The organism is Nocardioides secundeburneus, assembly GCF_039939255.1.
In the GTDB taxonomy this organism is placed as follows: Bacteria; Actinomycetota; Actinomycetes; order Propionibacteriales; family Nocardioidaceae; genus Nocardioides.
In genome coordinates this window covers 394788-505054 of the sequence record NZ_JBDUUE010000004.1, presented here as the reverse complement: position 1 = coordinate 505054, position 110267 = coordinate 394788, and the positions used below count along the sequence as shown (strand labels likewise).

120 protein-coding genes (2 of these 120 cut by a window edge) are annotated in these 110267 nt (G+C 72.4%); 42 read left to right on the top strand and 78 right to left on the bottom strand.

The genetic code is table 11. The features are described 5' to 3' along the window. From map to rpsJ, 24 genes are all read right to left on the bottom strand, one after another. Positions 1-548, bottom strand: partial view of a type I methionyl aminopeptidase gene (gene map, locus ABFT23_RS13465; RefSeq protein ID WP_347895959.1) — the 5' portion only. It extends 274 nt beyond the left edge of the window; 548 of the gene's 822 nt are visible here — the first part of the coding sequence; the start codon lies at positions 546-548; the stop codon falls past the left edge of the window. A 116-nt stretch (positions 549-664) separates the two neighbouring features. Then, positions 665-1240, bottom strand: a complete 576-nt coding sequence (locus tag ABFT23_RS13460; protein WP_347895957.1) for an adenylate kinase — start codon at positions 1238-1240, stop codon at positions 665-667. After that, positions 1241-2542: a preprotein translocase subunit SecY gene (secY, locus tag ABFT23_RS13455; RefSeq protein WP_347895955.1), complete on the bottom strand. Its 1302-nt coding sequence runs from the start codon at positions 2540-2542 to the stop codon at positions 1241-1243. Between the two features lie 167 nt (positions 2543-2709). After that, entirely contained in the window at positions 2710-3150 is a 441-nt protein-coding gene (gene rplO / locus ABFT23_RS13450; protein ID WP_347895953.1) for a 50S ribosomal protein L15, read from the bottom strand. 1 nt (position 3151) lies between these two features. Beyond that, positions 3152-3334, bottom strand: coding sequence for a 50S ribosomal protein L30 (gene rpmD / locus ABFT23_RS13445; RefSeq protein WP_347895951.1), 183 nt, complete (start codon positions 3332-3334; stop codon positions 3152-3154). After that, complete coding sequence (rpsE, locus tag ABFT23_RS13440) at positions 3334-3972, bottom strand: 30S ribosomal protein S5 (protein ID WP_347895949.1); 639 nt, start codon at positions 3970-3972, stop codon at positions 3334-3336. The genes rpmD and rpsE overlap by 1 nt, the downstream gene beginning before the upstream one ends. Before the next feature lie 34 nt (positions 3973-4006). Continuing rightward, a complete protein-coding gene (rplR, locus tag ABFT23_RS13435) occupies positions 4007-4390 on the bottom strand; it encodes a 50S ribosomal protein L18 (RefSeq protein WP_347895947.1) in 384 nt (127 codons plus the stop codon). 3 nt (positions 4391-4393) lie between these two features. Then, a complete protein-coding gene (gene rplF, locus ABFT23_RS13430) occupies positions 4394-4933 on the bottom strand; it encodes a 50S ribosomal protein L6 (protein WP_347895946.1) in 540 nt (179 codons plus the stop codon). A 29-nt stretch (positions 4934-4962) separates the two neighbouring features. Next, entirely contained in the window at positions 4963-5364 is a 402-nt protein-coding gene (gene rpsH, locus ABFT23_RS13425; protein WP_347895945.1) for a 30S ribosomal protein S8, read from the bottom strand. A 76-nt stretch (positions 5365-5440) separates the two neighbouring features. Further along, positions 5441-5626, bottom strand: coding sequence for a type Z 30S ribosomal protein S14 (locus ABFT23_RS13420; RefSeq protein WP_010831721.1), 186 nt, complete (start codon positions 5624-5626; stop codon positions 5441-5443). 3 nt (positions 5627-5629) lie between these two features. Further along, entirely contained in the window at positions 5630-6202 is a 573-nt protein-coding gene (rplE, locus tag ABFT23_RS13415) for a 50S ribosomal protein L5 (protein WP_347895942.1), read from the bottom strand. A 2-nt stretch (positions 6203-6204) separates the two neighbouring features. Continuing rightward, positions 6205-6585 (bottom strand): 50S ribosomal protein L24, encoded by a 381-nt coding sequence (gene rplX, locus ABFT23_RS13410; RefSeq protein ID WP_347895940.1) that lies wholly within the window; start codon positions 6583-6585, stop codon positions 6205-6207. After that, on the bottom strand, positions 6585-6953 hold the full coding sequence (rplN, locus tag ABFT23_RS13405; RefSeq protein WP_295656547.1) for a 50S ribosomal protein L14: 369 nt from the start codon (positions 6951-6953) through the stop codon (positions 6585-6587). The genes rplX and rplN overlap by 1 nt, the downstream gene beginning before the upstream one ends. A 79-nt stretch (positions 6954-7032) precedes the next feature. Next, entirely contained in the window at positions 7033-7320 is a 288-nt protein-coding gene (rpsQ, locus tag ABFT23_RS13400) for a 30S ribosomal protein S17 (protein ID WP_347895938.1), read from the bottom strand. Further along, positions 7317-7559: a 50S ribosomal protein L29 gene (rpmC, locus tag ABFT23_RS13395; protein WP_347895936.1), complete on the bottom strand. Its 243-nt coding sequence runs from the start codon at positions 7557-7559 to the stop codon at positions 7317-7319. Before rpmC ends, rpsQ begins: the two co-directional genes overlap by 4 nt. Beyond that, the gene (gene rplP / locus ABFT23_RS13390; RefSeq protein ID WP_347895934.1) at positions 7559-7978 is read right to left on the bottom strand and encodes a 50S ribosomal protein L16; all 420 of its coding nucleotides are present in this window, start codon (positions 7976-7978) and stop codon (positions 7559-7561) included. The genes rpmC and rplP overlap by 1 nt, the downstream gene beginning before the upstream one ends. Positions 7979-7981: 3 nt before the next feature. Then, positions 7982-8803 carry a 30S ribosomal protein S3 gene (gene rpsC / locus ABFT23_RS13385; protein WP_347895932.1) on the bottom strand — a complete coding sequence of 274 codons (822 nt, stop codon included), beginning with the start codon at positions 8801-8803 and terminating at the stop codon, positions 7982-7984. Beyond that, on the bottom strand, positions 8803-9231 hold the full coding sequence (rplV, locus tag ABFT23_RS13380) for a 50S ribosomal protein L22 (RefSeq protein ID WP_347895930.1): 429 nt from the start codon (positions 9229-9231) through the stop codon (positions 8803-8805). Before rplV ends, rpsC begins: the two co-directional genes overlap by 1 nt. After that, positions 9231-9512, bottom strand: a complete 282-nt coding sequence (rpsS, locus tag ABFT23_RS13375) for a 30S ribosomal protein S19 (protein ID WP_347895928.1) — start codon at positions 9510-9512, stop codon at positions 9231-9233. The genes rplV and rpsS overlap by 1 nt, the downstream gene beginning before the upstream one ends. A gap of 15 nt (positions 9513-9527) precedes the next feature. Further along, positions 9528-10364, bottom strand: a complete 837-nt coding sequence (gene rplB / locus ABFT23_RS13370) for a 50S ribosomal protein L2 (protein ID WP_347895926.1) — start codon at positions 10362-10364, stop codon at positions 9528-9530. A 23-nt stretch (positions 10365-10387) separates the two neighbouring features. After that, positions 10388-10693 carry a 50S ribosomal protein L23 gene (gene rplW / locus ABFT23_RS13365; RefSeq protein ID WP_347895924.1) on the bottom strand — a complete coding sequence of 102 codons (306 nt, stop codon included), beginning with the start codon at positions 10691-10693 and terminating at the stop codon, positions 10388-10390. Further along, entirely contained in the window at positions 10690-11346 is a 657-nt protein-coding gene (gene rplD, locus ABFT23_RS13360) for a 50S ribosomal protein L4 (RefSeq protein ID WP_347895922.1), read from the bottom strand. The genes rplW and rplD overlap by 4 nt, the downstream gene beginning before the upstream one ends. A 2-nt stretch (positions 11347-11348) precedes the next feature. After that, the gene (gene rplC, locus ABFT23_RS13355) at positions 11349-12002 is read right to left on the bottom strand and encodes a 50S ribosomal protein L3 (protein ID WP_347895921.1); all 654 of its coding nucleotides are present in this window, start codon (positions 12000-12002) and stop codon (positions 11349-11351) included. A gap of 19 nt (positions 12003-12021) precedes the next feature. Then, positions 12022-12330 carry a 30S ribosomal protein S10 gene (rpsJ, locus tag ABFT23_RS13350; RefSeq protein ID WP_008360994.1) on the bottom strand — a complete coding sequence of 103 codons (309 nt, stop codon included), beginning with the start codon at positions 12328-12330 and terminating at the stop codon, positions 12022-12024. A gap of 88 nt (positions 12331-12418) precedes the next feature. Between rpsJ and ABFT23_RS13345 the strand changes: the two genes are divergently transcribed. The 6 genes from ABFT23_RS13345 to ABFT23_RS13320 all read left to right on the top strand — a co-directional run bounded on the left by ABFT23_RS13345 (position 12419) and on the right by ABFT23_RS13320 (position 17966). Further along, entirely contained in the window at positions 12419-12556 is a 138-nt protein-coding gene (locus ABFT23_RS13345; RefSeq protein ID WP_347895919.1) for a hypothetical protein, read from the top strand. Between the two features lie 322 nt (positions 12557-12878). Beyond that, positions 12879-13892: a hypothetical protein gene (locus ABFT23_RS13340; RefSeq protein ID WP_347895917.1), complete on the top strand. Its 1014-nt coding sequence runs from the start codon at positions 12879-12881 to the stop codon at positions 13890-13892. Further along, on the top strand, positions 13889-14500 hold the full coding sequence (locus tag ABFT23_RS13335) for a DUF4129 domain-containing protein (RefSeq protein ID WP_347895916.1): 612 nt from the start codon (positions 13889-13891) through the stop codon (positions 14498-14500). The genes ABFT23_RS13340 and ABFT23_RS13335 overlap by 4 nt, the downstream gene beginning before the upstream one ends. Further along, on the top strand, positions 14497-15648 hold the full coding sequence (locus tag ABFT23_RS13330; protein WP_347895914.1) for a DUF4350 domain-containing protein: 1152 nt from the start codon (positions 14497-14499) through the stop codon (positions 15646-15648). Before ABFT23_RS13335 ends, ABFT23_RS13330 begins: the two co-directional genes overlap by 4 nt. After that, entirely contained in the window at positions 15645-16649 is a 1005-nt protein-coding gene (locus tag ABFT23_RS13325; protein ID WP_347895913.1) for an AAA family ATPase, read from the top strand. The genes ABFT23_RS13330 and ABFT23_RS13325 overlap by 4 nt, the downstream gene beginning before the upstream one ends. A gap of 24 nt (positions 16650-16673) precedes the next feature. Further along, positions 16674-17966, top strand: coding sequence for a DUF58 domain-containing protein (locus tag ABFT23_RS13320; protein ID WP_347895911.1), 1293 nt, complete (start codon positions 16674-16676; stop codon positions 17964-17966). 41 nt (positions 17967-18007) lie between these two features. On the opposite strand, the gene ABFT23_RS13315 is transcribed toward ABFT23_RS13320, so the two are convergent. The 3 genes from ABFT23_RS13315 to ABFT23_RS13305 all read right to left on the bottom strand — a co-directional run bounded on the left by ABFT23_RS13315 (position 18008) and on the right by ABFT23_RS13305 (position 21086). Then, complete coding sequence (locus ABFT23_RS13315; RefSeq protein WP_347895910.1) at positions 18008-18625, bottom strand: hypothetical protein; 618 nt, start codon at positions 18623-18625, stop codon at positions 18008-18010. Positions 18626-18887: 262 nt separating this feature from the next. Further along, entirely contained in the window at positions 18888-20045 is a 1158-nt protein-coding gene (locus ABFT23_RS13310; RefSeq protein ID WP_347895908.1) for a Kelch repeat-containing protein, read from the bottom strand. A gap of 45 nt (positions 20046-20090) precedes the next feature. Beyond that, complete coding sequence (locus tag ABFT23_RS13305) at positions 20091-21086, bottom strand: stage II sporulation protein M (RefSeq protein ID WP_347895907.1); 996 nt, start codon at positions 21084-21086, stop codon at positions 20091-20093. Positions 21087-21133: 47 nt separating this feature from the next. On the opposite strand from ABFT23_RS13305, the gene ABFT23_RS13300 reads away from it, so the two are divergent. From ABFT23_RS13300 to ABFT23_RS13290, 3 genes are all read left to right on the top strand, one after another. Then, positions 21134-21937, top strand: coding sequence for an RDD family protein (locus ABFT23_RS13300; protein ID WP_347895905.1), 804 nt, complete (start codon positions 21134-21136; stop codon positions 21935-21937). Between the two features lie 80 nt (positions 21938-22017). Beyond that, positions 22018-22593, top strand: a complete 576-nt coding sequence (locus ABFT23_RS13295) for a helix-turn-helix domain-containing protein (protein WP_347895903.1) — start codon at positions 22018-22020, stop codon at positions 22591-22593. After that, complete coding sequence (locus ABFT23_RS13290) at positions 22590-23861, top strand: MFS transporter (RefSeq protein ID WP_347895901.1); 1272 nt, start codon at positions 22590-22592, stop codon at positions 23859-23861. Before ABFT23_RS13295 ends, ABFT23_RS13290 begins: the two co-directional genes overlap by 4 nt. On the opposite strand, the gene ABFT23_RS13285 is transcribed toward ABFT23_RS13290, so the two are convergent. From ABFT23_RS13285 to ABFT23_RS13250, 8 genes are all read right to left on the bottom strand, one after another. Then, positions 23845-25158 (bottom strand): MFS transporter, encoded by a 1314-nt coding sequence (locus tag ABFT23_RS13285; RefSeq protein WP_347895900.1) that lies wholly within the window; start codon positions 25156-25158, stop codon positions 23845-23847. The genes ABFT23_RS13290 and ABFT23_RS13285 overlap by 17 nt on opposite strands. A gap of 71 nt (positions 25159-25229) precedes the next feature. Beyond that, positions 25230-25958, bottom strand: a complete 729-nt coding sequence (gene trmB, locus ABFT23_RS13280) for a tRNA (guanosine(46)-N7)-methyltransferase TrmB (RefSeq protein ID WP_347895898.1) — start codon at positions 25956-25958, stop codon at positions 25230-25232. 96 nt (positions 25959-26054) lie between these two features. Next, a complete protein-coding gene (tuf, locus tag ABFT23_RS13275; protein ID WP_347895896.1) occupies positions 26055-27248 on the bottom strand; it encodes an elongation factor Tu in 1194 nt (397 codons plus the stop codon). Between the two features lie 77 nt (positions 27249-27325). After that, complete coding sequence (gene fusA / locus ABFT23_RS13270) at positions 27326-29440, bottom strand: elongation factor G (RefSeq protein WP_347895894.1); 2115 nt, start codon at positions 29438-29440, stop codon at positions 27326-27328. 86 nt (positions 29441-29526) lie between these two features. Beyond that, complete coding sequence (gene rpsG, locus ABFT23_RS13265) at positions 29527-29997, bottom strand: 30S ribosomal protein S7 (RefSeq protein WP_139977656.1); 471 nt, start codon at positions 29995-29997, stop codon at positions 29527-29529. Beyond that, on the bottom strand, positions 29997-30371 hold the full coding sequence (gene rpsL / locus ABFT23_RS13260; protein WP_056681807.1) for a 30S ribosomal protein S12: 375 nt from the start codon (positions 30369-30371) through the stop codon (positions 29997-29999). Before rpsL ends, rpsG begins: the two co-directional genes overlap by 1 nt. A 234-nt stretch (positions 30372-30605) precedes the next feature. Continuing rightward, the gene (locus tag ABFT23_RS13255) at positions 30606-31901 is read right to left on the bottom strand and encodes an MFS transporter (RefSeq protein ID WP_347895892.1); all 1296 of its coding nucleotides are present in this window, start codon (positions 31899-31901) and stop codon (positions 30606-30608) included. A 70-nt stretch (positions 31902-31971) separates the two neighbouring features. Beyond that, positions 31972-32421, bottom strand: a complete 450-nt coding sequence (locus ABFT23_RS13250; RefSeq protein WP_347895890.1) for a MarR family winged helix-turn-helix transcriptional regulator — start codon at positions 32419-32421, stop codon at positions 31972-31974. A gap of 100 nt (positions 32422-32521) precedes the next feature. Between ABFT23_RS13250 and ABFT23_RS13245 the strand changes: the two genes are divergently transcribed. Genes ABFT23_RS13245 through ABFT23_RS13235 form a run of 3 tightly spaced genes read left to right on the top strand, consistent with a single transcriptional unit; the run spans position 32522 to position 35156 of the window. Beyond that, the gene (locus ABFT23_RS13245; protein WP_347895888.1) at positions 32522-33061 is read left to right on the top strand and encodes a hypothetical protein; all 540 of its coding nucleotides are present in this window, start codon (positions 32522-32524) and stop codon (positions 33059-33061) included. Next, on the top strand, positions 33058-33366 hold the full coding sequence (locus ABFT23_RS13240; protein WP_347895886.1) for a hypothetical protein: 309 nt from the start codon (positions 33058-33060) through the stop codon (positions 33364-33366). Before ABFT23_RS13245 ends, ABFT23_RS13240 begins: the two co-directional genes overlap by 4 nt. Further along, positions 33363-35156, top strand: coding sequence for an alpha/beta hydrolase (locus tag ABFT23_RS13235; RefSeq protein WP_347895884.1), 1794 nt, complete (start codon positions 33363-33365; stop codon positions 35154-35156). The genes ABFT23_RS13240 and ABFT23_RS13235 overlap by 4 nt, the downstream gene beginning before the upstream one ends. On the opposite strand, the gene ABFT23_RS13230 is transcribed toward ABFT23_RS13235, so the two are convergent. Further along, positions 35137-36570 (bottom strand): NCS2 family permease, encoded by a 1434-nt coding sequence (locus tag ABFT23_RS13230; RefSeq protein WP_347895882.1) that lies wholly within the window; start codon positions 36568-36570, stop codon positions 35137-35139. The two genes, ABFT23_RS13235 and ABFT23_RS13230, sit on opposite strands and share 20 nt — an antisense overlap. 65 nt (positions 36571-36635) lie before the next feature. Between ABFT23_RS13230 and ABFT23_RS13225 the strand changes: the two genes are divergently transcribed. Continuing rightward, on the top strand, positions 36636-36944 hold the full coding sequence (locus ABFT23_RS13225) for a DUF2530 domain-containing protein (protein WP_347895880.1): 309 nt from the start codon (positions 36636-36638) through the stop codon (positions 36942-36944). A gap of 47 nt (positions 36945-36991) precedes the next feature. Here ABFT23_RS13225 and ABFT23_RS13220 read toward each other — a convergent pair whose 3' ends face one another. Next, positions 36992-37780: a DUF3027 domain-containing protein gene (locus ABFT23_RS13220; RefSeq protein WP_347895878.1), complete on the bottom strand. Its 789-nt coding sequence runs from the start codon at positions 37778-37780 to the stop codon at positions 36992-36994. Between the two features lie 90 nt (positions 37781-37870). On the opposite strand from ABFT23_RS13220, the gene ABFT23_RS13215 reads away from it, so the two are divergent. Next, the gene (locus ABFT23_RS13215; protein ID WP_347895876.1) at positions 37871-39463 is read left to right on the top strand and encodes an MFS transporter; all 1593 of its coding nucleotides are present in this window, start codon (positions 37871-37873) and stop codon (positions 39461-39463) included. 86 nt (positions 39464-39549) lie between these two features. Here ABFT23_RS13215 and ABFT23_RS13210 read toward each other — a convergent pair whose 3' ends face one another. Then, positions 39550-39945, bottom strand: a complete 396-nt coding sequence (locus ABFT23_RS13210) for a cold-shock protein (RefSeq protein WP_347895874.1) — start codon at positions 39943-39945, stop codon at positions 39550-39552. Between the two features lie 92 nt (positions 39946-40037). Next, the gene (locus tag ABFT23_RS13205; RefSeq protein WP_347895872.1) at positions 40038-40658 is read right to left on the bottom strand and encodes an HAD family hydrolase; all 621 of its coding nucleotides are present in this window, start codon (positions 40656-40658) and stop codon (positions 40038-40040) included. Between the two features lie 101 nt (positions 40659-40759). Here ABFT23_RS13205 and ABFT23_RS13200 point away from each other — a divergent pair, with 101 nt between their 5' ends. Then, positions 40760-42865, top strand: a complete 2106-nt coding sequence (locus ABFT23_RS13200; protein WP_347895870.1) for a S8 family serine peptidase — start codon at positions 40760-40762, stop codon at positions 42863-42865. A gap of 7 nt (positions 42866-42872) precedes the next feature. Continuing rightward, a complete protein-coding gene (locus ABFT23_RS13195; protein ID WP_347895868.1) occupies positions 42873-43463 on the top strand; it encodes a GNAT family N-acetyltransferase in 591 nt (196 codons plus the stop codon). A gap of 53 nt (positions 43464-43516) precedes the next feature. On the opposite strand, the gene ABFT23_RS13190 is transcribed toward ABFT23_RS13195, so the two are convergent. Continuing rightward, positions 43517-45160 carry an AMP-binding protein gene (locus ABFT23_RS13190; protein ID WP_347895866.1) on the bottom strand — a complete coding sequence of 548 codons (1644 nt, stop codon included), beginning with the start codon at positions 45158-45160 and terminating at the stop codon, positions 43517-43519. 74 nt (positions 45161-45234) lie between these two features. On the opposite strand from ABFT23_RS13190, the gene lepB reads away from it, so the two are divergent. Further along, complete coding sequence (lepB, locus tag ABFT23_RS13185) at positions 45235-46092, top strand: signal peptidase I (RefSeq protein WP_347895864.1); 858 nt, start codon at positions 45235-45237, stop codon at positions 46090-46092. 116 nt (positions 46093-46208) lie between these two features. On the opposite strand, the gene ABFT23_RS13180 is transcribed toward lepB, so the two are convergent. Genes ABFT23_RS13180 through ABFT23_RS13165 form a run of 4 tightly spaced genes read right to left on the bottom strand, consistent with a single transcriptional unit; the run spans position 46209 to position 50107 of the window. Further along, positions 46209-46619: an SRPBCC family protein gene (locus ABFT23_RS13180; RefSeq protein ID WP_347895862.1), complete on the bottom strand. Its 411-nt coding sequence runs from the start codon at positions 46617-46619 to the stop codon at positions 46209-46211. Between the two features lie 11 nt (positions 46620-46630). Then, positions 46631-47773, bottom strand: coding sequence for an RDD family protein (locus tag ABFT23_RS13175; protein ID WP_347895860.1), 1143 nt, complete (start codon positions 47771-47773; stop codon positions 46631-46633). Positions 47774-47795: 22 nt separating this feature from the next. Then, a complete protein-coding gene (locus ABFT23_RS13170; RefSeq protein ID WP_347895858.1) occupies positions 47796-49289 on the bottom strand; it encodes an FHA domain-containing protein in 1494 nt (497 codons plus the stop codon). After that, positions 49286-50107, bottom strand: a complete 822-nt coding sequence (locus ABFT23_RS13165) for a PP2C family protein-serine/threonine phosphatase (RefSeq protein ID WP_347895856.1) — start codon at positions 50105-50107, stop codon at positions 49286-49288. The genes ABFT23_RS13170 and ABFT23_RS13165 overlap by 4 nt, the downstream gene beginning before the upstream one ends. A gap of 24 nt (positions 50108-50131) precedes the next feature. On the opposite strand from ABFT23_RS13165, the gene ABFT23_RS13160 reads away from it, so the two are divergent. After that, positions 50132-52396, top strand: a complete 2265-nt coding sequence (locus tag ABFT23_RS13160; RefSeq protein WP_347895855.1) for a helicase-associated domain-containing protein — start codon at positions 50132-50134, stop codon at positions 52394-52396. An 80-nt stretch (positions 52397-52476) separates the two neighbouring features. After that, the gene (locus ABFT23_RS13155) at positions 52477-54117 is read left to right on the top strand and encodes a DNA repair helicase XPB (protein ID WP_347895853.1); all 1641 of its coding nucleotides are present in this window, start codon (positions 52477-52479) and stop codon (positions 54115-54117) included. 25 nt (positions 54118-54142) lie between these two features. Here the strand turns inward: ABFT23_RS13155 and ABFT23_RS13150 are convergent, their stop codons facing one another. Together ABFT23_RS13150 and ABFT23_RS13145 are read right to left on the bottom strand one after the other, a co-directional pair. Next, positions 54143-54562 (bottom strand): nuclear transport factor 2 family protein, encoded by a 420-nt coding sequence (locus ABFT23_RS13150; protein ID WP_347895851.1) that lies wholly within the window; start codon positions 54560-54562, stop codon positions 54143-54145. A 59-nt stretch (positions 54563-54621) separates the two neighbouring features. Beyond that, on the bottom strand, positions 54622-55215 hold the full coding sequence (locus ABFT23_RS13145) for a TetR/AcrR family transcriptional regulator (RefSeq protein WP_347895850.1): 594 nt from the start codon (positions 55213-55215) through the stop codon (positions 54622-54624). Between the two features lie 89 nt (positions 55216-55304). Here ABFT23_RS13145 and ABFT23_RS13140 point away from each other — a divergent pair, with 89 nt between their 5' ends. Together ABFT23_RS13140 and ABFT23_RS13135 are read left to right on the top strand one after the other, a co-directional pair. Next, a complete protein-coding gene (locus ABFT23_RS13140) occupies positions 55305-56060 on the top strand; it encodes an SDR family NAD(P)-dependent oxidoreductase (RefSeq protein ID WP_347895848.1) in 756 nt (251 codons plus the stop codon). An 87-nt stretch (positions 56061-56147) separates the two neighbouring features. After that, positions 56148-57329 (top strand): RtcB family protein, encoded by a 1182-nt coding sequence (locus tag ABFT23_RS13135; protein WP_347895846.1) that lies wholly within the window; start codon positions 56148-56150, stop codon positions 57327-57329. Positions 57330-57378: 49 nt separating this feature from the next. On the opposite strand, the gene ABFT23_RS13130 is transcribed toward ABFT23_RS13135, so the two are convergent. After that, positions 57379-57903: a hypothetical protein gene (locus ABFT23_RS13130; protein WP_347895844.1), complete on the bottom strand. Its 525-nt coding sequence runs from the start codon at positions 57901-57903 to the stop codon at positions 57379-57381. A 45-nt stretch (positions 57904-57948) separates the two neighbouring features. On the opposite strand from ABFT23_RS13130, the gene serA reads away from it, so the two are divergent. The 4 genes from serA to ABFT23_RS13110 all read left to right on the top strand — a co-directional run bounded on the left by serA (position 57949) and on the right by ABFT23_RS13110 (position 61935). Beyond that, on the top strand, positions 57949-59148 hold the full coding sequence (serA, locus tag ABFT23_RS13125) for a phosphoglycerate dehydrogenase (protein WP_347895842.1): 1200 nt from the start codon (positions 57949-57951) through the stop codon (positions 59146-59148). A gap of 84 nt (positions 59149-59232) precedes the next feature. Further along, positions 59233-60105, top strand: coding sequence for an oxygenase MpaB family protein (locus tag ABFT23_RS13120; RefSeq protein ID WP_347895840.1), 873 nt, complete (start codon positions 59233-59235; stop codon positions 60103-60105). 91 nt (positions 60106-60196) lie between these two features. Next, positions 60197-61315 carry a hypothetical protein gene (locus ABFT23_RS13115; RefSeq protein WP_347895838.1) on the top strand — a complete coding sequence of 373 codons (1119 nt, stop codon included), beginning with the start codon at positions 60197-60199 and terminating at the stop codon, positions 61313-61315. A gap of 26 nt (positions 61316-61341) precedes the next feature. Further along, positions 61342-61935, top strand: a complete 594-nt coding sequence (locus ABFT23_RS13110; RefSeq protein ID WP_347895836.1) for an HD domain-containing protein — start codon at positions 61342-61344, stop codon at positions 61933-61935. 19 nt (positions 61936-61954) lie between these two features. Here the strand turns inward: ABFT23_RS13110 and ABFT23_RS13105 are convergent, their stop codons facing one another. Both ABFT23_RS13105 and ABFT23_RS13100 read right to left on the bottom strand, forming a co-directional pair. Then, positions 61955-62218: a DUF4031 domain-containing protein gene (locus ABFT23_RS13105; RefSeq protein WP_347895834.1), complete on the bottom strand. Its 264-nt coding sequence runs from the start codon at positions 62216-62218 to the stop codon at positions 61955-61957. A gap of 7 nt (positions 62219-62225) precedes the next feature. Further along, complete coding sequence (locus ABFT23_RS13100; RefSeq protein ID WP_347895832.1) at positions 62226-62930, bottom strand: copper homeostasis protein CutC; 705 nt, start codon at positions 62928-62930, stop codon at positions 62226-62228. An 88-nt stretch (positions 62931-63018) separates the two neighbouring features. Here ABFT23_RS13100 and ABFT23_RS13095 point away from each other — a divergent pair, with 88 nt between their 5' ends. Both ABFT23_RS13095 and ABFT23_RS13090 read left to right on the top strand, forming a co-directional pair. Further along, positions 63019-63369: a hypothetical protein gene (locus tag ABFT23_RS13095; protein ID WP_347895830.1), complete on the top strand. Its 351-nt coding sequence runs from the start codon at positions 63019-63021 to the stop codon at positions 63367-63369. 110 nt (positions 63370-63479) lie between these two features. After that, complete coding sequence (locus tag ABFT23_RS13090; protein WP_347895828.1) at positions 63480-64196, top strand: GntR family transcriptional regulator; 717 nt, start codon at positions 63480-63482, stop codon at positions 64194-64196. 417 nt (positions 64197-64613) lie between these two features. Here ABFT23_RS13090 and ABFT23_RS13085 read toward each other — a convergent pair whose 3' ends face one another. Then, positions 64614-67154, bottom strand: coding sequence for an ABC transporter permease (locus ABFT23_RS13085; RefSeq protein WP_347895826.1), 2541 nt, complete (start codon positions 67152-67154; stop codon positions 64614-64616). Further along, positions 67151-67924, bottom strand: coding sequence for an ABC transporter ATP-binding protein (locus ABFT23_RS13080; RefSeq protein WP_347895825.1), 774 nt, complete (start codon positions 67922-67924; stop codon positions 67151-67153). The genes ABFT23_RS13085 and ABFT23_RS13080 overlap by 4 nt, the downstream gene beginning before the upstream one ends. Positions 67925-68005: 81 nt before the next feature. On the opposite strand from ABFT23_RS13080, the gene ABFT23_RS13075 reads away from it, so the two are divergent. From ABFT23_RS13075 to gndA, 6 genes are all read left to right on the top strand, one after another. Next, complete coding sequence (locus ABFT23_RS13075; RefSeq protein ID WP_347895823.1) at positions 68006-68440, top strand: SRPBCC family protein; 435 nt, start codon at positions 68006-68008, stop codon at positions 68438-68440. Between the two features lie 25 nt (positions 68441-68465). Then, on the top strand, positions 68466-69227 hold the full coding sequence (ppgK, locus tag ABFT23_RS13070; protein ID WP_347895821.1) for a polyphosphate--glucose phosphotransferase: 762 nt from the start codon (positions 68466-68468) through the stop codon (positions 69225-69227). A gap of 39 nt (positions 69228-69266) precedes the next feature. After that, positions 69267-69878: an alpha-ketoglutarate-dependent dioxygenase AlkB gene (locus ABFT23_RS13065; RefSeq protein ID WP_347895819.1), complete on the top strand. Its 612-nt coding sequence runs from the start codon at positions 69267-69269 to the stop codon at positions 69876-69878. A gap of 38 nt (positions 69879-69916) precedes the next feature. After that, on the top strand, positions 69917-71095 hold the full coding sequence (locus ABFT23_RS13060; RefSeq protein ID WP_347895817.1) for a cytochrome P450: 1179 nt from the start codon (positions 69917-69919) through the stop codon (positions 71093-71095). A gap of 214 nt (positions 71096-71309) precedes the next feature. Beyond that, complete coding sequence (locus ABFT23_RS13055; protein WP_347895815.1) at positions 71310-71606, top strand: hypothetical protein; 297 nt, start codon at positions 71310-71312, stop codon at positions 71604-71606. Between the two features lie 36 nt (positions 71607-71642). Next, complete coding sequence (gene gndA, locus ABFT23_RS13050) at positions 71643-73082, top strand: NADP-dependent phosphogluconate dehydrogenase (protein WP_347895813.1); 1440 nt, start codon at positions 71643-71645, stop codon at positions 73080-73082. Between the two features lie 3 nt (positions 73083-73085). Here gndA and ABFT23_RS13045 read toward each other — a convergent pair whose 3' ends face one another. The 15 genes from ABFT23_RS13045 to ABFT23_RS12975 all read right to left on the bottom strand — a co-directional run bounded on the left by ABFT23_RS13045 (position 73086) and on the right by ABFT23_RS12975 (position 90009). Next, the gene (locus ABFT23_RS13045) at positions 73086-74099 is read right to left on the bottom strand and encodes a polyprenyl synthetase family protein (protein ID WP_457623414.1); all 1014 of its coding nucleotides are present in this window, start codon (positions 74097-74099) and stop codon (positions 73086-73088) included. Further along, on the bottom strand, positions 74096-75691 hold the full coding sequence (nuoN, locus tag ABFT23_RS13040; protein WP_347895811.1) for an NADH-quinone oxidoreductase subunit NuoN: 1596 nt from the start codon (positions 75689-75691) through the stop codon (positions 74096-74098). The genes ABFT23_RS13045 and nuoN overlap by 4 nt, the downstream gene beginning before the upstream one ends. Position 75692: 1 nt before the next feature. Beyond that, on the bottom strand, positions 75693-77288 hold the full coding sequence (locus ABFT23_RS13035; protein ID WP_347895810.1) for an NADH-quinone oxidoreductase subunit M: 1596 nt from the start codon (positions 77286-77288) through the stop codon (positions 75693-75695). Positions 77289-77396: 108 nt separating this feature from the next. Continuing rightward, positions 77397-79325, bottom strand: coding sequence for an NADH-quinone oxidoreductase subunit L (nuoL, locus tag ABFT23_RS13030; RefSeq protein ID WP_347895808.1), 1929 nt, complete (start codon positions 79323-79325; stop codon positions 77397-77399). A gap of 13 nt (positions 79326-79338) precedes the next feature. Further along, complete coding sequence (gene nuoK / locus ABFT23_RS13025; protein ID WP_347896080.1) at positions 79339-79638, bottom strand: NADH-quinone oxidoreductase subunit NuoK; 300 nt, start codon at positions 79636-79638, stop codon at positions 79339-79341. A 103-nt stretch (positions 79639-79741) separates the two neighbouring features. After that, positions 79742-80575, bottom strand: coding sequence for an NADH-quinone oxidoreductase subunit J (locus ABFT23_RS13020; protein WP_347895806.1), 834 nt, complete (start codon positions 80573-80575; stop codon positions 79742-79744). Continuing rightward, entirely contained in the window at positions 80575-81165 is a 591-nt protein-coding gene (nuoI, locus tag ABFT23_RS13015; RefSeq protein ID WP_347895804.1) for an NADH-quinone oxidoreductase subunit NuoI, read from the bottom strand. Before nuoI ends, ABFT23_RS13020 begins: the two co-directional genes overlap by 1 nt. Beyond that, the gene (gene nuoH / locus ABFT23_RS13010; RefSeq protein ID WP_347896078.1) at positions 81165-82508 is read right to left on the bottom strand and encodes an NADH-quinone oxidoreductase subunit NuoH; all 1344 of its coding nucleotides are present in this window, start codon (positions 82506-82508) and stop codon (positions 81165-81167) included. The genes nuoI and nuoH overlap by 1 nt, the downstream gene beginning before the upstream one ends. Positions 82509-82522: 14 nt before the next feature. Next, on the bottom strand, positions 82523-84916 hold the full coding sequence (locus ABFT23_RS13005) for an NADH-quinone oxidoreductase subunit G (RefSeq protein WP_347895802.1): 2394 nt from the start codon (positions 84914-84916) through the stop codon (positions 82523-82525). Then, positions 84913-86238: an NADH-quinone oxidoreductase subunit NuoF gene (gene nuoF, locus ABFT23_RS13000; protein WP_347895800.1), complete on the bottom strand. Its 1326-nt coding sequence runs from the start codon at positions 86236-86238 to the stop codon at positions 84913-84915. The genes ABFT23_RS13005 and nuoF overlap by 4 nt, the downstream gene beginning before the upstream one ends. Further along, entirely contained in the window at positions 86238-87044 is an 807-nt protein-coding gene (nuoE, locus tag ABFT23_RS12995) for an NADH-quinone oxidoreductase subunit NuoE (protein ID WP_347895799.1), read from the bottom strand. Before nuoE ends, nuoF begins: the two co-directional genes overlap by 1 nt. After that, on the bottom strand, positions 87041-88387 hold the full coding sequence (locus ABFT23_RS12990) for an NADH-quinone oxidoreductase subunit D (protein ID WP_347895797.1): 1347 nt from the start codon (positions 88385-88387) through the stop codon (positions 87041-87043). Before ABFT23_RS12990 ends, nuoE begins: the two co-directional genes overlap by 4 nt. Continuing rightward, the gene (locus ABFT23_RS12985) at positions 88387-89079 is read right to left on the bottom strand and encodes an NADH-quinone oxidoreductase subunit C (RefSeq protein ID WP_347895795.1); all 693 of its coding nucleotides are present in this window, start codon (positions 89077-89079) and stop codon (positions 88387-88389) included. Before ABFT23_RS12985 ends, ABFT23_RS12990 begins: the two co-directional genes overlap by 1 nt. Then, positions 89076-89630: a NuoB/complex I 20 kDa subunit family protein gene (locus ABFT23_RS12980; RefSeq protein ID WP_347895793.1), complete on the bottom strand. Its 555-nt coding sequence runs from the start codon at positions 89628-89630 to the stop codon at positions 89076-89078. The genes ABFT23_RS12985 and ABFT23_RS12980 overlap by 4 nt, the downstream gene beginning before the upstream one ends. Positions 89631-89646: 16 nt before the next feature. Further along, a complete protein-coding gene (locus tag ABFT23_RS12975; RefSeq protein ID WP_347895791.1) occupies positions 89647-90009 on the bottom strand; it encodes an NADH-quinone oxidoreductase subunit A in 363 nt (120 codons plus the stop codon). Positions 90010-90337: 328 nt separating this feature from the next. Here ABFT23_RS12975 and ABFT23_RS12970 point away from each other — a divergent pair, with 328 nt between their 5' ends. The 3 genes from ABFT23_RS12970 to ABFT23_RS12960 are packed head-to-tail and all read left to right on the top strand — an operon-like array spanning position 90338 to position 92366. Then, positions 90338-90955, top strand: coding sequence for an AIM24 family protein (locus ABFT23_RS12970; protein ID WP_347895789.1), 618 nt, complete (start codon positions 90338-90340; stop codon positions 90953-90955). Positions 90956-90960: 5 nt separating this feature from the next. Continuing rightward, complete coding sequence (locus ABFT23_RS12965) at positions 90961-91608, top strand: AIM24 family protein (RefSeq protein ID WP_347896076.1); 648 nt, start codon at positions 90961-90963, stop codon at positions 91606-91608. Then, complete coding sequence (locus tag ABFT23_RS12960; protein WP_347895787.1) at positions 91608-92366, top strand: AIM24 family protein; 759 nt, start codon at positions 91608-91610, stop codon at positions 92364-92366. Before ABFT23_RS12965 ends, ABFT23_RS12960 begins: the two co-directional genes overlap by 1 nt. A gap of 259 nt (positions 92367-92625) precedes the next feature. On the opposite strand, the gene ABFT23_RS12955 is transcribed toward ABFT23_RS12960, so the two are convergent. Continuing rightward, complete coding sequence (locus ABFT23_RS12955; protein ID WP_457623409.1) at positions 92626-93348, bottom strand: demethylmenaquinone methyltransferase; 723 nt, start codon at positions 93346-93348, stop codon at positions 92626-92628. 97 nt (positions 93349-93445) lie between these two features. Between ABFT23_RS12955 and ABFT23_RS12950 the strand changes: the two genes are divergently transcribed. Beyond that, positions 93446-94468, top strand: a complete 1023-nt coding sequence (locus ABFT23_RS12950) for a L,D-transpeptidase family protein (protein WP_347895783.1) — start codon at positions 93446-93448, stop codon at positions 94466-94468. 90 nt (positions 94469-94558) lie between these two features. Here the strand turns inward: ABFT23_RS12950 and ABFT23_RS12945 are convergent, their stop codons facing one another. Next, complete coding sequence (locus tag ABFT23_RS12945) at positions 94559-95200, bottom strand: hypothetical protein (protein ID WP_347895781.1); 642 nt, start codon at positions 95198-95200, stop codon at positions 94559-94561. 51 nt (positions 95201-95251) lie between these two features. Here ABFT23_RS12945 and ABFT23_RS12940 point away from each other — a divergent pair, with 51 nt between their 5' ends. After that, positions 95252-96559, top strand: coding sequence for an isochorismate synthase (locus ABFT23_RS12940; RefSeq protein ID WP_347895779.1), 1308 nt, complete (start codon positions 95252-95254; stop codon positions 96557-96559). A gap of 46 nt (positions 96560-96605) precedes the next feature. On the opposite strand, the gene ABFT23_RS12935 is transcribed toward ABFT23_RS12940, so the two are convergent. Further along, positions 96606-97244, bottom strand: a complete 639-nt coding sequence (locus ABFT23_RS12935; RefSeq protein ID WP_347895777.1) for an MBL fold metallo-hydrolase — start codon at positions 97242-97244, stop codon at positions 96606-96608. Positions 97245-97281: 37 nt separating this feature from the next. Between ABFT23_RS12935 and ABFT23_RS12930 the strand changes: the two genes are divergently transcribed. Continuing rightward, a complete protein-coding gene (locus ABFT23_RS12930) occupies positions 97282-98118 on the top strand; it encodes an NAD(P)H-binding protein (protein WP_347895775.1) in 837 nt (278 codons plus the stop codon). Between the two features lie 112 nt (positions 98119-98230). On the opposite strand, the gene nhaA is transcribed toward ABFT23_RS12930, so the two are convergent. The 6 genes from nhaA to ABFT23_RS12900 form a co-directional block, all read right to left on the bottom strand. Beyond that, positions 98231-100105, bottom strand: coding sequence for a Na+/H+ antiporter NhaA (gene nhaA / locus ABFT23_RS12925; RefSeq protein ID WP_347895773.1), 1875 nt, complete (start codon positions 100103-100105; stop codon positions 98231-98233). Positions 100106-100217: 112 nt separating this feature from the next. Next, positions 100218-102095, bottom strand: coding sequence for a Na+/H+ antiporter (locus ABFT23_RS12920; RefSeq protein ID WP_347895772.1), 1878 nt, complete (start codon positions 102093-102095; stop codon positions 100218-100220). Between the two features lie 297 nt (positions 102096-102392). Next, entirely contained in the window at positions 102393-103550 is a 1158-nt protein-coding gene (locus tag ABFT23_RS12915; RefSeq protein WP_347895771.1) for an RAD23 family protein, read from the bottom strand. A gap of 35 nt (positions 103551-103585) precedes the next feature. Continuing rightward, positions 103586-105157, bottom strand: coding sequence for a 2-succinyl-5-enolpyruvyl-6-hydroxy-3-cyclohexene-1-carboxylate synthase (menD, locus tag ABFT23_RS12910; RefSeq protein ID WP_347895769.1), 1572 nt, complete (start codon positions 105155-105157; stop codon positions 103586-103588). Continuing rightward, positions 105154-106068, bottom strand: a complete 915-nt coding sequence (locus tag ABFT23_RS12905; protein ID WP_457623456.1) for an o-succinylbenzoate synthase — start codon at positions 106066-106068, stop codon at positions 105154-105156. Before ABFT23_RS12905 ends, menD begins: the two co-directional genes overlap by 4 nt. A gap of 17 nt (positions 106069-106085) precedes the next feature. Then, positions 106086-107045, bottom strand: coding sequence for an AMP-binding protein (locus tag ABFT23_RS12900; RefSeq protein WP_347895766.1), 960 nt, complete (start codon positions 107043-107045; stop codon positions 106086-106088). 47 nt (positions 107046-107092) lie between these two features. Between ABFT23_RS12900 and ABFT23_RS12895 the strand changes: the two genes are divergently transcribed. After that, positions 107093-107965 (top strand): 1,4-dihydroxy-2-naphthoate polyprenyltransferase, encoded by an 873-nt coding sequence (locus tag ABFT23_RS12895; protein ID WP_347895764.1) that lies wholly within the window; start codon positions 107093-107095, stop codon positions 107963-107965. A gap of 61 nt (positions 107966-108026) precedes the next feature. Then, positions 108027-108164, top strand: a complete 138-nt coding sequence (locus ABFT23_RS12890; RefSeq protein WP_347895762.1) for a hypothetical protein — start codon at positions 108027-108029, stop codon at positions 108162-108164. On the opposite strand, the gene ABFT23_RS12885 is transcribed toward ABFT23_RS12890, so the two are convergent. Next, complete coding sequence (locus ABFT23_RS12885; protein WP_347895760.1) at positions 108161-108436, bottom strand: DUF4229 domain-containing protein; 276 nt, start codon at positions 108434-108436, stop codon at positions 108161-108163. The two genes, ABFT23_RS12890 and ABFT23_RS12885, sit on opposite strands and share 4 nt — an antisense overlap. 50 nt (positions 108437-108486) lie before the next feature. Here ABFT23_RS12885 and ABFT23_RS12880 point away from each other — a divergent pair, with 50 nt between their 5' ends. Further along, positions 108487-108675 (top strand): hypothetical protein, encoded by a 189-nt coding sequence (locus tag ABFT23_RS12880; protein ID WP_347895758.1) that lies wholly within the window; start codon positions 108487-108489, stop codon positions 108673-108675. Positions 108676-108779: 104 nt separating this feature from the next. Here the strand turns inward: ABFT23_RS12880 and ccsB are convergent, their stop codons facing one another. Next, entirely contained in the window at positions 108780-109805 is a 1026-nt protein-coding gene (gene ccsB, locus ABFT23_RS12875; RefSeq protein WP_347895756.1) for a c-type cytochrome biogenesis protein CcsB, read from the bottom strand. Then, positions 109802-110267, bottom strand: the end of a protein-coding gene (gene resB / locus ABFT23_RS12870; protein WP_347895754.1) for a cytochrome c biogenesis protein ResB. It continues 1175 nt past the right edge of the window; 466 of the gene's 1641 nt are visible here — the last part of the coding sequence; its start codon lies off the right edge, out of view — the gene reads right to left on this strand; the stop codon is at positions 109802-109804. Before resB ends, ccsB begins: the two co-directional genes overlap by 4 nt.

Here is a 110267-nt window from a genome sequence, read left to right as displayed (position 1 = left end):
AGGTGCATCTGCGAGCCGATGCCGTGCCCGGTGTAGTCGGGCACGATGCCGTAGTCGCCGCACGCACGCACCGACGTCTCGACCGCGTGCGAGATGTCGCTGACCCGGCCGCCGTCGCGGGCCGCGGCGATGCCGTGCCACATGGCGTCCTCGGTCACACGCGACAGCTCGAGGGCGTCGTCGGGGACGTCGCCGAGCGCGATCGTGGTCGCGGCGTCACCGTGCCAGCCGTCGACGATGGCGCCGCAGTCGATCGAGACGAGGTCACCCTCGGCGAGCACGCGTGAGCCGGGCACCCCGTGCACGACCTCGTCGTTCACCGACACGCACAGCGACCCCGTGAAGCCCTGGTAGCCCAGGAACGACGGCGTCGCGCCGAGCTGGCGGATGTGGGCCTCGGCCCGCGCGTCGAGCTCTCCCGTCGTCAGGCCCGGGCGGGCGAGGTCGGTGACCATCTCCAGGGTGCGCGCGACGACGAGCCCGGCACGCCGCATGAGCGCGACCTGCTCGGGCGTCTTGACCTCGACGCCCCGGTCACGCCAGCCCACGACGAGCTCCCACCGTCACACGACACCTTCCGGGTCTCGACACGCTCCGTCGCGTCCGGGCGAGCCCGGCCGCGGTCGCTGCTCGACCACCATCAGCCCCGACGGACCTCGGTCCGTCAGGACTCGGGAACGATGTCGAGGGCGGCGAAGATGCGCGCGGTGACCTCGTCGACCTCACCCATGCCGTCGACCTCGACCAGGATGCCGCGGGCGCGGTAGACCTCGATCAGCGGCGCGGTCTCGGAGGCGTAGACCTCCTGGCGGCGCCGGATGACGTCCTCGGTGTCGTCGGCGCGGCCGTCGGTCTGCGCCCGCTTGAGCAGGCGCTGGACGAGCTCCTCGGCGTCGACGGTGAGCACCACGGCCGCGTCGAGCTTGTGGCCGGTGAAGCTGATCATCCCGTCGAGCTCGGCCACCTGGGCCGTGGTGCGCGGGTAGCCGTCGAGGAGGAAGCCGGGCTGGGCGTCGTCCTCGTCGATGCGGTTGCGCACCATCGAGTTGGTGACCTCGTCGGGCACGTACTCGCCGGCGTCCATGTACTTCTTGGCCTCGACACCGAGGGGCGTGCCCTGGGTGACGTTGGCCCGGAAGATGTCGCCGGTCGAGATGGCCGGGATGCCGAAGTGATCGGCGATCTTGGTCGCTTGGGTCCCCTTGCCCGCACCGGGAGGGCCCATCAGGATCAGGCGCATTTAACGGAGGAATCCTTCGTAGTTGCGCTGCTGGAGCTGGCTCTCGATCTGCTTCACCGTGTCGAGGGCGACGCCGACCATGATGAGGATCGAGGTACCGCCGAACGGGAAGTTCTGGTTGGCCTCGATGAGCACCAGCGCGATGAGCGGGATCAGCGAGATCAGGCCGAGGTAGATGGCACCGGGCAGCGTGATGCGGGACAGGACGTAGGACAGGTAGTCCTCGGTCGGCTTGCCCGCCCGGATCCCGGGGATGAAGCCGCCGTACTTCTTCATGTTGTCGGCCACCTCTTGCGGGTTGAAGGTGATCGAGACGTAGAAGTAGGTGAAGAAGATGATCAGGGCGAAGTAGGTCGCCATGTAGTACGGGTGGTCACCCTGCACGAAGTGGTCGTTGATCCAGTTGATGTAGCCCGGCGGGCTCTGGTTGCCCTGGTTGAACTGGACCGCCATCGCCGGCAGGTAGAGCAGCGAGGAGGCGAAGATGACCGGGATGATGCCGGCCTGGTTGACCTTGAGCGGGATGTAGGTCGACGACCCACCGAACATCTTGCGACCGACCATGCGGCGCGCGTACTGCACCGGGATGCGGCGCTGGGCCTGCTCGATGAAGATGACGCCCGCGACGATGACCATGCCGACGGCGATGACGACGCCGAAGGTCCACCAGCCCTGGGTCTTGCCGACGGCCCACAGAGCGGCCGGGAAGGTCGCCACGACCTGGGTGAAGATCAGGATCGACATTCCGTTGCCGACGCCGCGCTCGGTGATCAGCTCGCCGAGCCACATGATGACCGCGGTGCCGGCGGTCATCGTGACGACGAGCACGAGGAAGGTGTTGATGCTCTCGCTGTGCAGCAGCGGCTCGGAGCACTGCAGCAGGTTGCCCGACCGGGCCAGCGCGACGATGCCGGTGGCCTGCAGGACCGCGAGGCCCAGCGTCAGGTAGCGGGTGTACTGGGTGATCTTGGTCTGCCCCGACTGGCCCTCCTTCTTGAGCGCCTCGAGCCGCGGGATGACCACGACGAGCAGTTGCAAGATGATGCTGGCGGTGATGTAGGGCATGATCCCGAGCGCGAAGATCGTCAGCTGCAGCAGCGCGCCACCCGAGAACAGGTTGATGAGCGTGTAGACGCCCTCGCTGTTGGCGTCGTCGTTGAGGCACTGCTGGACATTCTGCACGTTGACCCCGGGCGCGGGGATCTGCGAGCCGGCCCGGAAGATCACGATGACCATCAGGACGAACAGCAGCTTCTTGCGCAGGTCCGGGGTCCGGAAGGCGTTCACGAACGCGGTGAGCACGTGTCCTCTTTCTCCAACTGACGAAGACCCAGACCGAGGTGCTCGTCGTGACGGTGCACGACCGAGCAAGGGCGCAGGGCCTGGGTGAGCCTAACAGGCGAGGAAGGGGCGTTCCGCATCATCGCAGAACGCCCCTTCGCAGGTTGAGCACATACCTGACCAAACGGTCAGGCGACCGTCACGGTTCCGCCGGCGGCCTCGATCTTCTCCTTGGCCGAGGCCGAGAAGGCCTGGACCGTCACCGTCACGGGGACGGAGATGGTGCCCTGGCCGAGGATCTTGACCGGCTGGTTCTTGCGCACGGCGCCCTTGGCGACCAGCGCGTCGACCGTCACGTCCCCACCCTCGGGGAAGAGGGCGCCGAGCTTGTCGAGGTTGACGACCTGGAACTCGACGCGGAACGGGTTCTTGAACCCCTTCAGCTTCGGCAGGCGCATGTGGATCGGCATCTGGCCACCCTCGAAGGCGACCGGGACCTGGTAGCGGGCCTTGGTGCCCTTGGTACCGCGACCCGAGGTCTTGCCCTTCGAGGCCTCACCGCGACCGACGCGCGTCTTGGCCTTCTTGGCGCCCGGGGCGGGCTTCAGGTGGTGCAGCTTGAGCGTCATGTCACTCGACCTCCTCGAACGTCACGAGGTGACGAACGGTGTTGACCATGCCGCGGATCTCCGGGCGGTCCTCCTTGACGACCACGTCGCCGATGCGCTTGAGGCCGAGCGAGCGGATCGTGTCGCGCTGGTTGGCCTTGCACCCGACGGTGGACTTCTTCTGCTGGATCTTGAGCTGAGCCATCAGGAGCTCACCGCCGCGGCGGCGGCGTCGGCCGCCTCCTGCTTGCCCTCGGCCTGGGCCTTGAGCAGGGCCGCCGGGGCGACGTGCTCGACCGGGAGGCCACGACGCGAGGCCACGGCCTCGGGCGTCTCGAGGTTGCGCAGCGCCTCGACGGTCGCGTGCACGATGTTGATCTGGTTCGACGAGCCGAGCGACTTGCTCAGCACGTCGTGGATGCCGGCGCACTCGAGGACGGCGCGCACCGGGCCACCGGCGATGACGCCGGTACCGGGCGAGGCCGGCCGCAGGAAGACGACGCCGGCCGCCTTCTCACCCTGCACCGGGTGCGGGATGGTGCCCTGGATGCGGGGCACGCGGAAGAACGCCTTCTTGGCCTCCTCGACGCCCTTGGCGATCGCCGCGGGCACCTCCTTGGCCTTGCCGTAGCCGACGCCGACCATGCCGTCGCCGTCGCCGACGATCACGAGGGCGGTGAAGCTGAAGCGCCGACCACCCTTGACGACCTTGGCGACGCGGTTGATCGCGACGACGCGCTCGAGGTACTGGCTCTTCTCAGCACCCTGGCCGCGACCACCGTCGCGGCCGCCACGGCCACCACGGTCGCCACCACTGCGCTGTCCGCGCTGGGGTCCACTCATGAGTCTCTACTCTCCCTGTTCCTGGTCGCCCGGCTCAGAACGTCAGCCCGCCGGAGCGGGCCCCGTCGGCCAGGGCCGCGATGCGGCCGTGGTACTTGTTGCCGGCGCGGTCGAAGACGACCGACTCGACGCCCTGCGCCTTCGCACGCTCGGCCACGAGCTCGCCGACGCGGGTGGCCTTGGCGCTCTTGTCGCCGTCGAGCGCACGGAGGTCGGCCTCCATGGTCGACGCCGAGGCGAGCGTCTTGCCGATCAGGTCGTCGACGACCTGGACCGTGATGTGCTTCGTCGAGCGGGTGACCACCAGGCGCGGACGCTCGGCGGTGCCGCTGATGCGCTTGCGACCGCGCACCTGGCGCTTGAGCCGCGACTGGAGCCGCTTGGAGGCGTGCTTCTGCTGCTTGATCTTGACGGCCATCGGTTACTTACCAGCCTTTCCGACCTTGCGGCGGATGTGCTCGCCCGCATAGCGGACGCCCTTGCCCTTGTACGGCTCGGGCTTGCGGAGCTTGCGGATGTTGGCGGCGACCTCACCGACGAGCTGCTTGTCGATGCCGACGACGCCGAGCTTGGTCGGGCCCTCGACGGTGAAGGTGATGCCCTCGGGCGCGTCGAAGACGATCGAGTGCGAGTAGCCGAGCTGGAACTCGAGCTGGGTCGGACTCTTCGACAGGACGCGGTAGCCGACGCCGACGATCTCGAGCTTCTTCTCGTAGCCGTCGGTGACGCCGACGACCATGTTGTTGACCAGCGTGCGGGTCAGGCCGTGGAGCGACTTGCTGGTCCGCTCGTCGTCGGGGCGCTTGACGTCGAGGACGCCGTCACCCTTCTCGACGACGATCGGCGCGGCGACGGAGTGGCTGAGGGTGCCCTTGGGACCCTTGACGGTCACGAGCGGGCCGTCGATCGCCACGTCGACACCCGACGGGACCGTGACGGGGAGCTTGCCAATGCGCGACATGCTGTTGTTTCTCCTTCTCGGTCTCGTGGTTACCAGACGTAGGCGAGGACTTCTCCGCCCACGCCCTTCTGGTTCGCCTGGCGGTCGGTGAGCAGGCCCTGGCTCGTCGAGATGATCGCGATGCCGAGGCCGCCGAGCACCTTGGGCAGGCCCGTGTGCTTGGCGTAGACCCGGAGGCCGGGCTTGCTGATGCGGCGCAGGCCGGCGAGCGAGCGCTCGCGGTTGCGGCCGAACTTCAGCTGGATGGTGAGCGTCTGGCCGACGCCCTCGTTGTCGGTCACCTCGAAGCTCGAGATGTAACCCTCCTGCTGGAGGATCTCGGCGACGCCCTGCTTCAGCTTGCTGTAGGGCATCGAGACGTCGTCGTGGTACGCCGAGTTGGCGTTGCGCAGACGCGTCAGCATGTCTGCGATCGGGTCGGTCATCGTCATGTGGGTTGTTCTCTCTCTTCTGCGGTTTCGCTCGTCTCGCGGACGAGCGACCTTCAGCGGTTGTGGAAGTAGGTGCTCACCAGGAGGACTTGGTGACGCCGGGCAGCTCGCCGCGGTGGGCCATCTCGCGCAGGCAGATGCGGCACAGGCCGAACTTGCGGTAGACCGCCTTCGGACGGCCGCAGCGCTGGCAGCGGGTGTAGCCGCGCACCGCGAACTTCGGCTTGCGGGCGGCCTTGACCTTGAGGGACGTCTTCGCCATGGCTCAGTTCTCCTTGAAGGGGAAGCCGAGCTGCTTCAGCAGCGCGCGTCCCTGCTCGTCGTTGGTCGCGGTGGTCACGATGGTGATGTCCATGCCCCGCTGACGGTCGACCTTGTCCTGGTCGATCTCGTGGAACATGACCTGCTCGGTCAGGCCGAAGGTGTAGTTGCCGTTGCCGTCGAACTGCTTCGGGTTCAGACCACGGAAGTCGCGGATGCGGGGCAGCGCGAGCGAGAGCAGCCGGTCGAGGAACTCCCACATGCGGTCGCCGCGCAGCGTGACGTGCGCGCCGATCGGCATGCCCTCGCGCAGCTTGAACTGCGCGATCGACTTGCGGGCCTTGGTGACGGCCGGCTTCTGGCCGGTGATCACGGTCAGGTCGCGGATCGCGCCGTCGATGAGCTTGGAGTCGCGAGCGGCCTCGCCGACGCCCATGTTGACGACGATCTTCACCAGGCCGGGGACCTGCATGATGTTCGCGATCTCGAACTCGGCCTTGATGGCCGGCACGATCTCCTCGCGGTAGCGCGTCTTGAGACGCGGGGTGACCTTCTCGGCCGCTGCTGCCTCGGTCATGCTCAGATCTCCTTGCCGGTCTTGCGCGAGATGCGCACGCTGCGCGTGCCCAGGTAGGTCGAGCCGTCGGGACGGCGCTTGGTGACCTCTTCACGGCGGAAGCCGATGCGGGTCACGCCGCTGCCCTCGACCAGCATCACGTTGGAGACGTGGATCGCAGCCTCGGTGGTGATGATGCCGCCGGTGTTGCCGGCGCGACCGCCCTGGTTGACGGCCTTGGTGTGCTTCTTGATGCGGTTGACGCCCTCGACGATCACCCGCTGCTCCTCACGGAGCACCTTGATGACCTTGCCCTCGGCGCCCTTGTCCTTGCCGGCGATGACCTTGACGGTGTCGCCCTTCTTGATCGCGATCTTGGGCGCGCGCTTCTTCGACTCCGACATCACAGCACCTCCGGGGCGAGCGAGATGATCTTCATGAACCGCTTCTCGCGCAGCTCGCGGCCCACGGGGCCGAAGATGCGGGTTCCACGGGGCTCGCCGTCGGCCTTGAGGATGACGGCGGCGTTCTCGTCGAAGCGGATGTAGGAACCGTCGGCGCGACGGCGCTCCTTGACGGTGCGCACGATGACGGCCTTGACGACGTCGCCCTTCTTGACGTTGCCGCCGGGGATCGCGTCCTTGACGGTGGCAACGATGGTGTCACCGATGCCGGCGTAGCGACGACCGGAGCCGCCGAGCACGCGGATGCAGAGGATCTCCTTGGCACCCGTGTTGTCGGCGACCTTGAGTCGCGACTCCTGCTGAATCACTGTTGTCTCCTTGTCGAGCTGGTTCTCCGTGCCTCACGGGCAGGGAGCCTGGCTGAACGGTGTTGTTGACCGGGAAGGACTACTTGGCCTTCTCGAGGATCTGGACGAGGCGCCAGCGCTTGGTGGCCGACAGCGGGCGGGTCTCCATGATGAGGACCCGGTCGCCGGCACCGCACTCGTTGTTCTCGTCGTGGGCCTTGAGCCGGCTGGTGCGGCGCATGACCTTGCCGTAGAGCGCGTGCTTGACGCGGTCCTCGACCTCGACGACGACGGTCTTGTCCATCTTGTCGCTGACGACCAGGCCCTCGCGGGTCTTGCGGGCGTTGCGCTCGGTGGCGCCGGTGGTCTCGGTGCTGTCGTTGCTCATGCGGTTGCCTCGTCGTTCGAGCCCGGCGCCACCCGGATCCCGAGCTCGCGCTCGCGGATCACCGTGTAGATGCGGGCGATGTCCTTCTTGACCGTGCGGAGCCGGCCGTGGCTCTCGAGCTGACCGGTCGCGGCCTGGAAGCGCAGGTTGAACAGCTCCTCCTTGGCCTCGCCCAGCTTCGACTCGAGGTCGATGTCGTTGAGCTCGTCGAGCTCGTGAGCCTTGGTCTCGATAGCCATCAGAACTCACCGGCCTCTCGGGTGATGAAGCGGCACTTCATGGGGAGCTTGTGGATCGCGCGGCGCATGGCCTCGCGGGCGACGTCTTCCTCGACGCCGGACAGCTCGAACATGACGCGGCCGGGCTTGACGTTGGCGACCCACCACTCGGGCGAGCCCTTGCCCGAACCCATGCGGGTCTCGGCGGGCTTCTTGGTCAGCGGGCGGTCGGGGTAGATGTTGATCCACACCTTGCCGCCACGCTTGATGTGACGCGTCATGGCGATACGCGCCGACTCGATCTGGCGGTTGGTCACGTAGTGACCCTCGATCGCCTGGATGCCGAAGTCACCGAACGCGAGCGTCGTGCCACCCTTGGCCGCGCCGCGGCGCTTGGGGTGGTGCTGCTTGCGGTGCTTGACGCGACGGGGCATCAACATGGCTCAGCCCTCCTGTCCGGGAGTGGTCTCCGCGGGAGCAGCCGCCTCGGCCGGCGTGGCCTCGGGGCTGGTCTCGCGGTCGGCGCGCGACGGGCGCGAGCCACGGCTCGGACGCTCGCCACCACGGCCGCTGCGGTTGTTGCCGCCGCGGCCGGGGACACCGGCGCGCGCAGCGGCCTGGGCCTGGCGCTCGGCACGGGTGCCGGCGACCTCGCCCTTGTAGATCCAGACCTTGACGCCGATGCGGCCGAAGGTCGTCTTGGCCTCGTAGAAGCCGTAGTCGATGTCGGCCCGCAGCGTGTGCAGCGGCACGCGACCCTCGCGGTAGAACTCGGTGCGCGACATCTCGGCGCCGTTGAGGCGGCCGGAGCACTGGATCCGGATGCCCTTGGCACCCGAGCGCATCGTGGTCTGCATGGCCTTGCGCATCGCGCGGCGGAACTGCACGCGGCCAGCGAGCTGCTCGGCGACACCCTGGGCGACGAGCTGGGCGTCCATCTCGGGGGCCTTGACCTCGAGGATGTTCAGCTGGACCTGCTTGCCGGTCAGCTTCTCGAGCTCGCCGCGGATGCGGTCGGCCTCGGCGCCACGGCGGCCGATGACGATGCCGGGACGGGCGGTGTGGATGTCGACGCGGACCCGGTCGCGGGTGCGCTCGATCTCGACCTTGGAGATGCCGGCCCGCTCCATGCCCTTGGAGAGCAGCTTGCGGATGGCGACGTCTTCACCGACGTAGGCCTTGTACAGCTTGTCGGCGTACCAGCGCGACTTGTGGTCGGTGCTGATGCCCAGGCGGAAACCGTTGGGGTTGATCTTCTGACCCATCAGGCACCCTTCCCCTTCGTGGTCGCGGTCACGACGTCGGCCGGCTGGACGACGAGCGTGATGTGGCTGGTGCGCTTGTTGATCCGGGTGGCCCGGCCCTGCGCACGCGGACGCCAGCGCTTCATCGTGGGACCCTCGTCGACCATGGCCTTCGACACGACGAGGTCGCCCACCGAGAGGCCCTCGGTGGTCTCGGCGTTGGCGACGGCGCTCTCGAGCACCTTGTAGACGGTCTCGGAGGCGGCCTGCGGCATGAACTGCAGCAGCGCCAGGGCCTCGTCGACGGGGAGGCCGCGGACCAGGTCGACGACCCGGCGCGCCTTCATGGGCGTGATGCGCTGGAAGCGGGCGCTGGCGAAGGCACCCGGCTGGTCGCCCAGCAGGGTGTCGCGGCGCGCGCTGATGCGGTGACGCTCGGCGGTGGACATCAGCGACGACGCCCCTTTCGGTCTTCCTTGACGTGCCCGCGGTAGGTGCGGGTCGGGGCGAACTCGCCCAGCTTGTGGCCGACCATCGCGTCGGTGACGAACACCGGGACGTGCTTGCGCCCGTCGTGCACGGCGATCGTGTGGCCGATGAAGTCGGGCGAGATCATCGAACGGCGCGACCAGGTCTTGATGACGTTGTGGGTGCCCTTGTCGTTCTCGGCGTCCACCTTCTTCTGAAGGTGGTCGTCGATGAAGGGGCCCTTCTTGAGGCTGCGAGGCATCTTGTCTCTTCCCTATCAGCGCTTGTTCTTGCCGGACTTGCGGCGGCGGATGATCTGCGAGTCGGAGGCCTTGCGCTTGCGCGTGCGGCCCTCGGGCTTGCCCCACGGGGAGACGGGGTGACGTCCACCGGACGTCTTGCCCTCGCCACCACCGTGCGGGTGGTCGACCGGGTTCATGACGACACCGCGGACGGTCGGGCGCTTGCCCTTCCAGCGCATGCGGCCGGCCTTGCCCCAGTTGATGTTCGACTGCTCGGCGTTGCCGACCTCGCCGATCGTGGCGCGGCAGCGGACGTCGACGAAGCGCATCTCGCCCGAGGGCATGCGCAACGTGGCGCGCGAGCCCTCGCGGGCGACGAGCTGGGCGCTGATGCCGGCGGACCGGGCGATCTTGGCGCCGCCGCCGGGGCGGAGCTCGACGCAGTGGATCGTCGTACCGACCGGGATGTTGCGCAGCGGCAGGTTGTTACCCGGCTTGATGTCGGCGCCCGTGCCGGACTCGACGCGTGTGCCCTGGGTGAGGTCCTTCGGCGCGATGATGTAGCGCTTCTCGCCGTCGGCGTAGTGGAGCAGGGCGATGCGGGCGGTGCGGTTCGGGTCGTACTCGATGTGCGCGACCTTGGCCGGCACGCCGTCCTTGTCGTAGCGACGGAAGTCGATGATCCGGTAGGCACGCTTGTGGCCACCGCCCTGGTGGCGGGTGGTGATCCGGCCCTGGTTGTTGCGGCCGCCCTTCTTGGGCAGCGGCCGCGTCAGGGACTTCTCGGGCGTGGTGCGGGTGATCTCGACGAAGTCGGCGACCGACGAGCCTCGGCGGCCCGGGGTGGTCGGCTTGTACTTGCGGATAGCCATCAGTCAGTCAGTCCTCTCGCCCGTCAGGAAGCCGGGCCGGCGAAGATGTCGATGCGGTGGCCCTCGGCGAGGCTGACGATGGCGCGCTTGGTGTCCTTGCGCTTGCCGATCCCGTTGCGGGTGCGGCGCGTCTTGCCCGGTCGGTTGAGCGTGTTGACCGAGGTGACCTTGACGTTGAAGATCTTCTCGACCGCGATCTTGATCTCGGTCTTGTTGGCGTCGGGGTGCACGAGGAACGTGTACTTGTTGGCGTCGAGGAGGCTGTAGCTCTTCTCCGACACCACGGGTGCGATCAGGACGTCGCGGTGGTCCTTGTGGATCGTGCTCACTTCTCGCCCTCCTCGGTCTTGTCGAGACCGACGGCGGGCGCGGCCTGCTCGGTGCTGGTCTGCTTGGCCACGAAGGCGTCGTAGGAGCCCTGGGTGAAGACGAGGTCGTCGCTGGCGAGGACGTCGTAGGTGTTGAGCTGGTCGACGGCCACGACGTGGACCTCGGCGGCGTTGCGCAGCGAGAGCCAGGTGACGGTGTCGGTGCGCTCGAGCACGACCAGGAACTTCGTGCGGGTGGTGAGCTCGGCGAGCGAGGCCAGCGCGGCCTTGGTCGACGGCTTGTCACCGGCCACGAGGCCCTCGACGACGTGGATGCGCTCGTTGCGGGCCCGGTCGGTGAGGGCACCGCGCAGGGCGGCGGCCTTCATCTTCTTGGGCGTGCGCTGGCTGTAGTCGCGCGGCTGCGGGCCGTGGACGACGCCACCACCGGCGAACTGGGGCGCACGGGTCGAGCCCTGGCGGGCGCGGCCGGTGCCCTTCTGCTTGTAGGGCTTGCGGCCACCGCCGCGGACCTCGCCGCGGGTCTTGGTGGCGTGCGTGCCCTGACGAGCAGCAGCCTGCTGGGCGACGACGACCTGGTGGATCAGCGGGACGCTGACCTTCGCGTCGAAGATCGCGGCCGGCAGGTCGACGTTGACGGTCTTGACAGCCATGCTCAGGCCTCCTTCTTGGCGGCCGAGCGGAGCACGATCAGACCACCCTTGGGGCCGGGGACGGCGCCCTTGAGCAGGATCAGGCCCTTCTCGGCGTCGACGGCGTGCACGGTGACGTTCTGGGTGGTGACGGTGTCGGTACCCATGTGGCCGGCCATGCGGACGCCCTTGAAGACGCGACCCGGGGTGGCGCAGGCGCCGATCGAGCCGGGCTTGCGGTGGTTGCGGTGCGCACCGTGCGAGGCGCTCACGCCGGAGAAGCCGTGACGCTTCATCGTGCCGGCGAAGCCCTTGCCCTTGCTGGTGCCGGTGACGTCGATGACGTCGCCGGTGGCGAAGGTGTCGACGCCGAGCTCCTGGCCCACGGTGTAGGCGGAGGCGTCGGCGGTGCGGATCTCGACCAGGTGGCGGCGCGGGGTCGTGCCGGCCTTGGCGAAGTGGCCCGTCTCGGGCTTGTTGACCTTGCGGCCCTCGATCTCGCCGAAGCCGACCTGGATGGCGTTGTAGCCGTCAGGCTCGGGCAGGCGGACCTGGGTCACCACGTTGGTGCTGGCCGCGATCACGGTCACGGGGACGACGCGGTTGTTCTCGTCCCACAGCTGGGTCATGCCGAGCTTGGTGCCCAGCAGGCCCTTCACGTTGCGTTCGGTGGTCATCTCGATGGTCTCCTGGAACTCAGAGCTTGATCTCGATGTCGACACCCGCGGGGAGGTCGAGACGCATGAGCGAGTCGACGGTCTTGGGGGTCGGGTCGATGATGTCGATGAGGCGCTTGTGCGTGCGCATCTCGAAGTGCTCGCGGGAGTCCTTGTACTTGTGGGGCGAGCGGATGACGCAGTACACGTTCTTCTCGGTCGGCAGCGGCACGGGGCCGGCGACCTTGGCACCCGTACGGGTGACGGTGTCCACGATCTTGCGCGCCGAGGTGTCGATCACCTCGTGGTCATAGGCCTTGAGCCTGATGCGGATCTTCTGTCCCGCCATAGGTAGCTCGTCCTTCTCGCTCGTCCTGCGTCCTGGGTCTTGGTCTCCGCTCCCACCCCCGCGGTCGGGCGTGTCGCCATGAGTTCTCATGACGATCCGCACCGGATCGCGTCTGGCTTCCCGCACGGTGGTGCTGTGCGAGCTGCCGGTCGAGTGGCTGCTGATCGGGTCTCCTGGTGCGGTGCGGCCACTTGCCACCACCACGCTCACGCACCACAGCCGATGAGGGCCGTGCGGGGAGACGCGATTCAGGAGTCAAGACGTGCCGCACCCCGGCAACCCGCCGGAGCAACCTGAACATCCTGACAGAGATCGGCGCGTGGTTCCAAACTGACGACGTCGCGCGGTCGGAGCGCACCTCCCCCGGGCCGGGCCACCGTCGGGCCGCGCCGTCGATCCGGGTGCAAGGATGTGGGCCCACCGCCTCCGGTCCGCGATGAGGAGCCATGTCGGAGTTCCCTCCCCCAGGTTCGCCTCCGCCCCCGGGCGGGCCACCTCCCGAGGAGCGTCGTCCGTCCCCGTGGGCCGGACCGCCCGCACCGACGCCGATGTCACCGCCTCCGCCCGGGCAGCCGTACCGGCCGGGTCCGCCGCCGGGCTGGTCGCCCGCGCCCGGCATGTTCGGCGCCGTCCACAAGCCCGGCGCGATCCCGCTGCGACCGCTCTCGCTCGGCGACCTGTACGACGGCGCGTTCCGCATCATCCGCTTCAACCCGAAGGCGACCGTCGGGTCGGCGGTCCTGGTGGCCGCGGTCGCCATGGCCGTGCCGGTGCTGGTCACCGCCGTCCTGACCTGGACGATCGGCCTGGCCTACGACCCGTCGTCGGGGTCCGGCGACGACGTCGACAACGAGGCGATCTCCTACGGCCTGCTCGGCGTCGGCGTCCTGCTGCAGGCGCTCGGGCTGGTCTTCGTGACGGGCATGGTCGTGCACGTCGTCTCGGCGGCCGCCGTGGGCCGCCGGCTGACGCTCGGGCAGGCGTGGTCGGCGACCCACGGACGCCGGTGGCGCCTCGTCGGGCTGGCGGCGGTGCTCGGGCTCACCACGACGCTCGGCATCGCCGCGTTCGCGGTGCTGTGGGTGGTCACGGCCGTCGTGGCGCCGCTGGTCGTCGCCATCCTGGTCATCGTCGCGACGGTGGTGCTGTTCTTCACGCTGCTGTTCTGGTTCTGGATCCGCGTCTACTACCTCGCGGTGCCGCCGATGATGATCGAGGGGGTCGGGGTGTTCGCGAGCATCGCCCGCGGCTACCGCCTCTCACGCGGCGCGTTCTGGCGTCTGTTCGGCATCGGTCTGCTCACGTGGCTCATCGCCGCCATCGCCGGGCAGATGCTCGCCGTGCCGTTCACCATCGCCGGCGAGCTCGGCGGCCTCGCTGCGGGCGACGACCTCTACCTGTTCGTCACCGTGCTCGGCACCGCCCTCGCACAGGTCACCTCGACGGCGTTCGTCGCGCCGTTCACGAGCGCGGTCACCTCGCTGCAGTACGTCGACCAGCGCATCCGCAAGGAGGCCTACGACGTCGAGCTGATGCGCAGGGCCGGGATCCTCGAGTCATGACCGCGGCCCTCGACCCGCCGCTCGAGCCGTCGGCCGACGACGCTCGCGGGCTGCTGCGCCGCGAGCTCGCCGACCCGCAGTACGTCGACCGCGACCTCGTGCAGCGCCTCCTCGACTGGCTCGGCCGCACCGTCGACGGCACGGTCGACGGCGCCCGCGACATCCCGGCGCTCACCTGGTTCGCGATCACGGTCGTCGTCGTGGCCCTCGTCGGCGCCCTGGTCTACCTGGCCGGTCGCGCCCGCGGCAGCGCGCACGTCGAGCGCGATCGCGGCGGCGCCGTCCTCACCGACGAGGTCGTCACCGCGGCCGACCTGCGCGCCCGCGCCGAACGGGCCATGACCGAGGGCCGCTTTGGCGACGCCGTCGTCGACGGGTTCCGCGCGCTCGCGCGGCGTCAGGTCGAGCGCGGCCGGCTCGAGGACTCCCCCGGCGTCACCGCGCACGAGGTCGCCCGCACGCTCGCCGTCGAGTACCCCGGCCACCGCGAGCGCACCGCCGCCGGCGCCGACCTCTTCGACGCCGTCCTGTACGGCGACCGGCCGGCCACGCGCGACCAGGCCGCGGCCGTGCTCGCCCTCGACGTCGAGCTGGCGGGCGCACGATGACCGCCACGCTGCCCGACGCGCCCCCGGCCGCCCCGGCGCCGTCCGGCCGGTGGCGGCGCCACCGCACCGGCGTGGTCGTCGCGCTGTTCCTGCTGCTCGCGGTCGCCGTGGCCTACCTCAGCACCGGCGGCGCGACCGGCCAGGACGCGCCCTTCGACCCCGCCAACGCCGGTGCCGACGGCGCCCAGGCGGTGGCCCGCGTGCTGGCCGACGAAGGCGTCGACGTCGACGTCGTGCGCTCGGCCGACGAGCTCGCCGAGGCCGGCCCCGGTGCCGACGACCTGGTCGTGGTCACCTCGACCGAGCGCCTCGGCGCGAGCAGCACGCGCCGCCTCCTCGACGACGCCGCCGGCGCCGGCATCGTCGTGGTCGACCCCGCACCCGAGCTGCTGCAGCTGCTCGACCAGGACTACTCCTCCGGCGGCGTCGCGACCGGCTCGGCGATCACCGCCGACTGCGACGCCGCTCTCTACGACGGTCTCGAGATCGAGGTCGACGACGCCACGGGCATGCCCGGCGACGGCTGCTTCGACGACGCCCTGGTCACCACGACGACCTCCGACGGCCAGCTCACCCTCCTCGGCGCCCCCGACCTGCTCACCAACGACCAGGTGCTGCGCGCCGACAACGCCGCCGTGGCCCTGCGGCTGCTCGGCCAGCGCGACCGGCTGGTCTGGTACGTCGCCTCCTACGACGACCTCGTCGCCGACGACGGCGTCGACTTCACCTCGCTGGTGCCCGACTGGGTCGGCCCCGGACTCGCGGTGCTGCTGCTCGCCACGCTCGCACTCGTCGCGTGGCGCGGCCGACGCCTCGGCCCGCTGGCCACCGAGCCGCTGCCGGTCGCGGTCCGGGCCATCGAGACCACGCGCTCGCGCGGCCGGCTCTACCGCCGCGCCGGCGACCGGGCCCACGCCGCGGCCACCCTGCGGGCCGCGTCGCGCTCGCGCATCCGTGCGCTGCTGCGGCTCGGGCCGGCGTCCGACGAGGCGTCGCTGGTGCGCGACGTCGCCCGCCACGTCGGCCGGCCCGAGGCGGAGGTCGGCGACCTCCTCGCCACCACCGGCCGGGTGCCCGGCTCCGACCGAGACCTGATCAGCCTGGCCAACGCCCTGGCCGCACTCGAGGAAGAGGTACGCCGCACATGACGTCGCTCGACAAGTCCCCTGACGAGCCCTCGCGCGAGTCCCCGCTCGACCACGACGCCGCCCGCGAGCGGCTGGTCGCCGTCCGCCACGAGGTGGCCAAGGCCGTCGTGGGCCAGGACGCCGCGGTCTCCGGGCTGCTGGTCGCGATGCTCTGCGGCGGCCACGTGCTGATGGAGGGCGTGCCGGGCACCGCGAAGACGCTGCTCGTGCGCACGCTCGCGGCGTCGCTGTCGGTCGGGACCCGGCGCGTGCAGTTCACGCCCGACCTCATGCCCGGCGACATCACCGGCTCGATGGTCATCGACTCCCACGCGGGCGAGCTGTCGTTCCGCGAGGGACCGGTGTTCACCCACCTCCTGCTGGCCGACGAGATCAACCGCACGCCGCCCAAGACGCAGTCGGCGCTGCTCGAGGCGATGGAGGAGGGCCAGGTCTCGGTCGACGGCACCTCGCACCGGCTGCCGCGCCCGTTCCTGGTCGCCGCGACGCAGAACCCGGTCGAGTACGAGGGCACCTACCCGCTGCCCGAGGCCCAGCTCGACCGGTTCCTGCTCAAGGTCGTGCTGCCGATCCCCGGCCGCGACGCCGAGATCGAGATCCTCACCCGGCACGCGAACGGCTTCGACCCGCGCGACGTGCGGGGTGCGGGCGTCACCGCGGTCGCCTCCGGCGCCGACGTCGAGGCCGGGCAGCGGGCGGTCACGACGGTGCAGGTCGGGCCCGAGGTGGCCTCCTACATCGTCGACATCGCCCGGGCCACCCGCGAGTCGCCGTCCCTGTCGCTGGGCGTGAGCCCGCGCGGGGCCACCGCGCTGCTGCGGGCCTCACGGGCGTGGGCGTGGCTCTCGGGTCGCGACTTCGTGACCCCCGACGACGTCAAGGCGCTCGCGCACGCCACGCTCGTGCACCGGCTCGCGCTGCGGCCCGAGGCCGAGCTCGAGGGTGTCGACGTCGCGCAGGTGCTGGCCGCGGCCCTCGGCTCCGTGCCGGTGCCGCGCTAGCCGCCGGCGACGACGAGGACGACGATGGCCGTCACCGGACGCGTGCCGCTGCTCGTGCTGCTCGGACTGGTCGCGGTCGTGCTGCGCCCGGTCGGCGGCACGGTGTGGCTGTGGGTGCTGCTGGTGGTGCTGCTGTGCGCCGTCGACCTGCTGCTCGCGCCGCGGCCGTCGGCGGTCGCCCTCGAGCGACGTCCGACCGGCCCGGCCCGGCTCGGGCACCCGGCCGAGACGCTGCTCGTGGTGTCGAACACCTCGGGCCGCCCGGTGCGGGGCGTCGTCCGCGACGCGTGGCAGCCGACGGCGGGCGCGAGCGTCGACCGGCACCGGCTGCGCGTGGGCCCCGGCGACCGGGCGCTGCTGGTCACCCGCCTGCTCCCCCGCCGGCGCGGCACCCTGCGCGCGCTCGGGGTCACCGTGCGCCTGCCCGGACCCCTCGGGCTCGTCGCCCGGCAGCGCACCGTCGAGGTGCCCGGCACCGTACGCTCGCTGCCGCCGTTCGACTCCCGCAAGCACCTGCCCTCGCGGCTGGCCCGGCTGCGCGACCTCGACGGCCGCTCGGCCGTGCGGGTGCGCGGCCAGGGCACCGAGTTCGACTCGCTGCGCGAGTACGTGCGCGGCGACGACGTCCGCTCGATCGACTGGCGCGCCTCGGCCCGCACCAGCAACGTCGTCGTCCGCACCTGGCAGCCCGAGCGCGACCGGCGTGTGGTGCTCGTGCTCGACACCTCGCGCACCTCGGCCGGTCGGGTCGACGACGTCCCGCGTCTCGACTCGGCGATGGACGCCGCCCTGCTGCTCGCCGCACTCGCCGCCCGCGCCGGAGACCGCGTCGACCTCGTCGCGGGCGATCGTCGGGTCCGTTCGCGCCTGCGGCTCGCGGGGGCGCGCGAGGTGACCGCGAGGCTGCAGGAGGCGATGGCCGACCTCGACCCGGTGATCGCCGAGGCCGACTGGGACGGCCTCGCGGGCGCCGTCCAGGGGCTCGGGCGCCAGCGCGCGCTCGTCGTCCTGCTGACGCCGCTCGAGCCGAGCGCGGTCGAGGAGGGCCTGCTCGCGGTGCTGCCCACGCTGACCCGCCACCACCGCGTCGTCCTGGCCTCGGTGCGCGACCCCGAGCTCGACCGGCTCACCGCCGAGCGCGACACCATCGACCAGGTCTACGACGCCGCGGCGGCCGAGCAGTCGGCCACCCGGCGCCGGCGCACCGGCGAGCTGCTGACCAGGCTCGGCGTCGACCTCGTCGACGCCGACGCCGAGCGGCTGCCGCCCGCGCTGGCCGACCACTACCTGCACCTCAAGGCCCAGGGGCTGCTGTAGGAGGCTCGATGCGAGGTGGTGGCCGGCGCCGCGGCCCGGGGTCAGACCGTGGTGTCGGTGAGGTCGGCCCGGTCGACCTTGCGGTGGAAGTGCATGCCCGCCAGGCCCCCGGCCATGGCACCGACGAGCGCGGCGACCACGACGCCCACCAGCACGGCGCCGGCCTGCAGGCTGAGGTCGCTCAGGTCGCCGGGGATGCGCGGGAACGAGTTCAGCTGGTCGAGCACGTCGTACTTCGCGCCGGCGACGGCGCTGACGACGGCCACGACGACGGCGGCGACGACCGCCCAGGCGAAGACCGCCAGGCCCTGCCGGACGCCGTCGAAGCGCGCCATGCGGCCCGCCACGTAGCCGCCGGCGTAGTACGACACGAGCACCAGCACGAGCACGGCGACGACACCGGCCCAGCCGATCTCCTCGGGCGATGCACCCGTGGACGAGGCCACGTCGGAGGCGTCGGAGACGATGCCGACGCCGGCGCCGAGGGCGGCCACGAGGGCGGTGAGCAGCACCGCCATGCCGGTCGCGGTGAGCCAGCCGAAGAAGGCACAGCCGACCTTGACCCCGCCGAAGGCGGCTTCCTGCCGCTGGTGGATGGCGCGCCGCTCGGCCCGGTCGGGTCGGTGGACAGGGTTGGTGTCGGGGTACTTCGCGCTCATGGTCACTCCTTCGGTGGCCGGCCCCGGGGGTGGGGCCTTACACAGTAAGCGTGACGCGGTGTTCGCGATCTGCCCATCAACCAAGGGGTGGCCCCGACGTCGGCCCGGTCACAGTGCTCGGCCCACCCCGAGGGGGCTGGCCGGCGCGTCGGGACCGGCGCACGATCGGCGGCATGCTCTGGGTCGTCGTCATCGTCGCCGCGCTGGTCTGCATCTACTTCGGCACGGTCGGTCGCCGCAGGCGCTGAACGTCCTCCGCTCGCTACGAGTCGTACACCCAGGCGTCGGTCGGCCAGAGGTCGGCCTCGTCCGGCACCGAGGAGCTGCCGGCGAAGGCGTCGTCCGGCCAGTCGACGCCGCCGACGACGACGAGCCGGTCGCCGACCCAGACGGCCGGCCCCGGCTCTCGGGGGGCTTCGGGGGGCACGGGCACGGTCGCCCACTCCTCGGTCCGGTCGTCGTAGAGCCAGCCCTCGGCGGCGACGACCGGGCCGGACGGCGCCTCCACCGGCCACCCGCCGGTGCGCTCGGCGGGCGCGTCCGGCAGGGGCGACCAGGTGCCGGCGTCGACGTCGAGGCGGCCGCCGAAGGGGATGACGCGTCCGTAGCCGTCGACCTCACCGCCGTCGGCACCGCCGAGCGTGACGTCGACCAGGCGCTCGCCCGTCCACGCCCACCGCCACCCGCCGAGCTGGTCGCTCGCGGGCAGCACGCGCCACTCGGTCGCTCCTGGTGGCAGCACGGCAGCCCGGACCAGGGACGGGTCGGCCGGTCCGTCGCCGACGAGCTGGTGCGCGGTGAGGACGAGGCCGGAGGGTGTCGGCGTCAGGGCACGGTCGAAGGACCGCCCCAACGGATCGGGCGGCAGCGGCGTCCAGCGGCCGGTGGCGACGTCGAGCGCGAGGTCGGGTCGCTCACCCTGCTCGTCGCTGGCCGAGCCCACGACGAGCCGGTCGCCGTCGGCGAGGAGGGTCGCCCACGACGGGGCACGCGACGGCAGGGCGACCTGGCGCCACGCGTCGGTCTCGGAGCGCCAGACCAGGAGCACGCGTCTGACGAGCACGAAGAGCTCCGACCCGACGACCGCCCGGGGCGCCATCGCCGGCACCCGCAGCGGGGCGTCGGCGATGCGGCGCCAGGTGCGGTCGGCGACGTCGAGGGCAGCGCCGTCGACCCGATAGGCGTCCGGGGGCAGCTCGCAGTCGGCGCCGGGTGGGCACGGCGGGCCGGCGTAGCCGCCGACGACCACCGCCTCGGTGCCGACGACAGCCACGACCGGCCCCTCACGCGGCGACAGCGGCGAACCCGTCAGCTGCTCCCAGCTGTCCTGAGCGCCGACCACGGTCGGCGGCACCGGGTCGGCAGGTGTACCGCAGGCGGTGAGCAGGCAGACGAGGGCCAGGGCAGGGATGACGCGCACGCTCGACAGACGGTCTCGGGAAGGCATCGGTTCCCGCCCGTGGCCTCAGGCCTGGGTGGCGACCGTGTCCTCGAGCAGGTCGGCCGACAGGTCGCCGGTCTCGCCCTCGCGGACCGCGCGGCGGCCGAGCACGAACACGTAGGCGAGGAAGGCGACCTCGGCCAGGGCGCCGACGGCGATGCGCGCCCACGTGGGCAGGGGCGAGGGGGTCACGAAGGCCTCGATGACGCCGCTGACCAGCAGGACGACGCCGAGCCCGAGGGCCACGGTGACCGCCGTCCGACCCTCGCGGGCGAGGGAGGCGGCGCGGCTGAGCCCACGGGGCTCGATCCACGACCAGAACAGCCGCAGTCCGACGCCGCCGGCGACGAAGATCGCGGTGAGCTCGAGGAGGCCGTGCGGCAGGATCAGGCCGAAGAAGACGTCGCCACGGTCGGCGCGGATCATGATCGAGCCGACGATCGCCAGGTTGAGCACGTTCTGGAACAGCAGCCACACGACCGGGAGCCCGAGCACGCCGAGGGCGATGCACAGCGCCGCGACGCGGGTGTTGTTGAGCCACACCAGGCTCGCGAAGCTCTGCGCCGGGTTCTCGCTGTAGTAGCTCTCGAAGTCGCTGTTCACGAGCTGGTCGACCTCGGCCGGCGAGAGCAGCGTCTGCTCGACGGTGGGGTTGTCGAGCAGCCAGGTCATCAGCACCGCGGTGAGCACGACGTTGGCCGCCAGGCAGGCCAACCACCACCAGCGCAGACGGTAGAGCGCGGCCGGGAACCGGTGGGTGAAGAACCGGCCGAAGGAGCGCCACGTGCTCGTGCGGGCTCCGACCATGCGGATGCGGGCCCGCGCCAGCAGCGACGACAGGTAGGCGATGAGGTGGCTGTCGGGCGACGACGTGCGGACGACGGACAGGTGCGTGGCGACCTGCTGGTAGCGCTCGACGAGCTCGTCGCTCACGTGGCCGTCGAGACCGCTCCGGCCGACGAGCTGCTCGAGGCGCTGCCACTCGTGGGCGTGCGCGAGCACGTAGGCGTCGAGGTCCACGGCGTCAGGGTACGGGCCGCTGCCCGCACGGGTGCGAGACTGGCGCCATGCCCGCCGAGTTCGCCACGGTCACCTCCGACGACCTGGTCACCGGCGAGGCCGTCGCGCTCGACCTGCCGGCGGCCAGCCTCGGCGCACGCATGGCCTCCGGCCTCATCGACGTCGCCGTCACGGTCGGCACGCTGGTCGTGCTCGTCATCCTGTTCGCGATCGCCTCGCTGTCGATGGACCCCGCCGCGGCCGAGGCGGCGGTCATCGCGGTCACGCTCATCGTGTTCATCGGGCTGCCCACGGCGCTCGAGACGTTCACCCGCGGCCGCTCGGTCGGCAAGCTCGCGCTGGGCCTGCGCACCGTGCGCGACGACGCCGGGCCGATCTCGTTCCAGCACGCCGTCGTCCGCTCGCTGATCGGCGTCGTCGAGATCTACGCCTTCTGGGCCGTGCCGGCGTTCTTCGCGATGCTGCTGAGCAAGCGCGGCAAGCGCCTCGGCGACTACGCCGCCGGCACCTACGTCGTGCGCACCCGCGTCGCCCTCTCGCTGCCGCACCCGCCCGCCGTCCCGCACCACCTCGCCGACTGGGCCGCACGGGCCGACATCACCGCCCTGCCCACCGGGCTCGCGCTCGCCGTCCGTCAGTTCCTGGGGCGGGCCGCCGCGCTCGACCCCGGGTCGCGCGCGAGCGTCGGCGTCGAGCTCGCCGAGCAGGTGAGCGCCCACGTCGCTCCCCCGCCGCCGCCCGGCACCCACCCCGAGGACTTCCTGGCCGCCGTCGTCGGCGCGCGCCGCGAGCGCGACCTGGCCCGGCTGCGTCGCCAGGCCGAGGCACGCCGGCGCCTGACGTCGCGCTGACGTCGCGTTACGCCGCTCGCCACGGCTCGGGCCTTCCGTCACGCTTGTGCACAACATGTGTGCACACTTACTGTGCACGCATGCCCGAGGTCGTCCAGCTCGACGCCCGGATGCTCCGCGTCCTCGCCCACCCCCTCCGCTCCCGCCTGCTCTCGCAGCTGCGCCTGCACGGGCCGGCCACCGCGACCGGCCTCGCCGACGCCCTCGAGACCAACACCGGCGCCACCAGCTATCACCTGCGCAAGCTGGAGTCGGTCGGACTGGTGAGCGACACCGGCACCGGCACCGGCAAGCGGCGGGTCTGGCAGGCGTCGAGCCGTGCCCACTCCTGGATCCCGAGCGACTTCGCCGGCGACCCCGACGCCGAGGCCTCGCTGGCCTGGCTCCACCGGCACTACCAGTCGACGCTCGCCGAGCGCTCCGAGCGCTGGGCCGACGACCAGTCCCGCTGGCCCGCGGCCTGGCGCGACGCCCTCGGCTCGGGCGACGACGGCGTCGTCGTCACCCCCGGGCAGGCCCGGGCCCTGTGGGACGAGATCTCCGAGGCCGTCGGGCGCTACCGCACCGCGGGCGAGGGCGACCCCGACGCCATCCGGGTGCAGGTGTGGACCCACCTGCTGCCGATGGACGACGACGTGCCGCGCGAGCAGACGTGACCGGCCACCTCTCGCCGCGCACGGCCCGCCGGCGCTTCCTGCTGCTCACCGCCACCCGCTGGTTCCCCGTGGGCCTCGTCGTCGGCCTGCTCACCCTGTGGCCGCTCGAGCGCGGGCTCACGATCGCCGCGGTGCTGCTGGCGTTCTCGTTCCAGGGCCTCGTCGTCGCCGCCCTCGAGCTGCCGACCGGCGGCTTCGCCGACGCGTTCGGACGTCGTCCCGTGCTCGTCGCGGCCGCGGCGGTCAACGTGGTCGCCTCGGTGGTGATGATCGCGGCCGGCTCGTTCTGGGGGTTCGCGGCCGCCGCGGTGCTCACGGGCGTCTTCCGCGCGCTCGACTCCGGCCCCATGGAGGCGTGGTTCGTCGACACGGTGCACGCCGCCGAGCCCGGCGCCGACGTCGACGGCACCCTCGCCGCGCAGAGCACCGTGCTCGGCGCGGCGATGGCCGTCGGCGCGGTCGTCTCCGGCGGCCTGGTCGTGTGGGACCCGCTGCCGTCCGGCTCGGCCCTGCTGCTGCCGATGCTGGCGTGGGCCGTGCTCAACGTCGTCCACCTCGTCGCGGTCGCCACGCTGCTCCACGAGCCGCGCGCCCACGTCGACCAGACCGGGCTGCGCCGCGCGGCCACCTCGGTGCGCGAGGCGCCGGGCGTCGTCCGCGACGGGTTCGGGCTGCTGCGTCGCAACCGCGTGCTGCTGGCCCTCGTGCTGGTCGAGGTGTTCTGGTCGGTGGGCATGGTCGTCTTCGAGTCGCTGCAGCCCGTACGGCTGGCCGAGATCGTGGGCAGCGAGGAGCGCGCTGGCGCCCTCATGGGCCCGGTGGCCGGCGCCGCCTGGGGTGTCTTCGCCCTCGGGGCGGCGCTCGCGGGGCTCGGCAGCCGCCGCTACGGCGTCGCCCGGACGGCGATCGCGGCGCGGGTCTTCAACGGCCTCGGGGCCGTGGTCATGGGCCTCGTCGCCGGACCGGTCGCGCTCGTCGCGGCCTACCTGTTCACCTACACGCTGCACGGCTCGGCCGGTCCGATGCACGCCACGCTGCTGCACCGTGAGGCGGAGTCGCGCAACCGGGCGACGGTGCTGTCGATCAACTCGATGGTCGCCTTCGCCGCGTTCTCGGTCGGAGCCCCGCTCGTGGGCGCGCTCGCCGAGGTCACCACCGTGCAGGTGGCGATGGTCTCGGCCGGCGCCTTCAGCATCGTCGGCGCCGTGCTCTACCTCCCCGCGCTGCGGGCCGAGCGGCGTCGTCCGGCGCTCAGCGTGCCGGCGTGAGCGGCTCGTCGTCCGAGACCCCCTGCGCCGGGATCGCCAGGACGGCGAACGCCGCCAGCAGGCACAGCACGCCCGCGGTCATCCAGGCCGCGAAGTAGTCGCCGGTGCCCTGGCGCACGAGCCCGGCGTAGCTGGCCGCCACGCCGGCGCCGACCATGTGCGCCGCGAAGACCCAGCCGAACACGACGCCGGCCCGCTCCGGACCGAAGTGGGCCCGGCACAGCGCCACCGTCGGCGGCACCGTCGCCACCCAGTCGAGCCCGTAGAAGACGATGAACACGAACAGGCTCGGGTGCACGACGTCGGCGAGCAGGTAGGGCACGGCGAGCAGCGACAGCCCGCGCAGCAGGTAGTAGACGAGCAGCAGGTAGCGGCTGTCGACGCGGTCGGTGAGCCAGCCGCTCGCCACCGTGCCGACGATGTCGAAGATGCCGATCAGCGCGAGCAGCGACGCCGCCGTCGTCTGCGGCAGACCGTGGTCGTGGGAGGCGGCGATGAAGTGCGTGCCGATGAGCCCGTTGGTCGACCAGCCGCAGATCCAGAACGTGCCGAACAGGATCCAGAAGACCTTCGAGCGCGCGCTCTCGCGCAGGGTGTCGATCGCGACCCGCGCCGCGCCCCGGGTCTCGACCTGCCCGCCCGGGTCGACGTCGGGCGGGCTCGTCGGTGCCCCGTAGGCCGTCGTGCCCACCGAGGCGGGCGAGTCGGCCAGCACGAGCAGCACCAGCGGCACGAGCAGCAGTGCGAACACGGCTACGAGCCCGGCGGCCCACTCCCACCCCGGGCCGTCGGCCAGGTGGGCGATGGCGGGCAGGAAGACGAGCTGTCCCGTGGAGCTGGCGGCCGAGAACACGCCGATGACGACGCCACGGTGATTGACGAACCACCGGTTCGCGACGATCGCGCCGAACACGAGCGCCAGCGAGCCCGTGCCGACGCCGATGGCGAAGCCCCACAGGAGCCACAGCTGCCACGCCTCGGTCATCACGAGCGTGAGGCCCGAGCCGATGGCCACGAGCGTCAGCGACGCCGCCACGACACGGCGTAGTCCGAAACGCTCCATGAGCGCGGCCGCGAAGGGGGCGGTGAGGCCGTAGACGACGAGGTTGAGGCTGACGGCTCCGGACGTCGTCCCGCGGGACCAGCCGAACTCGTCCTCGAGGGGCTCGAGCAGGGCGCCCGTCGACGAGCGGAAGCCCGCGGCGGCGACGAGGGCCGCCATGGTGACGGCCGCGACCCACCAGGCCCGGTGGACCCGGGAGCCCTGCCGCTGCTGGGGATCCGCCTGCGTCGTCACCGATCCAGGGTAGGGAGTGCGAAGGCCCCGCGGCGCGAACGACGGTCAGTGGACGTCGAGGTCCTGCCGTTTCAGACCCGCCGGTACGTCAGGTCGGTGCTGGTGCGTCCGGCGTTGGCGCCCTTGCGCTCGAACTTGGTGACCGGCCGCTCGGCCCACCTCTCGACGACGCCGCCCTCGAGCCGCGGCTCGGCGTCGAGCACCGCGACCATCTGCTCGGCGTACTCGGCCCAGTCGGTGGCGAGCCTCCAGAGCGCCCCCGGCCGGAGCCGCTCGGCGGCGAGGGCGGCGAATCCCGGCTGCACCAGCCGGCGCTTGTGGTGCCGCGCCTTGTGCCACGGGTCGGGGAAGAAGGTCCACAGCTCCGCGAGAGAGCCGGGAGCGAGGAGGTGCCGCATCAGCCACACGGCGTCGACCGCGCAGAGCCGCACGTTGCTCGCCCCGGCCTCGGCCACGCGGCCCAGCGTCTCGGCGATGCCGGGCCGCCACACCTCGAGCGCCAGCACGTCGACCTCGGGCCGCGCTGCCGCCAGCGCGGCCGTGGCCTCGCCCACGCCCGAGCCGATCTCGACCACCAGTGGCGCCTCGCGGCCGAACACCTCGGCCCACGAGAAGCCGGGCTCCTCGACCGCCTCGTCGGGCACGACCCACGCCTCGTGGTGGGCCTCCCAGGCGGCCGCCTGGCCGGGGGTGAACCGGCTGCCGCGACGCGCGTAGGTCAGCACCTCGCGCATCCGGCGGCCGTCGGCGGTGAGCTGGTGGTGCGGGCGGGCGGGCCGGACGCCGTCCGGGTGGTTCACCGACTGTCTCCTCGCGGTGCTGGTCCGATCATGTGGCGCAACAGCAAGGCCCCCTCCGCCCGAGGGCGGAGGGGGCCTCACAGATGCCTCAGATGATCACTTGGTGATCTTCGTGACCCGGCCGGCGCCGACGGTGCGGCCACCCTCGCGGATCGCGAAACGCAGGCCCTCGTCCATGGCGATGGGCTGGATGAGCTCGACGACCATCTCGGTGTTGTCACCGGGCATGACCATCTCGGTGCCCTCGGGGAGGGTCACGACGCCCGTGACGTCCGTGGTGCGAAAGTAGAACTGCGGGCGGTAGTTGTTGAAGAACGGCGTGTGACGGCCGCCCTCCTCCTTCGAGAGGATGTAGACCGAGGCCTCGAAGTTGGTGTGCGGGGTCGTGGTGCCCGGCTTGATGACGACCATGCCGCGCTCGACGTCCTCGCGCTTGGTGCCACGGAGGAGCAGACCGACGTTCTCGCCCGCCTGGCCCTCGTCGAGCAGCTTGCGGAACATCTCGACACCGGTGACGGTCGACTTGATCGAGGTGTCGCGGATGCCGACGATCTCGACCTCCTCGTTCACCTTGACGATGCCGCGCTCGATGCGACCGGTGATGACCGTGCCGCGACCGGTGATGGTGAAGACGTCCTCGACGGGCATGAGGAACGGCTTGTCCGTCTCACGCTCGGGGGTCGGGATGGCCTCGTCGACCGCGCTCATGAGCTCCATGATCGAGTCGCCCCACTTCGCGTCGCCCTGGAGGGCGGGGAAGGCGGCCACGCGCACGACCGGGATGTCGTCGCCCGGGAACTCGTACTCGCTGAGGAGCTCGCGCACCTCCATCTCGACGAGCTCGATGAGCTCCTCGTCGTCGACCATGTCGCACTTGTTGAGCGCCACGACCAGGGCCGGCACGCCGACCTGGCGGGCGAGCAGCACGTGCTCACGCGTCTGCGGCATGGGGCCGTCGGTGGCGGCGACCACGAGGATCGCGCCGTCCATCTGAGCCGCGCCGGTGATCATGTTCTTGATGTAGTCGGCGTGACCCGGGCAGTCGACGTGCGCGTAGTGGCGCGCCTCGGTCTGGTACTCGACGTGCGCGATCGAGATCGTGATGCCGCGCTGACGCTCCTCGGGAGCCTTGTCGATGTCCTCGAACGCCGAGGCGGCGTTGAGGTCGGGGTGCTTGTCGTGCAGGACCTTGGTGATCGCCGCGGTAAGGGTCGTCTTACCGTGGTCGATGTGACCGATCGTGCCGATGTTGACGTGCGGCTTGGTCCGCTCGAACTTCGCCTTAGCCACTGGGGCTCCTCCTGGGATTGGTTGTGACGTGACTCGTACTGAGGTGGTGCAACTGCCGAGGGTGCGACAGCGAGGATCTACTCGCCGCGCACCTTCTTGATGATCTCGTCGGCGATGTTCGTGGGAACCTCGGCGTACGAGTCGAACTCCATCGAGTACGAAGCCTGACCGGAGGTCTTGGACCTCAGGTCGCCAACGTACCCGAACATCTCGGACAGGGGCACGAGGGCGTCGATGACCATGTCACCGTGACGCTCCTCCTGGGCCCTGATCTGGCCCCGGCGCGAGTTGATGTCGCCGATGACCGTGCCGAGGAAGCTCTCGGGCGTGGTCACCTCCACGGCGAACATCGGCTCGAGCAGGACCGGCTTCGCCTGGCGGGCGGCCTCCTTGAAGGCCTGGTTGCCGGCGATCTTGAACGCGAGCTCGGACGAGTCGACGTCGTGGTAGGCGCCGTCGTCGAGCGAGAACTTCACGTCGACCATCGGGTAGCCGGCGAGGACGCCGAACTCCATGGCCTCCTGGCCACCCTGGTCGACCGAGGGGATGTACTCCTTGGGCACGCGGCCGCCGGAGACGTTGTTGACGAACTCGTAGCCCGCACCGGTGCCCGTCTCGGGGTCGATGTTGGGGCCGAGCGAGACGACGACCTTGGCGAACTGGCCCGAGCCACCCGTCTGCTTCTTGTGGGTGTAGGAGTGCTTGGTGACCTCGCGGCGCAGGGTCTCGCGGTAGGCGACCTGCGGCTTGCCGACGGTGGCCTCGACGCGGAACTCGCGCTTCATCCGGTCGACGAGGATCTCGAGGTGGAGCTCGCCCATGCCGGCGATGATGGTCTGCCCGGTCTCCTCGTCGGCCTTGACCGTGAAGGTCGGGTCCTCGTCGGAGAGCCGCTGGATGGCGGTGCCGAGCTTCTCCTGGTCGCTCTTGGTCTTGGGCTCGATCGCGACCTCGATCACCGGGGCCGGGAACGTCATCGACTCGAGGATGACCTGGTTGTTGGGGTCGCTCAGCGTGTGGCCCGTCTTGGTGTCCTTGAGACCCATGACGGCGACGATCTGACCGGCGCCGACCGAGGCGATCTCCTCACGCTTGTTGGCGTGCATCTGGTAGACCTTGCCGATCCGCTCCTTGCGGCCGTTGACCGAGTTGACCACGGTCGAGCCGGCCTCGAGCTTGCCCGAGTAGACGCGGACGTAGATCAACTTGCCGAGGTGCGGGTCGGTGGCGATCTTGTAGGCCAGGCCCGAGAACGGCTCGTCGTCGGAGGGACGGCGACGGATCTCCTTCTCCTCGTCGCGCGGGTCGTGGCCGACGATCGCGTCGATGTCGAGCGGGCTCGGCAGGAACTTCACGACGGCGTCGAGCAGGGGCTGCACGCCCTTGTTCTTGAACGCGGTGCCGCACAGGACCGGGTTGAGCTGGTCGGCGAGGGTGGCGCGACGGATCGCGGCCTCGAGCTCCTCGACGGTGAAGACGTCACCCTCCTCGAGGTAGCGCTCCATGATGTCGTCGTCGGTCTCGGCGACGGTCTCGACGAGCTTCTCGCGGTACTCGGCGGCCTTCTCGGCGAGGTCGGCCGGGATCTCCTCGATCTCGTAGTCCTCACCGATCTTGGTCTCGCCGCGCCACACCAGGGCGCGCATGCCGATGAGGTCGACGACGCCGAGGAAGTCGGACTCGGCACCGATCGGCAGCTGGAGGACCAGCGGGGTGGAGTTGAGGCGCTCGACCATCATGTCGACGCAGCGGAAGAAGTCGGCACCCGTGCGGTCGAGCTTGTTGACGAAGCACATGCGCGGCACGGAGTACTTGTTGGCCTGGCGCCACACGGTCATGGTCTGCGGCTCGACGCCGGCGACGCCGTCGAAGACGGCGACGGCACCGTCGAGCACGCGCAGCGAGCGCTCGACCTCGGCGGTGAAGTCGACGTGACCGGGGGTGTCGATGATGTTGATCTGGTGGTTCTTCCACCAGCAGGTCGTCGCGGCCGACGTGATGGTGATGCCGCGCTCCTGCTCCTGCTCCATCCAGTCCATCGTCGCCGCGCCCTCGTGGACCTCACCGATCTTGTAGCTGATGCCGGTGTAGAAGAGGATGCGCTCGGTGGTGGTGGTCTTGCCCGCGTCGATGTGGGCCATGATGCCGATGTTGCGGACGACGTTCAGGTCGGTCGTGATGTTGACAGCCACGAGGCTCAGCGTTCCTTACGAGGTGGTGGACGTGGGGACGGGTGGGTCGGGGGGGCGCCGGCGGCGGGGGCGGGCGCGCAACCAGATCACCAGCGGTAGTGGGCGAAGGCCTTGTTCGACTCGGCCATCTTGTGGGTGTCCTCGCGCTTCTTCACCGCGGCACCGAGGCCGTTGGAGGCGTCGAGGATCTCGTTCATCAGCCGCTCGTGCATGGTCTTCTCACGGCGGTCCTGGGCGTAGCCCACGAGCCAGCGCAGCGCGAGCGTGGTGCCGCGGTTGCCCTTGACCTCGACCGGCACCTGGTAGGTGGCGCCACCGACACGGCGGGACTTGACCTCGAGCGCGGGCTTGATGTTCTCCATCGCGCGCTTGAGCGTGACCACGGGGTCGGTGCCGTTCTTCTCGCGGCAGCCCTCGAGGGCGCTGTAGACGATGCGCTGGGCGACCTGCTTCTTGCCGTCCTGGAGCACCTTGGAGACGAGCTGGGTGACGAGCTGCGAGCCGTAGACCGGGTCGACGTCGATCGGCCGCTTGGGGGCGGGACCCTTGCGAGGCATTAGCTCTTCTCCTTCTTGGCGCCGTAACGGCTGCGCGCCTGCTTGCGGTTCTTGACACCCTGGGTGTCGAGCGAGCCGCGGATGATCTTGTAGCGGACGCCGGGGAGGTCCTTCACCCGGCCGCCGCGGACGAGCACGATCGAGTGCTCCTGGAGGTTGTGACCGACACCCGGGATGTAGGCGGTGACCTCGACGCCGCTGCTCAGGCGCACACGGGCGACCTTGCGGAGGGCGGAGTTCGGCTTCTTCGGGGTGGTGGTGTAGACGCGCGTGCAGACGCCGCGGCGCTGGGGCGAACCCTTGAGGGCAGGCGTCTTGTTCTTCGACACCTTGTCCTGGCGGCCCTTGCGGACCAGCTGCTGAATGGTGGGCACTCGGTGGATCCCTTTCGTTCTACTCTCAGTGACCGGCGACCTGCCGGGCACGGCGGTGTTGCGGTGGAGCGGGTGCCCGCGAGCCCGGGAGACCGCCTGGATCTGATGGCGTGCTCGGTCTGGGCTGACGAGAGGTGCCCGGACGAGCCAGACACACGAGTGTCGAGACTACCGGGCGCCGTTCGGGCGGGCAAAACCAGCGAGCCGCCGCCGGCGGCGGGGTGGCCCGCCGGGTCAGCGGGCCGTGGCGAGCTCGAGGTCGGCGGGAGCCGTCCGGCGCCCGGACGGCGTCCGGGTCTCGGCGAGCAGGGCGCGCCACCCGCCGGTCATGCGGGCGTAGACCGCGACGGCGGCGACCACGCCGACGAGCGTCAGCAGGCCGCCGGAGACGAGCGTCCAGCGGGCCCCGAAGTGCTCGCCGACGAAGCCGATGACCGGCGAGCCGATCGGGGTGCCGCCCATCACGATGGTCATGTAGAGCGCGAGCACACGACCGCGCAGCTCGGGGGCCGCGCTGAGCTGGATGGTGGCGTTGGCCGAGTTGAGCATGGTCAGCGTGCAGAAGCCGATGACCGGGCTGAACAGCGCGAACGTGAGGTAGGTGGGCAGCGCCGAGGCGACGAGCAGGGCCGTGCCGAAGCCGACCGCGGCCAGCACCAGCAGGCGCAGGCGGATGCGTTCGCGGCGGGCGGCCAGCAGGGCACCGGCGAGCGAGCCGACGGCGAGCGCCGAGCCGAGCACGCCGAACTCCCCCGCCCCCTTGCCGAACTCCTGGGTGGCCATGAGCGCGGAGGTGATCATGAAGTTCATGCCGAACGTGCCGGCGAAGAACACCAGCACCAGGATCATCACCATGCGCGGCTGGCTGCGCACGTAGCGCACGCCCTCGACCAGGGCTCCCGGACGGCGTCCGGTGGGCTTCGGCGAGCGGAGCGCGCGCCGGTCCATGCGCTCGAGCTGGCCGATCACCGCCGCGTAGGACACCGCGTTGATCAGGATGACCCAGCCGGTGGCGCGGCTGCCGTCACCGAGGGCGTGGATCATCAGCCCGGCGAGCGCCGGGCCGAGCAACCGGGCCAGGTTGAAGCTGGCCGAGTTGAGGCCGACGGCGTTGGTGAGGTCGTCGGGGCCGACCATCTCGGAGACGAACGACTGGCGGGCGGGGCCGTCGAAGGCCGAGCCCACGCCGAAGGCGAACGCGATGACGTAGACCATCCAGATCTGCGCCGACCCGGTGACGGCGAGGACGCCGAGCAGCAGGCTCATGACGCCCATCGAGGCCTGGGTGAGCTGGAGCAGGCGGCGCTTGGGGAACCGGTCGGCGATGACGCCGGCGTAGGGCGAGAGCAGCAGGACCGGCAGGAACTGGAGTCCGGTGGTGATGCCGAGGGCCGTGCCGCCGCCGCCGAGGGTGAGCACCAACCAGTCCTGGGCCACCCGCTGCATCCAGGTGCCGGTGTTGGACACCAGGGAGCCGGCGGCGTAGAGGCGGTAGTTGTGGTTGTGCAGGGCACGGAAGGTGGGGCTCATGATCCGGGGCCCCCGCGGCGTTGTTCGTCGGAGGAGCGCAGCGGAGGAGACGAAGAACGTCGTGGGGTGGTCATTCAGCGTTGGCCAGTCTTTCCAGGATGGGGGCCGCCTCGCGGAGGACGGCGCGTTCGTCGGGGGTGAGGTCCTTGAGCCGTCGGGCGAGCCACTCGTCGCGGCGGCGTCGGTCGGTGAGCACGGTCTGCCGGCCGAGGTCGGTGATCTCGACGACGACCACGCGGCCGTCGCTCTCGTGCCGGCGCCGGCGCACGTAGCCGTCGTCCTCGAGGCAGGTGACCGTGCGGGTCATGCTCGGCGGCTGCACCCGCTCGCGGGTGGCGAGCTCGCCGACGGTGAGGTCGCCGAAGCGGTGGAGGCCGGAGAGCACCGCCATCGCGTTGAGGCTGAGGTCGTTGTCGGGGTGGCGCTCGACGGCGAGCCGACGGCGCAGCCGCATGACCGACATCCGCAGCTCGCTCGCGAGCCCGGAGTCGGTGCGGGCGACCTTCTCGACGGTAGGCATGTCATTAGCGTAACTCATTACTCTTGCTAAGCATTCCCCGGGCCTGTGGAGAACGCAGGTCGCCGGGTTACCGCGCTCGGGGGCGGGTAGGTCACCTGGCATGAGCAACGGACTCCGGAGCGGCCCCGAGGCCGCCGCGCAGGTCGCCGACGACCCCTTCTGGTCGGTGGTGCGGCGCCGGCACCCCGACCTCGACATCGTGCTGCTGCCCCCCGACGACGCCACCGGTCCCCCACCCGACGACGCCCCGGCCCCACTCGTCGAGCCCGCCGCCGAGGCGGCGAGGGCCGACGGGCTGGCCGACCTGTGGTGGCGGGCCGTCGTCGTCGACGAGCCCACCGAGGCGACGTCACGCTGGGTCGGCGGCAGCGCCCGCGGCACGCGGCGGCGCGAGGTGACCCGACGTCTCGAGGGGGCCGACCTCGCGGCCACCACCGCTGCGCTCGACCGGGCCCGCGACCGACTCGTCGAGAGCGGGTGGCACGTGCTTGCGCCACCCGGCGGGATGCCGCGCGTGCTCGCGAGCCACGTCGACGCCGGCCGGCGCACCGAGCTGATGCTGGTGCTGGCGCCGACGGTCTCCCGGCTCGTGCTGCGCCTGCGCACGCCCGACGTCCGGTGGTCGGACGACGCGTCGTGACCGTCTTCCGCCTCGACCGGGCCCTCGTCGAGCAGGCCGCCGACGGGTGGGACGACGACGCCGAGCTGGTCCGCGGCGTGGGTCGCGCCCTGCGGGGCCTGGACCTGTCGTCGATGCCGCCCCGCGCGGTCGGCGCCGCCAGCGCCTTCCGGACGGCGTGGGCCGGCCACGCCGACGAGAGCGAGCAGGTCTGCACCGGCATGGCGGAGGCCCTGCGCTCTGTCTGCGCCGACGCCTTCGTCACCGACGCGGAGGTCGCGCAGACGATGGAGACCGTCGACGGCTCGCTCGGGGCCTCGCGGTGACCACCGTCGAGATCCCGCCGTCCGTGCCGGCGCGCATCGTCGAGCCGGAGGGCGACGTCCGCGGTGCCGAGTCGCTCGCCGAGGCGCTGTTCGCCGCCTCGAGCCGCTTCGACGACGTCGGCGGCAACGCCCGCAGCCACGTCGTGCCGCTCGGCGGGTTCGACCTCGACGCCCGCGCCACCTACGTCGCCAAGACCACCCGGCTCGCCGACCAGCACGAGGGCATGTCCCGCACGCTCGACCGGGTCGCCCGGCACGTCGCGGCCTACGCCGACACCCTGCGCGACCTGCGGCGCGAGTGGCACGGGCTGGTCGACCTCAAGCAGTCGCTCGACGGCCGACGCACGCAGCTCGTCGCCGACGTGCAGGCCGCGGTCGACCCCGGCACCGACGCGGTCGAGGCCCTGCGCGAGCGCGCCGCGGAGCTCCGGGCCGACTACCGCGAGCTGACCCGCGACCACGACGCCCTGCAGGTACGGGTGCGTGCCGCCGAGGACCTCCTCGTCGAGTCCTTCCGCTCCGGGGCCGGTCTCGACGACGCCGTCTCGGGCGAGGGCGGCGGCACCCACGCCGCCGACCGGGTGATGGACCGCCCGGGGGCGCCCGGCCCGGGCGCCTCCCCCGGTCAGGTGCGGGACTGGTGGGAGCACCTGACCGACGCCGAGCGCGAGGCGGTGATCGCGCTGTACCCCGGCCGCATCGGCTCGGCCGACGGCCTGCCGGCCGACGCGCGCGACCAGGCCAACCGCGTGCTCCTGGCCGACGACCTCGCCACCCTGCGCGCGAAGGAGGACGACGGCACGCTCACCGACGCCGAGCGTCGGGTGCTCGACAACGCCGAGGAGACCCGTCGGGCGCTCGAGCGGGCCGACGATGTCGAGGACCCGATCACGGGCGAGCGGCCCGGCGGCCAGCTCTACCTCTACGACCCCGGCGCCTTCGACGGCGACGGCCGGGTGGCGGTCGCGGTGGGCGACCTCGACACCGCCCACGACGTCGCCGTGTTCACCCCGGGCATCAAGACCGAGATGGCCGACACCTCGGGCTACACCGGGCAGATGGCCAACCTGTACGAGTCGGCGCGGTTCGCCGGCGACGGGTCGAGCGTGGCCACGATGTTCTACCTCGGCTACGACACCCCCGACAGCCCCACCGACCCCGCGACGTTCGGCGAGGCCCGGGCGGCCGACGGCGGACGCCGGCTCGCCGAGATGGTCGACGGCCTGCGTGCCTCACGACCCGACGACCCCGCCCACCTGACCGCGATCGGGCACAGCTACGGCTCGACCGCCACGTCGTACGCCGCGGCCGACCACGACCTCGACGCCGACGACGTCGTCCTGATCGGCAGCCCGGGGGCCGGCCCGGCGCACGACGCCGGCGACCTCGGCGTCGGCGCCGACCACGTCTTCGTCGGCCGCGACAGCCGCGACGGCGTCGCGTTCGTCGGCGACGAGGGCTGGATCGGCAAGGGCGGGCTCGGCCTCGGCCGCGACCCGTCGTCCGACGACTTCGGCGCCACCCGGTTCGAGGCCGAGAACACCGACCGGGCCTGGCACCCGGACTTCGATGAGGCCCACAGCCGCTACCTCGACCACGACACCGAGTCGCTCTACAACCTCGGCCGCATCGTCGACGGGCACGGCGACGACGTCAACGAGGCCGCGCACAGCTACGACCCGTGGTACGCCGGCGCGGTCGACCCCGAGTGGTCGCGCGACCCGACGTCGGGGGTCGAGGGCAGCTCGCAGACGCAGGGACGGTCGGTCGTCAGGTCAGCAGGTCGGTGATCGGGTTGATCGCGAAGTAGACGACGAACAACCCGGCGACGATCCACATCAGCGGCTTGATCTCGCCGGCCTTGCCGACGACCACCTTGATGACCACGAAGGCGAGGAAGCCCGCACCGATGCCCACCGAGATCGAGTAGGTGAACGGCATCAGCACGATGGTGAGGAACGCCGGGATCGCGATCTCGAGGTCGGTCCAGTCGATGCCCGTGACCTGCTGCATCATCAAGAAGCCGACCAGCACGAGGGCCGGCACGGCCGCCTCCGACGGGATCATCTCGACCAGCGGCGCGAGGAAGATGGTGAGCAGGAAGCAGACCCCGGTCACGATCGAGGCCAGGCCGGTGCGGGCGCCCTCGCCGACGCCCGAGGCCGACTCGATGTAGGAGGTGTTCGACGAGACGCCGCCGAGCCCACCGCTGGCCGCGGCGATCGAGTCGACGACCAGGATCTTCTGCGTGCCGGGCGGCACGCCGTCCTCGTCGTTGAGCCCGGCCTCGGCGCCGACCGCGGTCATCGTGCCCATCGTGTCGAAGAAGTCGGCCAGCAGCAGCGTGAACACGAACAGCAGCGCGACGACCACGCCGGCGCGGTCGAAGCCGCCGAGCAGGTTGAACTCGCCGAGCGTGCCGAAGTCGGGCGAGGGCCAGCTGTCGGGGAACGCCGGGACGGTGAGCATCCAGCCCGGGCCGTCGCCGTCGCTGAGGTGGCCGATCGCCTCGACGACGATGGCGACCGCCGTCGTGACCACGATCGAGATCAAGATGGCGCCCGGGACCTTGCGCACCCACAGCGCGACGAGCAGCACGAGCCCGAGGACGAAGACGAGCACGGGCCAGCCCGACAGCTGCCCGGTCTGGCCGAGCTGCACCGGCACCGTGGTCTGGGCGACGTCGGGGATGCGCTGCACGAAGCCGGCGTCGACGAAGCCGATGAGCGCGATGAACAACCCGATGCCGACCGAGATCGCCACCTTGAGCGGCACGGGGACGGCGTGGAAGACCGCCTCGCGGAACCCGGTGAGCACCAGCACCAGGATGACGACGCCCTCGATGACCACCAGGCCCATCGCGTCGGCCCACGTCATCTGCGAGGCCACGGCGACCGCGAGGAACGCGTTGAGCCCGAGGCCGGTGGCGATGGCGAGCGGGAAGTTGGCGACCGCGCCCATGAGGATCGTCAGGACGCCGGCGACGAGCGCCGTGCCGGCCGCGATCGCGGCCAGGTTCGGCTCGCCGCCGGGGTCGGCGCCGAGGAAGTTGCCGTCGGCGTCGGGCACGAAGCCGAGGATGAGCGGGTTGAGGACCACGATGTAGGCCATCGTGAAGAACGTGACGAGGCCGCCGCGCACCTCGCGCGCGACGCTCGAGCCACGCTCGGTGATCTGGAAGTAGCCGTCGAGGGTCGTCGCCATGTGCCCACCCTGGCAGCAACCGACGTCACGATGGTTGCCGCCGTGTTTCGGGCTACCGTAGGAGCGTGGAGCTCCGCGACGACCAGCCGATGCAGCACGAGTTCAGGAACAAGACCTACCTGCTCGCCGACGTCGAGCCGCTCGACGTCGACGGCGTGCGCACCGTCGAGGTCGGCACCGGCCTGTTCTTCCTCGGCTTCGTCGGCCTGCTCCCCTTCTACGGCCAGCTGCGCGAGGACGGCCACACCTGGTGGCTGTGGATGTGCCTGACCGGCATGGCCCTCGGCCTGTTCGGCATCGAGTACTGCCGACGCCGGCGCAAGGCCCGTCACGAGCTCGAGGAGGACCTCGCCCTCGACGACCCGGCCGCCTAGGTCGGCTCGGCCGGCGGCACCAGCCGCCGGAGGCCTCGACCCAGAGGTCAGAAGCGCTCGAGGTCGTCCTGGGCGGTCGTGTCGAGCACGTGGTCGGGCAGCGGCTGGGGCTCGTGCTTCTTGGCGAGCTGGACCTCCGAGTGCGCGCCGCAGCCGTGGCCGAGGGCGACGACGGTGCGGTCGTCGTTGGCGACGCCGTTGGCGCACACGCCGAAGTCGCGGCCGAGCGGGCCGCTGAGGCGGACGAGGAAGCCACAGGTGTGGCACTGCTGCGGGGCGGCCTGGGCGAGCGGGGTGTCGGGGCCGCCGTCGCCGTCGTACCAGCGCTGGGCGGCGATGTCGCGGCCCTCGGGCGAGAGCACGCGCACGCGTCCGGCGTAGAGCTCGCGGGCGACGTCGCGCACCTGGGCCTTGTCGTCGGGGTCGAGCGGGTCGTCGCCGAACGAGTAGGCCGGCACGAGGCGGGGGTCGTCGTCGTCGACCGGGAGCAGGTCGCCGGGCGACATGTCGCCGGGGCGGACCCGGTCGCGGTAGGGCACCCAGGGCGGCGCGGTGATGGCCTCGGCGCCGGGGACGAGCACGACCTCGGTGACCGTGACCTCCTTCTGGCGGTAGGCGCGCACGACCGTGACCGCCCAGCGCCAGCCGACGTAGCCGGGACGACGGCACTCGAAGACGTGGGTGACGGTGCGCTCGGCCTCGGTCTCGGCCTCGACACCGAGGTGCTCGCCGACCTCGGCGGCGGAGGTCTCCTCGAGGAGCGCGGTGCGGGCGACCGCGACGGCGCGGGCGGCCACCGAGTCGGGCTGGGGGCGCAGGAGGGTGGACGTCGTCACGGGGGCCAGTGTGACGGATCGGTCCCGCTCGTGTCAGGTCGGGCGGCGGGTCCGTGGCGTGGCCCGGGCCGGGTCGGGGAAGATGGCGGCATGACCCACGGCCCCGGCGACCCGCCCCAGGGCGGACGCGAGGGGCGCCTGCCCTACGACGACGACCTCGGCCCGATCACGCGGCCCTACGACCGCGACGGACGTCCCGACCCGCAGCACCCCGGCGACCACCCGCCCTCGGGAGCCGACCGGGCCCGCGCCGTCGGGCACGGCCTCGGCACCGGCGCGAAGGCGACGGCGCGTGGCGTCCGCGCCACCGCCCGGGTCGGCGGACGCTTCGGGCGCTACGCCGTCGGCCAGGCCAAGCGGGCGGCCAACGCGCAGGGCGCCGAGCAGTCGGGCCTCAACCGGCTGATCTACCTGCACGCCGCCAACGCCGCCGGCGACGCCGCGGTCGCGATCTCGCTCGCCACCACCGTGTTCTTCGCCGGGGCCACGAGCGACGCCCGCGGCCAGGTCGCGCTCTTCCTCGGCCTGACGATGCTGCCGTTCGCCGTCGTCGCGCCTCTGATCGGCCCGTTCCTCGACCGGTTCAGCCACGGGCGTCGGTGGGCCATCGGAGCCACGTTCGCGATCCGCGGCATCTTCTGCCTGCTCCTGGCCGGCGCCGTCGCCGACGACTCCGCCCTGCTCTACCCGCTCGCGCTCGGCGTCCTGGTCTCGTCGAAGGCCTACGGCGTCACCCGGGCGGCCGCCGTCCCGCGCCTGCTGCCGGAGGACTTCACGCTCGTGAAGGCCAACGGCCGGGTCTCGCTCGCCGGGCTCGTCGGCGGCGCTCTCTCCGCTCCGCTCGCCGGCCTCGCCGCGACGTTCGGCGCCGAGTGGACCCTGCGCTACGCCTTCCTGGTCTTCGCCGCCGGCACGGTCGCGGCCATCCTGCTGCCGGCCCAGGTCGACTCCACCGAGGGCGAGCAGTCGGTCACCCTCCGCAAGGAGGACGGTCAGCGCCGCGGCACTCAGATCCCGTCGGCCGTGGCGTTCGCGCTGCGGGCCAACGTCGGCCCGCGCTGGCTGTCGGGTTTCTTGACCATGTACATGGTCTTCCTGCTGCGCGACGAGCCGCTCGACGGCTGGCGCGACGACGTCTCGTTCCTCTTCTGGGACATCCCCGGCCCCACCATCCTGCTCGGCCTCGTCGTCGGCGGCGCGGCCGCGGGCAACGCCATCGGCATCTTCCTGGCCTCGGTGCTCAAGCGGATCAACCCGGCCGTCACCGTGATGGTCGCGCTGATCGCCGACGCCGCGATCCTGCTCGCCGGCACGCTGTTCTACGGCGTGCTGATCATCGGCCTGCTCGGCCTCGTCGCCGGGCTGGCCCAGTCGCTGGCCAAGGTCTCGCTCGACTCGACCATCCAGAGCGGCGTGCCCGTGCACGTGCAGGCGAGCGCGTTCGCCCGCAGCGACACCACCCTGCAGCTGGCCTGGGTCGTCGGCGGGTTCGTCGGCATCGCCCTGCCGCAGGTGCCGCGCCTCGGCCTCGGCATCGCCTTCGCCGTGCTCGCCGCGTGGACCGTGTTCGTGCTCGGCTCGCGCCGCTCGGCCGCCACCGGACGTCGTCCGGCACCGCCGGCCGGCCGCTCCGGCCCGGTCGACCCGCGCCGCACCCCGCCGCCGTCCCTGCGCAAGGACTGAGTCGCCGCGTCCCCGCCGAGGCAGCCAGGTCGGTCGATCGCGCGACCGGGCAGCACCGACCGCGAGCGGGTCAGGCGCCGAGCGGGTCAGGCGTCGAGCTGGTCGGCGAGGGCGCGCAGGAGCTTGGCGACGGGGCGGGCAGCCTTGGCGTCGGGGTGCCGGCCGTGGCGGTAGGCCTCGCCGACGCCGTCGAGCACGCGGATGAGGTCCTCGACGATCGGGGCCATCTCGTCGGGTCGCTTGCGGCGGGCCTGCGCCTGGTTGCGGCTCACCGAGGCGGGCGCGTCGATGATCTTGACCTGGAGGGCCTGGTCGCCCTTGCGGCCCTGCGCCACGCCGAACTCGACCCGGGTGCCGGGCTTGAGGGCACTCGTGCCCGCCGGGAGCGAGTCGGAGTGCACGTAGACGTCGGGGCCGTCGTCCTGCGACAAGAACCCGAACCCCTTGTCGGCGTCGTACCACTTCACCTTGCCGTTGGGCACCGCACTCGTCCTTCTCTGCTACGTCACCACGTCGAAGCCCGCGGGTCGTCCCGCGGGCAGGGCCAAGCCTAGGTCACCCGGCGCGGCGAGCCTCAGCGGTTTCCGGCGACGTGCTCGTCGAGCCACGCCGGGAAGTCGCCCAGGCCGTCGAGGACGACGTGGGTGCCGGCGGCCTCGAGCTCGGCGCGGGTGCAGCCGCCGGTGAGCACCGAGACCGACAGCGTGTCGGCCGCGAGCGCGCCCTCGACGTCGTGCACGTGGTCGCCGACGTACATCGTGGCTCCCTCGCGGCGCAGGACGTCGGCCTTGCCGACGCCCCAGACCCATCCCTCGAGCAGGTCGACCTCGACCTCGAGGTGGTCGAGGTGGAGCCGGGCGTTGGGCGGGTACTTGCCCGTGACGACGAGGACCCGCCCCCCGTGGCGCCGGACGGCGGCCAGCGCCTCGGCCGCGCCCGGCAGCAGCGGCACGCTCGCGACCGCGTGGTCGGGGTAGAGCGCGCGGAACCGGTCGCCGGCGGCTGGGATCGCCTCGGCCGGCAGGTAGGGCTCGAGCATGAGGTCGAGCGGCGGGCCGAGGGCCGCGGTCATCTCGGCCACCGGGAACGCGACGCCGAGCTCGTCGCCGAGGGCCTGCAGCACGGCGGCGAAGCCCGGCGCGGTGTCGATGAGGGTCATGTCGAGGTCGAACCCGACGACCAGGGGTGCGGTCACGCGTCCCAGCCTAGAAAGGGACAGGAAGGTGCGACGCGTGGGGCTCGTGCGTCAGAATGGGAATTTCCGACGTCCGACGGCACCGTGGAGAGGGGTGACGCATGCGACTCGCGACCCTCGTGGCCGGGCCTGTCGCCGCGCTGCTCGCGACCACCACGCTAGCCGTCGCAGGCCCGTCGTCGGCGCAACCGGTGGTCGCCGCGCGTGGCGAGCAGGCACCGCTCTACCTCGTCTCGCTCGTCAGCCCCGGCGCCTCGGGCGTGCCCGGGCCGCTGGCCCGCCCGGTGGTCGCCGAGCAGGTCGCCGCCGAGCAGGACGACCTGCTCGCCGGCATCGGCAGCCCACCGACCGCCTACCGCTGGACGACGGCGCTCAACGGCTTCGCGGCACGTCTCACGCCCGAGCAGGTCGCGGCGTTGCGGGCCTCCGGCGCGGTCGCGGCGGTCGAGCGTGACTCGGTGCGGCCCATGGCCGCGGTCGCGGCACCCGACGCCGCGCCGCTGCGCGGTCTCCGGGCGAGCCCCGATCGCGGTGGCGACGGCGTCGTCGTCGGCGTCGTCGACTCCGGCATCGCCCCCGACAGCCCCGTCTTCTCCCAGCGCACCGCCAACCGCGGCCGGGTGCCCTTCACGGGCACCTGCGACGCGGGCCCGTCGTGGGACCCCGCCGAGTGCAACGGCAAGATCGTCGGCGCCAGCCACTACGTCGACGGGTTCGGCCCCGACCGGCTGCGCGCGTCCAGCAGCGTCTCGCCGCGCGACGACCACGGGCACGGCACCCGCACCGCCTCGCTCGTGGCGGGCAACGCCCACGTGCCGGTGCAGGTCGACGGTGAGCGCGTGGGCGCGTTCGGCGGCCAGGCCCCCGACGCCCGGCTCGCGATCTACAAGGCGTGCTGGAGCGCGCCCGACCCCGCCGACGACGGCTGCTCGGCCGCCGACCTCGTCTCCGCCGTCGACGCCGCCACCGCCGACGGCGTCGACGTGCTCACGCTCGCCGTGGGCGGGCCCTCGCGGGTCGACGTCCTCGAGCGCGCGCTGCTCGGGGCCACCGAGGGCGGCGTCGTCGTCGTGGCCGCGGCCGGCAACCGCGGCGCCGGCTCGGTCGCGCACGCCACGCCCTGGGTCGTCACCGTGGGGGCCTCGACCGCCGACGTGCCCCGCGGCCGCGTCGTCCTGCCCGACGGACGCCGCCTCGCCGGCGCCATGCTGGCGCGCCGGTCGGTCGGCCCGGCGCGCGTCGTCCGGGCGGTCGACGCCGTCGCCGACGGCTCCACGCGCTCCGCCGCGCGTCGATGCGTGCCGGGCAGCCTCGACGCCGCCCGGGTGGCCGACGCGGTGGTCCTGTGCGACCGCGGCGGGGTCGGCCGCGTCGACAAGTCGCGGGCGGTCGCCCTGGCCGACGGCGTCGCGATGGTGCTGCTCAACCGCGGCCGCGGCTCGATCGACGCCGATGTGCACAGCGTGCCGACCGTCCACCTCGGCCAGGCGCAGAGCCGGGCCCTGTCGCGGTGGGCCCGACGCCACCCGGCCGGGCGGGTCCGCCTCGAACCCCGCGGCGTGCTCGACCGGCGCGCCCGGGTCGCCGCCTTCTCCGGCTCCGCCGGGCGCGGCAGCGGCCTCGTGAAGCCCGACCTCGTCGCCGCGGCCACCGGCGTCGTCGCCGCCGCACCCGGCGGCTCGTGGAGCGTCGCGAGCGGCACGTCGGCGGCCACGGCCCGCGCGGCCGGCGTCGCCGCCACCCTGCTCGCCCGCGGCCTGACGCCGGCCGAGGTCCGATCGGCGCTGGTCACCACCGCGCGACCGCAGGGCGACGCCGTCCGCCGCAGCGGGGCCGGGGTGCTGCAGCCGCGCCGCGCCCGCCGTCCGGGACTCGCGGTGCTGGCCGACGCCGACGACTACCGCGCCTGGCTCGACGGCTCGCGCCGCCGCGTCAACACACCCTCGATCGCGCTCACCGACGGCCGGCTCGTCGCCCGCCGGACGATCACCAACACCACGAGGCGCTCGCTCTACTTCTCCTCCAGCGCCGAGGGCTTCCGCCGCTCGGTCACCGTCACCCCGGCCGCCGTCCGGCTCGGCCCGGGCGAGAGCGCGACCTTCCGGGTGCGCGTCGCCGACGGCGGGCCCCGCACCGACGACGGCTACGTCGTGTGGCGGGGCGCCACCGGCACCCGCACCAGCCTGCCGGTCGTCGTCGGTCGATGATGACCGGGTGACGCTGCCCACCCTCGCCGAGCTGACCGCCGTCCTGCCGCTGCGCACCGAGCGCCTCGTGCTGCGGCCCGGCACGCCCGACGACGTCGACGCCGTGCTCGCCTACTGCAGCCGCGACGACGTCACGCGCTACCTGCCGTTCGGCGTCCTCGACCGCGACGGGGTCGAGGCGCGCGTCGAGCGGTGGCGCGCCGACCTCGACCGCGAGCCGTCGGCCGATCCCGACCGCGCCTGGATGATGACCCTCGTCGCCGAGCTCGACGGCGCCGTCGTCGGCGACGTGATGCTGCGCGTGCCCGGCGGCGAGCGGCGCACGGTCGCCGAGCTCGGCTACGTCTTCTCCCCCGCCGTCGCCGGGCGCGGCCTGGCCACCGAGGCGGCCCGCGCCGTCGTCGACCTCGCCTTCGGCCTGTTCGGCTGCCACCGCGTGCACGCCCAGCTCGACCCGCGCAACACCGCGTCGGCCCGACTGCTCGAGCGCCTCGGCATGACGCACGAGGCCCACCTGCGTCGCGACTGGTGGGGCAAGGGCGCCTGGAGCGACACCGCCGTCTACGGCCTGCTGCGCGAGGAGTGGACGGCGCGATAGTCCCGGACGTTCTTGTCGCTCTTCCGGCGCCAGGACGACGAGTACGTCAGGGACTACCCCACCGGAGGGGACGACGACAGGCCGAGCTCGGCGGCCGACTTCTCGCGCATCTCGACCTTGCGGACCTTGCCGGTGACCGTCATCGGGAACTCGTCGACGACCAGCACGTAGCGCGGGATCTTGTAGTGCGCGAGCTTGCCGGAGGCGAAGGCCCGGACGCCGTCGGCGTCGAGCGGCGCGGCCCCGGCGCGCAGACGCACCCAGGCGCACAGCTCCTCGCCGTACTTCTCGTCTGGGACGCCGACGACCTGGACGTCCTCGACGTCGGGGTGGGTGTAGAGGAACTCCTCGATCTCGCGCGGGTAGATGTTCTCCCCGCCGCGGATGACCATGTCCTTGATGCGGCCGACGATGTTGCAGTAGCCGTCGTCGCGCATGACGGCGAGGTCGCCGGTGTGCATCCACCCGTCGGCGTCGATCGCCTCGGCGGTCTTCTCGTCGTCGCGCCAGTAGCCGAGCATGACCGAGTAGCCGCGGGTGCAGAACTCGCCCGTCTCGCCGCGCTCGACCGTCTCGCCGGTGACCGGGTCGACGACCTTGATCTCGACGTGCGGGTGGGCGCGCCCGATGGTCGACGTCCGGCGGTCGAGGTCGTCGTCGGCGCGGGTCTGGCACGAGACCGGCGACGTCTCGGTCATGCCGTAGGCGATGGACACCTCGGCCATGTGCATGTCGTCGACGCAGCGCTTCATCACCTCGACCGGGCAGATCGAGCCGGCCATGATGCCCGTGCGCAGGCTCGACAGGTCGCGCTCGGCGAACGACGGGTCGTGCTGCATCGCGATGAACATCGTCGGGACGCCGTAGACCGCCGTGCACCGCTCCTCCTCGACGGCGCGCAGCGTGACCGCGGGGTCGAACGCCGGGCCCGGGATGACCATCGTCGCGCCGTGGCTGGTGCAGCCGAGGTTGGCCATCACCATGCCGAAGCAGTGGTAGAACGGCACCGGGATGCACAGCCGGTCGTCGGCGGTCAGGTTGATCGTCTCGGTGGTGAACCAGCCGTTGTTGAGGATGTTGCGGTGGCTGAGCGTCGCGCCCTTGGGGTAGCCCGTCGTGCCCGACGTGTACTGGATGTTGATCGGGTCGGACGGCGACAGCCCGGCCGCCCGCTCGGCGAGCGCGTCGGCGGGCAGGTCGGCGCCGGCGGTGGCGAGCGTCGTCCAGCCGTCGTCGCCGTCGCCGTCGAGGTAGACCGCCCGCTCGAGCGCGGGGCACTCGTCGCGGACGTCGTCGATCATCGCCCGGTAGTCGCTGGTCTTGAAAATCGACGTCGCCAGCAACCACCGCATGCCGCTCTGGTTGACCGCGTAGGCCAGCTCGTGGGTGCGGTAGGCCGGGTTGACGTTGACCAGCACGATGCCGGCCTTCGCGGTGGCGTACTGCGCGATCGTCCACTCGGCGCAGTTGGGCGCCCAGATGCCGACCCGGTCGCCGACCTCGAGCCCGCTCGCCACCAGGCCGCGGGCGACGGCGTCGACCTCGCGGCCGAGCTCGGCCCAGGTCCACCGGCGTCCGGTCGCGATCTCGACGAGCGCCTCGCGGTCGGCGTGCTCGGCGATCGTGCGGTCGAGGTTGGCGCCGATGGTCTCGTCGAGCAACGGCTGGTCGGTCTCACCCCGGGCGTAGGACTCCATCGTCCGATGCAACCACGGTCGAGGTTGCCCGCGCGATGGTCCGCCGCGAGGACCCCTGGCGTACATTCGCCGTCGTGCCCGAAGAAGACGAGCCTCGCCGGCCCGCCCTGGACAAGCAGCCTCGCGACGACGCGTCCGTCGTGGGTGCGCCGGACGACGTCGAGGCCGACGGTGCCGACGAGCCCGCGCCCAAGCGTCGGGCGCCGCTGTGGCTCGAGACCATCGTGCTGCTGGTCGTCGCGCTCGGCATGGCCCTGATCATCAAGACCTTCTTCGTGCAGGCGTTCTACATCCCGTCGGGCTCGATGGAGCCGGGCCTGGTCGAGAACGACCGCATCCTGGTGCAGAAGCCGTCCTACTGGTTCGGCGGCGAGCCGCAGCGCGGCGACGTCATCGTCTTCGAGGACCCCGGCGGGTGGCTGACCGGGCCCGAGACCGGGCCGCAGACCCTGCTCGCCAAGGGCCTGGCCAAGATCGGGCTCTACCCCACCGGTGGCCACCTCGTGAAGCGCGTGATCGGCACCCCGGGCGACACCATCGAGTGCTGCGACGACGACGGCCGGCTCAAGATCAACGGCGTCGCCGTCGACGAGAAGAGCTTCGTCGCCCAGGGCCTCGTGTGCGACGGCCCCATGCCGTTCAACCAGCAGGGCTGCGAGCGCGGCTGGAAGGTGACCGTGCCCGACGACCGCCTGTTCGTGATGGGCGACAACCGCAGCGCCTCGGCCGACTCCTCCGACCGGTTCTGCAACCAGCCCGACCCCAGCCGCTGCGACCCCGAGCAGCCCGTCCTGCCGCGCAACAACCCCGACCGGCCCTTCGTGCCGATGGACAACGTCGTCGGCAAGGTCTTCACGCTCGTCTGGCCCCTCGACCACGCCGAGTTCATCGGCCGGCCCGAGGTGTTCGACGACGTACCCGACGCTCCCTGATCGGCGCGAGCGGAGCTCGCGCGCGGCGTGCCGCCTGGGGAGGCCGACCTCGGCACCCGGTCAGTGGCGCGGGCGGAACTGTCGCGGCGTGCCGCTACTAGTCGATCTGCGCAAGCTCAGAGCTCCTGGGCCGCGGCCGTGAGGGCCGCGAGGGCGAGCGGGGCCTCGGCGGTGACCACCGGGCCGACGTCGTCGGCGCCGGGACCGTCGATGGTGGTCGAGACGACCACCTCGCTGCCGCCGTCGGCCAGTGGCTCGACGACGTGGTCGACGCGGATGACGAGGTCGCCCAGGGTGAGCTGGTCGAGGTAGCGGCGTCCGGGCTCGACGATGGCGAGCAGCACGGGCACCTCGATCGGGCCGGCGAGCGTCAGGGTGCCCGTCGTGCCCTCCTCGAAGCCGCCGTGCAGGTCGACCGCGACGACGGCGGGGTCCCAGGACGACCAGGTGTCGGGGTCGGACCAGAGCGTCCAGATCGCTTCGGGCGTGGCTGCGGTGGTGACCGTGTGCGCGTGCTCGAAGCTCATCGGGACCGTCCTCAGGCGTCCTTGGCGACGACCATCGTCCGGTCGCCGAAGCGCACGGTGTCGCCGTCGATCAGCGTCGAGGGCCGCCCGGCGGTCAGTGACTTCGACACGCCCTGGCGCACGACGACGGAGCCGTTGGTCGAGCCGCGGTCCATGACGACGAGGGCGCCGTCGGGCACGACCTGGAACTGCGCGTGGGTCTTCGACAGCGACATGTCGGAGGAGCGCAACGGCACCAGGTGCTGCACCGGCTCGCCGTCGCGGGGCTCGGGACGGCGTCCGACCAGCGCCAGGCCCTCGACGACGAACGACTCGCCGGTGTCGAAGCTGACCCGCCAGCGCGCGGCGGCACCGGGCGGGTCGGCCCGGTGCGCCGCCGGCGTGGGCGCCACGGGCGCGACCGTCGGCCCCTGGTCGACCGACGGGACCGGCGTGGGCGTGGGGGTCGGCGTAGGTGTCGGCGTAGGAGTCGCACGCACGGGCGCGGGCGGCGGCTGGTGGACGACGGGCTGCCGGACCGGCGCGGGCTGCGGGGCCGGTGGCACCGGCTGCGGGACGACGGGCCGCTCGGCGCGCTGCGGCACCGGGACGGGCGGTGCCCCGGCGGGCGTGGAGGAGGGCATGAGGCGCATGGCGGTCAGGTTGACGATCGCGCGCGGACGGTCGTCGTCGACCTCGGTGACCGGCTCTGGGCGCACGTCGACGACCACGGAGTCGCTCATGCGGTCGTGGCCGCCGCGGCGGCGTCCGCCGGGGTCCATGACCGCCGTCCAGGCCAGCGTGGCGAGACCGAGGCCGAGCGTCGGCAGCGTGAACATGCCGAGCACCGCGGTGCGCAGCAGGGCCTTGCCGATGCCGATCGGGCTGCCGTCGCGGTAGCGCACGACGCGCAGCCCCACGGCCGCCTTGCCCGGCGAGATGCCGGCCACGCCCAGCAGCACCGCGTAGACGAGCGAGACCACGAGCACGGTGGCGACGATGACGACGATGCCCGCGACCGTCTTGCCGTCGTCGAGCAGGAAGGCCCACGCGAGGTAACCGACACCGGCGAACAGGCCCCAGGCGACCAGCCGGTCGATCGCGAACGCGTAGAAGCGTCGGTCGAGCTCGGCGGCGGGGTAGCTGGTCACCGCGCGGGATGCGGGGGCGTTCACGGGCTGTCGCTGGGGTCGTCGGTCAAGGATGCGTGACCTGGATCGTGACGCCGTCGCCCAGGTTGATCGTCGCCCCGGGGATCAGCTGCACGGCGATGCCCGGCTTGAGCTCCTCCGGCGCCAGGCCCGGCTGGACCAGCACGGTGCCGTTGGTCGAGCCCATGTCGGTGACGACGGCGCTGCCGTGGTCGGCGCCCGAGCCGGGACGCACCTCGATGTGCGTCGAGGAGATCTCGTGGAGCGGGCTCGGCACGGTGACCAGCTTGGGCTGGTCGGTGGTGGTGAACCGGCGCGCCTCGGGGGCGCGGCCGATGAGCACGACCCGGTCGACCTCGATCGTCTCGCCGCTCGAGATCACCAGCTTGGCCACCGGGCGGGTGACGCCGCTGGTCATCGGCTGACCGGGGATGCCGGGTTGCGGGCGCGCGAACTCCGACGGGTCGACGCCGACCTGCGTGAGGCCGTCGTGGTCGTGCGGCTCGTCGGCGTCGTCGCCCGCCCCGAACGACGGCTCGGACGGCGCCTCGGCGGGCGCCTCGAAGGGCGGCGGCGGGGGCGTCGTGGGCGCGTCGAGCGGGGGTGCGGACGGCGGCGGCGCGGTCGGTGGCGCGAACGGCGGGGGCGGCGGAGGCGTGGCCCCGGGCCAGGCCGGCGGGGTCGGCGGCATCGGCGGGGCCGACGGCATCGGCGGCAGCGGCCCCGAGCCCGGGGTCACCGCGTCGGTGTCGGCCTCGTGGTCGAACGGCGACGGCTCGTCGAGGGCGTCGGCGTCGTCGCCCGGCAGCTCGAGGACCTCGGTCTCGGGCGGCGCGACGGTGTCCTCCTCGACGGGGACGTCGGCTTCGGGCTCGGACGGCTTGTCGAGCAGCGACGGCGTCGAGAACTCGGCCGGCTCGGCGCCGAGCTCGACCACCTCGGGCTCGGACTCTGGCTCCGGCTCGGGCTCCGGGGCGAGGGTCTCGGCCTCGACCGGGTCGGGCTCCTCGTCGAGGACGGGGGCGGCGACGGCCGCCGGGGCCGGCTCGGGCTCGTCGACCGGCTCGACGTGGGGCGGGTGGTCGACGCGACCAACCCGCACCAGACCACCGTGGATGGCGAGGTCGACCGAGGCGGGGTCGCCGCCGTCGACGGAGACCGACAGCGCCGTGACGTCGGGCAGCGTGCGCTCGACCCACGTGGTGACCGTGGAGCCGTCGAGCTCCTCGGTGCCGTGGGCGCTGGTGATCGTCGCGCGGACCGAGGCGCCGCGGACCAGGATCTTGGTGGGGCCCTCGCCCTGCCCGACGAGCACGAACCCGGGCAGCACGCCCAGGCCCGAGGCGAGCAGCACGTCGAGGACGTCGTCGAAGTCGGCGCCGTCGTCGATGCGCGACCACAGCTCGGCCACGCGGGCCTTCTCGGAGGCCGGCAACAGCAGTGTGGTCGCGGCGCCGAAGACGCCGAACCAGGAGCCGGGCCGGTAGGACCACGCGCCCAGGGCCGCGTCGGGGGCCGGGTCGGTCACCGGAGAGGTCATGGCAGTGCTCCCAGCTTCTGCTCGAGACTCGTGCGCTGCGCGTCGGAGTCGTAGGGACGGTCGTCGGCCAATCCCACCACATCGACCACGACGGCGGTCGCGTTGTCACGACCTCCGGCCGCGACAGCGGCGGCGACGAGCCGGTCGGCGGCGTCGCGGGGGTCGGCGGTACGGGTCAGGATCTCGCCGATGGCGGCGTCGTCGATCATGCCGCTGACGCCGTCGGAGCACAGCAACAGCCGCTCGGCCCCGGCCAGCGGGATGACGAAGTAATCGGCCTCGACGCTGCCCCGACCGCCGAGCGCGCGGGTGATGATGTGGCGCTCGGGGTGCACGGCGGCGTCGTCGGCGGTGATCACGCCCTGGTCGATGAGCTCCTGGACGACGCTGTGGTCGACCGAGACCTGCTCCAGCACGCCGTCGACCACCCGGTAGATGCGGGAGTCGCCCAGGTTGGCCAGCAGCCACTTCGACTCGCCGGACTCCTCGATGAGCAGCGCGACCACCGCGGTGGTGCCGGCGGCGAAGCCGTGTGCCCCGTCGGCGCGCTGGTGGGCGTCGTACTCGCCGATGCGGGCCTGGGCCGCGAGCAGCGTGTCGGCGACGAGCCCGGGTCCGCCGGCGGGGTCGTAGCCGCCGTCGGCGAGACGGGCGAACTCCTCCACGACGATGCGGCTCGCGACGTCGCCGCGGTCGTGGCCGCCCATGCCGTCGGCGACGACGAAGACGGGCGGGGCGACGAGGTAGGAGTCCTCGTTGACCTCGCGCACCCGGCCGACGTCGGTGGCCGCTCCGTGGTGCAGCTCGACGGCGGTCACGGCCGTGGTCCTACCGTTGGGCCGATGGCCACGACGCACGGCACCGGGCACCGGTCGCTCGCCGACCAGCTGCGCAGCTGGGACGACGACCGGCTGGCTCGCCTGCTCGTCGCCCGTCCTGACCTCACCACACCTGCCCCTCACGACTTCGGTCAGCTCGCGTCGCGGGCCACGGTGCGGTCGTCGCTCTCGCGAGCGCTCGACACCCTGACCCGACTCGAGCTCTCGGTCCTTGATGCCCTCGTCGTCGCCGGCCAAACCACGGCCGCCGACGTGCGCAGCATCATTCACGCCCGGCCGCCCGCTGTCGACGCGACCCTCCAGCGACTGCTCGACCTGGCTCTGGTGTGGCACGCCAGCGGCGGGCTCCGCGTCGTCTCCGGGGTGGCCGAGGTGCTCGCGCTGGGGCCGGGCGGGTCGGGCCTGCGGCCCCGCTCGGCCGACGCGCCCCCCACCGACGTCGTCGCCGCCCGCATCGCCGAGCTCTCCCCCGCGGCGCGGGCCATGCTCGACCACGTCGCGACCCACGGCGGCGAGGCACAGGCCGGCTCGGCCCGGCTGACCGTGCGGCCCGGCGACGCCGCGAGCCCGGCCGAGGAGCTCATCGCACGCCGCCTGCTGGTGCCCCAGCCCGGCGGGTCGGGCGTCGTCCAGCTGCCCGGCGAGGTGGCGATCGCACTGCTCGGCGGGCACACCACAGCCGAGCCGGTCGACGCCGTCCCCCCGCTGGCGACGGCCGAGCGCTCGGCCGACCTCGTCGACAAGGTCGCGGCGGGCGCGGCGTTCGAGCTGGCGCGCCGCGTCGAGCTGCTGCTCGACCACTGGGGCTCGCACCCGCCGGGGGTGCTGCGCAGCGGCGGGCTCGGGGTGCGAGACCTCCGGGCGACCGCCACCCTGCTCGCCGTCGACGAGCCCACCGCCGCCCTCGTCGTCGAGGTGGCCGCCGCGGCCGGCCTGCTCGGCAGCCGCGCCGACGCCACCGGCGACGCCGTCTGGGTGCCCACCGACGCCTTCGACACCTGGCTCGACGAGCCCGCCGCCGCCCGCTGGCTGGTGCTCGCCCGCGCCTGGCTGGCCAGCCCGCGCCTGCCGGCGTTGGTCGGCACCCGCGACGAGGCCGGCAAGACCCGCAACGCCCTCACGGCCGAGCTCGCGTCGCCGGCCATCGCCGAGACCCGCGCCGGCACGCTCGCGGCCCTGGCCACGATGGCCCCGGGCCAGGTCCTCGCCGCCTCCACCGGCCTGCCCTCGCTCGTCGAGCAGGTCGCCTGGCACCGGCCCCGCCGACCCCGCACCCGCACCCAGCACGTCGCCTGGACGGCGTCCGAGGCCGCGACGATCGGCGTCACCGGTCTCGGCGGGCTGGCGTCCTACGCCCGCGTCCTGGTCGAGGGCGGCGACCCCGAGCCCGTGCTCGCGGCGCTGCTGCCCGAGCCGGTCGACCACGTGCTCGTGCAGGCCGACCTCACCGCCGTCGCGCCCGGCCCGCTCGAGTCGGAGCTGGCGCGCCGCCTCCAGCTGGTCGCCGACGTCGAGTCGCGCGGCGGCGCGACGGTCTACCGGTTCACGCCGTCGTCGGTGCGCCGCGCGCTCGACGTCGGCTGGACCGCCGTCGAGCTGCACGCCTTCCTCGCCGCCGTGTCGCGCACGCCGGTGCCGCAGCCGCTGACCTACCTGGTCGACGACACCGTGCGCACGTTCGGCTCGGTGCGCGTCGGCGCCGCCGAGTCGTTCCTGCGCGCCGACGACGAGTCGGCGCTCAGCGAGCTGCTCCACCACCCCCAGGCGCGCAGCCTCGGCCTGCGACGCATCGCGCCGACCGTGCTGGTCAGCGACACCCCCGTCGACGTGCTCCTGCCCCGGCTGCGCGACCTCGGCGCGGCGCCCGTCGTCGAGGCCGCCGACGGCACCGTGCAGGTGACCCGGCCCGACGTGCTCCGGGCGCGGCTGCCGCGCGAGCGCGGGACGTCGGCCCGCTCGGTGCGCGAGTCGGCACGCGTCGCGGCCGTGGTCGCCGCCGTGCGGTCGGGCGACCGCGCCGCCGCGGCCCGCCCGCCGTCGTCCGCGCCCCTGACGCCGGCCGGCGCCCTCGCGGCGCTGCGGACGGCGATCGAGTCCGGCTCGACCGTGCTCATCGGCTACGTCGACAACCAGGGCGTCTCGGGCGACCGCGTCGTCGACCCGATCTCGGTCGAGGGCGGCACGCTCACCGCCCGCGACCACCGCGCCGACGACGTCCGCTCGTTCGCCGTCCACCGGATCACGACCGTGCGCGAGCTCGCGGAGTAGCCGGACGGGTGGCACTCTCCGCGCGATCGCGCTGAGAGTGCCACCCCCACGGACGTTTCCTCGGTCCGTAAACTCGGCTGGTGCCCGATGGCCCCCTGATCGTCCAGTCCGACAAGACCCTGCTGCTCGAGATCGACCACGAGCAGGCTGCCGAGTGCCGCAAGGCGATCGCGCCGTTCGCCGAGCTCGAGCGCTCGCCCGAGCACGTGCACACCTACCGCCTGACGCCGCTCGGGCTGTGGAACGCCCGCGCGGCCGGGCACGACGCCGAGCAGGTCGTCGACACCCTGCTCACCTACAGCCGCTACGCCGTCCCGCACGCGCTCCTGGTCGATGTCGCCGAGACGATGGCGCGCTACGGCCGGCTCCGGCTCGACAAGCACCCCGTGCACGGGCTGGTGCTGGCCAGCAACGACCGGCCGGTGCTCGAGGAGGTGCTGCGCGCCAAGAAGGTCGCCGGCATGATCGGCCAGCGCATCGACGACGACACGGTCGCCGTCCACGCCTCCGAGCGCGGCAACCTCAAGCAGGCGCTGCTCAAGCTCGGCTGGCCGGCCGAGGACTTCGCCGGCTACGTCGACGGCGAGGCCCACCCGATCGCGCTCGACGAGTCCGGCTGGCAGCTGCGGGCCTACCAGAACGAGGCGGCCGAGTCGTTCTGGCACGGTGGGTCGGGCGTCGTCGTCCTGCCGTGCGGCGCGGGCAAGACGATCGTCGGCGCGGCCGCGATGGCGCATGCGCAGGCCACGACGCTGATCCTGGTCACCAACACGGTGAGCGCACGGCAGTGGAAGGACGAGCTGGTGCGCCGCACGTCGCTGACCGAGGACGAGATCGGCGAGTACTCCGGCTCGGTCAAGGAGGTCCGCCCCGTCACCATCGCGACCTACCAGGTGATGACGACCAAGCGCGGCGGCGCCTACCGCCACCTCGAGCTCCTCGACGCCCGCGACTGGGGCCTCATCGTCTACGACGAGGTGCACCTGCTGCCGGCGCCGATCTTCCGGATGACGGCCAACCTGCAGGCCCGCCGTCGCATCGGCCTGACGGCGACCCTGGTGCGCGAGGACGGGCGCGAGGGCGACGTCTTCTCGCTCATCGGGCCCAAGCGCTACGACGCGCCGTGGAAGGACATCGAGTCGCAGGGCTACATCGCCCCGGCCGACTGCGTCGAGGTGCGCGTCACGCTGCCGACGCCCGAGCGGCTCACCTATGCCGTGGCCGAGCCCGAGGAGCGCTACCGCCTCGCGGCCTGCACGCCCGAGAAGGTCCGGGTGGTGCGCGACCTCGTCGCCTCGCACGCCGGTCAGCCCACGCTGGTGATCGGGCAGTACCTCGAGCAGCTCGACGAGCTCGCCGAGAAGCTCGACGCCCCGGTCATCAAGGGCGAGACCCCGGTCAAGGAGCGGCAGCGGCTCTTCGACGCCTTCCGCTCCGGCGAGATCGGCCTGCTCGTCGTCTCGAAGGTCGCCAACTTCTCCATCGACCTGCCCTCGGCCGAGGTCGCCATCCAGGTCTCCGGCTCGTTCGGCTCCCGCCAGGAGGAGGCCCAGCGCCTCGGCCGCCTGCTGCGCCCGAAGGACGACGGCCGATCGGCGCACTTCTACACGATCGTCTCGCGCGACACCGTCGACGCCGACTTCGCCCAGAACCGGCAGCGGTTCCTGGCCGAGCAGGGCTACGCCTACCGGATCGTCGACGCCGAGGACCTGCCGGCCTAGCGCCTGGGCTGCGTCGACTCGGCCGTCAGCCGTCGGCCGGCTCCGAGGTGTCGGCGAACGAGTGGTGCTCGTGGACGACGACCCACCGGCCCCCACGGCGCACGAGGCCGAGCGTGAGCCGCAGGCGCGGCTCGGTGGCCGACGGCTCGGGCTCCTTGCCGCAGCGCAGCAGGGCGCGGGCGAAGGCGACGTCGGCGCCGGCCGTGACGTCGAGCTCGGCGACCTCGAAGACGGCGCCCGAGGCCTGCCAGGCGAAGAACGGCGGCCACGTGGCGGCGTAGGCGTCGAGGCCCCGGACGCCCTCGTGCGGCGGTGGGACGTCGTACATCACGATGTCGTCGGCGTGGTCGGCGAGCACGGCGGCGAGGTCGCCGGTGTGCACGGCGCTCGCCCATCGGTGCACGAGGTCGCGGATGAGGACGGTGTCGGTCGCGGTCCGGCTCATGCAGATGACGACCCGGTCCGACGGCGCGACTCATCGCCGACCGGTGATGAGTGGAGTGCTCAGCCGGCGGTGAGCCCGGCCGGCCACCAGGCCGGCAGCAGTCGCAGGTAGACGGCCAGGAAGCCGTCGACGTCGAGGTCGTCGGTGGCCAGCCACGCCTCGAGCGCGCCGACGGTGCCGAGGGCGATGAACCGGATGGCGGCGTCCTCGACGTGGCCCGGGTCGGCGCCCTCGACGTCGATGCCGATGCGCAGCCGGGCGCGGCGGCTGAGCAGGCGGCTGGTCTCCCGGAAGTGGCCCGCGAGCATCGGGTGCAGGCTGGCGGCGCCGCTGTCGTCGGCGAGCCCGCGGCGGTAGATCGGGGCGTGGCGGCGCACGTGCTCGAGGACGCCGCGGACGACGTCGGTGACCGCCTGGTCGAGGTCGGTCTCGTCGTCGGCGAGCAGGCCGTCGCGCAGCGCGTCGAGCTCGCCGAGCAGCGCCTGCTCGACGAGCTCGGACGGCGCGGAGGCCAGCTCGTAGAACGTCGAGCGGTGGACGCCGGCCTCGCGGGCGACCTCCGTCACGGTGAGCGCATGGGCGGGTGCGGACTCGGCCAGTCGGAGCGCGGCCTGGAACAGGCGGGCCTGGGAGCGCTGCTGCCTCACGTCCATCCGACCATCCAACAGGAACAAAGTCCGACAGCTGTCGGTTTCCCAGAAGTCCGACAAACGTCGGAGAATTGGGATCGAAGGAGAGACAGATGGCCACCTACGACGTGCAGGACCGATCGGCGATCGTGACGGGTGCCGGTTCCGGCATCGGGCGTGCGGTCGCGCACCTGCTGGCCGCCAACGGCGCCGCGGTGCTGGTCACCGACCTCGACGCCGCGGCCGCGGACGCCGTCACCGCCGAGATCGTCGCCGCGGGCGGCGTGGCGAAGGCCTTCGTCGGCGACGCCGCCGACGCCGAGACCGCCACGCGCGCCGTCGAGGCCGCCGACGAGCTCGCCCCGCTGCGCATCGCGGTCAACAACGCCGGCATCGGCGGCCCTTCCGTGCCCGTCGGCGAGTACCCCCTCGACGCGTGGCGCAAGGTCGTCGACGTCAACCTCAACGGCGTGTTCTACAACCTGCGCGCCCAGGCACCGGTCATCGCCGGCCACGGCGGCGGCGCGATCGTCAACATGGGCTCCGTGCTCGGCTCGGTCGGCCTCGCCGGCTCGTCGGCCTACGTCAGCACCAAGCACGCCCTCGTCGGCCTCACCAAGAACGCCGCGCTCGAGTACGGCGACCAGCGCGTGCGCGTCACCGCCGTCGGCCCGGGCTTCATCTCCACGCCGCTGCTCGAGGCCAACCTCGACACCGACGCCCAGGCCGCCCTCGCCGCCCAGCACCCCGCCGGCCGCCTCGGCACCTCTGAGGAGGTCGCCGCGCTCGTCGCGTTCCTCGTCTCCGACGCCGCCACCTTCGTCACCGGCAGCTACCACCTCGTCGACGGCGGCTACGCCGCGAGCTGACGGAATATCCGTTCCACAACCGGTTTCTGCCTTCCTACGGTGGTCGACGCCCGCGCAAACGGCGCGGGCACGATCATCGGAAGGACCATGGAGCAGATCACGGAGACGCTCATCAGCTGGGCGTCGATCCTCGAGGAGAAGACCCGCCAGCAGGCGATCACCACGGCGACGATGCCGTTCATCCACCCGCACGTCGCCCTGATGCCCGACGCCCACCTGGGCCTGGGCGCCACGGTCGGGTCGGTGATCCCCACGCTCGGCGCGATCATGCCGGCCGCGGTCGGCGTCGACATCGGGTGCGGCATGATCGCCGTCCGCACCGAGCACGACGTCGCCGACCTGCCGGCCGACCGCCGGGCGCTGCGCGAGTCGATCGAGCGCGCCGTCCCGCTGTCGGCCGGCGCGGCCAACCAGGCCGTCACGCGCAGCCACACCGAGCATCGCCTGGAGGTGCTGCGTGCCGAGGCCGAGCGGGCCGGGTTCGACCCCACGTCGTACGCCGCTCGCTGGGAGCTGCAGCTCGGTACCCTCGGCTCGGGCAACCACTTCATCGAGGTGACGGTGGACGAGGAGGGTCGGGTCTGGCTGTTCCTGCACTCGGGCTCGCGCGGCGTCGGCAACCGGATCGCCCAGCACCACGTCAAGGTCGCCCGCGACCTGTGCGAGCAGTGGTGGATCGCGCTGCCGCACCGCGACCTCGCCTACCTCGTCGAGGGCACGCCGGAGTTCTGGGCCTACATCCGCCAGATGCGGTGGGCGCAGCACTACGCCCTGCTCAACCGCGAGGAGATGATGGACCGGGTCGTCGCCTGCTTCGCCGACTGGCTCGGGCTGTCGACGCCCGACGACGTGCAGCGGGTCGAGGAGATCAACTGCCACCACAACTACACCGAGCAGGAGACCCACTTCGGCCGGCGGGTGTGGCTCTCGCGCAAGGGCGCGATCCATGCCGGCGCGGGCGTGCCCGGCGTGATCCCGGGCTCGATGGGCACCGCGTCGTACGTCGTGGTCGGCAAGGGCAACCGCGTCGCGCTCGACTCGGCGCCGCACGGCGCCGGTCGGGAGTACTCACGAACGGCGGCCCGCAAGACGTTCTCGCGCGAGCAGCTGCGCGAGGCGATGGCCGGCATCGAGTACCGCGACACCGACGCCTTCGTCGACGAGATCCCCGGGGCCTACAAGGACATCGACCAGGTGATGGCCGATGCCGCCGACCTGGTCGAGGTCCGCCACGTGCTCCGCCAGATCGTCAACGTCAAGGGCGACTGACGAGCGGCCGCCTCGCCCCCGGGCGGGCCGCTCCCACGGCCCGGACGGGTCAGAAGAGCCCGAAGCGCCTGCGCCTGCGGGCCGGCGCCGGTGCAGCCTCGTCGGCGGCGTCCTGACCGAGGTCGAGGACGACGAGCCCGGCGCTCTCGAGACGCTCGTCGTAGACGAACCCGGCGGCCCCGAGCAGCTCGAACAGCGTGTCCTCGTCGAGCCGCTCGATGCCGGCCTCCGCCGGGTGCGGGGTGCCCTCGCTGGTCGACTCGGTGCCCTCGGACCACTGCCAGCTGCGGCGTCCGGACGGCGCCGCCACCTCCCACGCGTAGCTGTCGGTCGTCGACATGAACAGCCCGGCGTAGGTCGGGCCGAGCGCCCCGAGGTCGTCGATGCGGTCGACGATGTCGACACCACCCGCGAGCACGAGGACGTCGTCGCGCTGCCAGGCGTCGACCCCTCCCTCGAGACCCTCGGTCGACTCGTCCCAGGCGTGCCGCCCGGGGGTCGGCGTCCACCTCAGGGCGGACAGGTCGTCGATCGTCACGCCGTGCACCACGGCGATCACTGCTTTCCATCCCATGGGAGCCACCTCTACCCACGCAGCCGGGGTCACTACCCTTGAACCGTGAAGGCACTGCTGCTCGAGAACATCCACCCGGTCGCCGTCGAGACGCTGGAGCGTCGCGGCTTCGAGGTCGAGCTGCGCACGTCGTCGCTGTCCGAGGACGAGCTGCTCCAGGCTCTGCCCGGGGTGACGCTGCTCGGCATCCGGTCCAACACCACGATCACCGAGAAGGTCCTCGCCAACGCCCCCGACCTGTCGGCCATCGGCTGCTTCTGCATCGGCACCAACCAGGTCGACCTGGCCGCCGCCGCGGAGAAGGGCATCGCGGTCTTCAACGCGCCCTACTCCAACACCCGCAGCGTCGTCGAGCTGGTCATCGGCGAGATCATCGCGCTCGCGCGGCGGCTCACCGAGAAGACCGAGAAGATGCACGCCGGCGTGTGGGACAAGTCGGCCAAGGGCAGCCACGAGATCCGTGGCCGCACCCTCGGCATCGTCGGCTACGGCAACATCGGCACCCAGCTGTCGAACGTCGCCGAGTCCCTGGGCCTGCGGGTGATCTTCTTCGACACCGCCGACCGGCTCGCCCACGGCAACGCCCGTCGCATGCCGTCGCTGCACGCGCTGCTCGCCGAGGCCGACGTCGTCACGCTGCACGTCGACGGCCGTCCCGGCAACGCCGGCTTCTTCGGCGCCGAGGAGTTCGCGGCGATGAAGCCGCGCTCCATGTTCATCAACGCCGCCCGCGGCATGGTGGTCGACACCGACGCGCTGCGCGAGCAGATCCTGTCCGGCCACATCGCCGGCGCCGCGCTCGACGTGTTCCCGATCGAGCCGAAGGCCCAGGGCGACGAGTTCACCTCGCCCCTGCGCGGGCTCGACAACGTCATCCTCACCCCGCACGTCGGCGGGTCGACGCAGGAGGCGCAGGAGGAGATCGGCTGGTTCGTCGCCGGCAAGCTCGCCGGGTTCGTGCTCGAGGGCCGCACCGAGCTGTCGGTCAACCTGCCCGCCGTCCTCGCCCCGCAGCTCACCTCCGGCTCGCGGCTGGGCTACCTGCACGTCAACGTGCCCGGTGTGCTCGCCGACCTCAACGCTCGCCTGGCCGAGCAGGGCGTCAACGTGACGGCTCAGTACCTCGCCACCCGCGGCGAGCAGGGCTACGTGGTCACCGACGTCGCCGAGTCGGTCTCGTCCGAGGCCGCCGCCGTCGTCGCCGGGTCCGACCAGACCATCTGGTTGCGCTCCTACGACGCCTGAGCCCCGCGGGCTGACTCGTCACGGGCTCGACCACCACCCCGGTGGTCGAGCCCGTCCCGGTCGCGCGCCCGTACCGTGGAACGGGTGATCAGCACCGCACGCGACCGGCTCGGCCAGGCCCTGTTCGCCCGGGTCGCCGGGCCCGACGGCCCGGCCAAGCGCGATCGCATCCACGGCACCGAGGGGCCGCGGTGGTTCGAGCCCGGGAGCCCGATCACCGTCGTCCACGGCGACGCCTCGATGTTCGTCGGCGGCATCCGGGCCCTGCTGCTGCAGACCCTGCACCCGGCGGCGATGCTCGCCGTGCACGAGCACTCCGGGTTCCGCGGTGACATGTGGGGGCGGCTGCACCGCACCAGCGAGTTCCTGGCCAGCACCACCTTCGCCACGGCCGACGACGCCCAGCGCTCGGTCGACATCGTGCGTGCGATCCATCGACGGGTCACCGGCACCATGCCCGACGGGTCGGCCTACGCGGCCTCCGACCCGCACCTGCTGCGCTGGGTGCACGTGGCCGAGGTCGACAGCTTCCTGCGCGCCCACACCGTCTACGGGCGCGAGCCCCTCGACCAGGCCGGGCGCGACACCTACGTGGCCCAGGCGGCCGTGGTGGCCGAGCGGCTCGGGGCCACCCGGGTGCCGCAGACCGAGGCCGAGCTGGCCGAGGCCCTCGCCGAGTTCCGGCCCGAGCTGCGCGGCACCCCCGAGGCGCGCGAGGCCGTGCGCTACCTGCTCCTCAAGCCACCGCTCCCGCTGGCCGCCCGGGCGCCGTACGGCGTGCTGGTCGCCGCGGCCGTCGGGCTGATGCCTGCCTGGACCCGCTGGCCCCTGCGGCTGCCGTGGCTGCCGGTCGCCGAGCGCACCGTCGTCCGGGCCCTCGGCGGCGCGGCGACGGGCACGATCCGCTGGGCGATGACGCCACCCGCCCGCGAGCCCCGAGAGGGTCGGGCCGGATGACCGGTCGACCTCAAGGGTCTGGTCCCTCGCTTGAGGTGAACTTGACCTGTCGACCGATGATTCCTTGAGCCCCGATTCCTAGGTTCGTGCCATGTACTCGACCCAGGTGACGGGAGCCGGCACGGCGGCCCTGACGCTCGACTCCCCCACGCCCTCCGTGTTCCGCCTGCGCGTCACCGACGCCTCCGGACGCCTCGTCGCCGAGCGTCGCCTGCACGAGCTCCACAGCACCCTCGCCCTCCCCCAGGGCGACCTGCGCCTCACGGTCACCGACGACCGCCCGCTCCACGACCCGCGCCGCCACGCCGGCACCTGCGTCGACGTCACCGTCGGCCGCGGCACCACCGACGTCGCCCTCGGGCTCACCCGGGGCGCCGTCGTCCGGGCCACCTCGACGCCGTGGGCGCACGTCGCGCTCGTGCACGCCGACGGCGAGCGGCTCGACGTCCGCGCCGACGGACACGGCGTCGCCACCGTCGCCGGCCTCCGCGCCGGCGCCTGGACGGCGACCGCCCGTGACGCCCGCCGCGAGCGCTGCTCCGAGACCGCTCGCATCATCATCTCCACCCCCGGCCAGCACGACGTCGACCTGCCCACGACCACCGCCACCGCCCGCCTGCTGGTGCGCGTCGGCGGCGCCGACCGTCGTCCGGTCGCCGCCACCGCGGTCGAGATCACCGACACCGCCGGACGCCGGGTCACCGCGCCGGTGCGCGACGGCCTCGCCGACCTCCGCTCGCTGCGCCCCGGGCGCCTGCGCGTCGTCGTCCCGCCCTCGGTCGGGCACCTCGGCACCACCCTCGACCTCGAGCTCGCCGCCGGCGAGCACGGCACGGTCGACGCCGTCGTGCCGGTCGGCGCCGCCGTCACCGGCCGCGTGGTGCAGGGGCGTCGCGGCCGCCGTCAGTACGCCGCCGTCGTCGCGCTCGTCGACGACGACGGCGTCGAGCTCGAGCGCGTCCGCACCGACCGCAGCGGCCGGTTCGTGCTCGGCACCGGCCTCACCCGCAGCGAGGGACTCACGGTCGTCGCGACCACCGGCCCCGACACGCTGCACGTCACCCGCGCCGCCGTCGCCGACGTCGACGTGCTCAACGCCGTGCGACACGACGTCGGCGACGTCGTCCTGCCGGTCGCCGGCCCGCGGGCCGTCTGGACGGCGCGCACGCCCGCCGTCGCCGGCATGAAGCTGCCCTCGACGCACGTCTGAGCACGGTCCTGGGTTTGAATGGGGCGATGCCTCCACCTGCCCGACCAGCCTGGCCCCTGACCGACGGTGCCGCCGTGCGCGACGAGCTGCTCGCCGCCTACGCCGACCCGAGCCGCGGCTACCACGACTCGGTGCACCTCGCCGAGGTCGTCGGCCGCGTCGACGAGCTCGCCGACGCCGGGGTCGCCTTCGACCGGCTGCCGGTGCTGCTCGCGGCCTGGTTCCACGACGCGGTCTACGACGGCGAGCGCGACGCCGAGGAGCGCTCGGCCGCCTGGGCCGAGGAGGCCCTGCCCGCCCTCGTCGGCGACGACGTCGTCGCCGAGGTCGCCCGCCTCGTGCGGCTCACCGAGACCCACCGACCGGCCGACGACGACGCCAACGGCTGCGTGCTCTCCGACGCCGACCTCGGCATCCTCGCGGCGCCGGCAGAGCGCTACGCCGCCTACGTCGCCGCGGTGCGGGCCGAGTACGACCACCTCGACGACGCCACGTTCGCGGCCGGACGCCGGGCCGTGCTCGACGACCTGCTCGCCAAGCCGCGCCTGTTCCACACGCCCTACGCCGTCGAGCAGTGGGAGGCGGCCGCCCGGGCCAACGTGGCCGCCGAGCTGGGGTAGCCCCGGTAGAGCCAGTCGGTCAGGTCGTCCCCGACTTGCGCCGGCGCAGCCCGGCCGCGACGAGGCGCCGGACCAGCTCGCGCGAGGTGACCTCGACGGCGCCCGCGGCGACCACCTCGTCGTACCACTCCGACGGCACGTCGTAGTGGTCGCGGTCGAAGGCCCGCTCGGGGATGCCGACGTCGCGCGCGAACGCGTGCAGCTCGTCGTAGGAGGTGTCGCTGGCCAGGTGCGACCAGCGCCGGCCGTAGCGCTCGACGGCCGGAGGGTCGACGACGATCACGGGCGCATCACGACGTCCGGCGCCCGGGCAGCTCGGCCGCCCGGTCGAGCAGGAGCCGCCACGACCGCACGAGACCGGCGTCGACGAAGGCCTTGGCGGAGCCGCCCGGCCGGGCCTGGGGCCCGAGGTGGAACTGGGTGACCCCCGCGCGCGCCAGCCACGGCACCTGCTCCGCCGTGAGACCGCCGGCCGGCAGCAGCAGCCGCGCGACGTCGGGGTCGGCGCCCGCCAGCGCGAGGAGGTCGTCGTAGCCCTGCTCGAGGCCCTGCGGCGAGCCACCCGAGGCGACCGCCGTGAGCTCCGGGAGCCGCACGAGTCGCCGCCAGGCGCGCACCGGGTCGAGCGTCGCGTCGACCGCACGGTGGAACGTCCACGGCACGCCCGGCAGCGCCCGGGCCAGTGCCGACGTGGTGTCGACGTCGATCTCCAGGTCGGCGTCGAGGAAGCCGAACGAGACCCCCTCCGCCCCGAGGCCGAGGTACTCCTCGCCCAGCCCGACCAGCCGGGCGAGCTCGCCGCCCGTGGTCGTGTAGGAGTCGTCGAGGCGCAGCAGCACCCGCACCGGCACGTCGCTGGCACGCAGCACCGCGGCCGCGGTCGGGACGTCGGGCGAGCGGCCGTCGACGTCGAAGGACAGGCGGTCGGCGCCACCCTCGACCGCACCCGCGACGTCGTCGACGCGGGTGACGGCGACCTCCAGCAGCAGGCTCACGTCCTCACGGTACGAGACGGAGCCCCGCGCAGCGCGGAGGCTGGTCGGCATCCGCGGCTCCGACTTGAACGCCGCGTTTAATGGAGCGGTGGACGCCAACCTGCTGCTCGACGCCCGGGCGCGCGTGCTGGCCGACCTCACGGCTCGTCAGCTCGCCACCGCCACCGCCGTCTCGGCACTCGACGAGGCGTGCGAGTCGCGCCAGTGGTGGGCCGACCAGTGGCCCGCCGGCGCCGACTACGTCGCCGGACTCGTGGCCCAGGACGTGCAGGACGCCCTGTTCGAGACCGCCGGCCGCTGGCCGCTGTGCCTCGACTGCGCCTCGGGCCCGGTGCACTCGCTCTACATCCAGCCCGACCTCGGCGGCCCCGACCCTGTCTGGGTGTGCGAGGAGACCGGAGCGGTCGCCGCGGCGCTGGGGTTCCTGCACCGGCGCTGATGACACCTCGCTACCCCGGCCGGCATCGCAGGGTTGTCGAGGCCGTGGCAAGTCCGGTGTAAACCCCGATTTCCCTGACGGTTCCGCCGACCGTGCCTACCCTCGGTCACGTGGACGACGTACTGGTGAACGGCTCGACGGTGCTCAAGCACGTCGTCGTGCGCGAGTACGTACGTGGTCTCGTGGCCGGCAACGCCCCCGGCTCGCCCGCGCCGTCCGAGCGCGAGCTGGTGCACCGCTTCGGCGTCGCCCGCATGACCGTGCGCCAGGCCCTCGACGCGCTCGTCACCGAGGGACTGCTCGAGCGGATCCCCGGTCGCGGCACGTTCGTGGCCCGACCCCGACGCACCGCCACCCCGATCACCGGCTACACCGAGGAGATGGCCCGGCGCGGGCTCCTCGCCGAGTCGCACACGCTGCTCGCCCGCCGCGAGCAGTGCGGCCCCGGCGTCGGACGCGCGCTCGACCTCACCGAGGGCGAGCCCGTCATCCACTGGCGGCGCCTGCGACGCGCCGACGGCGCCGTCGTCTGCGTCGAGGACAACTACCTCAACGAGGCGCTGCTGCCCGGGTTCCTCCAGCCCGGCATGCCCGCCAGCCTCTACGAGACCCTCGACGTCCGCGGCCTCCGGCCCACCTGGGCCGAGGACTCCATCTCCGCCGACGTCGCCGGCGACGAGGAGGCCGCCCTCCTCGAGATCCAGCCCGGCACCGTCGTCCTGCGGCACTCGCGCCGCGGCATGGTCGGCGACAAGATCATCAATGTCTCGCGCAGCGTCTACCGCGCCGACCGGTTCACGATGTGGGTCCAGCTGGGTACTGCCTGATGGCTGCTTGATGGCTGCTTGATGGCGCTCGCTTCGCTTCGCGCGTGTCGCGCCGCCTGAAGGGGCCGTCTGGGCGCACGTCCGGCGCACGCCCTCCGCTCGTTCCTCGCTCCGGACGCACCCGGACGCACACCCAGACGGCCTCGCGGCGCGCCGGTCTCCCTGGCACTCTCCGCGCAATCGCGCTCGTAGGACCACCGCTCGAGCCCCGATATGGCACTCTCCGCGCGATCGCGCTCGTAGGACCACCGCTCGAGCCCCGGTGTGGCACTCTCCGCGCGATCGCGCTCGTAGGACCACCGCTCGAGCCCCGGTATGGCACTCTCCGCGCGATCGCGCTCGTAGGACCACTGCTCGGGCCCCGGTGTGGCACTCTCCGCGCGATTGCGCTGCTGGTGCCACCGCTCGTGCCGCGCGTCAGTCGGTCGCGATCGCCTTCAGGACGTCGAGGCGGGCTGCACGTCGGGCCGGGAAGACGGCGGCGACGACGCCGATGACCACGCCCAGGCCGAGGAACACCGCGAGCTGGTCGAACGGCACCCGGATCACCTCGAGCCCCTCGTCGCGCACGGCGTACATCAGCGCCACGCCGAAGCCGACGCCGAGGAGCACCCCGAGCACGGCTCCGAGGACGGCGATGACGATCGACTCCAGGGTGATCATCCGGCGCATCTGGGGCCGGGTGACGCCGATGGCCCGCAGCAGACCGACCTCGCGCGTGCGCTCGATCACCGACAGGGCGAGCGTGTTGACGATGCCGAGCACGGCGATCAGCAGCGCCAGGCCGAGCAGGGCGTAGATGATGAGGACGAACTGGTCGATCGGCTCGCGCTGCTCCTCGGCGAACTCCTGCTGGTCGTTGACCGTGATGGTGGGGTTGTCGATCGCGTCCTCGATGCGCTGCTCGACCGCCGGGTCGACCTCATCGGTGAACACGATGACGTTGGCCAGCAGGGGCTGGTAGTCGGCAGCCGCGAAGGTGCCGAACGTCGTGGCGACCGAGCCGACCACCGGGTTGTCCTCGAAGACGCCGACGACGCGCCAGGACTGCTCACCGGCCGGCGGCCGCACGTCGAAGGAGTCGCCGACGCCGAGCCCCTCGTCGTCGGCGAAGCCCTCGGAGACGATGACCGTGCCGTCGTCGAGGTCGGCGGCGCTGCCGTCGACGAAGCGCAGCGCCAGGGCGTCGACCTGCGCGGGGTCGAGCGAGGCGACCGCCTTGTCGCCGCCGTCCTGTGTCTCGACCAGCTGGAAGCCCTGGCCGACGACGTCGGCGACGCCGTCGACCGCCGCCACCTGGTCGGCCACGGCCGGGTTGAACAGCGTGCCGAAGCCGACGCCGCGCACGACGTAGTCGCCGACGAAGTTCTCCTCGATCGTCTGGTCGACCGACGCCTTGGCCGAGGAGCCGATGATGGCCATCGTGCAGGCCAGCGTCAGCCCGATCATCAGGGCCGAGGCGGTGGCCGCGGTGCGCCGGGGGTTGCGCAGCGAGTTCTGACCGGCCAGGTTGCCGATGGAGCCGAACACCGCGGCGTAGGTCGCGCGGGCCAGCCGCAGCAGCGGCGCCGCCAGCACCGGGCTCATCATCGTGACGCCCATGAGGATGCCGAAGATGCCGGCACCGGTCCACCAGCCGGCGTTGCCGAGGTCGACGACGTCGGTCAGGCCGACGGCGAGGGCGAGCCCACCGAGCACGACCACCGCCAGGCCCGCCCGGAACCGTCGGCGCAGGGAGGACTCGGGCAGCGCGACGTCGTCGCGCATGGCCTGGACCGGCGCGATCCGGCTGGTGCGGCGCGCGGGCAGGTAGGCCGCGGCCATCGTGACGACGATGCCGACGGCGTAGGCGGCCAGGAACGTCCGCGGCTCGAACACCAGGGACTGCCCCGAGAGGTCGAGGCCGAACGAGGCGAACGCCGCGCGCAGGCCCAGCGCGAGCAGGACGCCGAGCCCGGTGCCGATCGTCGCGCCGAGCACGCCGAGCACGAACGCCTCGAGCTGCACCGACCGGACGACCTGACGCTTCGAGGCGCCGAGGGCGCGCAGCAGCGCGAGCTCGCGACTGCGCTGGGCGACGAGCATCGAGAACGTGTTGACGATGAGGAACGAGCCGACCACCAGGGCGATGCCGGCGAAGATCAGCAGGAAGGTGGTGAGGAAGCCGATGGCCTCGAGGAGGTCGTCGGCGCTCTCGTCGGCGGCGACCTCACCGGTGACCGCCTCGGTGCCGTCGGGCAGCACTCCGCGCGCCTGCTCGGCGAGCTCGTCCTCGGAGACCCCGTCGTCGGCGGTCACCCAGATGTCGGTGAACTCGTCGCGACCGTCGAGGAACAGGTCCTGCGCGGTCGCGGTGTCCCAGGCGACGAAGGTCGCCCCGTTGAGCGAGCCGCCCTCGGGGAAGCCGAGGACCCCGACGACGGTCGGCTCGAGCGTGGTCTGCGCGCCCAGGGGCAGCTGCACGGTGACCGGGTCGCCGACCTGCACGCCGGCCTTCTCGGCCGTGCGCTCGTCGAGCAGCACCTCGTCGGGCCCGGACGGCGCCCGCCCGTCGACGAGCTGCAGGCCGGGCCCGCCCGCCGCGGGTGCGTCGGAGTAGTTGGCGCCGATCGCCGGCGGGCCGTTGCCGCCGATGACCTCGCCGTCGGCGTCCTCGACGTAGACGCCGAACGAGGTGACGTTGCCGTCGGCCCGGGCCGCTCCCGGGAGCGCGGCGAGCTCGTCGACGAGCGCGGCCGGCACCGTCTTGGTCGACGGCCCGAGCGACGTCGTCGCGTTGACCGGCCGCACGGTGACGTCGCCGACCGTGGAGGCGAACAGGGCCGTGAAGCTGCGGTTGAGCGTGTCGGAGAAGACCAGGGTGCCGACGACGAACGCGACGCCGAGCACGATGGCGAACGTGCTCAGCAGCAGGCGCACCTTGCGCCCGAGCAGGCTCTTGAGAGCAGCGCGGATCACGGCTGCCCGCCGCCGACCTCGGAGAGCCGGGCCATGATCTCGAGGATCGCGTCGCGGTCGGGGTCGCGACGCTCCTCGACCACCCGGCCGTCGACGAGGAAGACCACCCGGTCGGTGTAGGCCGCCGCGACGGGGTCGTGGGTGACCATGACGACGGTCTGGCCGTGGTCGTCGACGCTGGCGCGCAGCAGGTCGAGCACCTCGGCCCCCGAGCGAGAGTCGAGGTTGCCGGTCGGCTCGTCGGCGAAGACGATGCGGGGTCGGCTCACCAGCGCCCGGGCGACGGCGACCCGCTGCTGCTGGCCGCCGGAGAGCTCGTTGGGCTTGTGGCCGAGCCGGTCGGTGAGCCCGACGGTCGCGATGACGGAGTCGAACCAGGCCTGGTCGGGCTTGCGGCCGGCGATGGCCAGCGGCAGCAGGATGTTCTCCTGCGCGGTGAGCGTGGGCACCAGGTTGAACGACTGGAACACGAAGCCGATCTCGTCGCGCCGCAGCAGCGTGAGCTCCTTGTCCTTCAGCCCGCCGATCGCGCGGTCGCCGATGTAGACCTCGCCCTCGTCGGGCCGGTCGAGCGCCGCGCACACGTGCATGAGCGTCGACTTGCCCGAGCCGCTCGGCCCCATCACCGCGGTGAACTCGCCCGCGTGCAGGTCGAGGGTGACCCCGGCCAGGGCATGCACGACCGCGTCGTCCTTGCCGTAGGTCTTCGTCAGGCCGACGACGCGGGCGGCGACGTCGGGGCGGGCCGGCTCCGCGGTGGTGGAGGTCATGGGGACAGCCTGTACTGCGCCACCCCCAGCGCGCCACGGGGATGACCCCGGCCGTCCCCCGGGCCGCCTACAGTCGCCCCCATGCACGTCGAGCGCACGTTCACCGTCCCGCGTCCGGTCGAGCAGGTCTTCGCCTACCTCGGCGACTTCACCACCACCGAGGAGTGGGACCCGGGCACCGTCACCACCACCCGCACCTCCGGCGACGGCGGGCTCGGCACCACCTACGCCAACACCTCGGAGTTCATGGGACGCCGTGTCTCGCTGACCTACGACACCATCACGTTCCAGCCCCCGACGAAGGTGCAGTTCCGCGGACGCAACAAGGGCTCCACCGCCACCGACTCGCTCACGTTCACCGCGACGTCCGACGCCACGACCGAGATCCACTACCGGGCCGACTTCGTCTTCCACGGCATCTGGAAGTACCTGGCACCACCGGTCGCCCGCCGCCGCATCGACGCGCTCGCCGACGAGACCGTGCAGAAGATGAAGCAGGCCCTCTCGGCACTCTGAGTGCAGACGTGCTCAGATAGACGTCGTGAGCCAGTCCAACGACGCCCACCCGATCGGCATCGACTTCGGCGGGTCCGGCATCAAGGCCGCCCCGGTCGACCTCGACCGCGGCGACTTCGCCGCCGAGCGGGTCCGCATCGAGACCCCGCAACCATCCACCCCCGACGCCGTCGCCGAGGTCTTCGCCGAGCTGGCGTCGTCGTTCGACGCCGACGACGGCGGCACGCCGGTCGGCGTCACGGTGCCGGGGGTCGTCCGCGACGGCGTGGTCTCGACGGCGGCCAACATCGACCCGTCGTGGGTCGGGGTCGACGCCGCCGCCCTGTTCAGCCAGGCCGCCGGCCGGCCCGTGTTCGCCGTCAACGACGCCGACGCCGCCGGTCTGGCCGAGGCCCACTTCGGCGCCGCCCGCGGCCAGAAGGGCCTGGTCATCGTGACGACGCTCGGCACCGGCATCGGCTCGGCCCTGCTGCACGACGGCGTCCTGCTGCCCAACTCCGAGCTCGGCCACCTCGAGATCGACGGTCGCAACGCCGAGAGCCACGCCGCCAACAGCGCCCGCGAGAAGCACGACCTGAGCTGGGAGGAGTGGGCGGAGCGGTTGACGACCTACTACCGCACCGTCGAGGGCCTGCTCACCCCCGACCTGTTCGTCGTGGGCGGTGGCGTGAGCAAGCACGCCGACAAGTTCCTGCCGATGGTCGACATCACGACGCCGATCATCCCGGCCGTGCTGCGCAACAAGGCCGGCATCGTCGGCGCCGCGCTCTACGCCACCCGTCGATAGGGTCGAACACCTGTTCGATCTCGGTGTATCGTCGACGTCATGGACTTCCAGTCGACGCTCTTCCAGGCCCCGACGGGCATGGGCGACCTCGCCGGCACCGAGCGTCGGGTCCTGGGCCAGGGCGCCTGGCTCGACGTCCTGCGCAGCTGGCTGCCGGCGCCCGACGACGTGTTCGAGACGCTCGTCGCCGACGTCCCGTGGCGCGCCGAGCGCCGCCAGATGTACGACCGGATGGTCGACGTGCCGCGCCTGCTGCACACCTACATGATCGGCGAGCCCCTCCCCCACCCGCTGCTCGAGCAGGCGCGCGACGCGCTCTCGGCCCACTACGCCGACGAGCTCGGCGAGCCGTTCCGCACCGCCGGCTGCTGCTACTACCGCGACGGTCGCGACTCGGTGGCCTGGCACGGCGACACCATCGGCCGCGGGTCCACGCACGACACGATGGTCGCCATCGTCTCCCTCGGCGACCCCCGCAAGCTGCACCTGCGACCGCGCGGGGGCGGCGAGTCGGTCGTCGTCGAGATGGGTCACGGCGACCTCGTCGTCATGGGCGGCTCCTGCCAGCGCACCTGGGAGCACGCCGTGCCCAAGGTGGCCACGGCCGGTCCGCGCATCTCCGTGCAGTTCCGTCCGTTCAACGTCTTCTAGACCGGCGCCCGGCAGGATGTCGCCATGGAGCAGCCGTGGTGACCCGCTTCGACCTCGCCGACCCCGCGTTCGACGTGACGTCGCCGGTGGTGCACGCCGCCCGTGAGGAGCAGTGGTTCGTCGAGACCACCTGGGGTTGGGCGGTCCTGCGCCACGCGGAGGCCTCGGCGATCCTGCGCGACCGGCGCTTCCGCCAGGGCAACGCGCGGTGGCCGGCGCAGAACGGCATCCACTCCGGGCTGTTCTCCGACTGGTGGGGCGAGACCCTGCTGAGCCTCGAGGGCGACGACCACGCCCGCATCCGGCGGCTGATGGTGCCGGCCTTCCGCAACCGCGCGATCGCTGCCCAACGGCCGCGGTTCACCGCCCTGGCCCACGAGCTCGTCGACGCCTTCGCCCCGCGCGGGTCGGTCGAGCTGGTCGGCGAGTTCGCCGAGCCCTACAGCGCCCGCATCATCTGCGTCCTCCTCGGTCTCGACGAGGCCGACTGGCACCAGGTCGCGCGCTGGTCCGACGACCTCGGGGCATCGTTCTCGATCGACGTCGGCAACCAGGTACCCCGCATCGAGGCGGCGATCACCGGCCTCGCCGGCTACCTCGACGAGGTGGTCGCCGACCGCCGGCGAACCCCGCGCGACGACCTCGTCTCGACCCTGGTGGCCGCCGACGAGCTCAGCGACCGTGAGCTGAGCGTCGCCCTGGTCTTCCTGGTCTTCGCCGGCATGGAGACGACCCGCAACCAGATCGGGCTCGCGATCCAGACCCTGCTGCGCCACCCCGACCAGTGGCGGTTGCTCGGCGAGCGGCCCGAGCTCGGCGCCAACGCCGTCGAGGAGGTGATGCGGGTCAACCCCACCGTCACGTGGGTCACCCGCGAGGCCATCGAGGACGTCGACCTCGCCGGGCTCCACGTGCCGCGCGGCGGCGTCGTGCAGGTGCTCTCGCACGCCGCCGGGACCGACCCGCGATCGGCCCCCGACCCGACCTTCGACATCACCCAGCAGCGGCCGCCTCACCTCGGCTTCGGCGCCGGCATCCACCACTGCCTCGGCCACTTCGTCGCCCGCACCGACATGGCCGTGGCCCTGCCGTTGCTCGCCGCCCGGCTGCCCGACCTGCGCCCCGACGGACCGGGCGAGTGGCTGCCGGTCTCGGGCAACACCGGGGCGCTCCGGTTCCCGCTGGTGTTCACGCCGACGACGACGCGAGGCGACTGACGAGCTCGGCGGCGCCACCCCTGGCCTCGGTGGCCGGCGGGTCGGGCGGTCCGGGCGGGTCGGGCGGTGCGTGACCCACCGTCGGGAGGCCCGAGCCGGCACGGTTCGGTGGCTCACCTACCGCCGGGCCGGTCCGGCCGCGAGCCGGCTCTCCCGCCATCATCAGCCAGCCGAGCCGCTTGAACACGTTCAACATCTGTGCGACCTTGAGCTCATGGTGTTCTCCGACCCACTGTGGCGACACGCCTGGAGCACCACGGCCGGGCTACCGGTCGTCGTCCGGTGGGCGATGCGGTGCGGCGTCGTCCTCGGGGCCGTCGGGGCGCTGGCCGGCCTGGTGATCGGGCTCGTCGTCCATCCACCCACAGCCTGGTTCGCCGTGCTCGAGCTGGGCGTGCCGGCCTTCGTCCTCGGTGCCGCGCTGGGCGCGGTCGTCGGCGCGCTCGCCGCCGTCGTCGGCCGGCGCGGGGGCCGGCGCCGCGGCACGCCCCACACCGGTTCCGCCATCTGACCGCGCCCTTTGGACAGGCGTGGTTGGGTCGAGGGCGTGACTGACGCCCGCGCCACCATCGGCCTCACCGGCCTCGCCGTGATGGGCCGCAACCTGGCCCGCAACATCGCCCGCCACGGGCACACCATCGCCGTCCACAACCGCACCCACGCACGCACCGAGGCCCTGATCGCCGAGCACGGCGACGAGGGCGACTTCGTGCCGAGCGAGTCGCTGGAGGACTTCGTCGCCTCGATCGAGCGCCCCCGCGTCGTGCTAGTCATGGTGAAGGCCGGCGACCCCACCGACGCCGTCGTCGACGAGCTCGTGCCGCTGCTCGAGGAGGGCGACATCGTCGTCGACTGCGGCAACGCCCACTATGCCGACACGATCCGTCGAGAGGAGGCCCTGAAGGAGCACGGGCTCCACTTCGTCGGCACCGGCGTCAGCGGTGGCGAGGAGGGCGCGCTGCACGGTCCCTCGATCATGGTCGGCGGCACCGACGAGGCCTACGAGCGGCTCGGTCCGATCCTCGAGTCGATCGCCGCGCAGGTCGACGGCGAGCCGTGCTGCGCCCACGTCGGCACCGGCGGGGCCGGGCACTTCGTGAAGATGGTGCACAACGGCATCGAGTACGCCGACATGCAGCTCATCGCCGAGTCCTACGACCTGCTCCGCTCGATCGGTGGGCTCGAGCCGGCGGCGATCGCCGACGTCTTCGCCGACTGGAACGAGGGCGAGCTCGAGTCGTTCCTCATCCAGATGACCGCCGACGTGCTGCGCCACACCGACGCCGGCACGGGCAAGCCGTTCGTCGACGTCGTGCTCGACGCCGCCGAGCAGAAGGGCACGGGCCGCTGGACCGTGCAGAGCGCGCTCGACCTCGGCGTGCCGATCACCGGCATCGCCGAGGCCACGTTCGCCCGCAGCCTCTCGGGCCACGCCGCCCAGCGCGCCGCCGCCCGCGAGGTGTTCTCGACCAGGCCCGAGGAGCAGCGCGTCGAGGCGCCTGACGGGTTCGTCGACCAGGTGCAGGCCGCGCTCTACGCCTCCAAGGTCGTCGCCTACGCGCAGGGCTTCGACCAGATCGCCGTCGGCGCCGAGGAGAACGGCTGGGACGTCGACCTCGGTCAGGTCGCCAAGATCTGGCGCGACGGCTGCATCATCCGGGCGCGCTTCCTCGGCCGCATCACCGAGGCCTACGCCGCCGAGCCCGACCTCACCACGCTGCTCACCACCGAGTTCTTCGCCGATGCCGTCAAGGAGGGCGTCGACGCGTGGCGCGAGGTGATCGCGACGGCGGCGCGCGGCGGCGTCCCGGTGCCGGCGTTCGGGTCGTCGCTGAGCTACTTCGACGGCCTGCGCCGCGAGCGCCTGCCCGCGGCGCTCATCCAGGGCCTGCGCGACAACTTCGGCGCGCACACCTACCAGCGCGTCGACCGCGAGGGCACGTTCCACACCGCCTGGGCCGGCGACCTCGCCGAGAGCGAGGCGTAGGGCTCAGGCCGAACGGATCGCGACGACGTCGGCGAAGTCCTCGAGGGCCTGGCGCACCGAGCCCTCGGGCAGGACGCCGAGCAGTGCCTTGGCCTCCTGGGCCCGGGCGACGACGTAGGCGCGGGCCTCCTCGAGCGCCGGGTGCTTGCGGAGCAGGTCGAGCGCCTCGGCGTGCAGGGCGTCGTCGGCGAGGTCGGCACGGAGCAGCTCGTGCAGGCGCGCGTCGGCGGGGTCGGTGGAGGCGAGAGCCATCAGCACCGGCAGCGTGGGCACGCCCTCGCGGAGGTCGGTGCCGGGGGTCTTGCCCGACTCGTCGGACTCGGAGGCGACGTCGAGGATGTCGTCGGAGAGCTGGAAGGCCGAGCCGACGATCTCGCCGTAGGCGGTGAGCGCCTCCTCGACCTCGGGGCTTGCGCCGCCGAAGCGGGCGCCGTAGCGGGCCGAGGTGGCGATGAGCGAACCGGTCTTGCCGGCGACGACGTCGAGGTAGTGCTGCAGGGCGTCGCCCTCGGGCTCGACGCCCTCGAGGATCTGGCCCTCGACGAGGCGGGTGAACGTGGCGGCCTGGATGGCGACCGCGTCGGCGCCGAGCTGCGCGGTCAGCTCCGACGACTTCGCGAACAGCCAGTCGCCGGTGAGGATCGCGACGTGGTTGTCCCAGCGGGCGTTGGCCGAGGACTCCCCGCGTCGCAGGGCGGCCTCGTCCATGACGTCGTCATGGTAGAGCGAGCCGACGTGGGTGATCTCGACGACGCACGCCGCCGTGACGACGTCGGGGTGGCCGGGGTCGGTGCCGGCCTCGGCGGCGAGCAGCACGAGCAGGGGCCGGAAACGCTTGCCGCCGGCGTCGAGGAGGTGGCGCGCGGCCGCGGTGACGAAGGGCGACGGGCTGGCGGCGTGGCCGTGCAGCGCCGTCTCGACCTCGGCCATGCGTCGTCGCAGCCGGTCGGCGAGGTCGGTGTCGTCGATCGGCAGGGCCAGGTCGGAGGTCGCGTCGCCGGCCGGGTGTGGGCTCACCTGACGAAGTCTCCCACCTGCGCTGCGAGGTCGAGGACCGGGCCGGGCACGAGGCCCAGCGCGACGGTCGCAGCGGCGCACACGGCGATGGTGACGCTGGTCAGCGGCGAGGGGATCGTGACGGAGGCGACCTCGGCGTCGGCGGCGGGCTCGGTGAAGAACATCAGCCGGATGTAGCGCACGTAGAAGTAGACCGCGATGATGCTCGACGCGATCGCCACGAGGACGACGGGCCAGGCCCCGGCCGACATGGCGACGGTGAAGACCGACCACTTGCCCACGAAGCCGGCGGTGAGCGGGATGCCGGCCATCGAGAGCAGGAACAGCGCGAACACGCCGGCGACGACGGGCGAGCGCCGGCCGAGCCCGACCCACTTGGAGAACGTCGTCGCCTCGCCGTTGGCGTCGCGGACGACGGTGACGAGCGCGAAGGCGCCGACCGTGGCGAAGCCGTAGGTGGTCAGGTAGAACAGCACGGCCTGGAGCGAGGTGACCTGGCCCTCGGCGAGCTCGCCGCTGGCCTGCACGCCGAGCACGCCGGTGAGCAGGAAGCCGGTGTGGGCGATCGAGGAGTAGGCGAGCATCCGCTTGACGTCGCTCTGCACGCAGGCGAGCACGGCGCCGACGAGCATGGTGAGGATCGCGATGACCCACAGCATCGGCTGCCAGTCCCAGCGCTCGGAGCCGAACGCGACGTAGTAGAGCCGCAGGATCGCACCGAACGCGGCGATCTTCGTGGCCGCCGACATGAACGCCGTGACCGCCGTCGGGGCGCCCTGGTAGACGTCGGGCGTCCAGGCCTGGAACGGCACCGCGCCGACCTTGAACAGCAGGCCGACCGACAGCATCGCGATGCCGATGAGCAGCAGCGTGCGGTCGCCGTCGCCGGCGACGACGGCGTCGTGGATGGCACCCAGGCTCATCGAGCCCGCGTAGCCGTAGATGAGCGCGACGCCGTAGAGGAAGAAGCCGGAGGAGAAGGCGCCGAGCAGGAAGTACTTGAGCGCGGCCTCCTGGCTGAGCAGGCGGCGGCGTCGGGCGAGGCCGCAGAGCAGGTAGAGCGGCAGCGAGAGCACCTCGAGGGCGACGAACATCGTGAGCAGGTCGCCGGACGCCGGGAACAGCATCATGCCGGCGATCGCGAACATCACGAGCGGGTAGACCTCGGTGTGCGCCAGGCCCCGGGTCGAGGCCTCGCGCTCGCCCTCGCTGCCGGGCAGCGCGGCGGCCTGGCCGGCGAAGGCCGGGACGCCGGCCTCGAGCTTGCGCTCGGCGAACAGGGCGATGCCGGCGAGGGAGAAGACGAGGACGAGGCCCCACAGGTAGACGGTGGGGCCGTCGACGACGACCGACCCCTCGGCGCCGACGAGACCGCGGCCGGCACCGTCACCGGCCTCGTCGAGACCGGTGCCGACGACGACCGTGGCGACCAGCGCAGCGGTGACCCCGGCGGCGGCGAGGCCGACCTGCACGACGTGGCGGCGCTCGCGGGGCACGAAGGCCTCGGTGACGACGCCGAGCGCTGCGGCGCCGAACACGATCAGCAGCGGCAGGAGCTCGAGGTACTCGATGGTGGGCTTCACGAAGTCCATGTCAGTTGCCCTCCTCGTTCACCGGAGCGCCGGCGGGCGTGACCTCGGGCGGGTCGTCCTGCACGCCGACCTTCTGCTGCAGGAGGTCCTCGGCGTAGGGGTTGCTGATGTCGAGCAGCGGCTGCGGGAAGAAGCCGAAGACCACGAGCGCGACCATGAGCGGCGCGACGGCCAGGATCTCGCGCCGGTCGGCGTCGGGCACGACCTCGGTCGCCGACGCGGCCTTCTTCGTCAGCAGGTCGCCGTCGGCCGGGACGTCGTCGTGGTCGTGCCCGTGCCCCGCGCCGGAACCGACGGGCTCGTGCCCGGGGCCGGTGAAGATCCGCTGGTACATCCACAGTACGTAGATGGCGGCGAGCACGATGCCGGTGACGGCGATCGCGCCGACCCACCAGGCGTAGTCGAACGCGGCCAGCAGCACCAGGAACTCGGAGATGAACGGGCTGAGGCCGGGCAGGCCGAGGGTGGCGAGGCCGGCGACGAGGGTGAGCCCGGCGAGCACGGGGGTGGCCTTCTCGAGCCCGCCCATCTCGCTGATCAGCGTGGTGCCGCGGCGGCTGACCAGGTAGCCGGCCACGAGGAACAGCGCGGCGGTGCCGATGCCGTGGTTGACCATGTAGAGGATCGAGCCGGAGGCGCCCTGGGTGCTGAACACGAAGATGCCGAGCGTGATGAAGCCGAAGTGGCTCAGCGAGGTCAGGCCGATGAGGCGCAGCACGTCGTCCTGGGCGATCGCGACGAGCGCGCCGTAGACGATCGAGACCAGCGCGAGCGCGATGACGAGCGGGGTGGCCCACTGCGAGGCCTCGGGGAAGATGCCGAGGCAGAACCGCAGCATGCCGAAGGTGCCGATCTTGTCGAGCACGCAGACCAGCATCACCGAGACGCCGGGGGTGGCCTTCTCGGTGGTGTCGGCCAGCCAGGTGTGCACCGGGAACAGCGGGGCCTTGATCGCGAAGGCGATGAAGAAGCCGGCGAACAGCCAGCGGCCGGCCTCGGTGGAGATGTCGAGCTGCTCGAGGTCGGAGAGCAGGTAGGACGGCTCGCCCTGCTGGGCCGAGACGACGTAGAGGCCGATGACCGAGGCGAGGAGCACGAGGCCGCCGGCCAGCTGGAACATCAGGAACTTCATCGCCGCGGCGGCGCGGCCGTCCTTGCCGAACCCGCCGACGAGGAAGTAGGCGGGGATCAGCGTGGCCTCGAAGACGACGTAGAAGAGGAACACGTCGGTGGCGCAGAAGACGGCGAGCGAGAGGGCCTCGAGCGCGAGGATCCAGGCGTAGTAGGACCGCGGCGCCTCGTCGCCCTCGTGCCAGCCGGCGAGGATCACCACGGGCGTGATGACGGCGGTGAGCAGCACCATGAGCAGGCCGAGACCGTCGACGCCGAGCGCGTAGTGCACGCCGAACGCCTCGATCCAGGTGGTCTTCTCCTCCAGCTGCATGCCGCCACCCACGTCGTACTGGGTGAGGACGGCGATCGCGAGGCCGAGCGTGCCGGCGGAGGCGCCGAGCGCGACGGACCGCGAGATCGCGGCGGGGAGGAACGGGATCAGGAGGGCCGCGAGCAGCGGAACGAGAATCAGGATGGTCAACATCTCAGGAGCGGCCTTCCAGGTCGAACGCAACCACACGCGACGGGGTCCCCGCGGCGTTGTTCGCCGGAGGAGCGAAGCGGGGGAGGTGGAGAACGTCGTGGGGTGTCATCAGAGATTCACCGCCAGCATGGCCGCGACGACGATGAGCACGCCGACGAGCACTGAGAGTGCGTAGGAACGGACGTAGCCGGTCTGGACCTTGCGCAGCTGCCCACCGATCGCCTTGACGGCGGAGCCGCCGCCCATGAACGTGCCGTCGGCGCCGTGGCGGTCGAAGAGGAACAGCCCGGCCACGAGCCGGCGTCCGGGACCGACCACGAGTGCCTCGTTGATCTCGTTGCCGTAGAGCTCGTTGCGCGCCGCCCTGGTGGCGAACGAGACGTCGTCGGGTGCCACGGCCGGCACCTTCTGCCGCTGGTAGATCACGAACGCGATCGCGACGCCGACGGCGACGACCGCGACGATGATCGCGGTGATCACGATGGCCGGTAGCGGCGGCTCGTGGTGCTCGGCCTCGCCGACGACGGGCTTGAGCCAGGTCTTGATCCAGTCGCCGAGGATGAGGACGCCGCCGAGCACCGACAGCGCGGCGAGCACGATGAGCGGGAACGTCATCACGGCGGGCGACTCGTGCGGGTGGACGTCCTTCTGCCAGCGCTTCTGGGAGAAGAACGTCATCAGCATCAGCCGGGTCATGTAGAAGCCGGTGACTCCGGCACCGAGCAGCGCGGCGAGGCCGACGACCCAGTTCTCGGCGATGGCGGTCTCGATGATCTTGTCCTTCGACCAGAACCCCGAGAAACCCGGGAAGCCGATGATGGCCAGGTAACCCATGAGGAACGTGGCGAAGGTGACCGGCATGGCCTTCTGCAGCATGCCGTAGTGGCGCATGTCGACGTCGTCGTCCATGCCGTGCATGACCGAGCCGGCGCCGAGGAACATGTTGGCCTTGAAGAAGCCGTGGGTGATGAGGTGGAAGATCGCGTAGGCGTAGCCTGCGACGCCGAGGCCGGCGCCGAGCATCATGTAGCCGATCTGGCTCATGGTCGAGCCGGCCAGGGCCTTCTTGATGTCGTCCTTGGCGCAGCCGATGACCGCGCCCCACAAGATGCTGATCGCGGCGATCACGACCACCACGGTCTGGGCGTCGGGGGCGTACTCGAAGACGAAGTTCGAGCGGATGATCAGGTAGACGCCGGCGGTCACCATGGTCGCGGCGTGGATGAGGGCCGAGACCGGCGTCGGGCCCTCCATGGCGTCGAGGAGCCAGGCCTGCAGCGGGAACTGGGCCGACTTTCCGCAGGCGCCGATGAGCAGCAGGACGCCGAGCGCGGTCATCGCGGTCTCGCTGGCCTCGCCGGCGCCGGCGCTGATCACCGAGAAGCTGGTCGAGCCGAAGAGCGCGAAGGCCAGGAAGATCGCCAGGGCCATGCCCATGTCGCCGACCCGGTTGATGACGAAGGCCTTCTTGGCCGCGGCGGCCGCCGACGGCTTGTGCTGCCAGAACCCGATGAGCAGGTAGGAGGCGAGGCCGACGCCCTCCCAGCCGAGGAACAGGCCGAGGTAGTTCTCCGAGAGCACCAGCATCAGCATCGCGGCGACGAAGAGGTTGAGGTAGCCGAAGAAGCGGCGACGTCGCGGGTCGTGCGACATGTAGCCGATGGAGTAGACGTGGATGAGCGAGCCGACGCCGGTGATCAGCAGCAGGAACAGCGCCGACAGCGGGTCGAGCAGGAGGTCCATGCCGATGTCGAGGTTTCCGACCTGCACCCAGTCGTAGAGGTGCTGGCCGATCTGGCGTTCACCCTCGTCGCGTCCGAGCATCTGCAGGAACAGCACGACGCTGATCGCGAACGAGCCGACCGGCATCGCGGTGCCGAGCAGGTGGCCCCACTTGTCGGTGTACTTGCCACCGAGCAGCAGGATCGCAGCGCCGGCGAGCGGCAGTGCGATGACGAGGAACAGCAGGCCGAAGACCCCCTCGGCGCTCTCGGGATGTACGAGCGGGATCTCGGAGCCCGCCTCCAACAGCAGCATCAGTGCGGCCCTTTCAGAACTTCAGCAGGCTCGCGTCGTCGACCGAGGCCGAACGACGGGTGCGGAAGATGGTCATGATGATCGCGAGCCCGACGACGACCTCGGCGGCCGCGACGACCATCACGAAGAACGCCGCCACCTGCCCTTCGAGGTTGCCGTGCTGCTTGGCGAAGGCCACGAGCGCGAGGTTGCAGGCGTTGAGCATCAGCTCGACGCACATGAAGACCACGATGGCGTTGCGGCGCACCAGCACGCCGACGGCGCCGATGGTGAACAGGATGGAGGACAGGACCACGTACTCGTTCACGGTCAGATCACCTCGATCACGGGCCGACTCGGGGTCCCCGGCGCTTTGTTCGTCGGAGGAGCGAAGCGGAGGAGACGAAGAACGCGCTGGGGCTCGACGACGTATTCGTTCATGCCGAGTCCCCCTTCTCGACGTCCTCGGTGGTCGAGGTGGCGGCGCCGCCCTTGCCGGTGGGGCCGGGCCGCTCGGCCGGGTCGACGCCGAGCTGCCGCTTGAGCTCCTCGATGTCGTCGGCGAGCGCCGGCGCCGAGCGCACGGTGCCGCGGGCGGCCAGCACCCGCGAGACCGACGACTCGGCGGCGGTGCCGTCGGGCAGCAGGGCCGGGGTGTCGACGGCGTTGTGCCGCGCGTAGACGCCGGGCGAGGGCAGCGGGCCGAGGTGCTTGCCCTTGTCGGCGAAGTCGCGCACGCGCTCGGCGGCGAGGTCGGCCTGCGACTTCTTCTTGGTCAGCCGCTCGCGGTGGGCGAGCACCATGGCGCCCACGGCGGCGGTGATCAACAGCGAGCTGGTGACCTCGAAGGCGAAGACGTAGCGGGAGAAGATGATGTTGGCCAGGGCCTGGATGTTGCCACCCTGGTTGGCCGTGCCGAGCCCGACGGCGTCGCTGAGCACGACCTGCGAGAGGCCGATGACGAGCGTGAGACCGAGCAGCAGGCCGAAGAACGCCGCCATCACCCGCTGGCCCTTGATCGTCTCGACGACCGAGTCGGCGGAGTCGACGCCGACCAGCATCAGCACGAACAGGAACAGCATCAAGATCGCGCCGGTGTAGACGATGATCTGCACGGCGAACAGGAACGGCGCGTCGAGGTCGGCGTAGAGGATCGCGAGGCTGATCATCACGGTGGCCAGCAGCAGCGCGGCGTGCACGGCCTTGCGGACGAACAGGATGCCGAGGGCGGCCAGCACCATGACGGGCGCGAGGGTCCAGAAGACCACCATCAGTGGTCACCCCCGGCGGGGGTGCCGGACGACGACGGCGTGCCGAGCGTGTTGCGGTAGTAGTCGCCCTCGTCGGTGCCCGGCTGCATCGGGTGCGGCGGCTGCTCCATGCCGGGCAGGAGCGGGGCGAGGAGGTCGGACTTCTCGTAGATCAGGTCGGCGCGGTTGTCGTCGGCCAGCTCGTACTCGTTGGTCATCGTGAGCGCCCGCGTGGGGCACGCCTCGATGCACAGCCCGCACAGGATGCAGCGCAGGTAGTTGATCTGGTAGACGCGGCCGTAGCGCTCGCCGGGGCTGTAGCGCTCGCCGCCGCTCTCGGTGTCGTCGGAGTTCGAGGCTCCCTCGACGTAGATGGCGTCGGCCGGGCAGGCCCAGGCACACAGCTCGCAGCCGACGCACTTCTCGAGACCGTCGGGCCAGCGGTTGAGCTGGTGCCGGCCGTGGAAGCGCGGGGCGGTGGGCTGCTTCTCGAAGGGGTACTGCTCCGTGACCACCTTGCGGAACATCGTCCGGAAGGTGACCCCGAACCCGGCGACCGGGTCCCAGAACTGCTCCTTGAGCGTCTTGCTGTCGGCCTTGTCGTCGGCCATCAGGACTCCTCACCTGACGAGTCGCCCGCGGCGGTGCCGGCGGTCGCCGTCACCCGCGTGGGACTGTCGAACACGAGCGGGGCGGCGGAGCCGCGCACGGCACCACCGGTGGGCATCGGCGGCGTCGGGAAGCCACCCGGCGTCACCTCGGCCGCGGGCTCCTCGGCGTCGTCGGACTCCTTGCCGCCGATGAAGAACATCAGCAGCAGGACGACGAGCACGACGCCGAGGATGACCGGCAGCCGGTCGCTGTCGAGCCAGCCCTCGGTGCGCGCGACGCGCATGGTGGCGACCGCGACGATCCAGCCGAGCGAGATCGGGATGAGCCACTTCCAGCCGAGGGCCATGAACTGGTCGTAGCGCATGCGGGGCAGCGAGCCGCGCAGCCAGATGAACATGAAGATGAACAGGAACATCTTGGCGAAGAACCACAGCACCGGCCAGTAGCCCTCGTTGGCGCCGGCCCAGACCTCGTCGATCCACAGCGGGGCGTGCCAGCCGCCGAGGAACAGCGTGGTGGCCATGGCCGAGACGGTGGCCATGTTGATGTACTCGGCGAGGAAGAACAGGGCGAACTTGATCGAGGAGTACTCGGTGTGGAAGCCGCCGACGAGCTCGCCCTCGGCCTCGGGCAGGTCGAACGGTGCCCGGTTGGTCTCGCCGACCATCGCGATCACGAAGATCACGAACGACGGGAAGAGGATGAGCCCGAACCACAGGTCGTCCTGGGCGGCGACGATCTCGGACGTCGACATCGAGCCGGCGTAGAGGAACACCGCGACGAGCGCGAGGCCCATCGCGACCTCGTAGGAGATCATCTGCGCGCTCGAGCGCAGGCCGCCGAGCAGCGAGTAGGTGGACCCGGAGGCCCAGCCGCCGAGCACGATGCCGTAGATGCCGATCGAGGCGATGGCCATGACGAACAGAACGGCCACGGGCATGTCGGTGAGCTGCAGCGGCGTGCGCTCGCCGAAGAAGTTGACCTCGGGACCGAACGGGATGACCGAGAACGTCACGAACGCCGGGATCACCGACAGCACGGGCGCGAGGACGAAGACCACCTTGTCGGCGGCCTTCGGCATCAGGTCTTCCTTGAACATCAGCTTGGCGCCGTCGGCCAGCGACTGCAGCAGGCCGAAGGGGCCGTGCACGTTGGGGCCGACCCGGTGCTGCATCCGGGCGACGACGCGTCGCTCGAACCAGATGTTGAACAGCGTGAGCAGCACGAGGACCACGAAGACGAGCAGCACCTTGATGCCGATCACCCACCAGACGTCCTGGCCGAACGCGGAGACGTCGGGGCCGTCGACCGCGAGTGCGGTGACGGAGCTCCCGAGGTCGATCGAGCTGGTCGGGATCACTCGGAACCTCCGGTGACGGTCACCCGCGAGCCGGGCGAGGCGAGATCGGCGAGGAGGCCCCGGCCGGTGGACGAGGCCGGCAGCCACACGACGTCGTCGACGATGTCGTGGGCGACCTCCGACGGCACCGTGATCGAGCCGCGGTCGCCGGTGATGGTGACCGTGGGTCCGCAGGCGTCGTGCACGGCCTGGCTGACCCGGGCGACCGCGGGGCGGGCGGTGGCGGCGAGGTGCTTGTCGCCGGCGAGCATGGTGCCGTTGTCGACGAGCTGCTTCCAGCTCGCCAGGCGCAGGCCCTTCGCGGCGGCGTCGGAGCCGGCGGACGGTGCGACCGGCGTCAGGGTGGCGCGGTCGCCGTCCCAGGGGCCGAGCTCCTCGAGCTGCTGCCACACGTCGTCGACGGTGCGGAAGCCGAGCGGACGGCCGAGCTCCTCGGCGATGCCGGCGAGCACCCGCAGGTCGGGCAGCGAGGCCGGGTTGCTCAACACCTGCTCGAACGGACGGACGCGACCCTCCCAGTTGACGAACGAGCCGGCCTTGTCGGTGACGGGTGCGACCGGGAAGACGACGTCGGCGGCGCGGGTGACGTCGTTGGCGCGCAGGTCGAGGGCGACGACGAACGTCGCGGCCTGCACGGCGGCGGTGGTGGCAGCCGGGTCGGTGGTGTCGGCGGGGTCGACGCCACCGATGACCAGGCCCCCGAGCTCACCGCTGAGGAGCGCGGCGATGATCGCGTCGCAGTCGCGGCCCGGCGTCTCGGGCAGGCTGTCGACGCCCCACGTGGTGGCGGCGTCGACGCGGGCCTGCACGTCGGAGACCGGACGGCCGCCGGGCAGCAGGTTGGGCAGACAGCCTGTCTCGAGCGCGCCACGGTCGCCGGCGCGACGCGGCACCCAGGCCAGACGGGCGCCGGTGCGCGCGGCGAGGTCGGCCGCGGCACTGAGCGCGCCGGGCACGGTGGCGAGGCGCTCGCCGACGAGCAGGACGTCGCCGGCACCGAGCTCGAGACCGGCGAGCACGGCCGGCTCGTCGCCCGGCGCGGTGGGCAGCAGCGTGCCGTGCATCTTGCGCAGGCCGCGGGTGGTGAAGGGCGCGACGGCGACGATCTTCGTGCCGGAGTGCAGCGCCGCCTTGCGCAGGCGAAGGAAGATCGCGCCGGCCTCGTCCTCCGGCTCGAAGCCGGCGAGCACGACGGTGCCCGCGGTCTCGAGGTCGTTGAACGTGACCGAGCCGCTCTCGGGGCCGGTGGCGACGACGTGCGCGGCCAGGAACTCGGCCTCCTCGGCCGAGTGCGGCCGGGCGCGGAAGTCGATGTCGTTGGTGCCGAGGGCGACGCGGGCGAACTTGCTGTAGGCGAACGCGTCCTCCCCGGTGAGGCGGCCGCCGGTCAGCACGCCCACTCCCCCGGCCGCGGCCAGGCCGCGGGCGGCGACGGCGAAGGCCTCGGGCCACGACGCGGGGCGCAGCGAGCCGTCGGTGTCGCGCACCTGCGGGTAGGTGAGGCGGTCGGGCTCGGTGGCGTAGGTGAACGCGAAGCGGTCCTTGTCGGTGATCCACTCCTCGTTGACGTCGGGGTCGTCGCCGGCGAGGCGCCGCATGACCTTGCCGCGCCGGTGGTCGACGCGGATGGCCGAGCCGCACGCATCGTGCTCGGCCACCGACGGGCTCGACACGAGGTCGAACGGGCGCGAGCGGAACCGGTAGGACTCGGAGGTGAGCGCGCCCACCGGGCAGATCTGGATGACGTTGCCGGCGAAGTAGCTCAGGAACGGCGCGTTCTCGGCGATGCCGATCTGCTGCTGCGCGCCGCGCTCGATCAGCGCGATGAACGGGTCGCCCGGGATCTCGGCGGCGAAGCGCGTGCAGCGCTGGCACACGATGCAGCGCTCGCGGTCGAGCAGCACCTGCGGGCTGAGGTTGATCGGCTTGGGGAACGTGCGCTTGACGCCGCCCGTGCCCGAGCCGACGAAGCGCGACTCACCGCGACCATTGCTCATCGCCTGGTTCTGCAGGGGGCACTCGCCGCCCTTGTCGCAGACCGGGCAGTCGAGCGGGTGGTTGATCAGCAGGAACTCCATGACGCCCTGCTGGGCCTTGTCGGCGGCCTCGCTGGTGGCCTGGGTGTTGACGACCATGCCCTCGGCCACCGGCAGCGTGCAGGCCGCCTGCGGCTTCGGGAACCCGCGGCCGTTGCCGGCGTCGGGGACGTCGACCAGGCACTGGCGGCACGCACCGACCGGTGCGAGCAGCGGGTGGTCGCAGAACCGCGGGATCTGCACGCCGACCTGCTCGGCCGCGCGGATGACCAGGGTGTCCTTGGCGACGTCGACCTGGATGCCGTCGATGGTGACCGAGACGAGGTCGGTGGCCTTCTCGGGAGTCGTCGTCATGAGGTGGCTCCGGTGAGGGATCCGGCCCAGGCGGTGGAGGCCTGGGCGTCGAAGGGGCAGCCCCCGTGCGTGAGGTGGGCGAGGTACTCGTCGCGGAAGAACTGGATCGAGCTGGAGATGGGGCTGGTCGCGCCGTCGCCGAGGGCGCAGAACGAGCGGCCCAGGATGTTGTCGCACTGGTCGAGCAGCAGGTCGAGGTCGGACTCGCTGCCCTGGCCCTTCTCGAGCGCGGCGAGGGTCTGCACGAGCCACCAGGTGCCCTCGCGGCACGGGGTGCACTTGCCGCACGACTCGTGCTTGTAGAACTCGGTCCAGCGCAGGACCGCGCGCACGACGCACGTGGTCTCGTCGAAGAGCTGGATGGCGCGGGTGCCGAGCATCGACTTCACGGCCGCGACGCCCTCGAAGTCGAGGGGGACGTCGAGGTGCTCGGCGGTGAGCAGCGGGGTGCTGGAGCCGCCCGGAGTCCAGAACTTCAGCTCGTGGCCGTGGCGCATGCCGCCGGCGAGGTCGATGAGCTCGCGCAGCGTGATGCCGAGCGGCGCCTCGTACTGACCGGGGGTGTTCACGTGCCCGGAGAGGGAGAAGATGCCGAAGCCCTTCGACTTCTCGGTGCCCATGGAGGAGAACCACGAGGCGCCGTTGGCCACGATGCTGGGCACCGAGGCGATCGACTCGACGTTGTTGATGACCGTGGGGCTGGCGTAGAGGCCGGCGACGGCGGGGAACGGCGGGCGGAGTCGCGGTTGGCCGCGACGGCCCTCGAGGCCCTCGAGCAGGGCGGTCTCCTCGCCGCAGATGTAGGCGCCCGCGCCGGCGTGGACGACGACGTCGAGGTCGTAGCCGGAGCCGTGGATGTTCTTGCCGAGGTGGCCGGCGGCGTAGGCCTCGGCGACGGCGGCCTGCACGCGGCGGATGACGTGGAGGACCTCGCCGCGGATGTAGATGAAGGCGTGGTTGGCACGGATGGCGAACGAGCTGATCGCGACGCCCTCGACGAGGGTGTGCGGCGTGGCCATCATGAGCGGGATGTCCTTGCAGGTGCCCGGCTCGGACTCGTCGGCGTTGACGACGAGATACTTCGGCTTGGGGTTGTCCTGCGGGATGAACGACCACTTCATGCCGGTCGGGAAGCCGGCGCCACCGCGACCGCGGAGGCCGGAGTCCTTGACGGCGGCGATGATGTCGTCCTGCGGCATCGTCAGCGCCTTCTTGAGCGCCTCGTAGCCCCCACGCGACTCGTAGGTCGCGAGCGTCCAGGACCGCTCGGCGTCCCAGTCGTCGGTGAGGACCGGCGTCAGCGTGCTCACGGAGTCAGTCATCAGTCAGCCTCCTTCTTCTCTGCCGCGGTTTCGTCGGACGCGTTGTCCTGCTCGACGGCGGCCGCCTCAGCCACCGTGTCGTCGGCCTCGGCGGCGGCCTGCTGCTTCTCGGACTTCTCCTCCGGCACCGCAGGTGCCGGGTCGCCGGCCGTGACCGCCGTGCCGTCGGCGGACGGCGCCGTCCAGCCGCGGTCGCGGGCGATGCCCAGACCGACGAGCGAGGCCGGTCCGGCGCCGGGGCCCTCGTCGACGCGACCGTCGGGGAAGCCGGCGAGCACGCGCTCGGCCTCACGCCAGGTGCACAGCCGCGGGCCGCGGGTGGAGCTGCGCTCGGTGCCGGCCCGCAGGTCGTCGACCAGCTCGACCGCGGACTGCGGCGTCTGGTTGTCCATGAACTCCCAGTTGACCATCATCACCGGGGCGTAGTCGCAGGCCGCGTTGCACTCGACGTGCTCGAGGGTGATCTTGCCGTCGGCGGTGGTCTCGTCGTTGCCGACGTCGAGGTGCTCCTTGAGCGTGGAGAAGATCTCGTCGCCGCCCATCACCGCGCACAGCGTGTTGGTGCAGACGCCGACCAGGTAGTCGCCGACCGGGCGCCGCTTGTACATCGTGTAGAACGTCGCGACGCCGCTGACGTCGGCGGCGGAGATGTCGAGGATCTCGGCGCACACCTCGATGCCCTCGGGCGTGATGCGGCCCTCGGACGACTGCACCAGGTGCAGCATCGGCAGCAGGCCGGAGCGCTTCTCGGGGTAGCGGGCCGCGATCTCGACGAGCTCGGCCTTGGTCTCGGTCGAGAGGCTCACCTGTCGACACCTCCCATCACGGGGTCGATCGAGGCGATGGCGACGATGACGTCGGCGACCTGGCCGCCCTCGCTCATCACGCTGGTGGCCTGCAGGTTGGTGAACGACGGGTCGCGGAAGTGGACCCGGAAGGGGCGCGTACCGCCGTCGGAGACGACGTGGGCGCCGAGCTCGCCGCGCGGGCCCTCGACCGGCACGTAGGCCTGGCCCGGCGGCACCCGGAAGCCCTCGGTGACGAGCTTGAAGTGGTGGATCAGCGCCTCCATGGACTCACCCATGATGTGGCGGATGTGGTCGAGGCTGTTGCCCATGCCGTCGCTGCCGATGGCCAGCTGGCTGGGCCAGGCGATCTTCTTGTCGGCGACCATCACCGGCGCACCCTCGAGCCCGGCCAGCCGGTCGGTGGCCTGCTCGACGATGCGCAGCGACTCCCACATCTCGTTGAGCCGCACGCGGAAGCGGCCGTAGGAGTCGCAGGTGTCCCAGGTCTGGACGTCGAAGTCGTAGTCCTCGTAGCCGATGTACGGCTCGGTCTTGCGAAGGTCCCACGGGTAGCCGGTCGAGCGGAGCACCGGGCCGGTGAGGCCGAGCGCCATGCAGCCGTCGAGCTCGAGGTGGCCGACGCCCTCGAGGCGGCCCTTGAAGATCGGGTTGGCGTTGCAGAGGGCGGCGTACTCGGGCAGGCGCTTCTTCATCAGGGCGATGAAGGAGCGGATCTCGTCGAGGGCGCCGGGCGGGAGGTCTTGTGCGACACCGCCGGGACGGATGAACGCGTGGTTCATGCGCAGGCCGGTGATCAGCTCGAACAGGTCGAGCACGAGCTCGCGCTCGCGGAAGCCGATCGTCATCACCGTGAGCGCGCCGATCTCCATGCCACCGGTGGCGATGCACACCAGGTGGGAGGAGATGCGGTTGAGCTCGCTGAGCAGCACCCGCATGACGTTGGCCTTCTCGGGCACGTCGTCCTCGATGTCGAGCAGCCGCTCGACGCCGAGGCAGTAGGTGAGCTCGTTGTGGAACGGCGCGAGGTAGTCCATGCGGGTCACGAAGGTCGTGCCCTGCACCCAGGAGCGGTACTCCATGTTCTTCTCGATGCCGGTGTGCAGGTAGCCGATGCCGCACCGGGCCTCGGTGACCGTCTCGCCCTCGATCTCGAGGATGAGCCGGAGCACGCCGTGGGTCGACGGGTGCTGGGGGCCCATGTTGACCACGACCCGCTCCTCGACGCCCTCGGCGCCGGAGAGACCGTCGACGATCTCGTCCCAGTCCTGACCGGTGACGGTGAAGACCTTGCCCTCGGTGGTCTCGTTGGTGCCGGCGTAGACGTCGTCGGTGGTGCTCATCAGTTGTAGCTCCTCCGCTGGTCGGGCGGCGGGATGGTGCCGCCCTTGTACTCGACGGGGATGCCGCCGAGGGGGTAGTCCTTGCGCTGCGGGTGGCCCGGCCAGTCGTCGGGCATGAGGATGCGGGTGAGTGCGGGGTGGCCGTCGAAGACGATGCCGAACATGTCCCACGTCTCGCGCTCGTGCCAGTCGTTGGTGGGGTAGATCGCCACCACCGACGGGACGTGCGGGTCGCTGTCGGGCACGGAGACCTCGATGCGCACGCGGCGGTTGTGGGTCATCGAGAGCAGGTGGTAGACGGCGTGCAGCTCGGCGCCGGCGTCGTCGGGGTAGTGGACGCCGCTGACGCCCGTGCACAGCTCGAAGCGCAGTGCGGGGTCGTCGCGCAGGTGCTGCATGGTGGCGACGAGGTCGTCGCGCCGGACGTGGAAGGTGATCTCGCCGCGGTGGATGACGACGCGGCCGAGCGGGACGACGCGCTCGAGCGCGTCGGCGACGTCGTCGTACCAGCCACCGAACGGGCGCTGGGCCTGGCCGGGGAAGACGATCGGCGCGACGAGCCCGCCGTAGCCGCTGGTGTCGCCGGTGCCGCGGACGCCGAACATGCCGGTGCGCGCACCGGTGGCCCGGAGCTCCTCGTCGGTGGTCGCCGGCGTCTGGTCGGGGCCGGTGGTCTTCTCCTCGTCGCTCATCGGAGGAGGCCCTTCATCTGCGAGGTCGGCAGGGCTCGCAGGCCCTCCTCCTCGAGCTCTCGGATCTGCGCCTGGCGGTTGGCGCCCATCTTGGTGTGTTGCACCTGGTCGTGGAGCTTGAGGATCGCGTCGATCAGCATCTCCGGGCGCGGCGGGCAGCCGGGGAGGTACATGTCGACCGGGACGACGTGGTCGACGCCCTGCACGATCGCGTAGTTGTTGAACATGCCGCCGCTGCTGGCGCACACGCCCATGGCGAGCACCCACTTGGGCTCGGCCATCTGGTCGTAGATCTGGCGCAGCACCGGGGCCATCTTGTTGCTGACCCGGCCCGCGACGATCATCAGGTCGGCCTGGCGGGGGCTGGCCCGGAAGACCTCCATGCCGAAGCGGGCGAGGTCGTACTTCGGGCCGCCGCTGGTCATCATCTCGATGGCGCAGCAGGCCAGGCCGAACGTCGCCGGCCAGAAGCTGGCCTTGCGCATGTAGCCGGCCAGTCCCTCGACCGTGCTCAGCAGCACCCCGCTGGGGAGCTTCTCCTCGATACCCATGTCTGCGTCCCTCCGGTCAGTCCCACTCGAGCCCGCCGCGACGCCACACGTAGGCGTAGGCGACGAAGACGGTGGCGATGAAGATGACCATCTCGACCAGCCCGAACAGACCGAGTGCGTCGAACTGCACGGCCCACGGGTAGAGGAAGATGATCTCGATGTCGAAGACGATGAAGAGCATCGCGATGATGTAGTACTTCACCGGGAAACGGCCGCCGCCGACCGCCTGCGGGGTGGGCTCGATGCCGCACTCGTAGGAGTCGAGCTTGGCGCGGTTGTAGCGCTGCGGGCCGACCACGAAGGCGCTCGTGACGATCGATCCGACGGCGAACAGCGCGGCGAGTGCGGCGAGGATCAGGACGGGGGTGTAGACGTCCATCCGGCGGTTCCCTTCGACGACGGCGCACCGGCGCGTCGGGTGTGACGATCGTGACTTTGTGAATCGGATCACGAGGTGCGCTCGCGCTCATACTGCCACTCCTGGAGCGCCACGTCACACCCGGGTGCCGACGTCCAAATGCCGCCTGACCGGCGGATTTAGCCCATAGGATCGTTGCCTAATTCGCCACTGACGTCGTGGAGCACGTCGTCCGCGACCGAGGTGTGGCCAGGGTCTCCTCGGGGGAGGTCTCCCTCACCTAGGGTGCGATCGGACCCCTGCACAGACCTCTTCCCGATCCATTCACGACCGACGTATCGGAGGCCCGGTGGCGACCCTCACCGCTGACAAGAAAGTCCTGCACGCCGACCTGACCGGCGACAGCGTGCGGGCCGCCCAAGGCGCGATGGTCGCCTACACGGGCAACCTGAGCTTCAAGCACGCCGGCATGGGCGGCGGCGGCGGCTTCCGGGCCGCCGTCCGCCAGCGCGTCGCCGGCGAGAGCATCACGCTGATGGAGTGCTCGGGCCAGGGCCGGGCCTACCTGGCCAAGGACGCGCTCGACGTCACCGTCGTGATGCTCGACAACGACAAGCTCACGGTCGAGAGCGAGCACATCCTCGCCGTCACCGACGGGCTCAAGCTCGACGTCCAGTTCGCCGGCCTGCGGGGGATGACGAGCGGCCAGGGCCTGGCGACGACGACGGTCACCGGCTCGGGCCAGTGCGCGATCACGTCCGACGGTCCGATGATCCCGCTGGCGGTCAGCCCCGGCATGCCGCTGGTCGTCGACCCCGACGCCTACGTGGCCGGCACGGGCCAGATGTCGATGTCGCTCGTCTCGGGCGTCACCTGGCGCAGCCTCGTCGGCGAGGGCGGCGGAGAGCCGTTCAGCCTGCGGTTCGAGGGCCAGGGCACCGTCTACATCCAGCCTGCGGAGCGGTGATCGCGATGCCGAACAGCGTCTTCGAGCAGGTGAACAAGAAGGTCATCCGCACCGACGTCTCGCAGGGCGGCGAGGTCATCGCCCGCCGCGGCGCGATGCTCGGCTACTCCGGCGGGGTCACGTTCCGCCCGATCAGCGGCGGCGGTGGCGTCGGCGGCATGGTCGGACGCGCGATGGCCGGCGAGTCGGTCTCGATGATGGTCGCCGAGGGCCAGGGCAACGCCCTCTACGGCTTCCGCGGCCACTACGTGACCGTCATCCAGCTCAACAACGAGACCCTGACCGTCGAGGCCGACCGGCTGCTGGCCCACCACGCCAACCTGTCGTCGTCGGTCGAGATGATCGCCTCCGGCGGCATCCGGCAGGCCGTGCGGGGCGCGATGTCGGGCCAGGGCCTGTTCACCACCAAGCTGAGCGGCACGGGCTCGGTCGCGCTGCTCTCGCACGGCGGCACCTTCGAGATCCCCGTCGAGGGCACCATGGTCGGCGTCGACCCGCAGGCCTACGTCGGACACGTCGGCGCGCTGCAGATCGACTTCAAGATCCAGGCCGGCATCCGCGACGTCGTCGGTCGCGGCTCCGGCGAGGCCACCCAGCTGCACTGCACCGGCCACGGCCGGGTCTACATCCAGGCGTCGGAGGAGAAGTTCTGATGATCAACATGCCCGGCGGCTCGCAGGTCTGGGACGCCCAGAGCCTGCCGTCCGACGACAACGTCAACGCCTACTCGTTCTGCATCGACCTGAACGGCGAGTGGTTCACCGCGGCCGGCGCGATGATCGCCTACTACGGCAACGTCGACTTCTCCGGCGTCGCGGCCTTCGCCTCGCGCGCGGCCTGGGTGGCATCGCGGTTCTCCTCGCCCCTCTACACCCAGGACTGGGTGGTCGCCTCCGGCCAGGGCAAGCTCGTCATCGGCGACCGCGGCAACGACATCAACTCCTACGACCTCGACCAGGGCAACCTGACGATCAAGGCCAAGAACCTGCTGGCCTTCGACACCGGCCTCGAGCTCAAGCAGTCGATCGTGCCCGGCTTCCTGACCCTCATCGGCACCGGCAAGTTCCTGGCCTCCTCGGTCGGCCCGGTGATCTTCGTCGAGCCGCCCTTCCGAGCCGACCCCGACGCCCTGCTGGGCTGGGCCGACTGCCCCTCGCCGTCGGTGCACTACGACTACAACTGGATGGCCCAGTCGTTCATGGCCGGCATCCAGGGCGCGTTCGGGCGCGAGTCGGGCGAGGAGCGCCAGTACGACTTCACCGGCGCCGGCACGATCCTCATGCAGTCCTCCGAGCTGCTGCGCGCCGACTCCGCCCTGCTCCGCCTCGTCGAGTCGCAGACGAACCTGCTCGACGCCAACTCGGCCGGTGCGCTCGGGCACAAGCTGGTGGCCAGGTCGCAGCAGCAGTGACCCGGAGGGCGACCGAGGGACGAGGTCGCCCTCCCACAGGTCAGCAGGTCGAGCGAGCACGGCACGAAGCTCGCTCCGGGCCGAGCGCAGTCGAGACCACTGAAGTGGCACTCGACCGGGCCACGCACGCCGAGGCGTGGGTGGCCCGGTCGTGCGTCCGGCTGCGGTGGTCTCGACGCGCTGCCGCGGCTTCGTTCCTCACCCGCGACGCTTGCTCGACCTGCGTGCGTGACGCCGAGCGCTCGTTCCTCGCGCTCGGCTACGCCCTTGCCCGGTGCAGCGCGACGATGCCGCCGCTGAGGTTCTTCCACTCCGGACGCTGCCAGCCGGCCTCGGCGACGAGGTCGGCCAGGCCGCGCTGGTCGGGCCAGGCCCGGATCGACTCGGCCAGGTAGACGTAGGCGTCGGGCGCCGACGACACGGCGCGCGCCACGGGCGGCAGGGCCCGCATCAGGTACTCGACGTAGACGGTACGGAACGGCGTCCAGGTGGGGTGGCTGAACTCGCACACGACCAGGCGACCGCCCGGCTTGGTCACCCGGAGCAGCTCGCGCAGGCCCGCGACGGGGTCGACGATGTTGCGCAGGCCGAAGGAGATCGTGACGGCGTCGAACACGCCGTCGGCGAACGGCAGCCGGGTGCCGTCGCCGGCCGTGAAGGGCAGGTGGGGGCGGGCCTGCTTGCCCACGCGGAGCATGCCGAGCGAGAAGTCGCACGGCACGACGCGTGCGCCGCGCTCCTCGAACGGCTCGCTCGACGTGCCGGTGCCGGCGGCCAGGTCGAGCACGCGCTCGCCGAACCGGGGGGCGACGGCGTCGATGACCTCGCGCCGCCAGCGGCGGTCCTGGCCCAGCGACAAGACGTCGTTGGTGAGGTCGTAGCGCTTCGCGACGGTGTCGAACATCCGCTGGACGTCGGTCGGTTGCTTGTCGAGGTCAGCGCGGGCCACGGGCCGAGCGTAGGCCGCAGCACCGCGCTGCAACCAAACGCCCCCGGGGTGCGTCTTTCTGGTGAACGATCCGACACCGTCACTCCAGCCCCATCAGTCACACTGGGGCCACCCCTCAGAGAGCGAGAACATGAACCCCGTCCGCCGCATCCTCCTCACCGTCGTCGTGGCCGCGCTCGTCGCCGGCGCCGCCTTCGGGGTCGCCTGGTCCCAGCGCGCGACGGACGACACCCGCGCCGACGTCGCCGCCGACGCCCCTGCCGGCTCCCCCGCCGAGCCCGCCGAGCCGGCCGCGCCCGCGAATCCCGGCAAGCCCGGCAAGCCCGCGAAGCCCGGCACGCCGTCCCCCGACGCCCCGGGCACGCCCGAGGCCCCCGGCACCGCAGACCCGTCGCCCGCGCCCGCCGCACCGTCGACCGAGACCGACGACCCGACCGCACCGCCGTCCAGCCCCTCCCAGGGTGAGGCCGAGCCCACGACGCCCGAGCCGGCTCCCGAGCCCGCGCTCGTGCCCGGCCCGCGCCTGATGGGTCCGGGCGACCAGTCCGACGACGTCCGCCGGCTGCAGGCTCGGCTGCGTCAGATCGACTGGTTCAACCAGGACGTCACCGGCACCTACGGCGACGTGACGCGCACCGCCGTCGAGGGCTTCCAGGCCAAGCGCGGGATCCCGGTGACCGGCGAGGTCGACCAGCGCACGATGGACCGCCTCCTGGCGATGACCTCCGAGCCGACCAAGGCCGAGCTCGCGAACCAGATGGGCGGCAACGTGCCCGGTGCCCTCGACCCCGGCTGCACCACCGGCCGCGTGCTCTGCGTCGACAAGACCTCGCGCACCCTGCGCTGGGTGGTCGACGGCCAGGTGCAGCTCACCGTCGACGTCCGCTTCGGCTCCGACGAGCTGCCCACCCGCGAGGGCACGTTCTCGGTGTTCCAGAAGAGCCGCGACCACGTCTCGTCGCTCTACGACACCTCGATGCCGTTCGCGATGTTCTTCTCCGGCGGCCAGGCCGTGCACTACTCCCCCGACTTCGCCGCCAACGGCTACAACGGCGCCTCCCACGGCTGCGTCAACGTGCGCGACTACGACGCGATCGCGTCGCTGTTCGACCAGGTCCACGAGGGCGACAAGGTGATCGTCTACCGCTCCTGATGCACCCTGCACCGTCGGCCGGGGCGCGCGCGCGAGCGCCTGCCCCGGCCGTCGTCGTCGAGGTGCTGACGTCGTCGCCGCGCGAGCCGGTCAGGAGCTGACGAGGCTCTTCGCGATCGCGACGGTGGCGTCGAGCGTGATGCCCTGGCCGGTGACCTCGTAGGTGCGCTCGCCCTCGCCGATCTGGCAGCGCACGGCGCCCGGCGTCTGGGTCGGGTCGACGGGCTGGCCCTCGGCGACCGGCTGGCCCCACGCCACCTCGCACACGGCGCCGTCGACGTTGACCAGCTCGCTGGGGAGCCGCTCGAGACCCACGACGGCGGGGTCGACCGGCACGGCGTTGACCAGGAACAGCCCGGGGGCCTTGTCGAGCGCGGTGATCGACGCACCCGACGAGCCGTCCTCGGCGGCGTAGTAGCGGATCTTGCCCGGCACGCCGAACGTCTTCTCCAGCCCCTCGTCGATGGAGTCCTGCTGGGTGACGACGTCCTGGACGTCGAAACCGGCGCCGGTGACCTCCTCGGGCAACGTGCCGAGGTCGACCGCCACGAAGCCGCCGGGCAGCTCGTCGGGCAGCTCGATCGGTCCGAGGTCGGACGCGCCCGACTCCGCGGACGTCGCCTGCGGCTCGTCGACCAGGTCGGGCAGCACGACCGCGAAGCCGACGACGCCTCCGAGGAGGACGAGGCCGAGAGCGGCGGAGACCAGGGGCAGACGGGGGTTGTCACGCATGACCTCCATCCTCCCAGCAGGCCCAAGCAGGCCGGTGGCTACCCTCGACGGGTGACCGAGGGCGCGCGGACCGACCAGCCGGCCACCCCGCTCGTCGTCCGCACCACGGCCCTCGACGCCGCCCGGCTGGCCGCCCTGGTCGAGCTGCTGCCGCCGCCCGCCGTCGCCCCGTCGCTCGCCTGGCTGCGCCGCGGCGAGGGACTCGTCGGCTGGGGCGTGGTCGCGAGCACCCGGACGGCCGGCCCCGACCGATTCGCCGACGCCGACGCCTGGTGGGCCGCCACCGCGGCGCGGGCCGTCGTCCGCGACGAGGTCGGCGAGCCGGGCAGCGGCCTGGTCTGCTTCGGCTCGCTCGCCTTCGCCGACTCGCAGCCCGCAGACGGACCGGGCGGCTCGACGCTCGTCGTGCCGGAGGTCGTGGTCGGACGCCGAGGCGACGTCGCCTGGGTGACCACCATCTCCTCCGCCGGGCCTGCTCCCGCCACCCCGGCACCCGGGCCGACCGAGGCTCCGTCGGCCCCGCGCGGCCTCCGGTACGCCGATGGTCACCGCAACGCCGACGAGTGGATGACGGTCGTCGCCGACGCCGTCGCCCGGATCACCGCCGGCGGACTCGAGAAGGTGGTGCTGGCCCGCGACGTCGTCGCCACCGCCGACGCCGCGATCGACGTCCGGTGGCCGCTGCGGAGGCTCGCGACGACGTACCCGACCTGCTGGACCTTCCACGTCGACGGCTTCCTCGGTGCGACCCCCGAGCTGCTCGTGCGCCGCGAGCGTGGCCTGGTCACCTCCCGCGTGCTGGCCGGCACCATCCGGCGCACCGGCGACGACGCCCGCGACCTGATGCTCGCCGCCACGCTCGCGCGCTCGTCGAAGGACCTCGAGGAGCACGAGTACGCCGTCCGCTCGGTCGGCGTCGCGCTGGGGCCGCACTGCTCGTCGATGAACGTGCCCGAGGCGCCGTTCGTGCTGCACCTGCCCAACGTGATGCACCTGGCCACCGACGTGACGGGGGTCGTCGCCGGGGCGGCCGACGGTGCCGACGCGGTGTCGTCGCTGGCGCTCGCGGCGTCGCTGCACCCCTCGGCCGCGGTCGGGGGTCACCCGACCGACCTCGCGGTCGCGTTGATCGAGGAGATCGAGGGCATGCCGCGTGGCCGCTACGCCGGCCCGGTCGGCTGGATGGACGCCACCGGCGACGGCGAGTGGGGCATCGGCCTGCGCTCGGCCTCGGTCGAGGGCGACTCCGTGCGCCTGTTCGCCGGCTGCGGCATCGTCGCCGACTCCGTCCCCGAGTCGGAGCTGGCCGAGTCGAACGCCAAGCTGGTGCCGGTGCGCGACGCGCTCGAGCCAGGCTGACCGAGCCGCCAGCGCGGATCAACCGGCTCGGTCGGCGAAACCCGCACTAGTCCAGGTCGGCGCCGTCGGCGAGGCGGGCGAAGGAACGCCCGTCACCGAGGGCCAGGTTCGTCAGGTGGGTCTCGACCATGTCGAGCCCGACGTCGCTGTAGACGCGGTCGTGGATGGCGAGGGTGCGCGGCGCGGCGACGTCGCGCACGAAGTCGACGGCTTCGCCCACCTTGAGCCACGGCGCCGAGACCGGCGCGAGGAGCACGTCGACCGCCCGGCCGGGCAGCGTGAGCGAGTCTCCCGGGTGGAAGACGGACTGTCCGCCCAACGTCAGGAGGTAGCCGGAGTTGTCGAAGCGCGGGTAGTCGCGGTGGATCACGGCGTGCTTGTCGCCGATGACCTCGACTGGCACGCCGACGTCGAGCGTGTCGCCGGGCCTCACGACGTGCACCCGGTCGGCGAGGTCGGGGGCGTCGTTCGCGATGGCTTGCGCGACCTGGTCGATCGTGTGGATCGCGGCCGAGGTGGCCCGCAGGTGGTCGACGTCGTAGTGGTCGGGGTGCACGTGGGTGATCAGCACGGCGTCGGCCCCCTCCACGGCGGCGCGGTCGGTGAAGCAGCCGGGGTCGACGACGACGCGGACGCCGTCGTGCTCGACGCGGACGCAGGCGTGGCCGAACTTGGTGATCCTCACGCCACCGACCCTACGCACGGTCGGTCAGACTGGCGGCATGACGAACACCAGGCTCGCCCTCACCGGCTCCAGCGGCGCTCTCGGCGGTCAGGTCGCCCGTGCGCTGGTCGACCTGCAGCCGCGGCTCCTCGTGCGCAACCCGACGCGGGCGCCGCAGCTGGGGCTCGACGTCCACGTCGCTCCGTACGACGACGCCACGGCGGCCACCGCGGCGCTCGAGGGGGTCGACGTGCTGCTGATGGTCTCGGCCTCGGAGTCGGAGCACCGGCGGCGCGACCACCGCACGTTCGTCTCGGCCGCGGCGCGGGCCGGCGTGCGCCACGTCGTCTACACCTCGTTCTCGGGCGCGGCCGCCGAAGCGACCTTCACGCTGGGTCGCGACCACCACGACACCGAGCAGGCGCTCGTCGACAGCGGCATGACGTTCACGATCCTGCGCGACAACTTCTACCTCGACGTGCTCCCGCTGTTCGCCGACGCCGACGGCGTCCTCCGCGGCCCGGCCGGCTCCGGCACCGTCGCGGCGGTCGCACGCGCCGACGTCGCCGACGTCGCCACCGCGGTGCTGCGCGACCCCGGCGTCCACGCCGGCGCCACCTACACGCTCACCGGCCCCGAGGCACTCACGCTCGACGACGTCGCGGCCCGCTCCGCGGCGGCGCTCGGGCGCCCGATGCGCTACCAGCCCGAGACGGTCGAGGAGGCCTACGACTCGCGGCGTGCGGACTACCCCGACGCCGGCGAGTGGCAGCTCGACGCGTGGGTGAGCACCTACACCGCGATCGCCGACGGCTCGTGCGCGACCGTCACCGACGACGTCCCGCGGCTGCTGGGCCGACCGGCCCGCACGCTCGAGGACGTGCTGGTGGAGTGAGTCCCCCGCTGCACCCACCGCAAAATCTCCCGGCAGGAATCACGGCTCCGGGCCGCGAAGTCCTGGACCTTGCCAGGGACTGTCGCGCCACTCGTCTGCGCCAGCCAGCGGGCTAACGGGTCTGGTGGCGGGCGGACTGCTCGAGGGCGCTGATCAGGCTGAGCGCGTCGAAGGCACCCTGGTGGCGGGTCTCGCCGACGAAGAAGGTCGGGGTGCCACGGACACCGCTGGCCTCCGCGCTGGCGATGTCGCGCCGGATCCGGTCGTGCAACGACTCGTCGTCGAGGTCGGCCAGGAACTGCTCGGGGTCGCACCCGACCGCCTCGGCGTGGGCGACGAGGTCGTCGCGCTCGAGCTGGTCCTGGTGGGCGAAGAGCTGCTCGTGCATCTCCCAGAACCGGCCCTGGCGCGACGCCGCCTCGACGGCGACCGCGGCCAGCTCGGCGTGCGGGTGGACATCGAGCGGCAGGTGGCGCACGACGTACTGCAGGCGCTCGCCGAAGTGCTCCTTGACCTCGCGCGCCGAGCCCGTGGCGCGCAGGCAGAACGGGCACTCGTAGTCGAGGTACTCCACGAGCACGAGCTCCGCGCCCGGGTCGCCCTTGACGTGGTCGACGTCGTGGTCGACGGGGTCGGCCAGGTGCACGGGCAGGGCGGCGTCGCGCTGGTCCATGAACCGGGCCGCGAAGGCGAAGACCAGCCAGCCGACGACCGAGGCGAGCACGGCCGAGAGCAGCACGCCCACCGTGGCCTGCGCGACGAGGCGCTCGTCGTCGAAGGCCAGCCCGACGATCAGCAGCGAGACGGTGAACCCGATGCCGGACAGCGCCGCGCCGGCGACCACGTGCCCGCTGCCGACGCCCTGCGGCAACGAGCCCCAGCCGGCGCGCACCGCGCCGACGGCACCGAAGCCGATGCCGAGCATCTTGCCGAGCACCAGGCCGAGGGTGACGCCCCACGTCAGCGGCGAGGCGAGCGCGTCGCCGAGGACGCCGTCACGCAGGTCGACCCCGGCGTTGGCCAGCGCGAAGACCGGCACGACGACGTACGACGTCGGCACGTGCAGCACCTCCTGCAGCCGCTCGTTGACCGAGATCGCGCGGTTGAGGCTGCGCCGGGCCGTGCGCTGGACGTCGGGCAGCGGCGACTGCCGGAAGGCACGCACCTGAGCCGCGGCGTTCTCGACCTTGATCCGCACCGGGTCGTAGGCCGGCACGAGGAGTCCGGCGAGCATGCCGGCGATGGAGGCGTGCACGCCCGAGGAGAGCGTGGCCACCCAGCACACGATGGTGAGGGTGACGTAGGGCCAGGCCCGCCACTCGTGACGCTTGTCGAGCACGACCAGGCCGACCAGGCAGGCGCCGGCGAGGGCGAGCGCGCCGAAGGAGATCTGGTCGGAGTAGACGATGCCGATCACCGAGACGGCGACGAGGTCGTCGATGACGCTGAGGGTGAGCAGGAAGATCCGCAGCTGGGTCGACACGTGCGGACCGACCAGGGCGAGCATGCCGAGCAGGACCGCGGTGTCGGTGCCGATGACGATGCCCCAGCCGCCCGCGGCCTCGCCCCCGGAGTTGAGGGCCAGGAAGATCGCGACCGGCACGAGCATGCCGCCGATGCCCGCGACGACGGGCACCGTGAGGCGGCTGCGCTCGGTGAGCTCGCCGACCGCCAGCTCACGGCGCACCTCGAGCCCGACGACGAAGAAGAAGACCACCATGAGGCCGTCGTTGACCCAGTGGTGGAGGTCCATCGAGATGCCGTTGCCGCCGAGGTCGACGGTGAGCATCGTGTGCCAGAGGTCGTCGTAGGCCCCCGACCACGGGGAGTTGGCCCACAGCAGGGCCACGAGCGCGACGACGACGAGCAGCCCGGCGCTGCCGGACTCGGTGCGGATGAACGTGCGCAACGGCGTGCGCAGCTGGTCGGCGAAGTCGTCCTCGACGTCGACGGGGGTGGCCTCGGACGTGGCTGGCTCTGCGGTCACGGCGACGGCAACACGCGGACGGCGGAATTCATGCCGACCATCCTGGCGGCCGAGCCCGCACGGCGCCATCGTCCGGTGTCGGGCGCCACTCGACTGACGGCGTGATCTCCGATCACGCCGTCAGGTGGTGGACGTAGCACCAGCGCCAGTCCTCGTCGGGCTCGGCCGACTGCATGACGGCGTGACCGGTCTGGCGGAAGTGGTTGGTGGCGTGGCGGTCGGGCGAGGAGTCGCAGCAGCCGACGTGGCCGCAGTCGAGGCACTGGCGCAGCGCCACCCAGCGGTGGCCCGCCGCGACGCAGGCGTGGCAGGTGCCGTCGGTCTCGGTGACGACCACCGGGTGCGCTTCGAGGTGCTCGCACTCCTCGCCCGGACGGCGCACCGACGACGTCCGCAGCTCGGCCCGGTCGGCGGTGGCCCGGTCGAGCATCGACTCCTCGACGTCGAGCATCGCCAGCACCTCGGCGACGACGACCGAGGGGACGGAGCCCTCGGAGCGGATCTCCAGCACCCGCTGACGTTCGGCCTCGATCATCTCCAGGCGCACCCGGCCGTAGACCTCGCTGGGGGTCTCCTCGTCGGCGGTGGTGCCGAGGCGCTCCCAGGCGGCGAAGTTGCGCTGCTCGATGCGTTGCTTGATGAGGGCCCGGACGCCGTGCACGTCGTCGGTGTCGGTCTCCCTCAGGTGGCGGAACCCGGCCTTGCTGGCCTGCTGGAGCAGGGTGGCGCGGGCGAGGGCGTCGTCCATCGGGTCGGGCGAGGGCACCTGGAGGCGCCGGGCGAGCACCGGGAGCGTGAGCCCTTGGATGAGCAGGGTGCCGGCCACGACGGTGAAGGCGATGAGGAGCAGCACCTCGCGGTACTCGGTCTCGGGCGGGATGACGAAGGCCGCGGCGAGCGTGACGACACCACGCATGCCGGCCCAGCCCAGCAGGAACGTGTAGGAGGCGGGCGGACGCTGCCGGCTGTCGGGGTCGGGCCCGGGCCGGATGATGAGGTAGCGCGCCGGGAAGACCCACAGTAGGCGCAGCACGATGACGCCGACGAGGCTGAGCGCACAGACGAGGGCGATGCGGCCGGGCGACACGGTGGCCTGCTCGACGTCGGCGAAGATCATCGCGGCCTGGAGCCCGATGAGCAGGAAGACGGCGTTCTCGAGCACGAACGCGATGGTGCGCCAGTTCATCCGGTCGGCGATGCGGCTCTGCGCCGACTGCAGGATCGGCGCCTTGTGCCCGAGCAGCAGACCGGCGACGACGACGGCGATCACGCCGGAGGCGTGGATCTCCTCGGCGGCGATGTAGGCCGCGAACGGGACGACGAGCGAGATGGCGGTGTCCATCACGGGGTCCTGCACGAGCCGGCGGACCTTGGCGACGACGAGGAAGAACGCGAGCCCGATCAGCACGCCGCCCCCGGCCGCGACCACGAAGTCGAGGGCGACGCCCGGCACGGTGACGTGGTCGGTGTGGCCGGCCTCGAGCCCGCCGGCGGCGATCGCGGTGCGCAGGGAGACGAGCGCGGTGGCGTCGTTGAGCAGCGACTCGCCCTCGAGGATCGTGGTGATCCGCCGGGGCAGCCCGATGCGTCGTCCGACGGCGGTGGCGGCGACGGCGTCCGGAGGTGCGACGACGGCGCCGATCGCGAAGGCCGCGCCCCAGCCGATGCCGGGCAGCAGGGTGTGCACGAGGACCGCGATGCCGGCGGCGGTGAAGACCACGAGCCCGACCGAGAGCAGGAGGATCGGGCGCCGGTTGGCGTTGAAGTCGACGAGGGAGGTCTGGATCGCGGTCGCGTAGAGCAGCGGCGGCAGCAGCCCGAGCAGCACGACCTCGGCCTCGAGGTGCACCTCCGGCACACCCGGCACGTACGACGCGGCCGCGCCGGCCACGATGAGCACCAGCGGCGCCGGGACGTCGACCCGGTCGGCCAGGGCGGTCACCACCAGGACGCTCGTGGCGAGCACCACGAGCAGGATCGCGATCTCCACGCCTGACAGTGTGGACCTTCGGCGGACCTGGCGCGCCGCGAGGGCGTCTCGGTGCGCGTCGAGGGTGCGCGGAGCGAGGTACGAGCGGAGCGTGCGCTCGGCGTGTGCCGAGACGGCCTCTTCAGGCGGTGCGCCCCGCGCGAAGCGGAGCGAGCGCCATCGGAAGGGCGCGCCGCGAGGGCGTCTCGGTGCGCGTCGAGGGTGCGCGGAGCGAGGTACGAGCGGAGCGTGCGCTCGACGTGTGCCGAGACGGCCTCTTCAGGCGGTGCGCCCCGCGCGAAGCGAAGCGAGCGCCAGCTAACCGAACGCGGAGTCGGTGATCGCGCTGGTGAGGTCGGTGAAGGCGGTGGCGTACTCGGTGGTGGGGAGCCGGCTGTTGGCGCGCAGGATCTCGCTGGGGGCCTTGGCGCCGGCGCAGTTCTGGTCGAGCTGCTCGATGATCTCGCCGCTGACCGTGAGGAACTCGTTGACGTCGGGCTGGACGGCGGTGAGGTCGTAGGACCGCACGGCGAGGTCGAAGTCGTAGTAGGCGGCCCGCAGCGACCGGCACGCCTGGAGACCGGCCTGGGTGTCGTTGTCGGCCGCGGCCTGGTTGAGCTTCATGGTGGCGGCGAGGTTGGCGTCGGACCACGTCGTGAGCGCGCTCGTGTAGGCCGTCGCGTCCTCGAACGAGACGGCATCGGCGCCGGGCGCGGGCGGGCTGGTGAGGTCGGTGGCGGTGGGGTCGCTCGCGGTCGGGTCGGTCGTCGGGGCGCCGTCGGAGGACGTCGTCGTCGGGGTCGGGTCGCCGGCGGTGTCGTCGTCGTCGCCGCGGGTGAGCACGAGCACGAGGACAACGGCGGCCACGATCGCGACCAGGGTGCCGAGGACGGCGAGCACGATCGGCAGAGGCGACTTCCTGCTCGGCCCGCCGGGTGCCGGCGGTGGTGGCCACCCCGGCGGCGGCGCGGGGTACGCCGGCTGGGGCGCGTAGCCCTGGTAGGGCTGAGGTCCCGGCGGCGCCGGGGGTGGTGCGAACGGCGGCGCACTCGGCGGCGCGGCCGGCGGGGCCGCCGGGGGTCGGCCCGTGCCGGGGTTCGACGGCGGACGCAGCTGGGTGTGCGGCACGTCGGGGGCCGAGGTCGGCGCGCGGTGCCGTCGCACGTCGTTCTCGCCAACCCGGCCGAGGGCGAAGCCGAGCACCGCGATCGCCCAGGAGGCGTCGGCGGGCGCGGCGCCGGTGTGCTGGGCGAGGCGGCTGCCGGCGGTCTGGACGGCGTAGGCCGGGTCGACCCCGCTGTCGAGGTCGGCGACGAAGCTGTCGACGGTGCCGCGGCGCAGCGCCTCGACGACGAGGTCGACGTCGGCCGGGGCGGCCTCGGACGACGCCAGCGCGGCCCGCAGCTGCGCCGGGTCGCGCAGGACGTCACGCCCGGCCTGCAGCCCGAGGGCGTAGAGGTGGTCGTGCAGCTCCATGGACGGATCCTAGGGTCAGGGCCCCTGCACCGCGCTCACGGGCGCAACGCGCGGATCGCGAGGTCGAGCTCGCGCCGGTCGTCACGCCGGACGGCGACCTCGACGACCTCGATGCCGCCGTTGGGTGCGGCGAGCGCCTGCTCGAGCTGCGGCAGCGAGTCGACCCGCAGGTGCGGGGTACGGGTGGTGGCGCACAGTGCCGCGAGGTCGGCGCCGTGCGGGGTGGCGAAGAGCCGCTCGAACCGGTCGGCGTGGGCGGGCGCGCCTTGCTCGAGGACGGCGAAGATCGAGCCGCCGTCGTCGTTGACGACCACGATCGTCAGGTCGGGCCGGGCCTCGTGCGGACCGAGCAGCAGCCCGTTGCCGTCGTGGAGGAACGTGACGTCGCCCATCAGCGCGAGCGTCGGACCCTCGGTGCGGCCGAGCGCGGCCCCGATGGCGGTCGACACGACGCCGTCGATGCCGGCGAGCCCCCGGTTGGCGACCACCTTGCGCCGCTCGCCGACCGGGGTCGGTCGCGCCATGAGGTCGAGGTCGCGCACGGGGTTCGAGGCACCGACGACGAGCTGCATGCCGGGGGCGAGCGCGCGGTGCACGGCGCCGGCCACCTCGTACGGCGTCAGGTCGGCCCGCTCGGCGAGCAACCGGTCGAGCCGGCGCGAGACCGCGCGGTCGGCCTCGCGCCACGCGTCGAGCCAGCCCGGGTCGCCGGCGCCGTCCGCGGTGTAGGCCGGGGCGGTCGAGGCGACCTCGTACGGCCGCTGGTTCCAGGCCCCGGGGGCCGGCACCGAGTGCACCTCGACGTCGGCACGCCCGAGCAGCCGGCTCACCGGCCGCGAGAGCGTGGGCCGGCCGTGCACGACGACGCGGTCGATGCTCGCGCCGAGGTCGCCGTCGAGCAGCAGGCGGTAGCAGCGCAGGGCGTGGTCGCCCGTGCGGGCACCCGACGACGGCTCGGCGAGCAGCGGCCACCCGGCGGCCTCGGCGAGCCGGCGGGCCGCCGGGCCGGCGTCGTCGCCGGCGACGACGACGGTGCGCGGCCCGAGCGGCAGCGCCACCCCGGGATGGTCGTGGACCTTTCGCACTCGGTGCGGGACGTCCACGACTATCCCGGTCCAGGGCGCGGGTGGGAGCAGGGGCTCGTCGAGCTGCACGTTGAGGTGGACGGGGCCGGTGGCCAGGTCGAGGCCCAGCGGCCCCGGGCGGTCGAGGTCACGGGTGACGAGCATCGGGCCGAGCACGCCGACCTGGTCGGTGGTCTGGTTGGCGTCGGTGCCGCGCAGCCGCGCCGGCCGGTCGGCGGTGACGAAGGCGACCGGCAGGGCGCTGTGCGTGGCCTCGAGGGCGGCCGGGTGCAGGTTGGCGACCGCGGTGCCCGACGTGCAGAGCACGACGGTGCGCCGGTGGCTGCGGGCGAGGCCGACGGCGAGGAACCCGGCGCTGCGCTCGTCGATGCGCGTGTGCAGGCGCAGCAGGCCGGCCTCGGCGGCGTCGAACACCGCGAACGACAGCGGGGCGTTGCGGCTGCCCGGGGCGACGACGACCTCGGTGACGCCGGCCTCGAGCAGCTGGCGGACGACGTCGCGGGCGAGCTCGGTGGCGCTCATCTGCGACCCTCCACTTCGGCGAGACGTTCTGTCCAGTGGACAATGCGGTCGGCCGCTGCGGCCAGCCGGTCGAGCGCGTCGGCGTCGACCGTCGGCATCCCGACCGCCAGAGCGCCGTCGACCGGCAGCAGTGGCGAGACGGCGACGTCGTCGGTCAGCAGGCGCACGGTGGCCAGGCCGCACGCGTAGGGCAGCTCGGGCAGCGCCGCCGCCAGGGCCACCCCGGCGGCGATGCCGACCGAGGTCTCCAACGCACTCGAGACGACAACGGGTAGTCCGATCTCCTCGGCGATGCGCAGGCACGCGCGCACGCCACCGAGCGGCTGCACCTTGAGGACGGCGACGTCGGCCGCCTCGAGGTCGCGCACCCGGTAGGGGTCTGCCGCCCGGCGGATCGATTCGTCGGCGGCGACCGGGACGTCGACGCGGCGCCGCACGAGCGCGAGGTCCTCGACCGAGGCGACCGGCTGCTCGACGTACTCGAGCCCGCCCGCGGCACGGTCGAGCGCCCGGACGGCGGCGACGGCCTCGTCGACCGACCAGGCCCCGTTGGCGTCCACCCGGACGGCGCCCCTCGGCCCGAGGGCGTCACGGACGGCCTCGACCCGGGCCTCGTCGTCGCTGAGCATCTGGCCGGGCTCGGCGACCTTCACCTTCGCCGTGCGGCACCCGCTCGAGGCGACGATCGCGTGCGCCTGCTCGGCCCCGACCGCCGGCACGGTGACGTTGACGGGCACCGTCGTGCGCCGCGGTGCCGGCCAGTCGCCCGCCGCCGCCTCACGCGCGCAGGCCAGCCAGGGGGCGGCCTCGGCGGCGTCGTACTCGAGGAACGGGCTCCACTCCCCCCACCCGGCCGGGCCCTCGACGAGGGCGACCTCGCGGGTGGTGATGCCGCGGAAGCGCGTGCGCATCGGGATGCTGAGGACCCTCACGAGGTCACCAGCGCCCTCAGTCGCACGCGGTCGGGCTTGCCGTTGGCCAGCAACGGGATCGCGTCGAGCGCGACGACCTGCCGCGGCGCCCACGACCGCGGGTGCGCGGCGGCCACCCACTCGCGCAGGTCGCCCTCGGGGACGGGCCCGACGACGAAGGCGACGAGCCGGTTGCCCCACTCGTCGTCCGGCACCCCGACCACCTCGGCGTCGACGACGTCGGGGTGCGCCCGCAACCGGGCCGCGACCGCGGGGCCGGGCACGTTGACGCCGCCGCTGACGACGACGTCGTCGACCCGGCCGAGGACCTGGAGGCGGCCGTCGTCGCGCATCAGCCCGGCGTCGGCGGTGTGGAACCACCCGTCGACCAGGACCTCGGCGGTGAGCCCGGGGTCGCCGTCGTAGTGGGAGAACAGGGTCGGGCCGCTGAGGGCGATGCGGCCGTCGTCGCCGATGCGCACGCCGACGCCGTCGAGCGGCAGGCCGTCGTAGACGCACCCGCCGGCGGTCTCGGCCGAGCCGTAGGTCGCGACCACGCGGACGCCGGCCGCGGCCGCGCGCTCGCGCAGGGCCGGGTCGACCGGGCCGCCGCCGAGCAGCACGGTGTGCGCGCGGCGCAGCGCCGCGGCCTCGGCGGGGTCGTCGAGGGCCCGGCGCAGCTGCGTGGGCACCAGGCTGGTGAACCAGCCGTCGCCGGCGGGCCAGCCGTCGGCGACGTGGGGAGCGTGACCCGCGACGATCGAGCGGCAGATCACCTGGATGCCCGCGACGTAGGCCTCCGGCAGCTTGAGCACCCACTGCCCCGACCCGCCCAGACGACCTTCCGTGGCCGCCACCGAGGCGAGCACCGCGCGCCGTGGCAGCACGACCCGCTTGGGCCGGCCGGTGGAGCCCGACGTCTCGACCACGAGCGGGTCGGGCTCGCCCGGGGCCGACAACCACGCCTCGAAGTCCACGGCCCGAGGCTACGACCCGGCGTGGCCGTGGTGTTGAATCACCCTCCGTGGCAACAGCCGGTCAGTGGGTCGCGGGCGCGCGGCCGCGCACCCTTCCCGCCGCCGTCGCTCCCGTGCTCGCTGGCACGGGCGTCGCGGCCTGGTCCGACGACGAGGTCTGGTGGAAGGCGCTGCTCGCCCTCGTGGTGAGCCTGGCGCTGCAGGTCGCGGTCAACTACGCCAACGACTACTCCGACGGCGTCCGCGGCACCGACGACGACCGGGTCGGCCCGATGCGGCTCGTGGGCTCGGGCGTCGCTCCGGCCGCGGCGGTCAAGCGCGCCGCGTTCTACGCCTTCGGGGTCGCCGGTGTAGCCGGCCTGGTGCTCGCCGCGACGACCGCGTGGTGGCTGGTCGCCGTCGGCGTCGTCTGCATCGTCGCCGCGTGGTTCTACACCGGCGGCGACAAGCCCTACGGCTACCTCGGCCTCGGCGAGGTGATGGTGTTCGTCTTCTTCGGCCTCGTGGCCGTCGTCGGCACCACCTTCGTGCAGACCGAGGGGTGGTCGACGCTGTCGCTCGTCGCGGGGGTCGGGGTCGGTGCGCTCGCCTGCGCGATCCTGGTGGCCAACAACCTGCGCGACATCCCCACCGACCGCGAGGTCGGCAAGCTGACGCTCGCCGTCCGGCTGGGCGAGCCGGCCACCCGGTCGCTGTACGTCGCCCTGGTCGTCGTGGCCGTGCTCGTGCTCGTCGCGCTCGGCGTCCTGTCGACGTGGTGGGTGCTGGTGGGGCTGCTCTTCCTGGTGCCGGCCGGACGCGGCGTCGCCGTCGTGGTGCGCGGCGCGGCCGGGCCCGGCCTGATCCCGGTGCTGCAGTCGACCGGGCTCGCCGAGCTGGTCTGGGCCGCCCTGGTCTTCGCCGCGCTCGTGCTGGCCTGACCGGCTCGATCACCGGCCCGATCACCGGCCCGATCGTGGTGCGACCGCGTACGGTCGGACCATGAAGTTCCTCGTGCTCCTCGTGATCATCGGCGCGGTGATCGCGGCGTACCAGTTCCGGGTGCAGATCCTGGCCAAGATCCTCGGTCAGCCCGAGAGCCGCATCCGCGGCCAGCTCGAGCGTCGCAAGAGGCGCTAGCGGTCCTCGGAGCGCTCGGCGTCCTCGCGGGCGGTGCGCTCCTCCATGGCCGAGGTCATGCGCCCGGCCCGGGCCTCCACGTGCCGGGCGAGCTTCTCGCGGGGCCCGGCGAGCACGAAGTAGGAGCCGATGCCGCTCAGCACGAGTGCGATCAGGAACGTCAGCCCGTACTGCTCCTCGTCGAAGATCAGCAGCCACGCGCCGGTCACCGCGGCCCACGTGAGCAGGAACAGACCGAACCGCAGCGCGGTGTAGACGACGAAGTCCTTCACACCCTCAGGGTACGGGCCCGCCGTGACCACCCTGGGCCTACCCTGGAGACGTGCTGCGGTTCCTGTTCGTGCTCATCCTGTTCGCGGTGGCGCTCTACCTGCTCATCCGTGTCTTCCAGGAGCGCGGCGTGATGCCCCAGCGCCCGACCCGGCCCAAGATCGTCGCGCCCGACGACGACGAGGACTTCCTGCGCGACCTCGACCGCAAGCGGCTCAACCCGGAGGACCCGGACGCCTGACCGGCCGGCCGAGGAGGCCGGGGCGGGGAGTACCCGGTGCACCGGGTACTCCTGACGTTCCCCGGTGTTGCAACCCCTGAGAACGCGCTGCAGTCCCTGAGGAGCTAGGGCGTGCCGGCGTCGAGCGGCGCCGGCTCGGCGCGGACGACGAGCGACGTCGTCTCGGCGCCGCCGGCGTAGGAGTGCATCGAGCTGGTCGAGAAGTAGTTGATGCCGATGAAGTTGAACCACAGCGTGGCCACGCCGACCAGCGCCAGGATCGCGGCATTGCGGCCCTTCCAGCCGGCCGTCGCGCGGGCGTGCAGGTAGGCGGCGTAGACGACCCAGGTGATGAACGCCCACACCTCCTTCGGGTCCCAGTTCCAGTAGCGCGACCAAGCCTCGTGGGCCCAGATCGGGCCGGTGATGAGCACGGCGAAGGTCCAGACCGGGAACGCGAAGGCGTGCACCCGGTAGGCGGTGCGGTCGAGGACGGCGAGCGAGGGCACCCGGGAGCCGGGGCGGGCGGCGGCGTCGCCCCCGCGGCGCAGCTTGACCAGGTAGACCGCCGACAGGATGCCGCCGACGGTGAAGGCGCCGGTGGCGATGACGGCCGAGACGACGTGGATGACGAGCCAGTAGGAGTTGAGCGCCTCGGTGAGCGGGGCGACCTCGGCGTGCAGCCAGATCACCGCGACCATCAGCGTGGCCGTCACGAACGCGAGCACGATCGGCGCCATCCACTGCAGGGCGTACCTGCGCAGCAGCACCAGGTAGATGAGCGTGACCACGAAGGTGCCCGAGACCACGAACTCGTACATGTTGCCCCACGGCACGCGGTTGGGGTCGGCGGCCATGCCCCGCCCCACGAGCGAGACGCCGTGCGCCGTGCAGGCGATGACGGTGAGGATGGTGCCGAGCCGGCCCAGGAAAGCCGAGCGACGCTCGCGGGCCTCGGCCTCGCCGTCGTCGCCGGTGCGGACGGCGAGCGCGACGCCGCCGCCCTGCTGGCGGGCGGCCGTGGTCTCGGCGACGCCGACCTGCCGCAGCGCGGCCCACTCGGCGAGCGTGACGAGCAGCGCCAGGAAGTAGACGATGCCCGCGGCTCCGATCGCCTGGTTGCTCAGCGTCTCCCACGCGGTGTCGGTCACGATGTCTCCTTGGCCGGGGCGGTCGGGGCAGACGTCAGGTCGGCCACGAGGTCGTCGAGCACGGTGGTGAGGTCGGCACCGCCGGAGCGGTCGAGCAGGGCCACCTCGACCATCGTCCCAGACCCGTGGTCGCCGTCGACGCGGCGGGCGCGCACCCACACCCGGCGCGGCCGGACGTACAACGAGCCGAGCAGGCCGATGAGCGCCAGGACGACGCCCAGCAGCGCGATCTCCTTGCCCGGGGTCTGGCTGATCTGCACGCGCACCCACGGCTGCACGCCCTCGAAGGTGACCGAGCCGAGGCCGCCGGGCAGCTGCTCGGTCTCGCCCTCGAAGAGGTCGACGCGGACCTGCTTGCCGTCGGCGTCCTCGAGCGGGGTCGCGGTCTCGGTGTCGAGCACGTAGACCGACTGCGGGACGCCGGAGTCGAGGCCGAGGTCGCCGGTCCAGGCGAGCATGGAG

Excerpts from the sequence above, each read along its gene's own strand:
- menD (WP_347895769.1), bottom strand. The coding sequence starts at position 105,157 with ATGAGCGCCACCGAGCTCGCCCGCGACGTCGTCCGCCAGCTGCTCGAG.
- ABFT23_RS12915 (WP_347895771.1), bottom strand. The coding sequence starts at position 103,550 with ATGGAGCTGCACGACCACCTCTACGCCCTCGGGCTGCAGGCCGGGCGT.
- ABFT23_RS13140 (WP_347895848.1), top strand. The coding sequence starts at position 55,305 with ATGGCCACCTACGACGTGCAGGACCGATCGGCGATCGTGACGGGTGCC.
- ABFT23_RS13320 (WP_347895911.1), top strand. The coding sequence starts at position 16,674 with ATGGCCGTCACCGGACGCGTGCCGCTGCTCGTGCTGCTCGGACTGGTC.
- ABFT23_RS13200 (WP_347895870.1), top strand. The coding sequence starts at position 40,760 with ATGCGACTCGCGACCCTCGTGGCCGGGCCTGTCGCCGCGCTGCTCGCG.
- ABFT23_RS12985 (WP_347895795.1), bottom strand. The coding sequence starts at position 89,079 with ATGAGCGACGAGGAGAAGACCACCGGCCCCGACCAGACGCCGGCGACC.
- ABFT23_RS13295 (WP_347895903.1), top strand. The coding sequence starts at position 22,018 with ATGCCCGAGGTCGTCCAGCTCGACGCCCGGATGCTCCGCGTCCTCGCC.
- ABFT23_RS13080 (WP_347895825.1), bottom strand. The coding sequence starts at position 67,924 with ATGACCTCCACCACCGCGGAGCCGGCCCGCCCCGACGTCGCCGCCCGC.
- ABFT23_RS13340 (WP_347895917.1), top strand. The coding sequence starts at position 12,879 with ATGTCACCGCCTCCGCCCGGGCAGCCGTACCGGCCGGGTCCGCCGCCG.
- ABFT23_RS13300 (WP_347895905.1), top strand. The coding sequence starts at position 21,134 with ATGCCCGCCGAGTTCGCCACGGTCACCTCCGACGACCTGGTCACCGGC.
- nuoF (WP_347895800.1), bottom strand. The coding sequence starts at position 86,238 with ATGACTGACTCCGTGAGCACGCTGACGCCGGTCCTCACCGACGACTGG.
- ABFT23_RS13135 (WP_347895846.1), top strand. The coding sequence starts at position 56,148 with ATGGAGCAGATCACGGAGACGCTCATCAGCTGGGCGTCGATCCTCGAG.
- ABFT23_RS12950 (WP_347895783.1), top strand. The coding sequence starts at position 93,446 with ATGAACCCCGTCCGCCGCATCCTCCTCACCGTCGTCGTGGCCGCGCTC.
- ABFT23_RS13055 (WP_347895815.1), top strand. The coding sequence starts at position 71,310 with ATGGTGTTCTCCGACCCACTGTGGCGACACGCCTGGAGCACCACGGCC.
- rplR (WP_347895947.1), bottom strand. The coding sequence starts at position 4,390 with ATGGCCGTCAAGATCAAGCAGCAGAAGCACGCCTCCAAGCGGCTCCAG.
- ABFT23_RS13130 (WP_347895844.1), bottom strand. The coding sequence starts at position 57,903 with ATGGGATGGAAAGCAGTGATCGCCGTGGTGCACGGCGTGACGATCGAC.
- rplV (WP_347895930.1), bottom strand. The coding sequence starts at position 9,231 with ATGTCCACCGCCGAGCGTCACCGCATCAGCGCGCGCCGCGACACCCTG.
- rpsS (WP_347895928.1), bottom strand. The coding sequence starts at position 9,512 with ATGCCTCGCAGCCTCAAGAAGGGCCCCTTCATCGACGACCACCTTCAG.
- rpmD (WP_347895951.1), bottom strand. The coding sequence starts at position 3,334 with ATGGCTCAGCTCAAGATCCAGCAGAAGAAGTCCACCGTCGGGTGCAAG.
- rpsH (WP_347895945.1), bottom strand. The coding sequence starts at position 5,364 with ATGACGATGACCGACCCGATCGCAGACATGCTGACGCGTCTGCGCAAC.
- ABFT23_RS13230 (WP_347895882.1), bottom strand. The coding sequence starts at position 36,570 with ATGGCGACGACCCTCGACGGCTACTTCCAGATCACCGAGCGTGGCTCG.
- nuoL (WP_347895808.1), bottom strand. The coding sequence starts at position 79,325 with ATGCTGCTGTTGGAGGCGGGCTCCGAGATCCCGCTCGTACATCCCGAG.
- ABFT23_RS12960 (WP_347895787.1), top strand. The coding sequence starts at position 91,608 with ATGATCAACATGCCCGGCGGCTCGCAGGTCTGGGACGCCCAGAGCCTG.
- ABFT23_RS13330 (WP_347895914.1), top strand. The coding sequence starts at position 14,497 with ATGACCGCCACGCTGCCCGACGCGCCCCCGGCCGCCCCGGCGCCGTCC.
- ABFT23_RS13325 (WP_347895913.1), top strand. The coding sequence starts at position 15,645 with ATGACGTCGCTCGACAAGTCCCCTGACGAGCCCTCGCGCGAGTCCCCG.
- ABFT23_RS13115 (WP_347895838.1), top strand. The coding sequence starts at position 60,197 with ATGTACTCGACCCAGGTGACGGGAGCCGGCACGGCGGCCCTGACGCTC.
- ABFT23_RS13420 (WP_010831721.1), bottom strand. The coding sequence starts at position 5,626 with ATGGCGAAGACGTCCCTCAAGGTCAAGGCCGCCCGCAAGCCGAAGTTC.
- rplC (WP_347895921.1), bottom strand. The coding sequence starts at position 12,002 with ATGACCACCGAACGCAACGTGAAGGGCCTGCTGGGCACCAAGCTCGGC.
- ABFT23_RS13150 (WP_347895851.1), bottom strand. The coding sequence starts at position 54,562 with ATGAGCCGGACCGCGACCGACACCGTCCTCATCCGCGACCTCGTGCAC.
- ABFT23_RS13160 (WP_347895855.1), top strand. The coding sequence starts at position 50,132 with ATGGCCACGACGCACGGCACCGGGCACCGGTCGCTCGCCGACCAGCTG.
- ABFT23_RS12905 (WP_457623456.1), bottom strand. The coding sequence starts at position 106,068 with ATGCGCACGCGCTTCCGCGGCATCACCACCCGCGAGGTCGCCCTCGTC.
- ABFT23_RS13250 (WP_347895890.1), bottom strand. The coding sequence starts at position 32,421 with ATGCCTACCGTCGAGAAGGTCGCCCGCACCGACTCCGGGCTCGCGAGC.
- nuoN (WP_347895811.1), bottom strand. The coding sequence starts at position 75,691 with ATGGACTTCGTGAAGCCCACCATCGAGTACCTCGAGCTCCTGCCGCTG.
- ABFT23_RS13005 (WP_347895802.1), bottom strand. The coding sequence starts at position 84,916 with ATGACGACGACTCCCGAGAAGGCCACCGACCTCGTCTCGGTCACCATC.
- rplF (WP_347895946.1), bottom strand. The coding sequence starts at position 4,933 with ATGTCGCGCATTGGCAAGCTCCCCGTCACGGTCCCGTCGGGTGTCGAC.
- rpmC (WP_347895936.1), bottom strand. The coding sequence starts at position 7,559 with ATGGCTATCGAGACCAAGGCTCACGAGCTCGACGAGCTCAACGACATC.
- ABFT23_RS13335 (WP_347895916.1), top strand. The coding sequence starts at position 13,889 with ATGACCGCGGCCCTCGACCCGCCGCTCGAGCCGTCGGCCGACGACGCT.
- rplB (WP_347895926.1), bottom strand. The coding sequence starts at position 10,364 with ATGGCTATCCGCAAGTACAAGCCGACCACCCCGGGCCGCCGAGGCTCG.
- ABFT23_RS13190 (WP_347895866.1), bottom strand. The coding sequence starts at position 45,160 with ATGGAGTCCTACGCCCGGGGTGAGACCGACCAGCCGTTGCTCGACGAG.
- ABFT23_RS13180 (WP_347895862.1), bottom strand. The coding sequence starts at position 46,619 with ATGAGCTTCGAGCACGCGCACACGGTCACCACCGCAGCCACGCCCGAA.
- ABFT23_RS13215 (WP_347895876.1), top strand. The coding sequence starts at position 37,871 with ATGACCCACGGCCCCGGCGACCCGCCCCAGGGCGGACGCGAGGGGCGC.
- rpsG (WP_139977656.1), bottom strand. The coding sequence starts at position 29,997 with ATGCCTCGCAAGGGTCCCGCCCCCAAGCGGCCGATCGACGTCGACCCG.
- rplO (WP_347895953.1), bottom strand. The coding sequence starts at position 3,150 with ATGACGCTCAAGCTGCACCACCTGAAGCCCGCCCCGGGCGCCAAGAAG.
- rpsE (WP_347895949.1), bottom strand. The coding sequence starts at position 3,972 with ATGAGTGGACCCCAGCGCGGACAGCGCAGTGGTGGCGACCGTGGTGGC.
- ABFT23_RS13075 (WP_347895823.1), top strand. The coding sequence starts at position 68,006 with ATGCACGTCGAGCGCACGTTCACCGTCCCGCGTCCGGTCGAGCAGGTC.
- ABFT23_RS12965 (WP_347896076.1), top strand. The coding sequence starts at position 90,961 with ATGCCGAACAGCGTCTTCGAGCAGGTGAACAAGAAGGTCATCCGCACC.
- ABFT23_RS13110 (WP_347895836.1), top strand. The coding sequence starts at position 61,342 with ATGCCTCCACCTGCCCGACCAGCCTGGCCCCTGACCGACGGTGCCGCC.
- ABFT23_RS13145 (WP_347895850.1), bottom strand. The coding sequence starts at position 55,215 with ATGGACGTGAGGCAGCAGCGCTCCCAGGCCCGCCTGTTCCAGGCCGCG.
- ABFT23_RS12945 (WP_347895781.1), bottom strand. The coding sequence starts at position 95,200 with ATGCGTGACAACCCCCGTCTGCCCCTGGTCTCCGCCGCTCTCGGCCTC.
- ABFT23_RS13065 (WP_347895819.1), top strand. The coding sequence starts at position 69,267 with ATGGACTTCCAGTCGACGCTCTTCCAGGCCCCGACGGGCATGGGCGAC.
- ABFT23_RS13245 (WP_347895888.1), top strand. The coding sequence starts at position 32,522 with ATGAGCAACGGACTCCGGAGCGGCCCCGAGGCCGCCGCGCAGGTCGCC.
- ABFT23_RS12930 (WP_347895775.1), top strand. The coding sequence starts at position 97,282 with ATGACGAACACCAGGCTCGCCCTCACCGGCTCCAGCGGCGCTCTCGGC.
- ABFT23_RS13020 (WP_347895806.1), bottom strand. The coding sequence starts at position 80,575 with ATGGTGGTCTTCTGGACCCTCGCGCCCGTCATGGTGCTGGCCGCCCTC.
- ABFT23_RS12980 (WP_347895793.1), bottom strand. The coding sequence starts at position 89,630 with ATGGGTATCGAGGAGAAGCTCCCCAGCGGGGTGCTGCTGAGCACGGTC.
- ABFT23_RS12975 (WP_347895791.1), bottom strand. The coding sequence starts at position 90,009 with ATGGACGTCTACACCCCCGTCCTGATCCTCGCCGCACTCGCCGCGCTG.
- ABFT23_RS13315 (WP_347895910.1), bottom strand. The coding sequence starts at position 18,625 with ATGAGCGCGAAGTACCCCGACACCAACCCTGTCCACCGACCCGACCGG.
- rpsJ (WP_008360994.1), bottom strand. The coding sequence starts at position 12,330 with ATGGCGGGACAGAAGATCCGCATCAGGCTCAAGGCCTATGACCACGAG.
- rplP (WP_347895934.1), bottom strand. The coding sequence starts at position 7,978 with ATGTTGATGCCCCGTCGCGTCAAGCACCGCAAGCAGCACCACCCCAAG.
- ABFT23_RS13255 (WP_347895892.1), bottom strand. The coding sequence starts at position 31,901 with ATGAGCCCCACCTTCCGTGCCCTGCACAACCACAACTACCGCCTCTAC.
- ABFT23_RS12890 (WP_347895762.1), top strand. The coding sequence starts at position 108,027 with ATGAAGTTCCTCGTGCTCCTCGTGATCATCGGCGCGGTGATCGCGGCG.
- rpsC (WP_347895932.1), bottom strand. The coding sequence starts at position 8,803 with ATGGGTCAGAAGATCAACCCCAACGGTTTCCGCCTGGGCATCAGCACC.
- rplD (WP_347895922.1), bottom strand. The coding sequence starts at position 11,346 with ATGGCTGTCAAGACCGTCAACGTCGACCTGCCGGCCGCGATCTTCGAC.
- ABFT23_RS13035 (WP_347895810.1), bottom strand. The coding sequence starts at position 77,288 with ATGTTGACCATCCTGATTCTCGTTCCGCTGCTCGCGGCCCTCCTGATC.
- ABFT23_RS12990 (WP_347895797.1), bottom strand. The coding sequence starts at position 88,387 with ATGAGCACCACCGACGACGTCTACGCCGGCACCAACGAGACCACCGAG.
- ABFT23_RS13170 (WP_347895858.1), bottom strand. The coding sequence starts at position 49,289 with ATGACCTCTCCGGTGACCGACCCGGCCCCCGACGCGGCCCTGGGCGCG.
- rplE (WP_347895942.1), bottom strand. The coding sequence starts at position 6,202 with ATGACCGAGGCAGCAGCGGCCGAGAAGGTCACCCCGCGTCTCAAGACG.
- ABFT23_RS13460 (WP_347895957.1), bottom strand. The coding sequence starts at position 1,240 with ATGCGCCTGATCCTGATGGGCCCTCCCGGTGCGGGCAAGGGGACCCAA.
- nuoI (WP_347895804.1), bottom strand. The coding sequence starts at position 81,165 with ATGGCCGACGACAAGGCCGACAGCAAGACGCTCAAGGAGCAGTTCTGG.
- rplX (WP_347895940.1), bottom strand. The coding sequence starts at position 6,585 with ATGTCGGAGTCGAAGAAGCGCGCGCCCAAGATCGCGATCAAGAAGGGC.
- ABFT23_RS13345 (WP_347895919.1), top strand. The coding sequence starts at position 12,419 with ATGACGATCCGCACCGGATCGCGTCTGGCTTCCCGCACGGTGGTGCTG.
- rpsQ (WP_347895938.1), bottom strand. The coding sequence starts at position 7,320 with ATGAGCAACGACAGCACCGAGACCACCGGCGCCACCGAGCGCAACGCC.